The following is a 112,532-nucleotide window of genomic DNA, read 5'->3' as shown; positions in this document are numbered from 1 at the left end:
CCAGGCCCACCCCGCGGCCCTCGTCCTGGCCGGCGGCTGGCTCGCGGCCCGGCCCAAGGCCGCCGTCGCCGATCTGGCGAAGCGGCTGCTCGACCTGCCCGACGACGGGCCCGCGTTCGCCCGCGTCTTCCGGCACACCTACGCCACTCTCGCCGGGCCGCCCGCCCGGATGCTGCGGCTCCTCTCCCTGGCCCCGGCCGGATACGTCGACCCGCACACCGCCTCCGCGCTGGCCGGCTGCTCGGTCGCCACGGCCGAGGACACCCTGGACGACTTCGCCGCCCTCGGCCTCGTACGGCCCGTGGAGTCACCCCTTCCGCAGTACGAGGTGCCGGGCTGCCTGGTGCCGCTGCTGCGGCGGCTGACCGAGACCCAGGACCGCCCCGCCGAGCTCCAGCTGGCCCGCGCCCGGATGCTGGAGCGGACCGTGCGGCTGCTCCAGTCCTGCCGGGCGGTGACCGAGACCGACAGCTCCGCCGCCCAGAAGCTGCTCGCCGGGCTGCCGGGCGCCCTGCGCTTCCCCGACCCGGCGGCCGCCGCCGAGTGGCTGCGGATCCGGCAGCCCGCCCTGCTGGCCGCCGCCCGCCTCGCGGTGGCCGACGGGGAGCTCGACACCCTCGCGCGTCGCCTGATGGCGGCCCTGACCCGGGCCCTCGTCGCCCACCGCGGCCAGCAGGCCGCCGCCCCCGAGCTGTACTCCATCCATCAGCTCGTCCTCGGCGTGGCCGAGCGGCGCAGGCTCCCGCGCGAGCGGGCCGCCGCGCTGCTCAACCTCGCGGATCTCGACGCGCGGACCGGCCGTACGCGGGACGCGCTCGCGCGCTACCGGGCGGCGCTCGACGCGGGCCGGGAGGCCGACGACCCGTACGCCACCGGACGCGCGATGGAATCCGTTGGCGGCGCGCACCACGAGCTGGGGGACTGGTCACGGGCCTCCGACTGGTACGGCAGGGCGCTCGCCCACCGCCTCTCCCGCGGCGAGCGCGCCGACGCGGCCCGGCTCTACGGCCGGATCGCCACCGTGCACACCTACGCGGGCCGCTACGGCGAGGCGCTGCGCAACTGGAGCTCGGCCGTCACCGGGTACCGCAAGAACGGCGACGTGGCCGCACACGCGCGGGCGCTGAGCGAGATGGCGCGCGTGCAGGAGTACGCGGGGCGGCCCGAGGAGTCGCTGCGCACCTGCCAGGAGGCGGTCGAGCTGGCCCGGCACGCCGAGGACGTACGGCTGCAGGCCGCGCTCCAGCTCCGCCTCGCGGACACCCTGGAACGGCTCGGCGACCCCACGGCCGCCCGGCTGCACAGGAATGCGGCCGATCGCATGCTCGGAACGGGCCCGCCGGAGACCGCCGGGCTTGAAACGAACGGTGGAGCAGGGTCTTCCGCCTACGAAATCCGCAGCACATCCTCAGAAGATTGAAGTATTGAAAGGCTAGACAGCGAGAAATCCTTCATTAGACTGGCTCCGCCGCGTACATCCGTGGCGTCTCCCGTTGCGCCCATCGGTGCACCGGTCTGTAGTGCATTGCCCGAGATATCCCCTGAGCCAAGGACCGTGATCGACGATGAAGGTCGGCATCCCCCGCGAGGTCAAGAACAACGAGTTCCGGGTGGCCATCACCCCGGCCGGTGTGCACGAGCTGGTGCGCCACGGCCACCAGGTCGTCATCGAGCGGAACGCCGGCGTCGGTTCCTCGATCACGGACGCCGAGTACGTCTCGGCCGGTGCGAAGATCCTGGACACCGCCGATGAGGTCTGGGCCACCGCCGACCTGCTCCTGAAGGTCAAGGAGCCCGTCGCGGAGGAGTACCACCGCCTCCGCAAGGACCAGACCCTCTTCACCTACCTGCACCTGGCCGCGTCCAAGGAGTGCACGGACGCGCTCCTGGAGTCGGGCACGACCGCCATCGCGTACGAGACCGTCGAGACCGCGGGCCGCGCGCTCCCGCTGCTCGCCCCGATGTCCGAGGTCGCGGGCCGCCTCGCCCCGCAGGTCGGCGCCTACCACCTGATGGCCGCCAACGGCGGCCGCGGCGTCCTGCCGGGCGGTGTCCCCGGCGTGGCCGCGGGCAAGGCCGTCGTCATCGGCGGCGGCGTCTCCGGCTGGAACGCCGCGCAGATCGCCATCGGCATGGGCTTCCACGTGACCCTGCTCGACAAGGACATCAACAAGCTCAAGGAAGCCGACAAGATCTTCGGCACGAAGATCCAGACCGTCGTCTCCAACGCCTTCGAGCTGGAGAAGGCCTGCCTGGAGGCCGACCTCGTCATCGGCGCCGTCCTCATCCCGGGCGCCAAGGCCCCGAAGCTCGTCACCAACGAGCTCGTCTCGCGCATGAAGCCCGGAAGTGTCCTTGTCGACATCGCGATCGACCAGGGCGGCTGCTTCGAGGACTCGCACGCCACCACGCACGCCGAGCCGACCTTCCCGGTCCACGGCTCGGTCTTCTACTGCGTCGCCAACATGCCGGGCGCGGTGCCCAACACCTCCACCTACGCGCTGACCAACGCGACGATGCCCTACATCGTCGAGCTGGCGAACCGCGGCTGGGCCGAGGCCCTGCGCCGCGACCCGGCGCTCGCCCTGGGTCTCAACACCCATGACGGCAAGGTCGTTTACCGGGAGGTCGCGGAGTCCCACGGCCTTGAGCACGTCGAGCTGGAGACGCTCCTCGGCTGACCCCGTGACCGACTCCGGTCGGTCACCGACGCTTTCGTCAACGAGAGTCGTCAATCTCACGCCCGCGGCCGGACCTTGAGAGGGGTCCGGCCGTATGCGTATCAGTGTGGACACGCTCAACTCGCCTTGAACGTAACCCTTTAACCGTTTCGCCCACCCCGGAAACGTGCCACTGGCAAGCCGCACGCCCTTGACATCGCTGTGTCCCTTTGCCGACACATCGGGCCCGGTCCGGCGGATTGTGTTGCTGTGGACCGGTGACACGCCATAGAGTCGCCAACCGTCGGCATGGTGCCACGCTGACCTATCGAGAAGTTCCCTGGTCACCAAGGAGGTAAGACGACTTGTGAATGAGTCGACATTTGCTCCCGGGGGTGGTCAACCAGGAACGTCTGAGCGAGGCCAAGGGCCCGTGGGACTCGAGGCTGTCGGCTCCGTCGCTGTCCGAACCTTCGAAGCCCGGCAGAGCCCCCAGCCGACACAGCCAGCACCCCAGAGCATGGATGGCCATCACGTGAACGCCATGGCCGGCGACCGGAGTGGCGATAAGACCCACACCCACCTCGCCGACTACGAGGAACTGCCCAAGGGGCACTTCTACGACCCCGACGCCGAGTACGAGCCCGATCCGGAGTACGCGGCCACGCTCGCGCCCGACGCGGCCCGTCAGCGCCGCGAGCGCGTCGGCCCCACGGGGCGCACGCTGCCGTACTTCCCGATCCCCGGCCCGCTGACCGACCACGGGCCCGCCAAGATCATCGCGATGTGCAACCAGAAGGGCGGCGTCGGCAAGACGACGTCGACCATCAACCTGGGTGCCGCCCTCGCGGAGTACGGACGCCGTGTCCTGCTCGTCGACTTCGACCCCCAGGGCGCCCTCTCGGTCGGCCTCGGCGTGAACCCGATGGAGCTGGACCTCACGGTCTACAACCTCCTCATGGAGCGCGGCATGTCCGCGGACGAGGTGCTCCTGAAGACCGCGGTCCCCAACATGGACCTGCTGCCGAGCAACATCGACCTGTCGGCCGCCGAGGTGCAGCTCGTGAGCGAGGTCGCGCGCGAGTCCACCCTCCAGCGGGCGCTCAAGCCGCTGATGCAGGACTACGACTACATCGTCATCGACTGCCAGCCCTCGCTCGGCCTGCTCACGGTCAACGCCCTGACGGCCGCGCACAAGGTGATAGTCCCGCTCGAGTGCGAGTTCTTCGCGCTGCGCGGTGTGGCCCTCCTGACGGAGACCATCGAGAAGGTCCAGGAGCGGCTCAACCCCGAGCTGGAGCTCGACGGCATCCTCGCGACGATGTACGACTCCCGCACGGTGCACAGCCGTGAGGTGCTCGCGCGCGTCGTCGAGGCCTTCGACGACCACGTCTACCACACGGTCATCGGGCGCACGGTCCGCTTCCCCGAGACCACGGTCGCCGGTGAACCGATCACGACGTACGCCTCCAACTCGGTCGGCGCGGCCGCCTATCGTCAGCTCGCCAGGGAGGTGCTCGCCCGGTGTCACGCCGAGTGAGTCTGCCGGGGGCCGACGAACTGTTCCGCACGACCGGGGGCATGGCCCTCCAGTCGTCGTCGCCGCGGCGTCCGGCCAACGGTGACGCCAGGGTGCCCGCTCCGGCGGGCGAGAGCGACGAGACCGCGGCGGCCGGCGAGGCCGCGCAGGGCGACGGCGGTGAGCCCGCGGAGCACGCGGCCACCGACGCCGAGTCGGGCGCGGAGTCGCGCAGCCGGGCGGCGTCCGGCGAGACGGACAAGGGCGCCGGGCGCCGGTCCGAGGCCGGTCAGGCGCAGGACGGCACGGCCCCTCAGGGCGGCAAGAACGGCTCCTCCACCGCCCAGGCGCGGCGGCGGGCCCGGGCGGCCAACCGGCGGCCCAGCGGACGTGAGCGGCACGACGAGAAGATCACCGTGTACGTCTCCGCCGAGGAGCTGATGGACCTCGAACACGCGCGTCTCGTGCTCCGCGGTGAGCACGGGCTCGCGGTCGACCGCGGCCGGATCGTGCGGGAGGCCGTCGCGGTCGTCCTCGCGGATCTGGAGTCGCGGGGGGACGCGAGCATCCTCGTACGACGGTTGCGCGGGCGGTAGGAGTAGCGTTTCTGGCCTCATGGCCCTGAACAGTGAATCCGCGCCGCCCGCTCGCCGCCGCGCCCTGGGGCGCGGGCCCGGGACGGCTCCCGCTCCCGCGGAGGCTTCGGAGCCGCAGCCGGCGCCGCAGCCGGAGGCCGTGGCGGTCCCGCGGGCCGCACCGGCCCCCGCCGAGTCCGGCGAACCCGGTGACGGGCGGTTCACGGTCCGGCTCGCGAACTTCGAGGGCCCCTTCGACCTGCTGCTCCAGTTGATCGCCAAGCACAAGATGGACGTCACCGAGGTCGCGCTCTCCAAGGTGACCGACGAGTTCATGGCGCACATCCGGGCGATGGGGCCCGACTGGGACCTGGACCAGACGACCGAGTTCCTCGTCGTCGCCGCCACGCTGCTCGACCTCAAGGCCGCCCGTCTCCTTCCCGCCGCCGAGGTCGAGGACGAAGCCGACCTGGCGCTGCTCGAAGCGCGGGACCTGCTGTTCGCGCGGCTGCTCCAGTACCGCGCGTACAAGCACGTCGCGGACATCTTCAGCGGACGGCTCGACGACGAGGCGCGGCGCTACCCGCGCACGGTCGGCCTTGAGCCGCACCACGCCGAGCTGCTGCCCGAGGTCGTCATCAGCATCGGCGCCGAGGGGTTCGCCGAACTGGCCGTGAAGGCCATGCAGCCGCGCGCGAAGCCGCAGGTGTACGTCGACCACATCCATGCCCCGCTGGTGTCCGTGCGCGAGCAGGCCGGGCTTGTCGTCGCCCTGCTGCGCGAGCGGGGGGAGGCGAGCTTCCGGGAGCTCGTCTCGGACGCGGGGGACACGCTGACCGTCGTGGCCCGGTTCCTGGCCCTCCTGGAGCTGTACCGCGAGAAGGCCGTCGCCCTGGACCAGGAGGACCCCCTGGGCGAGCTGATGGTGCGGTGGACCGGCCCGGACGGCGCCGGTGAGCCGACCGTGACCGACGAGTTCGACCGGGCCCCCGAGCCGATGGAGGAGAAGGCGTGAGCGAGCACCCCGCGGGGACGGCCACCGTCGCCGCCCTTGAGCTGCGGCCCGCCCTGGAGGCGGTCCTGATGGTCGTCGACGAGCCGGCCACCGAGGAGCACCTCGCGAAGATCCTCCAGCGGCCCCGGCGCGCGGTCGCCGACGCGCTGCGCGAGCTGGCCGACGAGTACACCGTGCAGCAGCGCGGCTTCGAGCTGCGGCTCGTGGCGGGCGGCTGGCGGTTCTACACCCGTCCCGAGTACGCCGCCGCCGTGGAGGGCTTCGTGCTCGACGGGCAGCAGGCGCGGCTCACCCAGGCGGCCCTGGAGACCCTCGCCGTCGTCGCGTACCGCCAGCCGGTGAGCCGTTCGCGGGTTTCCGGAGTGCGCGGGGTGAACTGTGACGGCGTGATGCGCACCCTCCTCCAGCGGGGTCTGGTGGAGGAGGCGGGCGCGGAACCCGAAACAGGTGCGATCCTGTACAGGACGACGAACTACTTCCTGGAGCGGATGGGCCTGCGTGGCCTTGACGAGCTGCCGGAGCTCGCGCCCTTCCTCCCCGAGGCGGACGCGATCGAGGCCGAGACCCAGGAAGGCGTTCCGTCGTTCGACCCGGACGCACCCGATGCGCCGGGTTACGAGGACGCAGCCGACTAAACGGAACTTTTGATGCGAAGCAGCAGCGGCAGGAACAGCAGCGGAAACAACGGCGGGAGCCGTGGTGGCAACAGCGGCGGCCGCGGCAGCAGCGGTGGCCGCGGCAATTACCGGGGTGCCGGTAGTGGCCGCGACGACAAGCGCGACGACAGGCGTGATGACAGGCGCGACGACAAGCGCGACGACAAGCCGAGCAGGCCCAGCAAGCCGCGCCCCGAGGAGCGCCGCTACGACGTGGGCGCCGGCGCCACCCGGACCGGCCCGAAGTCCGGGCGCGGCGCCTCCGCGCGCGGCGGTGCCAAGGGCGGCCCCAAGCAGGGACAGCAGCGCGGCGGCCGGTCGGCCCCCGCACGCTCCCGTGAGTACGAGACCCGTGCCGAGGAGCGCAACCGCGACCGGTACGCGGACAAGCCGAAGGTGAGCACGCCCAAGACCTTCCCCGGCGCCGAGCAGGAGGGCGAGCGTCTCCAGAAGATCCTCGCCCGCGCGGGCTACGGCTCGCGCCGTGCCTGCGAGGAGCTGGTCGACCAGGCCCGTGTCGAGGTCAACGGCGAGATCGTCCTGGAGCAGGGGCTGCGGGTCGACACCGAGAAGGACGAGATCAAGGTGGACGGCCTCACGGTCGCCACGCAGTCGTACCAGTTCTTCTCGCTGAACAAGCCCGCCGGTGTCGTCTCCACCATGGAGGACACCGAGCACCGCCAGTGCCTGGGCGACTACGTGACCAACCGCGAGACGCGGCTCTTCCACGTGGGGCGGCTCGACACCGAGACCGAGGGCGTCATCCTGCTCACCAACCACGGTGAGCTGGCCCACCGCCTGACCCACCCGAAGTACGGCGTGAAGAAGGTCTACCTCGCGCACATCGTGGGTCCGATCCCGCGTGACCTGGGCAAGCAGCTCAAGGACGGCATCCAGCTGGAGGACGGCTACGCCCGCGCGGACCACTTCCGTGTCGTGGAGCAGACCGGCAAGAACTACCTCGTCGAGGTCACCCTGCACGAGGGCCGCAAGCACATCGTGCGCCGCATGCTGGCCGAGGCGGGCTTCCCCGTCGACAAGCTGGTGCGGGTGGCGTTCGGGCCGATCACCCTGGGCGACCAGAAGTCCGGCTGGCTGCGGCGGCTCTCCAACACGGAGGTCGGGATGCTGATGAAGGAAGTCGACCTGTAGGCGACCCGCGAGCGGACCTGGAGATCTTTCCGGTCCGCGGGGCTTGTGGCTGCCCGCCCACCCTCTTTATAGTCGTAACGACTTTTAAGGGGGTGGGCGGGCATGTCTGTGTCCGAGATGTCCGATACCTACGACAAATACGCCTTCGAGCCGTTCGCCGTCACCGTGGACCTCGCGGTGTTCACCATCCGCGACGGCGCACTGCACGTGCTGCTCGTGGAGCGCGGCCAGGAGCCGTACGCGGGCCGCTGGGCGCTGCCCGGCGGCTTCCTGCTGCCGGACGAGTCCGCGGAGAGCGCCGCGCAGCGTGAGCTCGCCGAGGAGACGGGGCTCGCGGACGTCAGCGGCCTCCACCTGGAGCAGGTGCGCACCTACAGCGAGCCGGACCGCGATCCGCGCATGCGGGTCGTCTCCGTCGCGTTCGCGGCGCTCGTGCCCGACCTGCCGGAGGCGCGCGCCGGCGGCGACGCGGCCGGCGCGGCCTGGCTGCCGTACGAACCGGCGGCCCACCGGCCGCTCGCCTTCGACCACGACCGGATACTCGGCGACGCCTACGACCGGATCCGCGCCAAGCTGGAGTACACCGGGCTCGCCACCGCCTTCTGCCCGCCCGAGTTCACGCTCGGCGAGCTGCGCCAGGTCTACGAGGCCGTGTGGGGCGCGGAACTCGACCCCGCCAACTTCCGGCGCAAGGTCGTCGGTACCGCCGGGCTCGTCGAGGCGGTCCCGGGCGCGGCCCGCCTCACCGGCGGCCGGGGCAAGCCCGCGGCCCTCTTCCGCGCGGGCACGGCCACCACCCTGCACCCGCCCCTGCTCCGCCCCGCCGCGGAAGGACACACCTCGTGAAGCGCCCGGCCACCGGCTCCCTCATGGGACTCGCCCTCGGGGACGCGCTCGGCTTCCCGACCGAGTTCAACGACGTGCCGTCGATCCTCGCGAAGTCCGGACCGTGGCGGGAGATGCGGCTGCCGCGGCCGGCGATCGTGACGGACGACACCCAGATGACACTTGCCCTTGCCAGGGCGGTGCGGGCCACCGGTGTGCGGGAGCCGGACCCCGAGCGGTTCGCGCTGCTCACGCGCCGTGAGTTCGTCGCGTGGAACGTCTCGCCCGACAACAACCGCGCCCCCGGCACCACCTGTGTCCAGGGCTGCGAGCTCCTCGCCGACGAGCGGCGGGAGTGGCGGAGCGCCGGCAGCCCGCACTCCAAGGGCTGCGGCGCCAACATGCGGGTCGCGCCCATCGGCTTCGTCCCCGGACTGAGCGACGAGGAGCGCGCCGGCGCCGCCCAGCTCCAGTCCGCGCTCACCCACGCCCATCCGACCGCGCTCGCCGCGTCCGACCTCACCGCGCACGCCGTACGCCTGCTCGCCGAGGGCGCCGAACCGACGGGCCTGGTCGGGCTGCTCCGCTCCTACGCGTACGACAACCGGGAGACGTACCACGAGCGGTGGCTCGGCGAGCTGTGGACCCGCGGCGAGGCGCCGACGCCCCGGGCGTTCATCGCCCGCGGCTGGGACGAGTGCCTGGCGGCCCTCGAACGCCTGGAGGCCGCGCTCAGGCACGCCAACCCGGAGACCGATCCCTGCCTGGCCACGGGCGAGGGCTGGATCGCCGAGGAAGCGCTCGCCACCGGCCTGCTGTGCTTCCTCCAGTTCGTGGACGAACCGGTCACCGCTCTGCGCCGCGCGGCCTGCACCTCGGGCGACTCCGACTCCATCGCCTGCCTCGCGGGCGCCTTCGCGGGCGCCCACCTCGGCGCGGACGCGTGGCCCGCCGAGTGGACGGAGCGAATCGAGTACCGGGACGAGCTCCTCGCCCTCGGGGCCCTCTGGGACGCGTGAGCCACGGCTCGCGGGAGTCCAGGCGGTCCCGCGCGGCGTGTCTCGGCAGGCGGGCGCCGGGCCCCGGCGCGCGCGGCGCTGACTACCCTTGACGGGACATGCAGTGCGCGGGCGATACGAGGAGCGGTGACGTGGCGGTACGAGCGGTCCGGGGCGCCGTCCAGCTGGACGAGGACGAGGCCGGACACATGGGCGAGCAGGTCGGCGCGCTGCTCACCGCCGTCCTGGAGCGCAACGGGCTGACCGGGGAGGACCTGATCAGCATCTGGTTCACCGCCACCCCCGACCTGCACAGCGACTTCCCCGCCGCCGCGGCCCGCGCCCTCGGCATCGTCGACGTACCGCTGATCTGCGCGCAGGAGATCCGGATCGAGGGCGCCATGCCCCGCGTCGTCAGGCTCCTCGCCCACATAGAGACCGACCGCCCCCGCTCCGAGATCGCGCACGTCTACCTCGGCGCCGCGGCCGCACTCCGCAAGGACATCGCCCAGTGAGAACCGCCCTCGTCATCGGCACCGGCCTGATCGGCACCTCCGCCGCCCTGGCCCTCGCCTCCCGTGGCGTCACCGTCCACCTCGTCGACCACGACCCGGCCCAGGCCCGCACCGCCGCCGCGCTCGGCGCCGGCACCGACGAGCCCCCCGAGGGCCCCGTCGACCTCTGCGTCGTCGCCGTGCCGCCCGCGCACGTCGCCGCCACCCTGGCCGACGTCATGCGGCGCGGCGCCGCACGCGCCTACCTCGACGTGGCCAGCGTCAAGGGCGGGCCGCGCCGCGAGCTCGAAGCGCTCGGCCTCGACCTCACCGCGTACATCGGCTCGCACCCCATGTCCGGGCGCGAGCGCAGCGGCCCGCTGGCCGCCACCGCCGACCTCTTCGAGGGGCGGCCGTGGGTGCTCACCCCGACCCGCGACACCGAGACCGAGGTGCTCAACCTCGCCCTGGAGCTCATCGCGCTCTGCCGTGCCGTCCCCGTCGTCATGGACGCCGACGCCCACGACCGGGCGGTCGCCCTCGTCTCGCACATGCCGCACCTGGTCTCCAGCATGGTCGCCGCCCGCCTGGAGAACGCCGACGAGACGGCCGTACGCCTCTGCGGCCAGGGCATCCGCGACGTCACCCGCATCGCCGCGTCCGACCCCCGGATGTGGATCGACATCCTCTCCGCCAACCCCGGACCCGTCGCCGACCTCCTCGCCGACGTCGCCGCCGACCTGGGCGAGACCGTCACGGCCCTGCGCGCCCTCCAGTCCGCCGACGAGACGGAGCGGACCGAGGGCGCGACCGGCGTCGAGACCATGCTCCGGCGCGGCAACGCGGGCCGGACCCGGGTCCCCGGCAAGCACGGCTCGGCGCCCGCCGCGTACGAGATCGTCGCGGTGCTGATCAACGACCAGCCCGGCCAGCTCGCCCGGATCTTCGCCGACGCGGACCGGGCGGGGGTCAACATCGAGGACGTACGCATCGAGCACGCCACCGGTCAGCAGGCGGGCCTCGTGCAGCTCATGGTCGAGCCGAAGGCCGCGCCCGTGCTCAGCGCGTCGCTGCGCGAGCGCGGCTGGTCGATCCGGCAGTAGGCGCGATCAGGCGCCATCGGGCGCCGCTGGGCGGCCGTGGGCGGCGGGCGGAAGGGGCTGTCGGGGCAGGGCGCGCGAGCCAGTAACCTTGTGCGGGGCGTGCCCACGCCCCGCCACCCCGCCCCGAGTACTGCGAAAGGTGTCCGCAGCCCCGTGGAAACCGCAGAAAACGCCGCCCCGGCAGCCGTGATCGTCGCCATCGACGGCCCCTCCGGCACGGGCAAGTCGAGCACCTCCAAGGCCGTCGCCGCCCAGCTCGGGCTCAGCTACCTGGACACCGGCGCCCAGTACCGGGCGATCACCTGGTGGATGGTGCACAACGGCATCGACCTCACCGACCCCGGCGCCATCGCCGACGCCGCGGGCAAGCCCGGGATCGTCTCCGGCACCGACCCGATGGCCCCGACCATCACGGTCGACGGCACGGACGTCTCGGGCCCCATCCGCACCAGCGAGGTCACCTCCAAGGTCAGCGCGGTCAGCGCCGTCCCCGAGGTCCGCACCCGCATCACCGAGCTCCAGCGCTGGATCGCGGAGTCGGCCGAGAAGGGCATCGTCGTCGAGGGCCGTGACATCGGCACCACCGTGCTGCCCGACGCCGACCTGAAGATCTTCCTCACCGCCTCGCCCGAGGCGCGCGCCGCCCGCCGCTCCGGCGAGCTCAAGGGCGTCGACGTCAAGGCGACCCAGGAAGCCCTGATCAAGCGGGACGCGGCCGACTCCAGCCGCAAGACGTCCCCGCTGGCCAAGGCCGACGACGCGGTCGAGGTCGACACCACCGAGCTCACGCTCCAGCAGGTCATAGAGTGCGTGGTCACCCTCGTCGAGGAGAAGCGGGCCGAGAAGTGAGCGAGGCTCCCGCCGGACGCGGCGCCTCCGAGCGGGGAGCCGAGGTCGGCCGCCGGATCGGCGTCGGCCTCATGTACGGCCTGTTCAGACCGCGGGTGCTCGGCTCCTGGCGGGTGCCGGCGAACGGGCCCGTGATCCTGGCCGTGAACCACGCGCACAACGTCGACGGCCCGATGGTCATGGGCGTCGCGCCCCGGCCCGCGCACTTCCTGATCAAGAAGGAAGCGTTCATCGGGCCGCTCGGCACGTTCCTGGACGCCATCGGCCAGGTGAAGGTGGACCGCTCGGGCGCCGACCGCACGGCCATCACCAGGGCCCTCGGCGTCCTGGGGCAGGGCGGCGTCCTCGGCATCTTCCCCGAGGGCACCCGGGGTGACGGCGACTTCGCCTCGCTGCGCGCCGGGCTCGCGTACTTCGCGGTGCGCTCCGGGGCCCCGATCGTTCCGGTCGCGGTCCTGGGAAGCACCGAGCGGAACGGACGGCTGATAAAGCAGCTTCCCCCGCTGCGCAGCCGGGTCGACGTCGTGTTCGGAGACCCCTTCGACGCGGGCGACGGCAGCGGACGGCGTACGCGCAAGGCGCTCGACGAGGCGACCGTGCGCATCCAGGAGCGGCTCTCCCGCCACCTGGAAAACGCCAGGCGCCTGACCGGGCGCTGAGCGAGACTTATCAAGTAGTGCGCTGAACCGAAACGCGGACCCGCGCACCGATCACCACGATGAACGACGAGGTACGGACTTCATGAGCGACCAGATCCAGCCCGAGGGCGACGGCTTCGCCGAGCACGACCACGGGGCGCTCGGCGACACCGAGTACGCGCAGTTCATGGAGCTCGCCGCCGAGGAGGGCTTCGACGTCGAGGACGTCGAGGGCGCCATCGAGGAGGCGGGCCACGGCCCGCTGCCCGTGCTCGCCGTCATCGGCCGCCCCAATGTCGGCAAGTCGACCCTGGTGAACCGCATCATCGGCCGCCGCGAGGCCGTCGTGGAGGACCGCCCCGGCGTGACCCGCGACCGCGTCACGTACGAGGCCGAGTGGTCGGGCCGCCGCTTCAAGCTCGTCGACACCGGCGGCTGGGAGCAGGACGTGCTCGGCATCGACGCGTCCGTCGCCGCCCAGGCGGAGTACGCGATCGAGGCCGCCGACGCCGTGCTCTTCGTCGTCGACGCCACGGTCGGCGCCACCGACACCGACGAGGCGGTCGTCCGCCTCCTGCGCAAGGCGGGCAAGCCCGTCGTCCTCTGCGCCAACAAGGTCGACGGCCAGTCCGGCGAGGCCGACGCCACCGCCCTGTGGTCCCTCGGCCTCGGCGAGCCGCACCCCATCTCCGCGCTGCACGGCCGCGGCACCGGCGACATGCTGGACGCCGTCCTGGAGGCGCTGCCCGAGGCGCCCGAGCAGACCTTCGGCACGGCCATCGGCGGCCCCCGCCGCATCGCGCTCATCGGCCGTCCGAATGTCGGCAAGTCCTCGCTGCTCAACAAGGTGGCGAACGAGGACCGCGTGGTCGTCAACGAAATGGCAGGCACCACGCGTGACCCGGTCGACGAGCTCATCGAGCTGGGCGGCGTCATCTGGAAGTTCGTCGACACGGCGGGCATCCGCAAGCGCGTCCACCTCCAGCAGGGCGCCGACTACTACGCCTCGCTGCGCACCGCCGCGGCCGTCGAGAAGGCGGAGGTCGCGGTGATCCTCATCGACGCCTCCGAGTCCATCTCCGTGCAGGACCAGCGCATCGTGACGATGGCCGTCGAGGCGGGCCGCGCGATCGTGGTGGCGTACAACAAGTGGGACACCCTCGACGAGGAGCGCCGCTACTACCTGGAGCGGGAGATCGAGACCGAGCTCGCCCAGGTCGCCTGGGCGCCCCGCGTCAACGTCTCCGCGACCACCGGCCGGCACATGGAGAAGCTCGTCCCCGCGATCGAGACGGCCCTCGCGGGCTGGGAGACGCGTGTGCCGACCGGACGGCTGAACGCCTTCCTCGGCGAGATCGTCGCCTCCCACCCGCACCCGGTCCGCGGCGGCAAGCAGCCGCGCATCCTCTTCGGCACGCAGGCGGGCACGAAGCCGCCGCGCTTCGTCCTCTTCGCGTCGGGCTTCATCGAGGCGGGCTACCGCCGCTTCCTGGAGCGCCGCCTGCGCGAGGAGTTCGGCTTCGAGGGCACGCCGATCCACGTCTCGGTCCGGGTGCGCGAGAAGCGCGGCCGCAAGAAGTAGTACGTACGTGAGATGCCCGGCCCCGGTTCTGAGGGGCCGGGCATCTCGCGTACTCAGCTCAGCTCAGCGCTCGCGGCGCGGGGCCGCGGGCAGGGCCGCGGGGATCGGGTGGAGGCCCGTCGCGTAGTGGTCCTGCCGGCCGTAGCGGCCCAGGTGGAACTGGCCGAAGGCGTACGGGCGCGCGTCGTGCCGTCCGTCGCGCTGTCCGCCGTACGGCCCGGTGCCGAACGCGGTGAAGCCCATATCCTCCTCGCCGGTCCGGTCGCCCGGGAGGGCGCGGAAGGCTCTGCGGTACTCCGAGTACAGCGTGTCGTAGATCGGTGTGGCCGAGCGCTCGCCCATCGTGTCCGGCGCGGTGCGCATGGACGGGATCGGGGTCTGGTACGCCGGGCGGTAGCGGGAGGGGTCGTATGTGTGCACGTCTGTGCCAACGAAACCGCCGCCCGACGGATGCGGGGGTCCGGGCGTGACCCCCGCGGCCATTCGGGTGATCAGGTCCCGGCCAGCGGCATGGACCCGGCGGCGAGCAGCCCGCGGGCGGCCGCCTCGTCCAGGGCGTCCCGCAGCAGGTCCTCGCGCGGCTGGCGGCCGATGGAGCCCGCGGGAGCGGCGTAGAGCAGCACGGTCTGGGTCTTGTTGACCGCGGCCCGCCAGTCCTCGGTGACCTGGAGCGGCTGGTGGGCCTGCCACCAGGCGACGGGCGCGCTGCCGTGGGGGCCGGGCTGGAAGACGGCGTGGAGCTGTCCCATGCCGAGCAGGACGGACCAGCCGTGCAGGACGGGCGGCACGGTGTGGAGGGAGGTCACCGGCATGAAGCCCTGCTCGATCAGGAGCGGCAGGAAGTCGTCGCCGCCGCCGGGCGCCGCGCCGGGGCGGGCGATCGGCCCGGTGGGCTCGACGACGAGCGCGGGCCGCAGTTCGCCCTCGATCAGGACCAGGCCGCTGGTCACGCCGAGCACGGCCTGGCGCGGCGCGCTCTGGCTCGGCGCGTCCTGACCGGGCGCGGTCTGGCTCGGCACGGCCCGGGCGGCCTCCGCGCCGCCTTCGCGGGTGATCGAACGCACGGCGCCCTGGAGCTGCTCCTCGGTGACCGTCACGATCTGGGAGGGGAGGCAGGAGGCGTGCGCGAAGGCGAGGACGGCGGTCTCCTCGCCGACGAACAGGACCGTGCTGGTCCGTTCCTGGCCGGAGTCGCCCGGGGTGCGGCACGAGGTGCAGTCGTAACTGCCCGGCGTGTTCTCTCCGGTGAGCAGCCGGTCGGCTTCTTCGTCGCCGATCTCGGCGCGAACGTCGTCGCTGACGTCGAGCATGCGCGGCACGGGTGACTCCTCGGGATTGTCACGTGGGGTGATTGGTGCGGGTGTGATGAGCCGGACGGCGCCCGGCTCATAGGAAGACAACGGCGGATCAGTGGCGCAAGTCACGCAACACAGCGAACGGAATCGAACCGTCCGCAGCGCAGGGTGAGATGCGTGGCGGAATGCATCACTCCGCGCCAGCAGGCGTACGCCGTAAGGGAGTTGAGGAGGTGAGGTGAGTCACAGATCAATGGATCAACGGGCGTATAAATCCCGATATCGGGCAATGAAGTGGGTGGCCTGAACTCGCCGCTACCTTGAGTAACGCTCAACTGGCCTGTGCGGACGGGGAACCGGTTGCTGCCGGGCCGAGCGGGCTCCTAGATTCCACCGCCGTGTGCAGCGAGCACCGCTCGGGTACGTCCGCCGATCACCCCGCTCGACGGGGGGCGGACCGCCCGGGTACGACGAGAGGGATCTTCATGTCCGCAACGCCCAGGCGCATACGCAGAACGGCAGTGATCGGAGGGGCCGCACTCATCGCCCCGCTGGGACTGCTCGCCGCGACCGGTCAGGCCGACGCGGCGGACGGCGGGGTGTGGGATCGCATCGCACGGTGCGAGAGCGGCGGCAACTGGCAGATCAACACGGGCAACGGCTACTACGGAGGGCTCCAGTTCTCCGCGGGGACGTGGCGCGCGTACGGCGGAGGGGCTTACGCGGCCACCGCCGACAAGGCGTCGAAGGCACAGCAGATCGCTGTCGCCGCCAAGGTCCAGCGGGCCCAGGGGTGGGGCGCGTGGCCCACCTGCGCCGCCCGCGCGGGTGCGTACGGCCGGGCGCCGTCCGCCGCGGCGCCCGTACCGAAGGCCGCGAAACCGGCGCCGAAGTCGCTCAAGGCGCCCGGGGCGGCCGCCGAGCCGCGCTCCGGCCACGCCGACCGGGGGGCCTCGCGCGCCGCCGGCAACCACACCGTCCGGAGCGGTGACACCCTCAGCGCCGTCGCGGCCCGGCACGGGACCACCTGGCAGCGCGTGTACGCCGTCAACCGTGCCGTCATCGGCGGGAACCCGGACGTCATCGTGCCGGGGCAGCGGCTCAGGGTCTGAGCCGTCGTTCGGGGTCCGGGCCGCCTTTCGGGATCCGGGCCGCCGTTCGGGTGGGCTTGCGGTCCGGGCGGCGCGGGGCGCCGGAGCAGTGGCGTTCATATGCATAACGTGACCCGATGCATCCGACGCAGCTGACGCATCCGACGCATCCGACGCCCATCAGTCGTCCGCACCGGCGTATTCGGCCTCTGGCCGTGGCCGCGGGCGCGGTTCTGGCCGTGGCGGCACTGCCACCCACCGTCGCGTCCGCGGCTCCGCCGACACGGCCCACCGCGTACGAGAACGCCTCCTGCTCCGCCGACAAGGGGGCCTGGAACTGCCTGGCCCAGTGCGAGAGCAACGGCCGGTGGAACGCGAACACGGGCAACGGCTACTACGGCGGACTCCAGTTCTGGCAGCCCACCTGGGAGGCGTACGGCGGCCTGAAGTACGCGCCGCGCGCCGACCTCGCCACCAGGCAGGAGCAGATCCAGGTCGCCGAGAAGATCCGGCTCAGCCAGGGCTGGAAGGCGTGGCCCTCCTGCTCCCAGAAGGTGGGGGTCGAGCGGTTGGCCAGGACCGGGCAGCCGGAGCGGACCAGCCGCGGGAAACGGCGCACGTACGTCGTCGAGCGCGGGGACAGTCTCAGCGCCATCGCCCACCGGTACGGGGTCGAAGGGGGCTGGAAGGCTCTCTACGCGGCCAACCGGTCGGCGGTCGGGAGCCGGCCCGGAATGCTGTCCATCGGCACGAAGCTCGTCATCCCGAAGGGCGGGGCGTAGGCGGCTTCGTCGGCGTCGCCGAGGCCGTCGAGGTCGGCGAGGTCCGCCGGGCGGCGTCCAGTTCCGCAGCCTCCCCGCTGAACACGACCGCGCCCCGGCGCAGTTCGTACACCACTACCGCCGCCCGCCCCGCGCTCTCGCGCAGGGCGGGCGGCAGACGCTGTTCGGCCACGATCACGCAGGCGGGCAGGGCGGCGAGCAGGGCGTAGGTGCGGGCAGCGACGGGTGGGGACATCCCCTGGGCCGGCTCGTCGATCAGGACCACGGGGGTGGTCCCGGGGCCAGGACCGGCCTCGGGCCGGGGCGTGAGCAGGGCGCGGGTCAGGGCCAGCATGCGCTGTTCGCCGCCGGAAAGGGTGCCTGCGGGGCGGGGGAGCAGGGGGCGCAGCTCGGGGTAGGCGTCCAGGGCGCGGGCCAGGTCCGCTCCGGTGCCCGACAGCTCCAGGTTCTCCGCGACGGTGAGCGTCGGGAACACCGCGCGGCGGTCCGGTACGAAGGTCAGCGCTCGGGCCGCGCGTTCGTGGGGCGGCCGGCGCGTGATGTCCTCGCCGTCCCGGAGCACCGCGCCGGCGGTGAGGGGAAGCGTGCCGGCCAGGGCGCGCAGGGCCGTGGTGCGACCGGAGCCGTTGGCGCCGAGCAGGACGGTCACGGTGTCCGCAGGGGCGGCCAGGGTGACTCCGTGCAGGGCCTCCAGGGGGCCGTAGCGCACGCGGGCGCCGCGCAGCTCCATGCCTCTCATCGCGGTCCCCGCCTTCCGGTCATCGCGGTTCGTCGTCCGGCGTGTCCAGCACGTGGTGGGCGGGGCCCGAAGCCACGATGCGGCCCGCTCTCATCACGTGCACCGTGTCGGCCAGGTCCGCCACCCAGGCGAGGTCGTGCTCCACGATCAGCAGGGCCATCCCGTCGGCCGCGAGGGTGCGCAGGAGGACGGCGAGGGCGGCCACTTCCGCCGTGTCCAGGCCCGCCGCCGGTTCGTCGAGGAGCAGCGTGCGGGGGGTGCTCGCCAGGGCTCTGGCCAGTTCGGTGCGGCGCAGGGTGCCGGTGGGGAGGTCCGCCGCGAGGCTCGCGCGGTGGGGGGCCAGGTTCAGCAGGCGCAGCGCCCGGTCCGTGGTGCCGCGGGTGCTTCGGGGGGACTGGTCCGCGGCCACCTGGATGTTCTCCGCGATCGTCAGGGAGGCGAAGAGCGCCGGCTGCTGGAACGTGCGGGCCACGCCCGCGCGGGTCCTGGCATGGGCCGGGAGCCCGGTGATGTCCCTGCCGTCCAGGGTGATCCGGCCCTCGTCGGGGCGGAGGGTGCCGGCCAGGCAGTGGAAGAGGGTGCTCTTGCCCGCGCCGTTCTCACCCGTCACCGCGGTGATCCGGCCCGGGAGGACCGTGAGCGACACGTCGTCCAGGGCCGTGTAGCCGTCGTAGGTGAGCGTGATGTGGTGGGCCGTCAGGGGGGCCGCGGTCGCTCCGGCCCGCTCGCCCCGGCGGCCCCGTCCAGTGCGTTCGCCTTGCACGACGTCCGTCGTGTCCTGGGCAGGGGGGCTTTCGGTCCGCCGCAGGGCCGCTCGTGCCGCCTCGCCTCTGGGCGTCAGGCGCGGGCGGCTGTCGGGGCGGACGTGGTGGGCGGCCTTGCGCAGTGCCTCGTAGGGGCCGCCGGGGAAGCGGCCGATCAGCACGGCCAGGACGCCGATCACCGCGGCGGCCATGCCGCCCCTGGTGCCCGCGTCCAGGCCCACCAGGAGGGCCGCCGCGGCCAGGGCCCCGAGGAGGCTGTCCGAGCCGAGGACCACCACCGCCGCGAACCAGAGCAGGCCCCGTACGGGGTCGAACGCCCCGGGGTCGAAGGCCTGCTGCCCCATGGCGAGCATGCCGCCGCCCAGTGCCGCAAGCGCCGCCCCGGTGACGAACGCCGTCAGTTTGAGGGTGGGCACGGCCGCGCCCGCCGCCGCAGCGCCCGCCTCGTGGTCCCGCAGTGCCGCCAGCGCGCGGCCGGTCCTGCCCCGGCGCAGGGCGGTGACCAGGAGCACGGCTCCCGCGAGGATGGCCAGTTCCAGCGCGTAGTACGCCCGGTCGCCCAGGAAGCCCGCCGGGCGGTCCAGGGTCAGGCCCGCGGTCGCGTACGGCTGGGCGAAGACGAAGCGGCTGACGCCCACGCCGAAGGCGAAGGTCGCAAGCGCAAGCGCCAGGCCGTGGCGGCTGATCGCCGGTCTGCCCGTGAGGAGGCCGAGGGGAGCGACCAGGAGGACCGCCACCGCCAGGGCCGGCAGGTGCGGGAGCTCAGGGAGCCCCGGGAAACGGCCGGCGGCGAGCAGGGCCGTGAACAGCGCGCCCAGACCCGCGTACGCCGCCTGGCCCAGGGAGATCTGGCCGCCTCTGCCCGTGACGACCACCAGGGAGAGGAGGATCACCGCCAGTGCCGGGACCTGGACCGCCGTGGTGAGGTCCTGGCCCGCGAAGCCCAGGGGGATCAGGAAGAGGAGCGTCGCCACCGTCCAGGCGCCCGGCGGCGCCGGAACGCGGGCCGACGCCGTGCGGGGCAGCGCGTCCTTCGAGCCGATGCCCGGGAGGATCAGGGCCGCTGCCAGGAGCGCGATCACGAAGAGGTTCGCCCCCGCCGTCTGGACGAGCTGTTCCTGCGGGCCCGAGGGGTGCAGGCGGGTCAGTTGGCTCTGGGCCACCCCCAGGGCGAGGGCCACCGCCACCGCTGTGGGCAGGCTGCGCATGCCGGCGGCCACGGCCACCGCCATCACCTCCATCACAAGCAGCGGCATGCCGTACGGGTCCAGCCGCACGTACGGGGCCAGGAGTACGCCGGTCAGGCCTGCCGTGAAGGAGCCGAAGGCCCAGCCCACCGCTGCCACCCGGCGGGCGTCGATGCCGAGGAGCACGGCCAGGCCCCGGTCGTCGACCACGGCTCTCAGCTCGCCGCCGAAGCGGGTCCAGCGGGTCACCGCCCCGACGGCCGCGGCCAGCGCCACCGCCGCGCCCAGCGGGACCCAGGGGTCCGCGGAGAGCAGGGTGGGGGCGTCGTCGCGGGCGCCCGGCCCCCAGAGGAGGGCCGCGCCGCCGACGAGGAGCACGAAGACGCCGATCGAGGCCACCAGGGTCTGCGCCGGGTCGCTGCCCAGGACGGCCAGGGGGCGGAAGACCGCGCGGTCGAGGAGCAGCCCGATGCCGGGGGCCACGAGCAGCAGGGTGACGGCGGCCGCCGGTGCGAGCGGCCAGTGCCATTCGGCCGTCAACTGGCGCAGGACGTAGGCGCAGACCATGGCGGTCGCGCCGTGCGCGAAGTTCAGGACGCCGGTCGCGCGGTAGGTGACGATCAGACCGATGCCGGTGAGGGCCGCGGCGCCGCCGACCGAGAGCCCGGCCAGCGTGAGGTCGTAGCTCAGGGACGCCACCGGGTCAGCTCGCCGGGCCGGGGGCGGCCGGCTCGCCCGTCAGCCGTGGCGGCTCGCATATCGGGCACGGGGCGAGGCCGCCCTGGGCCAGGAGCGTGGCGTCCGCGGGGACCGCCTCCGGTTTGGCCGCCACCAGGGGGCAGTCGGCCCGGTGGCGGAGCGTGCCGCCGGGGACCGTCAGGAGGTCGTCGCTCGTGGCCATGGGCGGGCCCGCGGCCGGGGGCTTCGGGGGTTGTGCCGCCACCAGGAGGCCGTACAGCTCCTCCACGCGCGACGCCGCCAGTGCGCTTCTGCCGTGGGTGTACAGCACGGCCCCCGCGATGATCAGGGCCGCGCCGGGCACCGTGCACGAGGCGAGATAGGGGAGCTGCCGCTCGGCGAAGCGTTCGCCGGAGACGCCGTACCAGCCCAGGACGCACAGCACCGCGCCCGCGGCGAGGGCCGCGTAGGCCGCCCACAGGGCCGGGTCCCCGGGGCGCGGCGCGGCGCCCCTCCGCGATGGCCGAGCTGTCCGCGCCGCGCGCATCTGAGCCCCCCGGGGAACGCCTGGTCGAATCACGTCAGCAACGCCGGTCCCGTCGGCGCTCTGTCCATGTCAGCCGATGGCTTGCACTATGCCCTCTACAAGCTGACGCTGAAAGCTCCGGACCGTCACGGCCCGGACCGACACCCGGTGGTGAGCCAGATGGTTCTCGGGAGCAGCCGCACAAGGCGGGGAACGCACTTACGGCGGGGGCGGGGGCGGGGCGTGGTGCTCGCGGCGGCCGCCCTGCTGCTGGTCGTGCCGGCCGCCGCGGCCTGCGGTGACGACAGCGGTGGCGGCGACGGCGACCCGCCGCCCGAGCCGTCCGTGGAGAAGCCGGCCGAGCCGACGAAGGACGGTGCCGCCGCGCCCGACGACCCGGCGGCCGCGAAGAGCGAGGTCACCAAGGCGTGGGAGAAGTTCTTCGACCCCGAGGTCTCGATCGAGGAGAAGGAAGCCGTGCTGGAGGACGGGGCCAGGATGCGGGCCGTCCTGGAGAGCTTCGGCGGGGACGAGCGCGGGCAGCAGGTCGCGGCCGAGGTCGGCAAGGTCGAGTTCACCTCGGCGGAAGAGGCCGACGTGACGTACGCGCTGACGCTGAAGGGCGCCACCGCGCTGCCCGACGCCTCGGGGACGGCCGTGAACCAGGACGACACCTGGAAGGTGTCCGTCAAGACCCTCTGCGCCCTGGTGAAGCTGAGCGGGAATGCGTCGCCCGGGCCGGGCTGTTGAGGCGTTGCTCGCCGTCGCGCTGCTCACGTCGGCAGGCGTGGCGTGCGGCAGCAGGCTGCCGGAGAGCGACTTCGAGCGGCGCGGCACCGCGTCCGCGCCCCCGGGCGGCGAGCCGCTGCGGGTGGGCGTCATCGCCAGCGCGACCAGCCCGGTCGGCGGCGCCGCGTTCACCGGGCCGCGCGACGGGGCCAAGGCCTACTTCGCGCGGCTGAACGCGCGCGGCGGCATCGACGGGCGCAAGGTCGAGGTGCGGACCTGCGACGACGGCGGCAGCGGCGTCGGCAACAGCGACTGTGTGCGGGAGCTCGTCGAGGAGCGCGAGGTCGTCGCGCTCGTCGCCACGGCTTCCCTCGACTACGCGGGCGCCTCCCGTGTCTCCCGGGCGGGGGTGCCCGACATCGGGGGACAGCCGATCGGGGCCGCGTACGACACGTACCCCCATCTGTACGGGATCTACGGCAGCCTCGCCCCGCGGAACGGCGAGCCGGGCTGGGGCGGCAAGCTGTACGGCGGCACCGAGGTCTACCGCTACTTCAAGCGGGAGCAGGGGGCGCGGACCGCCGCCGTCGTCTCGTACAACCAGGCCGCGTCCGCCGCGTACGCCCGTCTCGTCACCCGGGGCCTGAAGGCGGAGGGCTACAAGGTCGTCACCGAACAGCTCGACTTCGCCCTGCCCAACTTCCGCGCGGCCGCCGCCGACCTGAAGGAGCAGGGCGCGGACCTGGTCTTCGACGCGATGGACACGCACGGCAACGCCAAGCTCTGCGAGGCGATGGACGAGGCGGGTGTGGAGGTGACCGCCAAGGTCACCAACGTGCAGAACTGGACGTCGGCCGTCGCCGACGACTACAAGGACGCGCCCCGCTGCCGCAACGCCCTGTGGGCCACCGGGGCGAGCAGGAACTACGAGGACACCGGGCACCCCGCCGTACGGGATTTCCGCGCCGCCATGAAGGGCCGGGAACTCTCGCAGTGGCAGCTGGAGGGGTGGGCCGCCGCCATGTGGTTCACGGACGCCGCGCGCGCGTGCGCACGAGCGCACAGCGGCGACGTCACGCGCGCGTGCGTGGACGGGTTCATGAACCGGAATCAGCCGTATTCCGCCCGTGGGCTGCTTTTGCCGGTCACCTTCGAACACCGCGACGAACCGCCCGCGCACCGCAGGACGTGTGTGTCGGTGGCCCGTTGGCGGGACGGCGAGGGCTGGGCGACACAGGGCGGCGACATGACCGACAACTGCTTCGAGGTGCCGCAGCTCTCCTACCAGCCTTGATGGACCGCACCGCGAATAAGTTCCACCTTCCGGCTATCGATCACATATCTGTTCTAAAACAGGATGGTATTGGCACCCAACCTTTGGCCAGGAATCCCCGTCTAACCCTGCGGTAGGCGGACGAGGGGGACTGTCCGCATGGAAACGCGGGATACGGGGACGCATGCACATCTCTTTCCTGATTCACAACGCGTACGGGATCGGGGGGACGATCCGGACGACGTACAACCTGGCCAACACGCTGGCCCAGCAGCACGACGTCGAAGTCGTCTCCGTCTTCCGGCACCGCGACGAGCCGGTGTTCGCGCCTGACCAGCGCGTCCGCCTGAGCCACCTCGTGGATCTGCGCAAGGGCACCCGGGGCTACGAGGGCGACGCCCCCGAACACCTGCGGCCCGCGCGCACCTTCCCCGACGCCGAGGGCCGCTACGACCAGTACAGCGCCCTCACCGACCGGCGCATCGCGGACCACCTGGCACGCCTGGACGCGGACGTCGTCGTCGGCACCCGCCCCGGCCTCAACGTGCACATCGCGCGCCAGACCGGGCGCGGACCCCTGCGCGTCGGCCAGGAGCACCTCACGCTCGACAGCCACTCCAAGGAGCTCCGCCGCCAGCTCCGGAGCGTCTACCCCCGCCTCGACGTCCTGACCACGACGACCGAGGCCGACGCCCGCGCCTACACCCGCAAGATGCGGCTGCCCGGCGTGCACGTCCAGGCGGTGCCCAACTCCGTGCCCGCGCCCGGCATCGAGCCCGCCGACGGCTCCCACAAGTGGGTCGTCGCGGCCGGGCGGCTCGCCCCGGTCAAGCGGTACGACCTGCTGATCAGGGCCTTCGACAAGGTGCGGCGCGAGCGCCCCGACTGGCGGCTGCGGATCTACGGCGGCGGCAAGCAGAAGGAGAAGCTGCGCGCGTTGATAGAGGAACTCGGCCTCTACAACCACGTCTTCCTCATGGGCCCCGCCCACCCCATCGAGCCGGAGTGGGCCAAGGGCTCCATAGCCGCCGTCACCTCCAGCCTGGAGTCCTTCGGCATGACGATCGTCGAGGCGATGCGCTGCGGCCTCCCCGTGGTCGCCACCGACTGCCCGCACGGCCCCGGCGAGATCATCGACAACGGTGTCGACGGGCGGCTCGTCGAGGTCGGCAACCCCGATGCCATCGCGGGCGGGCTCCTCGAACTGATCAACGACGACTCGCTCCGGCACCGCATGGCGGGCGCCGCGCTCCAGGACTCCGAGCGCTTCGACCCCGCCCGCATCGCCGAGCGCTACGACGTGATGTTCTCCGGGATGCTCACCCGCGGGAACTCGCTGGGGGGCCGGTTGCGCGGCTCCGTCCACCGCACCCGCGGCGCGCTGCTCGGAGGCGCCTACGCGGTGCGGGACCTCGGCCGCGTCCAGACGAAGGGATCCACCGCATGACGGCCTCGGCCACCTCGAAGGCGGCGTACACAGAGGACGAGCAAGCCACCGACGCGCCGCGCGCCGACTGCGTCGCCGACTCCGCCGGGGGTCTCACCTTCGACGTGACGGAACCGGGCGAGTACGAGCCGGACGACGTGGCCTACCTGCTGCTGCGCCTGCGCGACTCCGACGAGGAGATCCGCCTGCCGCTCACCCCGGCCGCCGACGGGCGGCTGCGGGCCGCGCTGCCCAGCAGCGTCGAGCTCGCCGAGGGCCGCTGGAACGCGTACGTCCAGGTGGCGGGCGGTGCCTCGCGCCGGCTCATGCCGGGCGTCAACGACCTGCGCTCGCTGGTCGACCGGGCACCGAGCGGCAGCCGCGGCTATGTCGCGGTGCGCATCCCGTACGCCACCAAGCAGGGCAACCTCTCCGTGCGCAGCTGGCTGCGGGCGCCGCACGCCGAGGCCGGGGAGCTCGACCTGACGGAAGCCGGCATGACCGTGCGCGGCCGTGTCTACGGGGTCCCGCTCGCCGCCGACGCCTGCGTCGAGGCCGTCCGGCGGGCCGAGCCGGAACTCGTCCGCCGGGCCGACGTCACGGCCGAGGGGCCGGAGTTCAGCTTCGCGCTGCCGCACGGCGAGTTCGCCGAGAGCGGCGCGGGCCCCTGGGACCTGTGGCTGCGCCCGGCCGGGGCGAACGGGCCGCGGGTGCGCCTCGCCCGGCTCCTCGACGACGTCGCGGACAAGAAGGCGATCTTCACGTATCCGGTGCTGCGCCGCGAGACCGCGCACGGCACGCTGGAGGCGGGCCCGTACTACACCAACGACAACGACCTGGCCGTGCGCGTACGCGAGGCGGCGGCCACGGAGGGCACCGAAGACTGACACAGGCTCTGAACGACGCGGACCGTGGCTGTCCTCGATCCGGGGCACAATCACGTCCATGTTGGAGACATCGGCACGGCTGCTCCGCCTGCTCTCCCTGTTGCAGGCCCACCGCGACTGGTCCGGCGCGGACCTCGCCGACCGGCTCGGCGTGACCGCGCGGACCATCCGCCGCGACGTGGACCGGCTGCGCGAGCTCGGCTACCCCGTCAACGCCAGCCCCGGCACCGGCGGCGGCTACCAGCTCGGCGCCGGTGCCGAGCTGCCGCCGCTGCTCCTCGACGACGACGAGGCGGTCGCGGTCGCCGTCGGCCTGCGCACCGCCGCCGGGCAGGGCATCGAGGGCATCGGCGAGACCTCGGTGCGCGCGCTCGGCAAGCTGGAACAGGTCCTGCCGAGCAGGCTGCGCCACCGGGTGGGCGCGCTGAACGCCTTCACCGTGCCGATGCTGCGCACCCCGCGGCCGGAGGGCGTCGACCCCGCCGTACTCACCGAACTCGCGGGCGTCTGCCGCGACGCGGAACGGCTCCGCTTCGAGTACCGGGACCACTCGGGAAGCGCCACGCGCAGGACCGTCGAGCCGCACCGCCTGGTCTGCACCGAGCGCCGCTGGTACCTCGTGGCCTGGGACCTGGACCGCGAGGACTGGCGGACCTTCCGCGTGGACCGCGTCGAGCCCCGGCCGCCGCACGGCCCCCGCTTCACGCCGCGCCCCGCGCCCTCCGAGGACCTGGCCGCGTACGTCGCCGAGGGCGTCTCCACGGGCGCGTACGCCGAGCGGGCCGTGGTCCGCCTCCTCGTGCCGCTCGCGGAGGCGGAGCAGCGGCTCACCCCGTCCGACGGCGTCATCGAGGCCGAGACGGACCACAGTTGCCTGCTGCGCACGGGCGCTCCGAGCCTGGACGTGATGGTCTTCCACGTCCTGTTCATGGGCATCGAGTTCCAGGTGGTGGAGCCCGTCGAGCTGATCGAGCGGATCAGGACGGCTCGGGACCACCTGAGCCGGGCCCTGGACCGGGGTGTCGCGTCTGCGGGTCCTCCGACACCCGGCCGGGCTCGTGCCTCGTGAACGACGCGTACTCCGGGTGGTGCAGGTCGAACGCCGGGGACTCGGAGCGGACGCGGGGCAGCGTGACGAAGTTGTGCCGCGGCGGCGGGCAGGACGTGGCCCACTCCAGGGAGCGGCCGAAGCCCCAGGGGTCGTCGACCTCGACCTTCTTGCCGTACTTCGCGGTCTTCCAGACGTTGTAGAGGAACGGCAGCGTCGACATGCCGAGCAGGAACGCCCCGATGGTCGAGACCGTGTTGAGGACGGTGAAGCCGTCCGCGGCCAGGTAGTCGGCGTACCGGCGCGGCATGCCCTCGGCGCCCAGCCAGTGCTGGACCAGGAACGTCGTGTGGAAGCCGACGAACAGCGTCCAGAACTGGATCTTGCCGAGCCGCTCGTCGAGCATCTTGCCCGTCAGCTTCGGCCACCAGAAGAAGAAGCCGCCGAAGGTCGCGAAGACGACGGTGCCGAAGACGACGTAGTGGAAGTGGGCGACGACGAAGTACGTGTCGGTGACGTGGAAGTCCAGCGGCGGCGAGGCCAGGATGACGCCGGTCAGACCGCCGAACAGGAAGCTCACCAGGAAGCCGACCGCCCACAGCATGGGCGTCTCGAAGGACAGGGAGCCCCTGAGCATCGTGCCCGTCCAGTTGAAGAACTTCACGCCCGTCGGGACCGCGATGAGGAACGACATGAACGAGAAGAAGGGCAGCAGCACCGCGCCCGTGGCGAACATGTGGTGCGCCCACACCACCACGGACAGGCCGGTGATGGCCATCGTCGCGCCGACCAGCGGCAGATAGCCGAAGATCGGCTTCCGGCTGAAGACCGGGATGATCTCGGTGATGATGCCGAAGAACGGCAGGGCGATGATGTAGACCTCGGGATGCCCGAAGAACCAGAAGAGGTGCTGCCACAGCAGCGCGCCCCCGTTCTCCGAGGCGAAGACGAGCGAGTGGAAGCGCCGGTCCGCCTCCAGGACGAGCAGCGCGGCGGCGAGCACGGGGAACGCGATCAGCACCAGGATCGACGTGAAGAGGACGTTCCAGGTGAAGACCGGCATCCGGAACATCGTCATGCCGGGGGCGCGCATCCCGATGATGGTCGTCAGGAAGTTCACCGCGCCGAGGATCGTGCCGAAGCCGGAGAGCGCGAGCCCCATGATCCACAGGTCGGCGCCCACGCCGGGGGACCGCTCCAGGCTGTTGAGCGGGGCGTACGCGAACCAGCCGAAGGCGGCGGGGCCGCCGGGCACGAGCAGCGAGCCGAGGACCATCAGGCCGCCGAAGAGGAAGAGCCAGTACGAGAGCATGTTCAGCCGCGGGAAGGCGACGTCGGGGGCGCCGATCTGGAGCGGCATGATCTCGTTGGCGAAGCCCGCGAACGTCGGCGTCGCGAAGAGCAGCAGCATGATCGTGCCGTGCAGGGTGAAGGCCTGGTTGAACTCCTCGTTCGTCATGAGCTGGAGGCCCGGCCTGGCCAGCTCGGCCCGCATCATCAGCGCCATCAGCCCGGCGGCCAGGAAGAAGACGAACGACGTGATCAGGTAGAGGTGACCGATCTTCTTGTGGTCGGTGGTGGTCAGCCAGTCCACGACCAGCCGGCCGGGCCGCACCTGCCGCACCGGCGGTTCGTCCGCCCGCACCGTCTCGGTCCTCATCGCTTGCCCCTTCGCCATCGCGTCCTGGGCCTGCCCGAAGCTCACGCCATGATGCTCGCGCGGGGCCCGACTCCGACAGGGGGCGTACGAGCCGCTTCCGGACGGCCGGGGCCAGGGGGCATCCCTGCCGGAATGGCCAATTCCTCCACGCCCCTCCATGTCCCTCCACCATGCGTCCACGGGCCGGGACGAGGAATTGCGGAGGGAGCGCGAAGTGCGCGAACCGCTATTCCGGGCGCCGCATTTCGACGCTATCCGAACCGCCTTCGCGCAGGGGTGAGCGCACCGCCGAATTACGCCGTGACAAGCGTGGAACCGCCCATACGTGTGACGGAGTTCGACTGAAACGCACGTCGTGATCCTGTGACAGAAGCGTGACCAGAGAGGTATACGTGACGCTTGGTGCATGGCCCCCGGTCCTTCCCCGACGCCGCCGGGGCGCCTAACGTGGCGGCCATGGCACCTATTCCGACCCCGCCCGCAGAGCCCCAGGACAGCCCCGACCGTTACGTCGGCCTCGCGTCGCAGGACGCCGAGCGGCAGGCCCGCGCGTCCGGCTGGTCCACGGTCAGGTCGCTGCCCCCGGGGTCGATCATCACCATGGAGTACCTCGCGGGGCGGCTCAACTTCGAGGTCGAGGAAGGCGTCGTCACGCGCTCCTGGAAGGGCTAGCCCCCTCAAGGCCCGCCCCATGACGAAGGCCCCGGTTCCTCGACGGAACCGGGGCCTTCGTGGTGCGGGGGATGGGCTGTGCGTACCGGCCCCCGCCGGTCTGCGGGTCAGCCGCCTGCCATCGGGCGGGCCGACGCGGTGCCGCGCGGAACGCGGTCGGGGTGCGCCGGTCTGCGGCTGCCTGCGGGGGTGACCGGGGTGCGCTCGGAGCGGGCGGTGTGCGGGCCCGGCGCGAGGTAGGCGGGGGATCTGGCGGTGGCGCGGGCGGCGCCGACCGGCTCGCGGGCGGGCGCCTCGTCGCCCGCGGAGGGGCGCTGCTGCACGATCGCAGGGACGCCCGCCGGGGCGGGCACGGGCTCGGGAGCCTGCGCCGTGCTCGTGCGGCGGCCGCGCCAGGCCTCGCGGACGCGGAAGATGACGGCCTCGACGCGAGTGATCAGCGGCTCGACCCAGGGCAGCGCGAGCAGGATGAGCAGGCCCGCGGCCCAGCCGAGGAAGACGTCGCTCAGCCAGTGCGTACCGAGGTAGACGGTGGTGAGACCGACGCTCAGGGAGACCACGGCGGAGAGGGCCGACAGATAGCGCCGGGTGCGGGGGGTGGAGGCCATGTAGGCCAGGATTCCCCAGGTCACGACGGCGTTGGCGGTATGGCCCGAAGGGAATATATCGCCGTCCTGCCACATCTCGTTCGAGCCGATCACGGTGGCGTAGTGCGGGCCGAGGCGGCCCATGCCGATCTTGGCGGCGCCGACGGTGACGTTGAGCAGGAGCAGGGCGGCGCCGAACATGAGCAGCGGGCGCAGCGTGTGCTGCCGCCAGGAGCGCCAGCCGAGCCAGGCCGCGACCATGACGGCGGTCGGGCCGCGCTGGCCGAGGACGACCCAGTAGTCGAGGAAGGCGTGGATCTCCGGCCACTGCTGGTAGGGCCGGAAGAACATGACCTGCCAGTCGAACCGCACCAGCCACGAGGTGGCGAGCACGGCGACGACGATGGCCAGGTAGAAGGCCAGGGTCGAGGCGAAGAGCACGACCCTGTGCCGGCTCATCCTCGGTACATCGAGGTGGGCCGGTCGTTCCGGCTCACGGTCAAGACGGGCGAAGACCCGGTCAAGACGGGTGAGGTTTCGTTCGGTACGCACACAATCGACGTTACAGCGAGTGAGTCTGGCACTAGGCCGAACCAGTGGCTTTGTGATGACGATGTGATGTGGGATTGCTCTCAGGCCAGGGCCTATTCCCTGGGATTCCTTATTCAGTCGTCGCGCCCACACTCAATTCGTTGATCATTTCCGGTGCGGTTTTAATCCGTCTTATGAATTTCGTTCACCGGGGGCTGGTGTGGAATTTCCCTTACGGCCGCCGGCGGCCGCCCGAAACGATCATGACCTGATCACGGCGGGCCCGAGCCGTGCAGCCAGAACGCCCCGTAGAGAGCGCTCGCCACCGCCACGCCCCCGAGGATCAGCGCCGACCGTGACGCACGCAGCCGGGCCAGCGCCACGGCGAGCGGCAGCAGCAGCGGGAAGGCGGGGAGGAGCAGCCGCGGCTTCGAGCCGAAGTAGCCGGCCGCGCACAGGGCCAGCACGACGACGATGCCGGTGTAGAGGAGCAGCGGCAGCGGCTGCCGCTGCCGGACGCCGGTCACGTACAGCCAGATCACCAGGGCGACGCCCACGATCAGGCCGACGCCCGCGAGCGCTCCGGGGACGGAGGTGAACTTCTCCCCGACGAAGCGCGCGAAGGCGTAGCCGAAGTCGAAGCCGTTGCCCCAGCCCGCCTGGACGTCGAGGTAACCGAGCAGCCCGTCGCCGGTGCGGTGGCCGACCCACAGCACATAGCCCGCCGCCCCGAGCGGCGCGAGGACCACGCCGAGCAGCATGCGGGGCCCGGCCCGCCGCTCCCGGTACACCTGGACGGCCGCGGTCACCCAGATCGCGGCGACCACCGCCGCGCCCACCGGACGGGTCAGCCCCGCGAGGGAGGCGAACACACCCGCCCACACCCAGCGCCCCCTGAGCAGCGCGTACAGCGACCAGGCGGCCAGCGCGGTGAACAGGGACTCGCTGTACGCCATCGACTGCACGATGCCGACCGGCAGCACCGCCCACAGCACGGCGGCGCAGATCCCGGCCCGCCGCCCGTACACGTGATCGGCGACCGCGAAGATCCCCGCGGCGGCGAAGAGCGAGGCGAGCCAGCTCACCACGAGCCCGGCATCGGCATGACTGAGCGGGCTCACCGCCGCGACGAGCCGCTCCAGCCAGGGCAGGAGCGGGAAGAACGCCAGGTTGGAGTGGACGCTGCCGTCCGGGAGCCGCACCTCCCAGCCGTAGCCGAACTCGGCCACCCGGGTGTACCAGAGCGAGTCCCAGCGGGCGGTGAGCAGCGTGTGCGGGCTCTTCCCGGCCGCCGCGCCCCAGACCGCGAGCACCGCGAGGCCGAGCGCGCGTACCCCCGCGTACGCGAGCAGTGCGGGCGCGGCCCGGCGCAGGGCGTGGCCCGCCGGAGACGGCGAGGGGCGTTGATCAAGATCGGTCACGGGCTCGATTATCGGCCGTCGCGGGCGCCGGGCACCGTCGGGGCCGCGGCCGGAAGGTGGACGCGTGGCACACGCCACACGGCATCCGCACAACCATGAGAGGTCCGCCACGTACCCCGGAAACGGACTCGCGTACTCTGGCGGCTCACTCGCCTCTGTCCGCGCCGCCGTCCGTACCGCCGGAGCGGGGATTCCACGTCCCGCAGGCCGCCGGCGCGAGGGAACACTGGGAGGTACGCGCATGTCCGGGACGACCACGGCCGCAGCACCGCAGGGCCGTCGGGGATCCGGGGTCCGTGCCGGGGCCAACCGCTGGGTCGTGCTCGTCGTCCTCTGCGTCAGCCTGCTGCTCGTCGCCGTCGACGCCACCGTGCTGCACGTCGCCGTGCCCGCGGTCTCCGAGGACCTGCGGCCCGGCGCGATGGAGCTGCTCTGGATCGTCGACATCTACCCGCTGGTCTGCGCCTCGCTCCTCATCCTCTTCGGCACGCTCGGCGACCGCGTCGGCCGCAGACGCGTGCTCCTGCTCGGCTACGCGCTCTTCGGCGTCGCCTCGGCCGTCGCGGCCCTCGCGGACAACGCGCAGGTCCTGATCGCGGCCCGCGCCCTGCTCGGCGTCGGCGGCGCGATGATCATGCCCGCGACGCTGTCGATCCTGCGCCAGGTCTTCCCCGACCGGCGCGAGCGCGCCGTCGCCATCGGCATCTGGAGCGCGGTGGCCGCGGTGGGCGCGGCCGTCGGACCGCTGCTCGGCGGGTTCCTCCTGGAGCACTTCTGGTGGGGCTCGGTCTTCCTCATCAACATTCCGCTGATGCTGGTCAGCCTGCCCGTGGGCCGCTGGCTCCTGCCCGAGTCGACCGGGAAGGGCAACGGCCCGTGGGACGTGACCGGCGCGCTGATGGCCGCCGGCGGACTCTTCGGCGTCGTACTCGGTGTGAAGCGCCTCGGCGGCGGTGAGTCGCCGCTCGGCATGACGACCCTGGCCGCGCTGGCCGCGGGCGTCGCCCTTCTCGTCGGCTTCGTGCGCAGGCAGCGACGGCGCGCGCATCCGCTCGTCGATCTGTCGATGTTCGCGCGGCCCGCGTTCAGCACCTCGGTCGGCTGCATCGTGCTCGCCATGCTCGCCCTGGTCGGCCTGGAGCTGATCGCCGCGCAGTACCTCCAGCTCGTCCTCGGCCTCTCCCCGCTGGAGACCGGCCTGCGGCTGCTGCCCCTCACCCTGGCCGCGATGGCCGCGGGCCTCGCGGGCTCGAAGCTGCTGCACCGCTTCGGGCCGCGCACCATGGTCTGCTCCGGCTTCTGCCTCACCGCGCTCGCCGTCCTCGTGCTCACCGGCATGGGCGGCACCGCCAACGACGTGCTGCTGCTCACCGGCTTCGTGCTGCTCGGCCTCGGCCTGGAGACCACGCTCTTCGGCGCGTACGAGTCGATGCTGAGCGAGGCACCGCCGTCCCAGGCGGGCGGGGCCGCGGCGATCGGCGAGACCTCCTACCAGCTCGGCGCGGGCATCGGCATCGCCCTGCTCGGCAGCGTCATGAACGCGGCGTACGCGCCCGGGCTCTCCTCGGTACGGGGTGTCCCCGCGGCGGACAGCGCCGCCGCCGGGAACTCGCTCGGCGAGGCCTACGAGGTCGCCGCGCGCCTCGGCGGGGTGCGGGGCGACGCCCTGCGCAGCGCCGCGCGCGAGGCCTTCGTGCACGGGCTGCACGTCACGCTGCTGGTCAGCGCGGGCCTGCTGCTGCTCGGCGCGCTCGCGGCGTTGCGCTTGCCGCGCGGCATGGACTGTTCGGCCGCGGCCTCTCCCGAGCCGGGGGTGCCGGCGCCGCGGAAACCCTCCCGGGTCGGGGCCGACTCCTCCGTGCGGTGAATCCTGTGGCGGCCTTCGGCCCTGGACGTGCGGGACACTGCGTCGTAACGTCAGCGCGAGCCATATAACTACCACTGCTAGTTTTGTGCCGCCGGAGGCCCGCATGTCCGAGAGCGCCCGCACCCCTCTGCCGCCCTTCGACCCCGCCGACCCGCTCGGCCTCGACGATTCGCTCGCCCCGGAGGACCTCGCGATCCGCGACACCGTCCGCTCCTGGGCGGCCGACCGGGTCCTGCCGCACATCGCCGACTGGTACGAGAAGGGCGAGCTGCCCGGCATCCACGAGCTGGCCCGCGAGCTCGGCTCCCTCGGCGCGCTCGGCATGTCACTGGAGGGCTACGGCTGCGCGGGCGCGAGCTCCGTCCAGTACGGGCTCGCCTGCCTGGAGCTGGAGGCGGCCGACTCCAGCATCCGCTCCCTCGTCTCCGTGCAGGGCTCCCTCGCGATGTACGCCATCCACCGCTTCGGCTCCGAGGAGCAGAAGCGGCGGTGGCTGCCGGGGATGGCCGCGGGCGAGATCATCGGCTGCTTCGGCCTGACCGAGCCCGACCACGGCTCCGACCCGGCGTCCATGCGCACGCACGCGAAGAAGGACGGCACCGACTGGGTGCTCAGCGGGCGGAAGATGTGGATCACGAACGGGTCGGTGGCCGGCGTCGCCGTCGTGTGGGCGCAGACCGACGACGGGATCAGGGGATTCGTCGTGCCGGCCGACAGCCCCGGCTTCTCGGCGCCGGAGATCAAGCACAAGTGGTCGCTGCGCGCCAGCGTCACCAGTGAGCTGGTGATGGACGAGGTGCGGCTGCCCGCCGACGCGGTCCTGCCCGAGGTCGTCGGCCTGAAGGGCCCGCTGAGCTGTCTCTCCCACGCGCGCTACGGCATCGTCTGGGGAGCGATGGGCGCGGCACGCTCGTCCTTCGAGGCGGCCGTGGAGTACGCGAAGACCCGCGAGCAGTTCGGCCGGCCGATCGGTGGCTTCCAGCTCACCCAGGCCAAGCTCGCCGACATGGCGGTCGAGCTGCACAAGGGCATCCTGCTCGCGCACCACCTCGGGCGGCGCCTCGACGCGGGCAGGCTCCGTCCCGAGCAGATCAGCTTCGGCAAGCTCAACAACGTACGAGAGGCGATCGACATCTGCCGGACGTCCAGGACGATCCTGGGCGCCAACGGGATCTCCCTGGAGTACCCCGTCATGCGGCACGCGACGAACCTCGAATCGGTGCTCACCTATGAGGGCACCGTCGAGATGCATCAACTCGTTCTGGGCAAGGCGCTCACCGGTCTTGACGCCTTCCGGTGAGCCGGACAGGTCCGGTGAGCGGCCTTGCCCACTAGCTCTGGTTGAAGAATCCGTCCGAGGGGCGACTCGACGCCTCGCCGTTGACGATGTGCGTGTCGGCGGGGGTCAGCAGGAAGACCCGCGTCGCCACGCGCTCGATCGAACCGCGCAGGCCGTAGGTGAGACCGGCCGCGAAATCGACCACGCGCTTGGCGTCGGTGGGGTCCATGGACGTGAGGTTCATGATGACCGGGACGCCGTCCCGGAACATCTCACCGATGCCGCGGGCGTCCCGGAAGCTGTTCGGGGTCACCGTCCCGATGCGGCGCTCCTGCTCCTGGGCCTTCTCGTCCGCCACCCGCACGCGCGGGTCGGTCACCCAGGCCTCCGGCTGGTCGGGCCCCTCGGCCCGGTCGTCTTCGTAGCCGTCGTCGTAGTAACGCTCGTCGTTGTTGTCGTCGACGAGGCCCAGCCAGGCACTCGCCTTGCGCACCGATCCCATGGACGCCTCCTCTCGCAGCGGTTTCCCTGCTTTCCGCGTTCCTATCGTCGTCCATGATGCGGATGCTGCGCCAAGTGGATAGTCGCCGCGCGGGGTTTTCGTGACGGTACTGGTGCAGAGTCAACACACCGACGCACGTGGTACTTAAGGGTCCCGCCGCGTACGGCTGCTGACAGAGAGTGAAATATGATTTCTCCCGGCGTACGGGTGACGGCGAGTGCGTCCGGGTGAACGCCTTCCTCGTTACGATGCCCCGAGATCGCCGGATCATCAGCTCGGGCCACTCGGGGGAGTCGTTTTGTTCGGAATAGTCAGGCCCTGCACCCACCGTCTCGGTGACGGACTCAAGGCGCAGTGGATGGCCCATCTGTGCGGCCTCTGCCTCGCGCTCCGCGGTGACCACGGGCAGTTCGCCCGGGTCGTCACGAACTACGACGGTCTGATCATCTCGGTCCTGACGGAGGCTCAGGCCGAGCGCGGGGACGGCGGGCGGCGCACCGCGGGGCCCTGTCCGCTGCGCGGGATGCGGACGGCGTCCGTGGCGCGGGGCGAGGGCGCGCGCCTGGCCGCCGCCGTCTCGCTGGTGCTCGCCTCGGCGAAGGTCCGCGACCACGTCATCGACGGGGACGGGCTCCTCGCCCGCCGACCGGTGGCGGTCGCCGCCCGGCGCGTGGCCAGGAGCTGGGACAAGGCGGGCGCGCGGACCGGCGCCGACGTGGGGTTCGACACGGCGGTCCTGCTCGACGCCGTCGAACGGCAGGCCGGGATCGAGGCCTTGGCGGGCCCCGGCACCTCGCTCCTCGCGGTGACCGAGCCGACCGAGACGGCCACCGCGGCGGCCTTCGCGCACACCGCCCTGCTCGCCGGGCGGCCCGGCAACGTGGAGCCGCTCGCCGAGGCGGGGCGGCTCTTCGGCCGCCTGGCGCATCTGCTCGACGCCGTGGAGGACAGGGAGGCGGACGCCGCGTCGGGTGGGTGGAACCCGCTCGCCGCGACCGGCACGTCCCTCGCGGAGGCACGGCGCCTCGCCGACGACGCGCTGCACGGCATCCGCCTCGCGCTGCGCGACGCGGAATTCACCGACGGCAAGCTGGTGCACGTCCTCCTCGCGCACGAGCTGCGCCGCTCGGTCGACCGCGCCTTCGGCACCGAGGCCTGCGGCCACACGCACCAGATGACGGCAGATCAGCAGGGCTCCTTCGGGCCGCCGCAGCAGGGCGGTCCCTACGGGCCGCCGGCCGGGGGCCCGTACGGCCGGCAGAATCCGTACGGGGGCGGCAACGGCAACCCGTACGGGGGCGGGAACCCGTACGGCGGCGACATGCCCGGCGGCCCGGGTGGTCCTGGCGGCTTCGGCGGTCCCGGTGGCCCCGGCGGTCCCGGTGGCTTCGGTGGTGGCGGGCACGGCTTCGAACCGCAGCCGCCCAAGCCGGGCAAACGGGGCTTCTGGGCGGGGTGCGCCGTGGCCATCGGCCTCTGCTGCACCTGCAAGATGTGCTGCGCCGACGAGTACGAGGGCCCGTGGTCCCGCAAGAAGCGCGAAGGCTGCTGCAACAACTGCGACTGCTGTGAGTGCTGCGGCTGCTGCGACTGCGGCCTGTAGCGCGCACCCGGCGTTCTGGCACCGCACGCCCCGCGGGGGCGCTCGCGCTGCATCCGGATGGTTCAATTCTGGACAGTCCTGGGGTGTGCGGCGAGGCCCCCGGCGGGGCGCCGTCACGTGCGCCGCCCGGCGGGACGCGCAAGCCCCCTGACGACGTCAGCCCCTTCCCGCGGTCCGGTAGGCCCTGGTCACAGTGGCCGCGGCGGGCGGCGGAACCCGTACCCGCCTCGGCCGAAAGGCGCCCTTGTGCGGCCGGACACCACCCCCCAATACTCCCGAGCAGCGCTTGCCGGGAGCACGGCGTACGCGGAACCGAGCCCGCTCTTCGGCTGCGCCTCACGGGTCCCCAACCCACACGGACCCACTGACTTCCCTCGGGAGGAACAAACGTGAGGATCAAGCGCACCACCTCCGGCATAGCGAGACACACCCGTCTGCTCGCCGTGGCCACCGGAATCGTCGCCGCGGGAGCACTCGCCGTACCCGCGGCCAGCGCGCACGACGGCACGACCACCTTCAGCGCCTCACAGCTGGAGCAGGCGAGCGACGCCGTTCTCGACGCCGATGTCGCGGGCACCTCCTGGGGTGTGGACCCGAGGACGAAGCAGGTCGTCGTCACCGCCGACAGCACCGTCTCCAAGGCCGAGATCGCCGAACTGAAGGCCGCCGCGGGGTCCAACGCGGACGCCCTGAAGATCGAGCGCACCCCGGGCAAGTTCCAGAAGTACATCTCGGGTGGCGACGCCATCTATTCGAGCACCGGGCGCTGCTCGCTCGGGTTCAACGTGCGCAACGGCAGCACCTACTACTTCCTGACCGCCGGGCACTGCACCGACGGCGCGAGCACGTGGTGGTCCAACTCGGCGAGGACCACCGTGCTCGGCACGACGTCCGGGTCCAGCTTCCCGACGAACGACTACGGCATCGTCAGGTACACCAACAGCTCGGTGACCAAGTCCGGCACGGTGGGCAGCCAGGACATCACAAGCGCCGCCGACGCCACGGTCGGGCAGAACGTCACCCGCCGCGGGTCCACCACCGGCACGCACACCGGCCGGGTCACCGCGCTCAACCAGACCGTCAACTACGGCGGCGGCGACGTCGTCTACGGCATGATCAAGACCACGGTCTGCGCCGAGCCGGGCGACAGCGGCGGCCCGCTGTACGCGGGTTCGACGGCGCTGGGTCTGACCTCCGGCGGCAGCGGCAACTGCTCCTCCGGCGGCACGACCTTCTTCCAGCCGGTCACCGAGGCACTGCGCGCGTACAACGTCAGCGTCTACTGACCGGGCGGGGCCCCCAAGGGCCGCGCACCGCAGGTGAGACCGCAGCCAGCAGCAGGATGAGCCCCCGCCCGGTGTTCCGGGCGGGGGCTCGCTCTCTCCCGCGCCGCACTCCCGCTGCGGCTGTTGGGCTGTTCTGCCGCAGCCGCCGGATTCCGGAACGGGAAGTGCGGAAGCCGGAGAGCCGGGCGCTCCGGAGGGGCGAGAACCGGACAGGACTAGTCCTCACAGGCTGATGACCCCTCTCCACCACGCGGTATGCGCCGAGACGGCCCACGTGGTGGGACCCGGATCACTCAGGGGCGCGGGGGCGCACAGCGGTTGCGGCGTGCGCGTCCTGAAGTAGACCTTGTGTGCGACCGGAAAGCGTCGGGATAGTGGGCGTGGCCAAGTTGGCATGGACGCGGCTCTTTCAGCGTGGCGGTTCCATGCCCGCGTATGCCCTGCGATCCGTCAGGCCCCCACGCCCGACGGGTCGTTCCCCCCACAGGAGGTCGTGAGTTTTGAAGCACCGACGCATACCCAAGCGGCGTGTAGCCGTGGCAGGCGCGGGCATCGCCGCGCTGGTCGCCGCGGGAGTCACCTTCCAGACCGCGAACGCGAGCGAGAACGCGGCGGACCCCACCCCGGACGTCCTCTCGGTCGCCAAGGCCGGAAAGCTGGCCTCGGCCCTCACCAAGGACCTCGGCGCGGACGCCGCGGGCACGTACTACGACGCCAAGGCGAAGGCCCTGGTCGTGAACGTGCTGGACGAGCAGGCGGCCGACGCCGTCGAGTCGGCGGGCGGCAAGGCGAGAATCGTCCAGAACTCCCTGGCCGAGCTGAAGAGCGCCCGTGCGACGCTCGACGAGAAGGCGGCCGTCCCCGGCACCTCATGGGTGATGGACCCGGCGACCAACAAGGTGGTCGTCACGGCGGACCGCACGGTCAAGGGCGCCGAGCTCGACAAGGTCGGCGCGATCGTGAAGGAGCTCGGCGGCAAGGCCGAACTGAAGCACAGCAAGGGCGAGTACAAGGCCTTCATCGCCGGCGGCGACGCGATCTGGGGGGGCGGCTCGCGCTGCTCGCTCGGCTTCAACGTCGTCAAGGGCGGCGAGCCGTACTTCCTGACGGCCGGTCACTGCGGCAACGCGGTGAAGAGCTGGTCCGACTCGCAGGGCGGCCAGGAGATCGGCGCCACCCAGGAGTCGAGCTTCCCGGGCAACGACTACGCGATCGTGAAGTACACGGCCGACGTCCCGCACCCCAGCGAGGTGAACCTCTACGACGGCGGCACCCAGGCGATCAGCAAGGCCGGGGATGCCACGGTCGGGCAGACGGTGACGCGCAGCGGCAGCACCACCCAGGTCCACGACGGTGAGGTCACCGCGCTGGACGCCACGGTGAACTACCAGGAGGGTCAGGTCGACGGCCTGATCCAGACCACGGTCTGCGCCGAGCCCGGTGACAGCGGCGGCGCGCTCTTCGCCGGTGACACCGCGCTGGGCCTCACCTCCGGCGGCAGCGGAGACTGCGGCAGCGGCGGCGAGACGTTCTTCCAGCCGGTGCCGGAGGCGCTGAGCGCCTACGGGGCGGAGATCGGCTGACCTCGCGGAAAGCGAAAGCAGGGCGCCCCGCCCCCGGTCTGACCGGGGGCGGGGCTCTTTCGTGCGCGCTGTCCGGGCAGGGCGCTACGCGAGGCTCTTGCCGTAGTTCGTGCCGCTGAGGTCGACCGAGCCGGACCGAGGTCTGCGGCGGGCGGACAGGGCGAGGGTCACGACGGTGCCCACGAGTGCCCAGCCGGCGAGCACGAGCAGGGGCCAGGTGATCGCGTTGCCCTCGAAGTACGCGATGGAGCGGGCGGTCCAGGTGCCCGCGCCCGGCTGTAGCCAGGGCCCGATCGCCTTCCAGAAGGGCGGCAGCATCGGCAGCGGGAAGGCGCCGCCGGCGCTCGGGTTGCCCCCGATGACGACGAGCAGGACGGCCAGGCCGATGCCCACGATGCCGGTGAGCGCCTGGAGGGCGAGCGTGATCGCGCCCACCCCGAAGATCACCAGGGCGCCGAGGCCCCACAGCCCCATGACGCTGCCGGGCAGGGCGCCGAGGATGGGCCCGATGATGACCGCGCCGCCGAGGCCGCCGACGATCGAGTAGAGCGCCATGGTGCCGAGCCTGAGCACCGCGCGCGGCAGGTTGGAGGCCCGGGAGCCCGCGCTGATCGCCAGGATCGACGCGCACAGATAGCCGCCGACGCACCAGCCGACGACCAGGTAGAAGGACGAGAGCCCGTTGAAGTCCTGGTCCGATGCCGGGGCCACGTCGACGGTCTTCACCGTGCGCTCCTGTGCCGCGTCGGCCTCGGTGGTGATCGTGGTCAGGGTCCTGGAGAGGGCGGTGCCCGCGCCGGAGGCGACCAGGAGGGTGTCGGTGGTGCCGCGCGGGTCGACGACCAGGGCGCCGTCGAGCTCACGGCTCATGATCTTGTGCCGGGCCGCCGCCTCGTCCTTGACCGTGCGCGGGTCGAGCGGCTTCCCGGGCAGCTTCCGCAGCCGGTCGGCCGTCTGCTCGGCCGCCTTCCCCGGGGCGACCACCCCGAAGGCCACGTCCTTGGGTCTCGGGTCGTGCAGCGCTCCCACGTAGGAGGCGATGAACAGGAGCTGTAGGGCGAGTACGCCGATGACGAGCAGGGCTGCTCGGGGGGTGACGGCGCTCTTGAACTCATCGGCGAACCTCATGCCTCAACGCTCCGGGGTGCCGGTCGTTTCCGCAGGTGGGCTGGGCCGAACGGACGATACGGGGAGCGCTGAGAGGGGGCCCGGGGACGCGTGTCGTACATGCGTTCGAAACTTGGTCTATGGTGGAGGCGGGGGATACGGAAACGGTTCGGTTCAGGGTTACAGGAGGTGCGTGTGCCCGGTTTCACGCATCTGCACACCGTCTCCGGGTTCTCCCCGCGGTACGGCGCCTCGCACCCGGAGCGGCTCGCCGAGCGCGCTGCCGAGCGGGGCATGGACGCCCTCGCGCTCACCGACAGGGACAGCGTCGCGGGCGCCGTCCGGTTCGCCAAGGCCTGCGCGAAGGCAGGCATCCGGCCGCTGTTCGGGGCCGAACTCGCGGTGGGCGCTCCCGCGCCCGCCAGGGGCGAGCGGCGGCGGGCCCCCGTGCGCGGAGGTGCCTTCATCGATGAGTCGACCCCGCGTGTGACCTTCCTCGCCCGCGACGGCGCCACCGGCTGGGCCGCGCTCTGCCGCCTGATCACCGAGGCGCACCGCGCCCCCGACGGGCAGCCCGTCCTGCCGTGGGACGAGAACCACGGCGAGGGCCTGACCGTGCTGCTCGGCCCCGCCTCCGACGTGGGGCGCGCGCTCGCCGCGGGCCGCCCCGACCGGGCCGCCCGGCTCCTGGCACCCTGGCGCGAGCGGTACGGCGACGCGCTGCGCCTGGAGTCCGTCTGGCACGGCCGCGAGGGCACGGGCCCGGGATCGCTCCGCCTCGCCGCGCGCACCGTCGGCTTCGCCGCCGAGCAGGGGGTGCGGCCCGTCCTGAGCAACGCCGTGCGCTATGCCGACCCCGGGCAGGGCCCCGTCGCCGACGTCCTCGACGCCGCCCGCCGCCTCGTCCCCGTCGACCCGACCAAGGAGCTCGACGGCGGGGAGCGGTGGCTGAAGGACGCCGACTCCATGCTGGGCGTCGCCGAGCGGGTCGTCGAGGCCGCGGGGTTCCGCCGCGACACCGCCCACCGCCTGCTCGAACAGACCCGGGCGACCGCCGCCGAGTGCGTGGTCGACCCCGAGGACGACATCGGCATCGGCTCCGTGTACTTCCCCGAGCCGCACCTGGTCGGCGCAGGACGCCGCACCGCGCAGCGCGTCCTCGCCTCGCGGGCCGCGGCGGGCATGGTGCTGCGCGGCTACGCCTCCCGGCGCGACTACTGGGAGCGGATGCACCAGGAGCTGGACATCATCGCCCACCACGGCTTCGCCTCCTACTTCCTCACCGTGGCCCAGGTGGTCGACGACGTACGCGGTCTGGGCATCCGGGTCGCGGCGCGCGGCTCCGGCGCCGGGTCCCTCGTCAACCACCTCATCGGCATCGCGCACGCCGACCCCGTCGAGCACGGGCTGCTCATGGAGCGGTTCCTTTCCACGCGGCGGCCGGTCCTGCCGGACATCGACATCGACGTCGAGTCGGCCCGCCGCATCGAGGTCTACCGCGCGATCATCGACCGCTTCGGCACCGAGCGGGTCGCGACGGTCGCCATGCCCGAGACCTACCGGGTGCGGCACGCCGTACGCGACGTGGGCGCCGCCCTGTCCATGGACCCGGCCGACATCGACCGGATCGCCAAGGCCTTCCCGCACATCCGCGCGCGCGATGCCCGCACCGCGATGGCCGAACTGCCCGAACTGCGGGAACTCGCCGCGGAGCTGGGCGGCAACGAGCGCTTCTGGGACCTCGTCGAGGCCCTGGACGGGCTGCCGCGCGGCGTCGCCATGCACCCGTGCGGCGTGCTGCTCTCCGACGCCTCGCTGCTCACGCGCACGCCCACCGTGCCCACCAGCGGCGAGGGCCTGCCCATGTCGCAGTTCGACAAGGACGACGTCGAGGACCTCGGCCTGCTCAAGCTGGACGTGCTCGGCGTGCGGATGCAGTCGGCGATGGCGCACGCGGTGGCGGAGGTCGAGCGCGCCACGGGCGACTCCGTGGACCTCGACGATCCGCGCCAGGTACCGCCGGACGACCCGGCGACGTACCGGCTCATCCAGTCCACCGAGACGCTCGGCTGCTTCCAGATCGAGTCGCCGGGCCAGCGTGACCTGGTCGGACGCCTCCAGCCCTCGACCTTCCACGACCTCGTGGTGGACATCTCCCTGTTCCGTCCGGGACCGGTCGCGGCCGACATGGTGCGGCCCTTCATCGAGGCCAGGCACGGCCGTTCGCCCGCCCGCTACCCGCACCCGGACCTGATGGGTCCGCTGGAGGAGACGTGCGGCGTCGTCGTCTTCCACGAGCAGATCATCCAGATCGTGGACATCATGACCGGCTGCGGACGCGGCGAGGCCGACCGGGTGCGGCGCGGCCTCTCCGATCCGGAGTCGCAGGGGCGGATCAGGCTCTGGTACGCGCAGCACGCGGCGGCCAAGGGATACGACGCCGGGACGATCGAGCGCACCTGGGGGATCATCGAGGCCTTCGGCTCCTACGGCTTCTGCAAGGCGCACGCGGTGGCCTTCGCCGTGCCGACCTACCAGTCGGCGTGGCTGAAGGCCCACCACCCGGCCGCCTTCTACGCCGGGCTGCTCACGCACGACCCCGGGATGTACCCGAAGCGGCTGCTGCTCGCCGACGCGCGGCGGCGTGGGGTGCCGATCCTGCCGCTGGACGTGAACCGGTCGGCGGTCGCCCACCGTATCGAACTGGTGTCCGAGCCTCGGCGGGCGTGGGGGCTCCGGCTCGCCCTCTCCGACGTGCACGGCATCAGCGAGGCCGAGGCCGAGCGGATCGCGGAGGGGCAGCCGTACGCCTCGCTCGTCGACTTCTGGGAGCGGGCGAGGCCCTCCAAACCGGTCGCCCAGCGGCTCGCCCAGGTCGGCGCGCTCGACGCGTTCGGCGCCAACCGGCGTGACCTGCAACTGCACCTGACGGAGCTGCGGCGCGGCACCCGGGGGACCGCCGGGGGACAGCTCCCGCTGGCCGGCGGGCGCGGCACGGCGTCGGCGGGGCTGCCCGACCTCGACGACGCGGAGCGGCTCAGCGCCGAACTCGGCGTCCTCGGCATGGACTCCTCGCGCCACCTCATGAGCGACCACGGCGACTTCCTCGCGGAGCTCGGCGTGCTCAGCGCCCGGCGCCTGCGCGAGGTCGAGGACGGGACGACCATCCTGGTCGCGGGCGCGAAGGCCGCCACGCAGACGCCGCCGCTCCGCTCCGGCAAGCGGGTCATCTTCACGACCCTGGACGACGGCACGGGCCTGGTCGACCTGGCCTTCTTCGAGGACGCGCACGAGCGGTGCGCGCACACCGTCTTCCACTCCTGGCTGCTGCTCATCCGCGGCGTGGTGCAGCGCCGCGGCCCGCGCAGCTTCAGTGTGGTGGGCGCGGCGGCGTGGAACCTGGCGGAGCTGGTGGAGCTGCGGAAGGAGGGCGGCCTGGAGGCGGTGGCGCGGCGGCTGGCGGAGCCCGAGCCCGGGCGTGAGCCGGAACCGGCCCCTGATCCGGGCGCCGGGCCGGGAACCGAACCGGGCGCCGAGCCGGGAGCCGGTCCGGGCTCCGCCCCGGCGCCCACCTCGCGGCGCATCCGGATGCCCACGGGGTTCCAGCTGAACCCCTGGGCGGACCTCCGCCCGCCGGGCGAGGGCCCCGCGGGCGTCAGCAGGAAGTTGTGGCACCAGAGTCCGGGGAGCGCGGGATGAGCGGGACGAGCCGCGGGCAGGCCGCGAGCCGCGGGCAGGCCGAGCGGAGCGGGCGGCACGCCGAGGGCGGCACCCTTTACGTGCGGTTCCTCCTGACGCCCATGTACGAGGCCGCGCTGCCCCAGCTGATGGGCCTGCTCGGCGAATTCACCCCGCAGGTGGAGGCGCTGCCGCCCGACGCCGCGCTCCTGGACCTGCGCGGCGCCCGGCGGTACTTCGGGCGGAGCGCCGTCGACCTCGCCGCGCTGATCCGCGTACGCGCACTCGCGCTGTACGGGGTGGAGTGCGCGATCGGCGCCGGGCCAGGGCCCATGCTGGCCCGGATGGCCGCGCACGGCGCCGCCCCCGGCGTGACCCGGGCGGTGCCCGAGGGCCCCGACGGCGTACGGGAGTTCCTCGCCGACCGGCCCGTCGTCGAGCTGCCCGGCATCGGCCGCGCCACCGCCCGCGCCCTCTGCGAGTACGGCCTCGACTCCCTCGGGAAGGTCGGCGCCGCGCCCCTGTCCACCCTGCAACGGCTCGTCGGCGCCCGCGCGGGCCGTGAGCTGCGCGAGAAGGCGCTGGGCATCGACCGCGGCAAGGTCGTGCCGAACTCCGCCGCGCGCTCGCTCGCCGTCGAACGGCCCTTCCCCCGCGACGAGCTCGACCCCTTCCGGCACCGCCGCGCCCTGCTCTCCGGGGCCGAGGAACTGGGCGCGAGGATGCGCGGCGAGGACCAGGTGTGCCGCACGCTGACCCTCACCGTGCGGTACGCGGACCGCTCCACGACCACCCGGACCAGGACCCTGCCGGAGCCGACCGCCCACTCCACGGCGCTGACCGTGACCGCGTACCGCATGTACGAGGCGCTCGGCCTCCAGCGGGCCAGGGTGCGCGCCCTCTCCCTGCGCGCCGAGGGCCTCGCGCCCGCCGAACACGCCAGCCACCAGCTGACGTTCGACCCGGCGGACGAGAAGGCCCGCCGGATCGAGGAGGTGGCCGACCGGGCACGGGCGAAGTTCGGCCCCGGCGCGATCGTGCCGGGAACACTGGCGGCGTAGCCCGCCCCGGGGCCATCGCCACCCGGCCCGCCGAGGCCCGCAACGCCCTCGCCACCAGCGCCCCGAGGGCGGCTTCCGCGTCTCGGCCCGGCTGATCAGCGGCCGTGGCGTCCGGCGGCGCGGCGGCGGGCCGTGGTGAACATCACCGCGGCGCCGACGGCCAGCGCGGCGGCCCCGCCGATCGCGATGTACGAGGTGGTGCCGTCACCGCCGGTCTCGGCGAGGCTGTCGTCCGCGGCGGTGACGGGCTTCCCGGCGCCGCCCTTCGCCACGGGCTCGTTGCCGGACGCCTGCGGGGCACCGCCCTCGGCGGCCGGGGCGGGCGCGGTGGCCCCGGCGCCCGTCTTGGCGTCGTCGTCACCGTGGCCGTGGTGCTCGACCGTCGACTTGCCGGCACCGGCGGCGATGTCCGCCTCGGAGGGCGCGGAGGCGACGGGGGCCGGGGCGGAGCCGGCCGAGCCGCCGCTGTCCTGTCCGCCGAAGACGACGTCGGAGCAGGTGTAGAAGGCCTCGGGGGAGTCCGAGCGCTGCCAGATCGAGTAGACGAGGTGACGGCCCGACTTCGCCGGGACCTTCCCCTCGAAGACGTAGTCGCCGTTGACCAGCTTCGGGTCGGTGACCTCGGCGAAGGGCTCGTCCTCCAGGTCCGACCACTTCAGGGGCTTCGACGGGTCGTACGAGTCCTTCGTGACGTACAGCTCGAAGGAGCCCCTGTGCGGGGCGGTGGCCTTGTAGCGGAAGGTGTGGTCGCCCGCGGAGAGCTTGCTGGAGGGCCAGTCGGCGCGCGGCAGGTCAAGACCCCGGTACTTGTCGTTGCCCGCGCTGCACAGCTCGCCGTCGGGGATGATCTCCTTCGACTTGCCCGCGGCGTTGGCGATGTTCACCCCGTTCCAGTCGTAGAGGGCCTGGGTGCCACTGGCGGCGACGGCGGCCTTGCAGGCGGCCGAGTCCGGGGACTCGGGGCCCTCCTGGAAGCAGGCCGAGACCCGGCTGACCGGGTCCGTCATCGAGCCGTGCGCGGCGGCGGGCGTGACCGAGAGGGCGGTCAGGGCCAACGGGGCGACACCGGCGGCGGCGATCACGGTGACCTTGCGACGAGCGGACATGCGGGTTCTCCTCGGGCGGTGGTTCAGGGGGTTGAAAACTAGCCCCTGAAATCCACGGAATCCCCTGCTGGGAGCGGGTGACGGCGATCCTTATGGCCGCGTTAAGGGAGGGCTAACCGGGGGCTGAGGCAGGCCGCCTATAAGCCCCGGCTTGACCAGTACGTGACGTATGGCCCGCTCCGGATCAATCCGTGGAGGTCCGTCGCGGACCGGGCAGCAGCCAGTGAGAGAGGAAGCCAGTTCCGCATCAGGCAAGGTTCGCCCTGTCGACGAGGGCTGAGCCGTCAATGCAGACTGCACCGCATGGAGTTGATCGCGCAGGGCCGGGATGCTGATGTGTATGCATTGGACGAGTCCAGGGTGCTGCGGCGATACCGGCACGGGGGACCCACCGGTCTGGAGTCGCGCTTGATGACACACCTTGCGGCATGCGGGTATCCGGTGCCACGGGTGTACGAGATCACCGACACCGACATGGTTCTTGAGCGGCTGGCCGGGCCGACGATGCTGGAGGTGCCGGCCCGGCGCCCATGGCGGGTGGGCTCGCTCGGCCGGGAGCTGGGCCGCCTGCATGACCGGCTGCATGCGTTGCCGGCACCAAAGTGGCTGCCCAAGCGGTTCAGCACGGCAGATGGTGACCGGGTGCTGCATTTGGACCTGCACCCAGGCAACGTCATTCTGACCCCGCGGGGCCCGGTAGTGATCGACTGGTGCAATGCGGGCGCTGGTGATCCGGCTGCCGATGTGGCGATGACCATGGTGACCGTGGGCAGTGCGGACGTGCCGGGGCTCGCCGCCCGCCTCGGGCGGGGGCTGTTGCTGGGCGGTATGCGCAGCGGCTGCCGGACCGACCCGGCGGGACGGGTGCAGGAGGTGGTCCGGGCGAAGCTGAATGACCCGAATCTGACGCCCATGGAGGTGGCGTGGTTGCGGCGGCATGCCGGCGACGGCACAAGGCCTGCATGAACGAGTTCGGCCCGCTCAACCTGATACCCCACCCCGGCCGGCCGGACGACGTCTTCACGCTTCTCCCCCCATCTGCATCTCGCCCCAGACCTGTTTGCCCCACGGATACAGCTCGGTGCCCCACCGCTCGGTAAGGGCGTCGACGAGTAGCAGGCCCCGGCCACGGATCTGATCACCGTTCGCGTCCGTCCGCATCATCGGCAAAGCCTTGGAGCGGTCGACGACCGCGAGGCGCACCCGGTCCTCGGCCGGGCGGGAGACGATGACGCGAATGTGGGGGAGCCGGCCGTGGTCTGCCGCGTTCGAGACCAGCTCGGTGATGACCACGGTGGCGTCATCGGTCAGCGTTTCCAGGCCCCACGCGGACAGTGCGGTACGGACGAGCCTGCGGGCGACGGCGGCGCTCTCGGGTTCCCTGGGGAGGATCTCGGAGTACCGGGGATGTCCAGTGGGGCTTGGCGTAGCGGTCACAGTCATCAGGACCTCGATGGGGTGGGGTGTGTGAACCGCCTGTGGTGTCCCCAGGCAGCGTCGGCCTTGATTCAGTCAACGACGCCCCGTTCGACAGCGGAAGGAAGAACCAGCTCGCCGTGTCTCCGGTCCGACCGGAAATTTCGACAGGAACACCACTTGCTGACGAGGTCCCGTTCACTACCGTGGGTACGTGAAGGGGAACGAAAGCCTCAGCAGCGCGATGCGGGAATGGGGCCTGACGCAGGTCGGCTTGGCCGACGCGGTGAATGCCCTGCTGATCCGTGCGGGCCACGAAGGCACGGTCGGTGACCGGACGGTGCGCAACTGGGTGACCGGGAAGACGACATGGCCCCACCTCCGGCAGCGCGAGGCGTTAGAGGCGGTGTTCGGCTGTAAGGCCGGAAGTCTGGGCTTCAGTCCACCGGCCCGACAGAGTCGTCCCGCCAGCGAACCGGAGCCACCCGTGGACCGCAGGAATTTCCTCACCGCCACCACTGGCGCGACAGCCGCCGTGGTTGTTCCTCTCGTCGGCGCCCCGCCCCGCGTCGGCTCCTCCGACGTCAGCCGGCTCCGCATGGGGCTGGATGCCCTGACGGAAGTCGACCAGAGCATGGGCGGCCACGAAGCCCTGGAGCGTGCCGCGTTGGCCGGAGCCGCCGATGCCCTGGACAAGCAGAAGCTCGGGGCCACCCAGCGCATCCGTCAAAAGCTCTTCTCCGTTGCCGCCGGGTACACCTCGGCGGCAGCCTGGAGCGCGATCGACGCTCGGCGGATGGGCCGAGCCTCCGAGCTCCTCGGCCGCGCCCTGTACCTGGCCGGGCTGGCCAAAGATCCCGGCGCGGAGATGCGGGTCTGGAACTCGTACGCGATGCTCGCCCACCATCGGGACGAGTACGCCGAAGCTGTGGATGCCGCGTACGCGGCCCAGGGGACATCCATCGCCCGGCGTCAGCCGTTCTTCGGCTCGCTGGCCCACGCCCGTACGGCCGTCGGCCACTCGAACCTCGGCGACCGCCAAGCCGCCCTGCGCTCTCTCGGATATGCCCAAGAGAGTTTGGACAAAGTGACAACGGTTGCCCCCCTGCCGTCATGGATCTCCTTCTACGGGCAGGCTGAGCTGATGGCCATGACCGCCATCGTGAGGGATCGGATCGGGGATGCCGCCGGTTCCGAGGCTGCGTCCTACCAGGCCCTAGGGGCGATTCCGAAGCAGTTCCGCAGGAACCGGGCCCTGGTCACCACTCGGCTCGCTCTGGCTCAGCTGCATCAGTGCGACGTCGACCAGGCGTGTACCACGGCTTCCACGGTCTTCACGCAGATGTCCGGTCACTCGATCCCCGGGCGTATGCGTTCTCTCCTCGGTGACTTCTACCGGGATCTGATCATGGTTGCGCCCGACGCCTCGATCGCACGAGAGTGGGGCGACCGATACCGAGCCGAATGGAGTCGACTTTGAGCGCCGTCGGCCTGGACATCCGCTACTTCGGACACGACGATCTGGCGACCATTCGCCAGACAGTCATCGAGCTGCATGCCGCAGCGGCGGGCCCTGACCGCGACGACTTCAAGAAGAGGTTTCCGTGGTTCGTGGACCACTGGGGCGGTAATCCCGACTTCGCCTGTGTGATCGCTTACGAGGACGACGAGGCTGTGGGATTCGCCTACGGAGCGCCTGCGGTGGAGGGCCGCGAGTGGTGGCGCGAGGCTCTCGACGTGGTCCCGGAGAAGTCCCGGACCTTCTCCTACTCGGAGCTGGCCGTTCACCCGAAGATGCGAAAGCGGGGTGTGGCGGACGCCCTGTCCCGCGCTCTCCTGGATGACCGGGACGAGGACCTCGTAGTCCTCCTCGTCGACATCGAGCACCCGCGAGTACAAGCGCTGTACGAGAATTGGGGCTTCCGCAAGGTCGGGGAGCGGCAGCCCTTCCCGGATTCCCCGCGCTACGCCGTCATGCTCGCCGACCTGCCGCTGAGGTAGGCCAGGCGGCCCGGCCGCTCGGAGCGAGCCCGGCTCACCCCACCCACCGGTACCGCCGCTCCGGCCGCCCCGTCCCCCCGTACCGCAGCGTCACGTCCGCGCGCCCCGTGTCCACGAAGAACTCCAGGTAGCGGCGGGCGCTGACCCGGGAGAGGGCGCCGGCCGCCGCGCACTCCGAGGCCGAGAGGCCGCCGGGGTGGTCGCGCAGCGTCTGCTCGACCAGCTCCGCGGTGTGCGCCGCGAGGCCCTTGGGGAGCCCGCGGGAGCCCGGCGGCCGAGTGCCGAAGATGCGGTCGACGTCCTCCTGGCGGGCCTCCGCGAGGCCGTCGAGCCGCGCCCGCACCGCCGCCACGTGCCGCAGCTGCTCCTGGAGCGCCGCCCGGTTGAACGGCTTGATCAGATAGTGCAGGGCGCCCGCCCGCAGCGCGGCCCGTACGATCTCCGCGTCCCGCGCGGCCGTGATGAACAGCGCGTCCACCGGCTGCCGCCCCGGGTCGCGCTCCTCCGCGGCCCGCAGCTCCCGCAGCACCGCGATGCCGTCCATGTCGGGCAGGTAGACGTCGAGGAGCACGAGGTCGGGGCGGAGCCGCTCCGCCGCGCCGACCGCCTCCGCCCCGTTGTGGGCGACGCCGACCACCGTGAAGCCGTCCACCGTGGCGACGTACCTGCTGTGCAGCTTGGCGACCATGAAGTCGTCGTCCACGACCAGGACCCTTGTCATCGCCGCAGGCTATGGGCGCGACCACAAGGACCACAACGTCCGTTGGTTCCGGAAGAGAGACAGGTTGTTAACGCCCGGGCAACATGTGGGCCACCTCACATCCCCGTATCCCTGTATCCCCGTATCCCCGCATCCCCGTCCCCCTGGGCGTCTTTCCCCCGGCGCCCCCCTCTACGTACCGACAGGTGGTGGCACACGTGCGGCTGCGCACACCCCTCGCCCTGCTCGGGGCCGCCCTCCTCGTGCTCGTGGCGCCGCCACTGCTCACCGCGGGCAGCGGCTCCGACACCGGCACACAGATCCCCGGCCTGCGATTCATGGTCCCCAACACGCCCGGCGGCGGCTACGACATCACCGCCCGCACCGCGGCGAAGAACGCCGAGGACGCCGGACTCACCCACAACATCGAGGTGTACAACCTGCCCGGCGCGGGCGGCACCGTCGGCCTGGCCCGCCTCGTCGGCGAGCACGGCAACGGCAAGCTCGCCATGTCCATGGGCCTCGGTGTCGTCGGCGCAGCCCGCTCCAACCACTCCCCGAAGAGCCTCGGCGACACCACGCCGATCGCCCGGCTCACCGAGGAGCAGGACGTCGTGGTGGTCGCCAAGAACTCCCCGTACAAGACCATCGACCAGCTCATCGAGGCGTGGAAGAAGAACCCCGGCAAGCTGCCCGTGGGCGGCGGCTCCTCGCCCGGCGGGCCCGACCACCTCGCCCCGATGCTGATGGCGCGCGCCGCCGGGATCGCCCCGAAGCAGGTCAACTACGTGCCCTTCGACGGCGGCGGCGAACTCCTCGCCTCCATCCTCGGCAGCAAGGTCGCCTTCGGCGTCTCCGGGGTCGGCGAGTACCTGGACCAGATCAAGTCGGGGGAGCTCAGGCTCCTCGCCGTCACCGGACCGAAGCGGGTCAAGGGCCTGGACGGGCCCACCCTCAAGGAGTCCGGCTACGACGTGGACTTCACCAACTGGCGCGGCATCGTCGCCCCGCCCGGACTCAGTGACGCCGAGCGCGAGAAGCTCACCACCCTCGTCAGAAAGCTGCACGCCTCGCCCGAGTGGAAGAAGTCCCTCAAGACCAACGGCTGGGACGACGCCTTCCTGGCCGGCGACGAGTTCGGCGACTTCCTCGACGCCCAGGACAAGCGTGTGGTGTCCGTGCTGAAGGAGCTGGGACTGTGACCACGCCCGACGCCACCTCCAGTGGCTCCCCGGACACCACCTCCGCAGGCGGCGACGTGCGCTCCCGCCGCTCCTGGCTGCGCGAGCACTCCGAACTCGGCGTGAGCGTCCTGCTGCTCGCCCTCGGCGCGATCGTCCTCATCGACGCGCTCACCATGGACGTGGAGATCACCCAGCGCGGCCCCATCGGTCCCAGGACCGTGCCGATCGCCGTCGGCATCGGGCTGCTCGTCGTCGCCGTCCTGCTCGCCGTCGACGTGCTGCGCGGCGGCCGCGGCGAGGCCGAGGGCGGCGAGGACATCGACCTGTCCGAACCGGCCGACTGGCGGACCGTCCTGCTCCTGGCGGGCGTCTTCCTCGCCACCGCCGTCCTCATCGAACCGCTCGGCTTCCCCATCGCCGGCGCCCTGCTCTTCTGGGGCTCCGCCTACGCCCTCGGCAGCCGCCACCTCGGCCGCGACCCGCTGATCGCCGCCGGGCTCTCCGTGGTCACGTACGAGATCTTCAACAACCTGCTCGGCGTTCCGCTGCCCGGCGGTCCCCTGATGGGAGTTCTGTGACATGAACGCCTTCAACTCCCTGATGGACGGCTTCGGTACCGCCCTCACCCCGATCAACCTCCTCTGGGCCGCCGTCGGCGTGCTCCTGGGCACCGCGATCGGCGTACTGCCCGGCATCGGGCCCGCGATGGCCGTCGCCCTGCTGCTCCCCGTGACGTACGGCCTCGAACCGACCGGCGCCTTCATCATGTTCGCCGGCATCTACTACGGAGCGATGTTCGGCGGCTCGACGACCTCGATCCTGCTCAACACCCCCGGTGAGAGCGCCGCCGTCGTCGCGGCCATGGAAGGCCATCCGATGGCCAGGGCGGGGCGGGGCGCGCAGGCCCTCGCGGCCGCCGCCATCGGGCACTTCGCGGGCGGCATGATCGGCACACTCCTTCTCGTCGCCCTCGCGCCGACCGTGGCCGACCTCGCCGTGGACATCGGCGCGCCCGACTACTTCGCGATCATGGTCCTCGCGTTCATCGCCGTGACCTCGGTCCTCGGCTCCTCCCGCATCCGGGGCCTCGCCTCGCTGCTCATCGGCCTCACCATCGGCCTGGTGGGCCTGGACCAGATGACAGGGCAGCAGCGGCTCACCTTCGGCTCGCTCCAGCTCGCCGACGGCATCGACGTGGTGATCGTCGCGGTCGGCCTCTTCGCCATCGGCGAGGCCCTCTGGGTCGCCGCGCACCTGCGCCGCACCGGCGGCGAGGCGATCCCCGTGGGCCGCCCCTGGCTGGGCAAGGCGGATGTGCGGCGCACCTGGAAGTCCTGGCTGCGCGGCCCCTTCATCGGCTTCCCCTTCGGGGCGATCCCGGCGGGCGGCGCGGAGATCCCGACGTTCCTCTCCTACGTCACCGAGAAGCGCCTGTCCAAGCACAAGGACGAGTGGGGCAAGGGCGCCATCGAAGGCGTCGCAGGCCCCGAGTCGGCCGCCTCCGCCTCGGCCGCGGGCACCCTCGTCTCCATGCTGACGCTCGGCCTGCCCACGACCGCCGTCGCCGCCGTGATGCTCGCCGCCTTCCAGCAGTACGGCATCCAGCCGGGCCCGCTGCTCTTCGAACGCGAACCCGACCTCGTCTGGGGCCTCATCGCCTCGCTCTTCGTCGGCATGGTGCTGCTGCTCGCCCTCAACCTGCCGCTGGCCCCCCTCTGGGCGAAGCTGCTGCGCATCCCGCGGCCCTACCTCTACGCGGGCATCCTGTTCTTCGCGGCGGTCGGCGCCTACGCGGTCGGCGGCGAACCCATCGACGTCGTCATCCTGCTCGTCATCGGCCTGATCGGCTTCGGCATGCGGCGCTACGGGCTGCCCATCCTGCCCGCGGTCATCGGCGTCATCCTCGGCCCCAACGCCGAGCAGCAGCTGCGCCGCGCCCTCCAGATCAGCGACGGCAGCGTCGGCGGCCTCGTCGACACACCGTTCTCCCTCACCGTCTATGGCCTCATCGTCCTGATCGTGGCCTGGCCGTTGTTGAAGAAGGCGCTGGTGCGGGCCCGCCGCCGTGACGTAGACGTGGAGGCATGACCGAGACGACACAACAGTTCACGGACATCCGCCCCGCCACCGCCGCCGACATCCCCGCCGTACGAGCGGTGACGGACGCGGCGTACCACCCCTACATCGAGCGCATCGGGCGCCGCCCCGCCCCGATGGAGGCCGACCACGCGGCCGATGTGGCGGCGGGGCGGGTGTACGTGACCGGGGACCCGGTCGTCGCGCTGCTCGTCCTCGTCCCGGTCACCGCACCGGGCGAGGACGCCCATCTCTTCCTGGAGTCGATCGCGGTCCACCCCGACGCCGCGGGCCGGGGGGTGGGCCGCCGGCTGCTCGCCTTCGTGGACGCCCACGCACGGTCACTGGGGCTCGGCGAGATCCGGCTCTACACCAACGCGTTGATGTGGGAGAACCAGAAGATCTACCCCCGCTACGGTTACGACCTCGTGGAGCGGCGCCTCGACGGCCCCTACGACCGCGTGCACTACCGCAAGCGGCTCCACGGCGGCTGAGGGCGTCTCAGAGCCTGTGTCATAACCCCGGCCGGGCGCGCGACGCCTGGCACGCACTCCCCCACGCCTGAACGGCGCGGGGGGACCCCCATGCGGCGTTGCCGAAACGTCCTAGTAGCTCCTCCCCCAGGCCTGAAGGGCCTGGGGGGACCCCCATCGAGGACGCTCCGGCGCCTTGCGATCGCACGCACCAGACGCCGCACGCTGATCCGACCGGGGTTATGACACAGGCTCTCACCCGTCCGGCCACCAGGTCCGCTGGACGTCCTTGCGGACCTCGGGCCTTTCGCGCGGGGTGGCCTCATTCTCCTGGCGTTCCCGCACTCGACGGCTGACGGCTTTGCTCACGGGCTTGTGCATGGTCACTCGGCGCATGGCTGCCTCCCTGCCTTACCGATGTCCACGTAAGCCGGTCCGTAGACCTAAGTGGACGCGCTTTCTGATCCAGACCCCGAATGCGCCGCCTGTTCGAGAGCGCGGCGAAGGCCCGCGCCACGGGCCAGCGCCTCCAGTTCATCCAGGGCGCGCAGCGCCGCGCCGGCCGCCCCGGGGTCCGCCGCGCGCAGGCCGCTCTCCTCGAATTCGTCCTCGTCGAGGCGGAGTACGGCGGTCCCGTCCGCGGAGCACCACAGGTCGAGGTCCAGGTCCTCCACCGTGAGGACGGCCCCCTCGCGGACGGCGGGCCGGGTCACGTCGCAGTACCAGCCCTTCAGGGTGCCGTCGGCCGCGTACACCTCTTTGACCGCGTACCAGCGGTCGCGCCAGTAGTGCTCGGTGAAGACGTCGCCCGGCTCGAAGCGCACGAAGCCGAAGTCGCGGACGCCGGGGGCCGCCCAGGGGGCGCGGACCGTGATGTGCCTCCCGTCGTCGTGGAGCAGCCGCGCCGGGTAGCGGATCTTCGTGGTGCCCGCCTTGACCAGGGCGACCTCGACCATCGTGGCCCTGTCGTCAGCCGAAGTCGCGGACATGGCGTACCTCCGTCGCGCAGATCTCGTAACCGAACCACTTGTTGATCGCCAGCATCGGGCCGTTGTCCGCGTCGTTGCCGGTGAACGCCTCGGCGCAGCCGGCCGCGCGGGCGCGGTGCAGGGAGTCGTTCTTGGCGAGCTTGGCGAGGCCGCGGCCGCGGAAGGCGCGCGCGGTGCCCGTCATGCCGGACGCGTAGCGGCCCGCGCCGTCCGTGCGGGCCAGGCTGAACGCGGCGGGGCGGCCGTCCACCAGGGCCACCGTGGTGAGCTCCTGGCTGACCAGCGGGTGCTGCCAGGTCTCGGCGAGCCAGTGCCCGTAGTCCGTGAACTCCGCGGCCACGTCACCGGGTTCGTCCGCCACGGTCTCCGCGTCGAGGGCGAACAGGGGCCGCGCGTCGTCCGCGTACACCGATCCGCTGACCAGATCCACCCCGGCGGGCGGCTCACGGCGCGGCGGCAGCGAACCGTGGGCCAGATCGAGGCGGAGGAAGTGCGCGCGGCGGCTCGCGCGGTAGCCGTGCCGGGCGGCGAAGGCGAGGTTCGCGGGCTCGTCGAGCACCCAGGAGTAGACCGCCCGCGCCCCCGCGTGCGCCAGGTGCTCCTCGGCCGTGCGCAGCAGGAGCGTCCCGGCGCCGGCGCCCAGCCGCTCCGGGTGGACGTAGACGTTGGCGAAGCCCTGGCCGGGCTCCGGGCTGTCGTGGGCGATGCCCACCTGGGCCGTGCCGATCACCTCGCCGTCGCACTCGGCGATCAACTGCCGGTAGTGCGCGTCCGGATGGGAGCGCGCCCGGTCGAACGCGATCGACTCGGGGGTCGCGAGCATGGCGGGCACACAGGCCCGGCGTACGGCGGCGAAGCCCGCGGCGTCCGCGGCGGCGGAGGCGCTGCTGGGGTCCAGGGCACGGACGATCACAGTCATGGAGCCGCACGGTACGCGCGCGCCGCGCCCGGGGCCTCCCATTTTCCGCCCGGGGGCGGGAGGGGCCGCGCCGTGCGGGACAATCGCTTCCGTGACTTTGCAGATCGACATCGACGGGGGCGCGAGCGCAGCGCCGTACGAGCAGGTGCGGGCCCAGATCGCCGGGCAGGCACGGTCGGGGGCGCTGCCGGTCGGCTACAAGCTGCCCACGGTGCGGGGCCTCGCCCAGGAGCTGGGGCTCGCGGCCAACACCGTCGCCAAGGCCTACCGGAGCCTGGAGGCCGACGGGGTCGTCGAGACCCGGGGGCGCAACGGCACGTTCGTCGCCGCCGCGGGGGACGCCGCCGCCCGAGAGGCGTCCACCGCGGCCCAGGCGTTCGCCGAGCGGTCCCGGCGGCTCGGCCTCGGCGAGGAGGACGCGCTCGCCGCCGTACGGGAGGCCCTGCGGGCGGCGTACGGAACCCCGCGGTAGCCCGCGGCTACAGGTAGAGACCCGAGTCCGCGTCCTCCCGCTGCTCCGGCACCGAGGTCGGTGCCGTGCCGCGCCGCAGCGCGTACAGCTCCGCGAGGGTGGCCCCCTCGCGGCCCACGCCCTCGTCCGTGCCGAGCCACTCCACCGCCTCGGGGCGGGTCAGCGCGCCGACCTCGATGCGGGCCAGACAGCGGCCGGGGCGGACCACGGCGGGGTGCAGCCGCTCCAGGTCCTCGTTGGTCGTGACTCCGACCAGGACGTTGCGGCCCTGACCGAGGAGACCGTCGGTGAGGTTGAGCAGCCGGGAGAGCGCCTGGCCCGCCGTGTGCTTCGCCTCGCCCCTGATCAGCTCGTCGCAGTCCTCCAGGAGCAGCAGCCGCCAGCGGCCCTTCGCCGTGCCGTCGTCCTCGCCGATCGCGATGTCCATCAGATAGCCGACGTCGCTGAAGAGCCGCTCCGGGTCGAGGACGCAGTCCACCTGGCACCAGTCGCGCCAGGAGCGGGCGAGCGTCCGCAGCGCCGACGTCTTGCCCGTGCCCGGCGGGCCGTGCAGGAGCAGCAGGCGGCCCGATATGTCCTCGGGGTCCGTCTTCATCAGCTTGTCCATGGCATCGGCGACCGGTGCCGTGTAGTTGGGCCGCACCTCCTCCCACGTACCGGCCGAGATCTGCCGGGACGTGCGGTACGGGCCGCGCCGCGGCGAGACGTACCAGAACCCCATGCTCACGTCCTCCGGCTGCGGCTCCGGCTCGTCCTGCGCGCCGTCCGTCGCCTGCTTCAGGACCTTCTCCGCGAGCTCCTGGCTGGTCGCCGTCACCGTGACGTCGGCGCCGCGGTTCCAGCGGGAGACCAGCAGGGTCCAGCCACTGCCCTCGGCGAGCGTCGCGCTGCGGTCGTCGTCGCGGGCGGCCCGCAGGATCTCCGCCCCCGGGGGCAGCAGCGTCGAACCCGACTTGACGCGGTCGATGGTGACGCTGTGCGAGAAGGGCTGCTCGCCCGTCGTGAAGCGGCCGAGGAACAGCGCGTCCACGACATCCGAGGGGGAGTCGCTGTCATCGACGTTCAGCCTGATGGGCAGGGCGTCGTGGAGGTTGGCCATGCCGACATGATCCGGCACGGACGCCTCACCGTGCACCCGGTTTCCGCCGCGTGTTCCCCCGCCCCCGAAGGGCAGACCGGCGCCGCGCCCGTTACCGAGCTGTGTCCGGAACCTGTCCCGCCATCCGGGTACGCCGATACGCTCGTCGCTGATGGGACGTCATGGGTGGGTTTCTACAGCACTGCGGTGGAGGCTCACCGCACTGCTCGGTATTGGTGCGGCCGCTCTGGCCCTGGTCATCACTCTGGTCAACACGCTGCCCGGCGACGGCAGCACCGCGGGCACCACGCCCGACGGCGACAAGGTGCACGGCACGCCCGCCGTCCCTCCCGACAGCACGGAATCGGCCGTGGGCTGGGGCTTCACCCACACCCAGTACAGCGCCGACCAGGGCGAGGACGAGGCGGTCGACCGCGTCCGCTCCGGGCTCGCGGACCAGCGGCGGCCCGTCCCGCAGATCCAGCACATCATGGGCTGGGGCGCGGGCAACCCGGAACCGGTCGAGGGGCGCTACGACTTCTCCGAGATGGACCGCCGCATCGACTTCGTCCGGGAGAGCGAGGGCGTCCCCGTCGTCACGCTGTGCTGCGCCCCGGACTGGATGAAGGGCGGCAAGCCGGGCGTCGACAGCACCGACTGGAGCCGGCAGGCCCTGGAGACCGCGCCGGACCGCGAGCACTACGACGACTTCGCGAAGCTCGCCGCGACCGTCGCCAAGCGCTACCCGGACGTACGTCACTTCATCGTCTGGAACGAGTTCAAGGGCTTCTGGAACGACGCGGAGGGCCGCTGGGACCACGAGGGGTACACCGAGCTGTACAACCGCGTCCACCAGGAGCTCAAGAAGGTCGACAAGGACATCATGGTGGGCGGCCCCTACCTCGTGATGGACAGCGTCGACCCGCGCCAGACCACCGACGCCTCGCAGGTGAAAGGGCCGTGGGGCCGCATGGACCAGCGCGTCCTCGACGCCTTTGAGTACTGGAACGAGCACAAGAAGGGCGCGGACTTCGTCGTCGTCGACGGCTCCAGCTACACCGCGGACGACGAGATGCTGCCCGACGAGTTCAAGGCCACCGAGAAGTTCACGGCCGTGGGCAAGTGGATCCGTGAGCGCACCGGAAACCTGCCCCTGTGGTGGGCCGAGTACTACGTGGAGCCCGGCGACAGCAAGGACGAACGCGACGACTGGTCCGAGGAGCACCGCGTCGCCGTCCATGCGTCCGGCCTGATGAGCATGGCCAAGGGCGGCGCCACCAGCGGCTTCTACTGGAACCCGCAGAAGAGGGGCGCCAGGTGCGCGGGCTGTCTGTGGACGCCCACCCAGCGCGCGGACGGCGGCACCGGACTGCCCATGCTGAAGCTCATCGAGCGGTTCGGCGCGGAGTTCGGGCCGGGCACCAGGTTCCGGAAGGTGGTGGTCGCCGCCGACGACCGGCCCAACGTCCGCGTCCTCGCCGACGACAAGGCCGTCCTCGTGGTCAACACCCTGGACCGCGCCATCAGCGCGAAGGTCGACGGCGAGCGGTTCGACATGGCCGGGTACGAGGTGAAGTGGCTCGAACGCTGAGCCGCTCCCCTCACGCCATCGTGACGAACCGCTGGATCAGCGAGGCGAGCAGCACCGCGAGGAGCGGCAGCGAGAACCAGAAGCTGCCCTGAAGCCACCGCTGCTGCCGCACGCTCGGCGCCGCCGCGACCCGCACCACCTCGCGCGCCGAGAGCAGCAGGGCGAGCGCCACGAAGGCGAGCGCCCCCACGACCGACCACGGCGTCCACGTCACCTTCGGCCCGACAGGACCCGGGTCGGCCTCCGCGGCCTTGCCGTCCGGCTGCCCGCGCATGCTGTAGAGGGTCGCGTCGTCGTTGGTGAAAACCTTCTTCAGCTCCTTGCGCTCGTCCAGGTGCTGGATGAGCCGCGGCTGCCACGACGCGGAGTAGCCCGCGTCCAGCTCCAGGTAGGTGCTCTGGCCGCGGTTGATCATCAGGTAGGAGCGGGGGCCCGCGTCCCTGAGCGCCTTCACCAGGCCGGAGACCAGGACCGGGTCGGCGGGCGCGAGCGTGGGAAGGTACTCCACCTTCTCCATGTCACGGGCGCCCCACGGCATGGCGGGAGTGACGTTGTTGACCGTGTCGTTGCTCATCCACAGCAGCCGCACCGTCGGGTCGTCGTGCGCGTACACGTACTCCATGGCCGCGACCTCGCCGGGGCGTATCCGCTCGAAGGGCTCGTTGCCCCAGCGTGCCACCAGGAAGCCGCCCATCAGGACGAGCCCGGCCATCAGCGCGGCGAGCGGCGCGAGGCTCACCCGGTCGCGGTCCCGCTCCTCCGCCGTGAGGCCGGCCCTGGGGAAGAGCGCGAGCCCGGCGAGCAGGGCCGCGCCCGGCAGCGCGAACATGAAGACGCGCAGCGCCATCTCGCCGCCGTAGGACTGCATGCCGAAGCCGAGGAACGGCACGAAGGTGAGGACGACGAGCGAGCGCTCGCTGTACTTGTAGAAGCGCCGCCGCCACCAGCCCCAGCAGGCGAACGCCACCACGCCGCCGGCCATCGCCACGCGCGCGTACAGCACGAGCTGGTGCGTGGAACTGCCGCCCTCGATGCGCCCGGAGACCGACGAGGACACATTGCCGCCGACGCCCCCGACTCCGCCGAACAGCTCGTCGAAGTGCCCCGACCAGTACGGCTCGGCGAGGAAGCCGAGCCATACGACGACGATCACACCGAAGAGCACCGGCAGGCCGCGCAGCTCCGAGCGGCCGACGAGGACGAGCACGGTGAGGACACCGAGCATCACGAACGGCGTGAGCTGGTGCGCGGCGACCGACGCGACGAAGAGGCCGACGAGGATCAGGAGCAGTACGGCGCGCTCGGAGCGGCCCGTCGGCTCGACCTCCAGCTCGCCCGGGCGCCGCTTGGTCCACAGCACGCGCGGGGCGCGGAACCAGACCATGAGTACGGCGATGAAGGCGAGGTAGAGCAGGTACGTGAAGCCCTGCGGGGAGAAGTAGTCCTGGCCGACCCAGCCGCTCAGGACGAAGATCCACAGCCCCGCCCACTTGGCGCGCCAGGCCGCCCGCATCGAGCGCACGAGCAGGAACAGCGGGGCCAGGTACAGCAGTTGGATGGCCGTCGGCCACCAGCGGATGACCTCGGTCATGTCCGAGACGCCGCACGCCTTCGCGACGAACGTGGCCGCGGCGAAGAAGCCCGGCCAGCTCCAGCGCGCGTCGAGGTCGGGCACGGCCGAGCCGGTCCTGTCGATGTACTCCATGAAACCCAGGTGCTGCCAGGCCGTGGCGAACCGCGGTTCGGTCTCGATGACCGCGGGCAGCGCGTGCAGCGACACCACGGTGGCGAGCAGCGTCAGCAGGAGCAGGCTTCTGATCGGCCGGTCCATCCAGAGCAGCACGGCGAAGACGACGATCAGCAGGGCGGCGCCGAGCAGCGTCGCCTTCGGCAGCACGGAGATCAGGCCGAGCCCGCCCATGTCCTCCAGGTCCGCGTCGCCCATGCCGAGCACGGGCACCCAGTACAGGGCGAGCGCGAGGGCCAGGAGCAGCGCCATGACCAGGACGTGACGGCGGCGCGCACGAGGGGGAGCGCCGTCCTCGGCGGGCGCCTCTTCGGCGGGAGTCCCGTCGGGGAGCGGTTCCTCCGGAGCCGCCGGCTCTTCGAGGAGGGGCTCCTCCACTGGCGGCTCCCCGGAGGCCGGGGTTCTCAGCGCCCACGTGGGCCGGTGGTCCATGTCGTCCCCCTCGCTCTCCGCGGGCGTTCCTGGCGGGACCGCCGTCCCGGCGGCGGGTGTGCCCGGGCCCGGCCGCACGTCGGGCCTGCGCTCCGGGTGGTCGAAGTCCAGTTGTACGGCGAGATGCAGGGTGTCCGAGTCCAGCGACTCCCGCAGCGCCCACGCGGGCCCGTGGCGCTCCTTGCCGTCGGCGGGGGCGGCGGCGCGGCGCATCTGCACCGTCGGCGCGTCGCGGGTGCCGAGGTCGGCGAGATCCCCGTCGGGGGCCGCGCCCGCGGCGGGCCGGTCCGCGGGTGCGGCGCGCGTCACGCGGTACAGCTTGGGCGCGGCGATCGCCACGATCACCGCGAGGCTGGAGATCTCCGCGATGCCCGCCCCCGTCAGGCCCATCCGCGGCAGCAGGAGCAGCGTGAGGCCGAGGACCAGGACGCAGAGCAGGCCTTGCAGCCAGGCGATCCCGGAGGTCTTGCTCTGCGCGCGCTGCACCGCGAAGTACGTCTCCATGACGACCCGCAGGAGCGCCCCCACGGCGAACCAGCGCAGCAGCGGAGTGGCGGCGTCCGCGTACGCCTGGCCGAACATGCTCAGGACGAACGGCGCCGCCACGAAGAGGATGCCGCACACCGGCAGCATGATCATCGCCATCCGGCGCAGCGCGGCGCGGGTGTTGGCGGCGAGCAGCGCCGGGTCGTGCGCGCCCTCGACGGTCAGCGAGGCGCCCATGTTGATGGCGAGGAGGTTGACGGTGCCGCCGATGGTGGTGGTGATGTAGAAGTACGCGTTGTCGACCGAGCTGACCTGCGAGGCGACGAGGACGGGGACGAGATAGACGACGGCGAGGGAGAAGAGCGAGCCGGTGTAGTCGCCGGCCAGGAAACGGCCGATCTCGCGCAGGGTGGGCGGCTTCGCCTTGCCGTCGGTGGCCTTCACGTGGCGTGGCACGAGGCGCCGGAAGACCAGCCAGCCCAGCGGGATCACCGACACCGCGATCGAGGCGACCCAGGAGACGAAGACGCCCGCGGTGGGGATGGCCGCGGCCATGGCGATGAGCAGTCCCAGCTTGGCGACCGAGAAGACGGTGTTGCCGACCGGGACCCACAGCGCGTTGCGCAGCCCGGTGAGCACGCCGTCCTGGAGGGTGAGCACCGACCAGGCGACGACGGCGAGCACGAACCCGATGCCGTGCACCGGGCCGTGCAGGAAGCGGTACGAGGGGCCCCACAGGTCCAGCGTGAGCAGGAAGACGATCGCGGCGAGCGCCACGGCCACCGAACTGCCCGCGTACGTACGGAAGATCAGTCTGCCCGTGGCGCGGCCCGCGATGGGGATGAACCGCGCGAGGGCACCGGTCAGCGTCACGGCGGTGAGGCCCGCGAGGAGCTTCATCGCCGCGATCGCGGCCGAGCCCTGGCCGACCGCCGACTCCGAGTAGTAGCGGGCGGCGGCCAGCCAGAAGCCGACGCCGAGCACGCCCGAGATGCCCGTGTTGAGCATCAGGGCGTAGGCGTTGCGGAACAGCGGACTGCCGCCGTCCGTGCCCGGCAGGCGCATTCTGCGCGGCCTGCCGGACTTGCCGGACGGCGGCTGCTCGCCGCCGCTCGCGGAGCCGGCGACGCCGGCCTGGGCGGTGGTCGTGTCAGACACGGGTACGGATTGCCTTCCGGCGGACCTGTCGGGCTCTGCGGATCATGGCGTACCCCTTGGTGAGGGTGCGGTCCCTGGCGAACGTGCGGACCATCGCGCGGCCTTCCACGAGCCGCTCGAACTCCTCGGTCCCGGTGGAGCGTCGCACGGTGACCCGCCGCAGCGCGTACGGGCCCTGGGCGCGGCGGGCCAGGGAGTTGCCGACGGCGAGCGACTGGGCGAAGCCCGCCTCACGCACGCGGGCGCGCACCCGGCGGCTCGAATAGCCGTAAGGGTAGGCGAACGAGGCGGGCCGGGTGCCCAGCTCGTCGGCGACGATGTCCCGGCAGCGCCGGAGCTCCGCGCGCAGCTCGGCGTCGGGGAGCTGGTCGAGCTCGGGGTGGGTGTGGCTGTGGCCGCCGATCTCGGTGCCCGCTGCGGCCAGTTCGCGCACCTGGTCCCAGTCGAGCATGAGGTCGAGGCCACCGCCGGTGTCGTGGGCGCCGCGCAGCCAGCCGGTGGTGACGAAGAGGGTGGAGGCGAAGCCGTGCTTGGCGAGCGCGGGCAGCGCGTACCGGTGCACGCCCTCGTAGCCGTCGTCGAAGGTGATCAGGACGGGGCGCTCGGGCAAGGGCCGTCCCCGGCGCCAGGCCGCCGCGAGCCGGGCGGTCGTGAGCGGTGTGAAGCCCCGCTCACCGAGCACCTCCATCTGGTGGGCGAACGCGTCGGGCGACACCGAGAGATCGTGCGTCGCCTCGTTCGGCGCCCGCGCCACCGAGTGGTACATAAGGATCGGCACGGGCTCCGGCTCCGGACTCATGCCGCGGCCCCCTCACCGGCCGCGCCTTCCCCGCCCCTGTTCTCCGGCTCCGGCCTCCCCGCGGCGCCGACGGCGCCCTCGGGGATCTCCACCACGGAGAACGTGGTGCCTCCGCGGCGGGCGCGGAGGCTGCCGAGGGCGTAGCCCCCGGCGGCGGTGACGACGCCGGCCACGATGGCGCCCGCCCGGCCCGCGCCGCCCGGCCGCCCGAGCACGGCGTCCCGCAGGCCGCGGGCTACCCCGGCCGGCAGGACGCGCGTGGTGTAGCGCCGCTCGGACTCCAGGCCCTTGGCGGCGCCGACGCTCCGCGCGACCAGGGCCTTGGAGAGGCCTTCGGCGTAGGTGCGGGTGCGGAAGTAGCGGAACCGTTCCCGCGCGGCGGGCACCCGGTGGTGGATCACCGAGCGGTCGTCGATGAGCAGGACCGCGTCGGGTTCGGCCCGGGTGAGGCGGATGCAGAACTCCGTCTCCTCGCAGCCGAGCGGCCGTTTGTCGCCGTCACGTCCGATGCCGGTCGCGAAGCCGCCCGCGACGTCGAAGGCGGAGCGCCGGAAGGCGGCGTTCCCCCCGAGGACGTTGCGCACGCGGACCCGCCCCGGGGCGAGTCCCTTGTACGTACAGCCGACGACCCAGTCGAACTCCTCGGGGAACCAGGCGGGCCGCCGCCTCGACTCCCACAGCGGCATGGTGCGCCCGCCGACGGCGAGCACCCGCGGGTCCTCGAACCCCTCGGCGAAGTGGCGCAGCCAGTCCCGCTCGGCGACGGCGTCGTCGTCGAGGAAGGCGATGAAGGAGCCGCGCGAGGCCGCGATGCCGGTGTTGCGTCCCGCCGAGAGGCCGCGCGGACCCGCGTTGGCGAGCACCCGCACTCCCTCGGTCTCCTTGTACTCCCCGGCCAGCCGGTCCAGGAGTGCGGCGTTGTGATCGACCACGAGAAGGGTTTCCAGGGCAGGCAGTGACTGCGCGCCCACCGAGGAGACCGCCGCGAGGATGTCCTCCCAGCGGTCCTCGGTGTACACGCAGATCACCACGGAGATCTCCGTGCTCAAGACACCTCTCCCCGGCCGGTGCGGAAGGGGAGGCCACGGGCGGCCTTGGACCGCGGACCGCGCCTGGCGCGGTTCGAGCGCTCGTTCAGTATCACCTTCAGTACGCGGATTCCGTCGCGGACGGCACGGAGGTTGCTGGCGCCGTGGATCCGGAGGTACTCGTGGCTGGGGATCTCCTGGACCTTGAGGCCGGCCTTCACGACCCTGATGTTCATCAGGGTCTCCACCTCGAAGCCGGTGCAGTCGATCTCGATCTTGTCCAGGCAGTGCCGCCAGAACGCGTTGTACCCGTAGCACAAGTCGGTGTAGCGAGCCCCGAACTTGGCGTTGACGACGGAGCACAGCACATGGTTGCCGAGCTTGCGTATGGGCGTCATGTCGTCCGTGCCGCCGCCGTTGGCGAACCGGGAGCCCTTGGCGAAGTCCGCGCCCGAGACGAGGGCGGAGACGTACGAGACGATCTCCTGGCCGTCGGCCGAGCCGTCGGCGTCGACCATCACGATGATGTCGCCCGTGCACGCGGCGAAGCCGGTGATCAGGGCGTCGCCCTTGCCCTTGCCGACCTGGCGGACCACCTTCACGTCCGGCCACAGCTCACGGGCGACGGCCACGGTGTCATCGGTGGAGTTTCCGTCCACGAGAACGACCTCGTGGATCCAGTCGGGCAGCGTCTTGAATACGTAGGGCAGATTCTCCGCTTCGTTCATGGCGGGAATCACCACGCTCACCGGCGGAGTGATCGCCAAGTGAGTGGAGATCGGCCGGTAGTCGCGCGAGATCTCGTCTAACGGGTCTTGCCCGGCATCTGCCGGGCGCACAAAAGAAGTCATGAGTCCGGTGGTCCCTCTCGTCCGGTGGACGGCCCGCCCCCGGGCAGTCCGGTAATTGATCCGGTTCGAAAGGGGGGTTCTCATTCGAGCATGACGAAATGGATCTCCGTGCATGCCGAGTGAGCTGGCATAGCGCGGGACGTGACCCGGGCATGGAGCGATCGCCGGGCACGGCACCCCCCTACCGCGCCCCGCACCGGAACCATCGCGATCTCGAGCCCTCCCCTAGATCGCATTGCGTGATGGACCGTTGCGGGTGAATGTACGACGGTATTGACGATTGAGACTGTATGGCAAGACCTGGAACGTGGCCTCACGTTTTTCATGATTTGAGCGATCTATGCGATCACATTCGGACTGCTCTATTCCTTGCCGCGCGATCGGATTTTACCCATCCGCTTGAGCAGCCTGTCGGCCGGAACAAACAATTCTGGCTTGGATAGGACGGTATTGCGCAGTGCCCTGACAGGTGCCCGTCGCACCGTGTGTCCGAATGCCACCGGGTGACGCAGCGCCACCCTCCCCTCGAAGACGTCGAGTTCGCGTGTCTTGAGGGAGTCCTTGTACTCCTTCTGGCCCCGGCCGAGATCGAGGTACGCGATGCCGTCGTCGGCGGCCGCCTCCGCCATGCGCAGATGCAGCACCAGGCCGGGCGAGTACTTCGAGAACGCCGGGTCGTACGCCGGGAACCAGCACGCGAGTACGCGCTCGCTGCGCAGCCCGAAGTGCGCCGCGACCGGGACGTCCGCCGCGTAGAGCACCGACAGGATCCCGGCGAAGGAGTCGCTCCGGGAGTGGAAGAGGCGGTGCACGAGCTGGGTGATCCACGGGTTCGCGAAGCGGTCGCTGCGGCCCGTCCTGCGGTACTGGGCCGACTTCCACCCCATCAGGGCGGCCAGGGCCCGCGGATCGCGCTCGTCGTGCACGTAGCGCACGGGGCCGTGGTCGCGGCCGAGCTTGCGCTCCTTGGCCAGCGTGGTCCGCGTGAACTTCGGGGAACGCTCCCGCAGTTGGCCGAGATAGACGTCGTACCCGTGGTCGACGTCCATGACGGGGGACGGGAAGGTGCCGCGCGCGCTCGCCTCGAACGGCCGCTGGCCGCTCACCAGGTGATCGAACTCCCAGACCGCGAGTCCGCAGGCCCGCAGCAGCTCCCTGGCGTCCCAGTCGAAGCCCGGCCGGTGCACGACGCCCTGGCAGTCCGAGACGCCCAGGCCGACGGCGCGGCCGACGCCCGTGACGGTCCGCTGGAAGGGGAAGAACGCGGCGGGTCCGCCGGCGTCACGCGCGACCGCGATCCGCACCCCGCGCCGCTCGTGCCCCATGGACAGGGCGAACTCGGGGGACAGGAAGGGGTTGGCCAGCTCCGGCGAGCCGTTGAGGTGTGCCTTGGACTGTAGGGCGGTCCACGCCGCGCGGTCGGCTGCGGTCAGCTCACCGGGACGGTGCACGGTTATGTCCACGTCAGGAAGTCCGCCTTCTCGCCACGCGGCCACGCAGCCGCCTCGCCTCGGGGAGCACCAGGGCGAGGGCGCTCAGGACGGTCACGGCGACGACACCGCCGCGCACCGACCAGATGTGCAGCGCCAGCATGGTCTGCGCCACGAGCATGTTGACGGCGACGGACCCGGCCACGGCGGCCACGACCCTGCCCCACGGTTCGAGCGCCCGCAGCGCGGTGGCGATCGCCGCGCCCGGCGCGGCGATCAGGAAGAACAGGGTGAAGGGGCCGCGCAGCGGTGAGTCGAGGTCGACGAGCGCGAGCATCGCGCCGACACCGCCCACCGCGACGGCCGCTCCCGCGAGCAGCGGCAGCAGGTCCCGTGCCCGGTCCTCCGCGGACGGCCGCGGCGCGCCGGTTGCCGGCGCCTTGCTCCTGATGGTCTGCATTGGCGACTTTGCCCCCCGACGCGCCGGATGCCGGGCTTCAATGTGGCGCAGCGTCAGGTGAACCGTCAAGACGCCGAGGGGAGGTGCGGATGTTCCTCGCCACGCCACTGTGACGGGAGGTGAACTACGCGCGTGCGCAGGGCGATTGCCGGTGAAATTATTGACATGCACACTATCGGCAAGTGGAACCGCGTGCTACCACAGGGGAGCGGAAATCCTGCTAAGGGAGGTTCCATGAGATTGTCCCGAATCACGGCATACGTGTCCTCGCTCCTCCTCGCGATCGCCCTCACCCTCACCGGGGCCGCGGCGGCTCACGCGGCTCCGTCCGCCGACAACCAGGCGGCCACCGGCTATGTGGCGCTCGGCGACTCGTACTCGTCCGGCGTCGGCGCCGGCAGCTACGACAGCGCAAGCGGCGCCTGCAAGCGCAGCACCAAGGCCTATCCCGCCCTCTGGGCAGCCGCGCATTCACCCTCCAGCTTCCATTTCACGGCGTGCTCAGGCGCTCGTACGGGTGATGTTCTGTCCGATCAGCTCGGCCCGCTCGGCTCCGGCACCGGCCTCGTCTCCCTCTCCGTCGGCGGCAATGACGCGGGCTTCGCCGACGTCATGACGACCTGTGTCCTCCAGTCCGAGAGCAACTGCCTGGCGCGCATCGCCCAGGCCCGCTCGTACGTCGACTCCACACTCCCCGGCAACCTCGACAAGGTGTACTCGGCGATCAGCGCCAAGGCTCCCGCCGCCCATGTGGTGGTCCTCGGCTACCCCCGCTTCTACAAGCTCAGCGGAAGCTGCGCGACCGGCCTCTCCGAGCGTGAGCGCGCCGCCATCAACGGCGCCGCGGACCACCTCAACACCGCCACCGCCAAGCGCGCCGCCGACCACGGCTTCACCTTCGGCGACGTCACGGGCACCTTCAGCGGGCACGAGATCTGCTCCAGCAGCCCCTGGCTGCACAGCCTGAACCTCCTCAACATCGGTGAGTCCTACCACCCCAAGGCCGCCGGACAGTCCGGTGGTTACCTCCCCGTCTTCACCTCGGCCGCCTGACCTCGTCGGGCCGCGCGTACGCGTTCGGCGTGTAGGAGGCCCCGTCCGTCGGGGTCTCCTCCCCGTCCTCGCACGTCACCGAGTACTCCACGGAGTTCGAGGTCGCGGCGGCCGGGCCGCGCACCTGCACGTGGACCGAGTTCGTCCAGGTGTCCGACCCGGTTCCGTACCCCGTCTCCGTGTGGTCGACCTGCCGCGTCTTGGCGCCGCCCGAGGAGAACGGCAGCGTCTTCCACCCCGGGTCGCTCGACTGCCCGGACCTGGTGACCCAGCGGTACTGCACATCGGCGGGAACACGCCCCACCGTGAAGGTGGCCGTGAACGACGGTGCCTGGCCCGCCGCCGGGGGACAGGAACCCTCGTACTGGGTACGGGCGCCGTCGACCCGCACCTTCACGCTCTGCGCCGGCGTGGTGGTGGTGCCGCCGTCGCCGCCGTTCCCCCCACTGCCGCCGTTCGTCGTGCCGCCGTCCTGGCCGCCGTTGACACCGCCGCCGTCCGATGAGCCGTTGCCGTCGGACGAGCCGCCGCCGGACGAGCCGTTCGACCCCTCCGACGAGCCGCCGCCGGACCCGCCGCCCTCGGTGCTGCCGGACGAGCTGCCTCCGCTGTTGTCACCGCCGTCGTCGTCCCGGCCGAGCAGGGCGTACGCGATCCCGCCGACCGTCAGGGCGAGCACCACGAGCCCCGCGACGAGCAGGACGAGCGCGCGGCGCCCGCGGTCCGCCTCGGCCGTGCCCGACTCCCGGGTGACGGGCTGCGATGCGGTGCCGGGCAGCGGGGCGGGCGGAGGCGGCGGCCCGAAGCGCTGCCCGCTCGTGACGGTCGGCTGATGGGTGAGGGCGGTGTCGGGGAACGGCCTGCCGCCCGCGGCGACGAGCCGCAGGTCGCGCTCGGCGTCGGCGGCGGACATCCGCTCGGCCGGGTCCTTGCGCAGCAGCCCCTCGATGACCGAGGTGAGCGGTCCCGCGTTGCGCGCGGGCGGCAACTGCTCGTCCACCACCGCCCGCAGCGTGCTCAGCGGGGTGTCCTGGCGGAAGGGCGTGCTGCCCTCCACGGCCGCGTAGAGCAGCACGCCGAGCGACCACAGGTCGGACGCGGGTCCTGGACGCTGCCCCAGCGCGCGCTCGGGGGCGAGGAACTCGGGGGAGCCGACGACCTCTCCCGTCATCGTCAGCGCCGAGCTGCCCTCGACCATGGCGATGCCGAAGTCGGTCAGGACGACGCGGCCGTCGTTGGCGATCAGGACGTTGCCGGGTTTGACGTCACGGTGCAGGACCCCGGCGTCGTGGGCGGCGCGCAGGGCCGCGAGCACCTCGGCACCGACGCGGGCGGCGCGCGGCGGCGGCAGGGCGCCCTCCGCGTCGAGCACGTCGGACAGCGAGAGGCCCCGCACGATCTCCATGACGATCCAGGGGCGCCCCTCCTCCATCGCCACGTCGTAGACGGTCACGACGTTGCGGTGCGGGATACGGGCGGCGGCCCAGGCCTCCCGTTCGAGGCGGGCGTAGAGCCGGTCGACCTCGCTCGCCGGGAGCCCGGCGGGCGCGCGCACCTCCTTGACGGCGACCTCACGGCCGAGCACTTCGTCACGGGCCTGCCACACGGTGCCCATGCCTCCCTCGCCCAGCGGCGACAGGAGGCGGTACCGCCCTGCGATCACGCGCTCTGGCTGGCTCACGGGGCGCCCCCATCCGCAACGGTGCGTTTCTCCACAAAAGTAGCGACGTGAGATAGCCCACGTCGACCCGCACGCTACGTCATATGTCCAACTCGCCCTGGAATCAGTCAGATTCGGAGGCTAATTGTCAACCTCCTTACGGGGAAGGTGAATCCTGCCACCGGGATACACGGGTGTCGCGATGGGGCGATAGGGTTAACTTGCCCTGGGCCGGGTGCCCTCGTACGGGTGGGGAGTGACATGGAACAGATAACGGTGCGCAGCAGGGCGCGTGTCCCTGCGATCACGTGTGGGAGCAGCGCGACCAGCTCGCGCCTCGACCGCCATCTCTCGGTGCTGGGCGGCCCTGCCGTCCCGCAGCGCGAGTCGCACGAGGCGACGCTGCTGATGCGTGAGCTGACGTCACGTGACGCCGCGCACGCCCGTAGCAGCAGGGGTGTTCGAGTGAGGCATGTCTCGCTCTTCGCGCCACTGCGCAGGCTGCGGCGCTCGCTTTTCGGCGGACGCTGAGCACGGGTGGTCCCCGGGACTGAGCCGCCGCTTTGCGGCGGATCTTTCCCACCCACCCGCTCCTCCTCGCCCCCTGTCCACGTCCTCACCCACGCCACACCCGTGTCTCCCGCCATACCCCGTACTCTCCGAACACCCCGCCGCCCGCCGTCGGCTGACGTCTCGTCACGTCCCGGCTCTCACCCGCGCGCGTACCGGCGCACGGCCATCGGCACGCACAGCGTCAGCAGAAGCAGGCACCACGCGATCGAGCCCGCCACGGGGTGAGCGACCGGCCAGGCCGCATCCGTCGGAACGGAAGCGTTGCCGAAGAGGTCGCGGATCGCCGTCGCCACCGCGCTGATCGGATTCCATTCGGCGGGCGTCCTCAGCCAGCCGGGCATGCCGTCCGTCGGGATGTACGCGTTCGACAGCAGCGGCAGGATGAACGTCGCGCCGCCCAACTGCCCCGCGGCCTCCTCGCTCCGCGACACGAGGCCGAGCAGGATGCCGATCCACGTCGCCGTGAACCGGAAGAGCAGCAGCAGGCCGAACGCGCCCGCCGCGGCGAGCACGCCGCCCTCGATCCGCCACCCCATCGCCAGGCCGACGAGCATCAGCGGCACAAGACCCACCGCCGTGGTGACCAGATCGGCCGCGGCCTGCCCGAGCGGCACCGCGGCACGGCTCACCGGCAGCGTCCGCAGCCGGTCCATCACTCCGCGGTGGGAATCCTGGGCGGCGGTGAACATCCCGGTCATGATGCCGTTGGCGGCGGTCGCGACGAGCATGCCGGGCACCAGGTAGGCGCGGTAGTCGGAGCCGGGCATCGCGAGCGCGCTGCCGAAGACGTAGCCGAAGAAGAGCAGGAAGACGATGGGCATCGTCTGGGTCATGACCAGGATGGCGGGAGCGTGCCGGACGCGCCGCAGATGCCGGCCGAGCATGGCGGTGCCGTCGTAGAGGATGGCGCTCATGGGGGGACCTCCGGAGCTGGGGGAAGAGGGGCGGGCGGGCGCGCGGTTCACGGGACCAGGCGCAGGAAGACGTCGTCGAGCGTCGGGGCCCGCAGGCTCACGTCCAGGAGCGGGACCCCCGCCGCGTCCAGCTCCCGGACCAGGCGGGGCAGGGTGAGGGCCGGGTCCAGGGAGAGCGCGCCCACCGTCCGCCGCTCCGCGTCCAGGACCGGCTCGGCGCCGGTCAGCTGGTCGAGCACCAGCGCCGCGGCGGGCACGGCCGCGGCCTCCGTGACGACGACCTCCGCGTAACTCCCCATCCGCGCCTTCAGCTCCGCGGGCGTGCCGCGGTGGGCCGCGCGCCCGCCGTCGATCAGCACCACCTCGTCGGCGAGCTGATCCGCCTCCTCCAGGTACTGCGTGGTCAGGAGCACCGTCGTGCCCTCGCCCGCCAGCTTGCGCACGGCGTCCCAGATGCCGTTCCTGCTGTGCGGGTCGAGGCCCGTGGTCGGCTCGTCGAGGAAGAGCACGGCCGGCGGCACGATCAGGCTCGCCGCGAGATCGAGGCGGCGCCGCATGCCGCCGGAGTACGTGCGCGCGGGCCGCTCCGCCGCGTCGGCGAGCCCGAACCGCTCCAGGAGTTCGTCGGCCCGTGCGCGGGGCGCCCTCAGCAGCCGGGCGAAGAGCCGCAGGTTCTCGCGCCCGGTCAGATCGCCGTCGACCGAGGCGTACTGCCCGGTGACCCCGATGCGGCGGCGCACGGCGGCCGGGTCGCGCACCACGTCGTGGCCCGCGACCCGCACCGTCCCCGCGTCCGGCGCGAGGAGTGTGGTCAGCACCCGGACCGCGGTCGTCTTGCCCGCGCCGTTGGGGCCGAGGAGTCCGCACACGCTCCCCTCGGCGACGGCGAGGTCAAGGCCGCGCAGCGCGTGGACGGCCGAGCCGCCGGAGCCGAAGCGCTTCTCCAGACCTTCACTAAGTACGGCGTACGTAGAAGTCATGGCGTCACCGTACCCCACTACGTACGCTGTACGTAACTACTATGGGAGCGAGGTGATGATCAATGGCGGGCCGAGCGGCCGAACCGGAAGTGATCTGGGCGCGCCCCGAGCGTGCGGGCCGCGGCCCGAGGCCCGCGTACAGCAGGGCGGACATCGCGGCGGCGGCGGTCCGCATCGCCGACGCGGACGGCATCGACGCGGTGTCCATGCGGCGCGTGGCGGGCGAGCTGGGCTGCGGCACGATGTCGCTGTACAACTACGTGCCGCGCAAGGAAGACCTGTACGAACTGATGGTCGACGCGGTCGGCGGTGAGTACGAGCTGTCCGAGACAGCCGTCGGCGGCGACTGGTACGCGGAGATGCTCGGCCTCGGCCGCCAGACCCGGGACCTCATGCGCCGCCACCCCTGGATGACGCGGGTGATGTCGACGGTCCACGGTTCGAGCCCCAACGCCCTGCGCTACCTGGAGCACTGCCTCGGCGTCCTGGACGGCCTCGACGCGCCCCAGGGCACGAAGATGGAGCTCATCGCGATGGTCAACGGCACGGCGATGACCGCGGTGGCCAACGAGATCGCCATGGCCGAACGCGCCAGGGGCCTGCCGTGGTCCGAGGAGCAGGAGCAGCGGGTCCGCTCGGCCTACCTGCTCGGGCAGCTGGCGGACGGCGCGTATCCGCGGCTCGCGAGGATGGCGGCGGAGGGGCCGGCGCCCGGCGACCCGGACGAGAGCTACGAGCGTGCGCTGCGCCGGCTCCTCGACTCGTTCCGCTGAGGCGCGGCCCGCTGAGGCGCGGCCCCTGAGGCTCAGAGCAGGGCGAACTGTCCTTCGGGGCCCTCTTCGCGGTGGTCGAGTACGGAGGCGGGGCGGCGTGCGGCGTCCGGGACGGGCAGGACGCCCGCCCGGCGCAGGTCCTCCACGGTGACGGGGGAGCCGTCGGTGGCGGCCGCCAGTTCGGCCTGTCGCGGCGCCAGTTCCGCCAGCAGGGCCAGGACCGTGATGAGTTCGAGCAGCTCCGACGTCCAGGCCTGCGGCCATGTCCGGGGGCGGATCGCCGCCAGTGACCCCGGCTCCGCCTCCGCCTCGGCCGTGCGCGCGGTGAACCAGCGCTCGATCACCCGCACACCGCTCACCTCGGACTCCCACGCCTCCTTCGGCACCGGCGAGACGACACCCTCGTCGCCGACCCGCAGGACCTGCTCATCGGCGTCGTACGACAGTGAGCCGGGGTTCGCGGGCAGGGGTGCGCGGACATAGGGCCTGCGCCCGCCGGGCAGCTTCGGGCGCTCACCGTCGCCGCGCAGATGCAGCCGCAGCAGCCGCTCGCCCAGGTCGGTGCCGAGCGCCCAGACGCCGGGGTCGCGGGTGAGCGGCACCCGGCAGCCGGCCGCCGAGCCCGTCCCCGTGGCGAGGACGTAGGAGAGCAGCGACCGCGCGGTGACCTCGTGGCCGAGGAGCTTCGACAGGTGCTCGGCGAGGCCCGGCGTCAGGTTGGGCTCGACGGCTCCGGGGCGGCGGTAGAGCGGCCGGATGCGCCCGGGCCGCCCGGCGGGGGAGCGCCCGTCCGGCAGCACGGCCGAGGCGAGGACCGCGGGTCCGGCCGCGCCGGGTACGTAACCCTGTTCGACGGTGAAGAGCTGGCCCTCGCCCGCGACCCGCCACAGTTCGGGGCGGGCCACGTCCAGGAGGCGGTGGTCGGGGATCAGCCACTGCTCGTCGAAGGGGCCGTGCAGGACGCGCACCGGTTCGGGGCAGGGGCCCGACTCCCTGGCCAGGCGGCCGGTTCCGCCCCCGTGGCCGGGGAGCTGGGCGACCGTGGTGTGCAGGGTGCGGGAGCGCGTGGGACGGAACAGGGCCTCGCGGTCCTCGCCCGCCGCACGGACGAACGTGTCCCAACGGGCCCTCAGGGATGCGGCGTCGGGTCCCATCGGCCACCCGCGGCCCGGCCGGAGCGGTGCGACGGACCACGGCATGAGGTCCGCGAGCAGCGGCGCTTCGTCATGCGTCACGCCCGGCATCGTAACCCCCGGCGCCTACGTGGCCTCCAGGGTGACCGAGAAGGAGAAGCGGTCGCCGCGGTAGTGGATGCGGGCCACGTCGAGGGCCCGTCCCTCCTCGTCGTAGGTGACGCCGGTGTAGTGCAGGATCGGGCTGAGCAGCGGGACTTGCAGCAGGCGGGCGGTCTCCGGGTCGGCGAGGGTGGCCTCGACGGTGTCGGTGATCCGGCTGATCTTCACGCCCACCACATCGCGCAGCACCTTCGTCATCGGCCAGCGCGCCAGATCGTCGAGGTCGATGCGGGCGGCGAGTTCGGGGCGCACGAAGTTGCGGGCGTGGTTGGTCGGCTCGCCCGTCTTCTCGTCGCTGCGCAGCCGGTGGTACGTGGCCACCTCGCCGGAGTCGGGGAAGTACGCGGCGAGTTCGGCGGTCGGCGGTGCCGAGCCGTGGTCGAGCAGCTCGGTGGTCATGCCCGACTGCTGGGCCACGATGGCGTCGACCGAGCCGAGCAGGCGGACGGGGGTGCCGCGCCGGGCGCTGGGTTCGATGAAGGTGCCGCGCCGCCGGTGGCGGGTGATGAGCCCCTCGTCCTCCAGCTCCTTGAGCGCCTGCCGCATGGTCAGCACGCTCACCCCGTAATGCCCCGCCAACTGCTCCTCCGTGGGCAGCCGGAGCGGGGCATCAGGGGTGCGGCCGAGTATCGAGGCGCGCAGGGACTGCGACACCTGGTACCAGAGCGGCAGCTTTCGATTCAGGACGATCGAGTCCGGGGCGAAAGCGGTCACGGTCTCTCCGAATCGGTGGTGAATCAGTTACGGAAGTGGCGTTCCAGACCCTGCCACACGTCGTCGTACCCGCGCTGTAGGTGGGGCGCCCGGGCTGCCTGCTCCGTCGCCGTCACCGGCCACCGCGTCTCGAACATGAAGGCGAGGCCGTCGTCGATCTTCTGCGGCCTCAGCTCCGCCGCCGACGCCCTCTCGAACGTCTCGCGGTCCGGGCCGTGCGCCGACATCATGTTGTGCAGCGAGCCGCCGCCCGGGACGAAGCCCTCGGCCTTCGCGTCGTACGCGCCCTCGATCAGGCCCATGTACTCGCTCATCACGTTCCGGTGGAAGTACGGGGGCCGGAAGGTGTCCTCGCCCACCAGCCAGCGCGGCGCGAAGACGACGAAGTCGACGCCCGCGAGGCCCGGGGTGTCGGACGGCGAGGTGAGCACGGTGAAGATCGACGGGTCCGGGTGGTCGTAGCTGATCGAGCCGATGACATTGAAGCGGCGCAGGTCATAGACGTACGGGACGTGGTTGCCGTGCCAGGCCACGACGTCGAGCGGGGAGTGGTCGTACGTCGCGCGCCAGAGGTTGCCGCAGAACTTGTTCACCACCTCCACCGGGCCCTCGGCGTCCTCGTACGCCGCGACGGGCGCCCGGAAGTCGCGCGCGTTCGCCAGGCCGTTGGCGCCGATCGGGCCGAGGTCGGGGAGCTGGAAGGGCGCGCCGTAGTTCTCGCAGACGTACCCGCGGGCGCTCGCGTCGAGGAGCTCCACGCGGAAGCGGACGCCGCGCGGGATCAGCGCGACCTCGCCCGGCTCGGCGCGCAGCGGCCCGAACTCGGTGCGCAGGAGCAGGCCGCCCCGCTCGGGCACGATGAGCAGCTCGCCGTCGGCGTCGCTGAACACCCGGTCGGTCATCGAGGCGTTCGCGCCGTACAGGTGGATGCCCATGCCGGTGCGCTGGGTCGCGTCGCCGTTGCCGCCCAGCGTCCAGAGGCCCGCGAGGAAGTCCGTGCCGGGAGCGGGCTCCGGGAGCGGGTTCCAGCGCAGCCGGTTCGGGTCCGGCACCGACTCGGTGAAGGGGGCCGTGCGGATCGCTCCGTTGTCCATGCGCGTGAACCGCGGGTGCGCGGCCGAGGGGCGGATGCGATACAGCCACGAGCGGCGGTTGTGGGCGCGGGGCTCGGTGAAGGCCGAGCCGCTGAGCTGCTCCGCGTAGAGCCCGAGGGGGACGCGCTGGGGTGAGTTGCGGCCGTGCGGCAGGGCGCCGGGCACCGCCTCGGAGCTGTGTTCGTTGCCGAAGCCGGAGAGGTGGCTCAACCCCTCGGCGGCCTTGCGCGCCGCGCCTTCGTCGGCCCGGCCGGTGGTGCTCGTGCGGTCCCCGCTCATCATGGCTCCCTCTGCGATGATTCCTATGGGACACCGTAGGATTGGAATTTGCCTTCCGCAAGGGGAAGCCAGGAACGTGAGCGGTGCTCTACCCTCCCGGGATGCACCAGCCGAACCCGCCCAGGGAACCGAGGCCCCCGGCCTCCCTGCGCCGCGTGCCCGTGCAGGAGCGCAGCGCCGAGCGGCTGACCCGAATCCTCGACGCCTGCGCGGAGGTCCTCGACGAGGCCGGTTACGAGAACCTCACCACCCGCGCCGTCGCGCTCCGCGCCGGTGTCCCGATCGGCTCGGTCTACCGGTTCTTCGGCAACAAGCGGGCCCTGGCCGACGCCCTCGCCCACCGCAACCTCGACCGCTACGCCGAGCGTGTCGCGGCCCGCATGGCCGACGTCGGCCGGGGCGACTGGCGCGGCGCGGTCGACGCCGCCTTCGACGAGTACCTCGCGATGATGCGCACCGTCCCCGGCTTCGGCCTCGTGGACTTCGGCATCCCCTCGGCCCCGGACGCCATGCCGGACGCCAACCACCAGGTCGCCGAGCGGGTGGCGGCGCTGCTCGCGGACCACCTGGACCGGGCGCTGGACGGGCGGCTCCGCAGGACCGTGGCGGTCGGCGTCGAGGCGGTCGACGCCGTGCTCCAGCTCGCCTTCCGCGGCAGGTCCGGCGGCGACCCCCACCTCGTGGCGGAGGCGCGGACCTTGCTGCACGCGTACTTCGCGCGGTCGCTGGACTGACCGGATGTGTCGACACACGGCCGTGACCTGGAGTTTTGCGCTTATTGCTCGCACGTCAACATCTTGTTAACGCTCAATGGCGAGTCCTAACGTCATCCGCACCGCCAGACCTGGTGGGAGTTCGATGGTGAACGTTAGGTAGCCCCCATGCTGACAATCCTCGGATTCGTCATGATCGCCACCTTCCTGGTGCTGATCATGATGAAGAAGATGTCGCCGATCGCGGCACTGGTGCTGATCCCCGCGCTCTTCTGCGTGTTCGTAGGAAAGGGAGCCCATCTCGGGGACTACGTCCTCGACGGCGTCGGCAATCTGGCGCCCACGGCGGCCATGCTCATGTTCGCCATCGTGTACTTCGGCGTCATGATCGACGTCGGCCTCTTCGACCCGATCGTCCGGGGCATCCTGCGCTTCTGCAAGGCGGACCCGGTGCGGATCGTGGTCGGCACCGCCGTGCTCGCCGCGATCGTCTCCCTCGACGGCGACGGCTCGACCACCTTCATGATCACGGTCTCGGCGATGTATCCGCTCTACAAGCGCCTCAAGATGAGCCTCGTCGTCATGACGGGTGTCGCGGCCACCGCCAACGGCGTCATGAACACCCTGCCCTGGGGCGGCCCCACGGCCCGCGCCGCGACGGCCCTCAAGGTCGACGCCGCCGACATCTTCGTGCCCATGATCCCGGCGCTCGCCATGGGGCTCGTCGCCGTCTTCCTGCTCTCCTACGCGCTCGGCCTGCGGGAGCGCAAGCGGCTCGGCACGCTCTCGCTGGACGACGTCCTGCGGAAGGAGACCGTCACGGCCGACGAGACGGTCCTGGTGGGTGCCGGTGGCGAGGGGCGCATGTCCCTCACCAAGCGGACCGCCGGAGGCGGGGGCGGCGGTGCCGGGGGAGCGGGCGCCGGCCTCGCGGACGGCACCGGCCGGGATTCCGCGGCCAAGGCCAAGGCCAAGGCCAAGGGCGAGGACGAGGCCACGGACGAGGACGAGGACGACGGTTTCCAGGGGCTCGACCCGAACCGCGCGACCCTGCGCCCCAAGCTGTACTGGTTCAACGCGGGCCTCACCGTCCTGCTGCTCACCGCCATGATCATGGAGTGGCTGCCGATCCCGGTCCTCTTCCTGCTCGGCGCGGCCCTCGCCCTCACGGTGAACTTCCCGCACATGCCCGACCAGAAGGCCCGTATCGCCGCCCACGCGGAGAACGTCCTCAACGTCACCGGCATGGTCTTCGCCGCCGCCGTCTTCACCGGCGTCCTCACCGGCACCGGCATGGTCGACAGCATGGCCACGTGGCTCGTCGACGCCATCCCGGAGGGCATGGGCTCACAGATGGGCCTGGTCACCGGCCTCCTGTCCCTGCCGCTGACCTACTTCATGTCGAACGACGGCTTCTACTTCGGGGTCCTGCCGGTCCTCGCAGAGGCGGGCCAGGCACACGGCGTCAGCACCCTGGAGATCGCCCGGGCCTCCATCGCCGGGCAGGCGCTGCACATGTCGAGCCCGCTGGTGCCCGCCGTGTACGTCCTGGTCGGCATGGCCAAGGTCGAGTTCGGCGACCACACCAAGTTCACCGTCAAGTGGGCCGTGCTCACCTCGCTGGTGGTGCTCGGCTCCGGCATCCTCTTCGGCATCATCTGATGCCACACGCGGCCACCGGGCCCGGTGGCAGGGGCTGGCTGCTCCGCCTCGTCATCGCCTTCAGCTTCGCGCAGGGGGCGGTGTCGATGGCGCGGCCCGCCGTCTCCTACCGGGCCCTGTCACTGGGCGCCGACGAACGCGCCATCGGCGTCATCGCGGGCGTCTACGCGCTGCTCCCGCTCTTCGCCGCCGTCCCCCTCGGCCGCAGGACCGACCACGGGCGGTGCGCGCCCCTGCTGCCCGTCGGCGTCGTCCTGATCGCCGGCGGCTGCGCCCTCAGCGGTACGGCGGGCTCGCTCGCCGCGATCGCCGCCTGGAGCGGCGTGATGGGGCTCGGCCACCTCTGCTTCGTGATCGGCGCGCAGTCGCTCGTCGCCCGGCAGTCCGCGCCCGACGAGCAGGACCGCAACTTCGGGCACTTCACCATCGGCGCCTCGCTCGGCCAGTTGGCGGGACCGCTCGCCGCGGGTGCCCTGATCGGCGCCGACATGGGCCGCACCAGCGCCTTCGCGCTGCTCGTCTCGGCGGGGGTCGCCGCGGTCGCCCTCGGCTCGCTGTGGCGCATCGAGCACGTCCGCGCCGCCGGGGGCCCCGCCGAGCGGGCGGCGAAGGTGCCGGTCCTCGGCATCCTGCGGGCCCGTGGCGTGCCCGCGGGCATCTTCATCAGCATGGCCGTGCTCTCCGCGACGGACATCCTCACGGCCTATCTGCCCGTGGTCGGCGAACACCGGGGCATCGCGCCCGCCACGGTGGGGCTGCTGCTCTCGCTGCGGGCCGCCGCGACCATCGCCTGCCGCCTGGTGATGACCCCGCTGATCGGGCTGCTTGGCCGCACCGCGCTGATCGTGGTCACGTGCGGGCTCGCCGCGCTGCTCTGCGCCGGGGTCGCGCTGCCCGTGCCCGTGTGGGCGCTCGGCGTCATGCTCGTACTGCTCGGCTTCTGCCTGGGCGTGGGCCAGCCCCTGTCGATGACGACGGTCGTCCAGGCGGCTCCGGACGCCGCCCGCTCCACCGCCCTCGCCCTCCGGCTGACCGGCAACCGGCTCGGCCAGGTCGCCGCGCCCGCCTCCGCGGGGCTGATCGCCGGGGTGGCGGGCGTGGCGGCGCCGTTCGTGATGCTGGGCGGCCTGCTGCTCATCGCGGCGGGCCTCGGCACACGCGGACGCGGACGCCCCGGGGGCGCGAAGAACCCTCGGGACACCGCGGAGCCGGGCGAACAGGAGGGACCAGGCCCGGCCACCGGTGCGGGCTCTGCCGGTCCGGACCCTGCCTGTCCGGACTCTGCCGGTCCGGGCCTTGCTGGTGCGGGCTCTGCTGGTGCGGGTTCTGCCGGTCCGGACCCTGCCAGTCCGGGCCTTGCCGGTGCGGACCCTGCCAGTCCGGACCCTGCCGCCCCGTGCCCTACCAGCCCGTGCCCTGGCGAGCCTTGCCCTGCTGGTCCGTGCCCTGCTGGCCCCTGCCCGCCGGGGTCTCGCCCGCCTGCGCCTCGCCCGCCGGAGCCTCGTCCGTGAAGTTCCATACCGCTCGGGCGCCGGGACCGACCGTGAGGGTGGAGTTGCCGATCGGCTCCACGTGCCGGTGCTTGACGGCCTTGTTGAGCGCGAACGTGTACTGCTTCAGGCCGATCTGATCGCGCGGCACGGCGTCGAGACGGATCGTGGTGCCGCCGCCGTCCGCGATGACGCCGCCCGCCACGTCCCGCACCCGGAAGCCGCCCGCCCGCAGCAGCGGCACGGAGTTGTCCAGGTCGCGCGCGGTGACCGCGAGGCGGACGGAGGTCACGTCACGCATCAGCCGCTCGCGGTAGGTGTCGGGCAGATAGCGCTCGCGCCCCACGTCGCCCGGGTGGCCGGCCGGCTCGGTCTTGCCGCGCGGGTCGGCGAAGTACTCGGGCCGGTACTCCATGGCCCATGTCCCGAACGCGTCGTACTGATCGGTGGTGAAGACGGCGTCGAACCACGGCACCGGGACGCCGTCGCCGAAGTCGCGGGTCTGCCGGAACTCGACCGGCTTCTCGATCCCCGCGTCCCGCAGTCTCTTGAGCACGGTCGCGAAGTCACCGGCACGCTCCGTGGAGACCGCCAGACCCGCGGCGCCGAACTCCGTGTCGGGCAGGTCGCCTACCCCGAAGAGTTCGAGGTAGGTCTCGCGGCCCTTGAGGTAGCGGCCGGTCCAGGAGCCCTGGGAGCCGGTCGTGGTGCGTACCTCGAAGTCCGCGAACCGGGGCAGGTAGTCGGAGTGTTCGATGGCGTCGGCCGTCTCGCGGTCGAGCACTCCGTAGGAGTGGTTGTAGAACAGGAGTTGTCGGTCGTGGGGCGGCTTCTCCTCGGCCGGGGCCGTCGCCAGGGCCGGCCTCGCGCCGCCCTCGGTGGCCCCGAACAGGGTGGCCGAGAGGGTCAGGGCCAGGACCGCGGTCATCCGTAGCTTGCGTCGCAGCAGCAGCATGCGGCTGAGCCTATGAGGCGGAGAAGCCCGGACGCCGCTGTTCCGTGAACCACACGCGGGGAACGCCCCTGGTGCGCCCCTGGTGTCGCAAAACTATCAGCGCTAGTTTGTATGCGGACGTCAACCTGGAGGAGTGCGATGAAGGCCCACGACGGGATGTACATCGACGGCGCATGGCGCCCGGCTGCGGGCACCGGCACCATCACGGTCGTGAACCCGGCCGACGAGCAGCCCATCGGCCGGGTCCCCGCGGGATCGGCACAGGACGTCGACACCGCGGTCCGTGCCGCCCGCGCCGCCCTGCCCGGCTGGGCCGCCACGCCGCCCGCCGGGCGCGCGGCCCTGATCGGGGCGCTCCGCGACCGGCTCGCCGCCCGCAAGGACGAGATCGCCGAGACCGTCACCGCCGAACTGGGCGCCCCGCTGCCGTTCTCGCTGGCCGTGCACGCGGGGGTGCCGGTCCTGGTCGCCGGTTCGTACGCGGAGCTGGCCGCGACGTACCCCTTCGAGGAGAAGGTGGGCAACTCCACCGTCTACCTGGAGCCGGTCGGCGTGGTCGGCGCGATCACCCCCTGGAACTACCCCCTGCACCAGATCGTCAACAAGGTCGCCCCCGCGCTCGCGGCGGGCTGCACGGTGGTGCTCAAGCCCGCCGAGGACACCCCCCTCACCGCCCAGCTCTTCGCCGAGGCGGTGCACGAGGCCGGGCTGCCCGCGGGCGTCTTCAACCTGGTCACCGGGCTCGGCCCGGTCGCGGGGCAGGCGCTCGCCGAGCACGAGGGCGTCGACCTCGTCTCGTTCACCGGCTCCACGGCCGTCGGCAGGCGGATCGGCGCCACGGCCGGCGCGGCGGTCAAGCGCGTCGCCCTGGAGCTCGGCGGCAAGTCGGCCAACGTCATCCTGCCGGGCGCCGACCTCGCCAAGGCGGTCAACGTCGGCGTCGCCAACGTCATGTCCAACTCCGGCCAGACGTGCAGCGCCTGGACCCGCATGCTGGTCCACACCGGCCAGTACGACGAGGCGGTGGAACTCGCGAAGGCCGCCGCGGCCAAGTACGGGCCCCGCATCGGCCCGCTCGTCAACGCCACCCAGCAGGCCCGCGTGCGCGGCTACATCGAGAAGGGCGTCGAGGAGGGCGCCCGGATCGTGGCGGGCGGCCCCGAAGCACCCCGGGAGCAGGGCTACTACGTACAGCCCACCGTCTTCGCCGACGTCACCCCCGGGATGACCATCGCCCAGGAGGAGATCTTCGGCCCGGTGCTCTCCCTCATCCGCTACGAGGACGAGGACGACGCCCTGCGCATCGCCAACGGCACCGTGTACGGCCTGGCGGGCGCGGTGTGGGCCGCGGACGACACCGCGGCGGTCGCCTTCGCCCGCCGCATGGACACCGGCCAGGTCGACATCAACGGCGGCGGCTTCAACCCGCTCGCGCCCTTCGGCGGCTACAAGCAGTCCGGTGTCGGCCGCGAGCTGGGCGCGCACGGCCTGGCGGAGTACCTCCAGACGAAGTCCCTCCAGTTCTGAGACCCCCGCAGCCCGGGCCCCCCGATTCCCGCCGCCCCGAGCCCGCCAACCGCCCCAAGGAGTACGTGAACGTGGTCCGCGCCGCCATCCTTCCCGCCGTCGGCTCCCCGCTGGAGATCGCCGCCATCGAGCTGCCCGAGCCGGGGCCGGGGCAGGTCCGGGTGCGGCTCGCCGCCGCCGGGGTCTGCCACTCCGACCTGTCCCTGACCAACGGCACGATGCGCCTCCCGGTGCCCGCCGTCCTCGGCCACGAGGGCGCGGGCACGGTGGTCTCCGTGGGCGAGGACGTCACCGGGTACGCGCCCGGCGACGCCGTCGTCCTGAACTGGGCGCCCTCCTGCGGCACGTGCCACGCCTGTTCGCTCGGCGAAGTGTGGCTCTGCGCCGACGCCCTCGCGGGCGCCGCCCGCGTCCACGCGCGGCGGCCGGACGGCACGGAGCTCCACCCGGGCCTCAACGTCGCCGCGTTCGCCGAGGAGACGGTGGTCCCCGCCCGCTGCCTCCTGCCGGCGCCGGACGGTGTCCCGCTCACGGACGCCGCCCTGCTCGGCTGCGCCGTCCTGACCGGGTACGGGGCCGTGCACCACGCGGCGAAGGTGCGCGAGGGCGAGACGGTCGCGGTCTTCGGCGTGGGCGGGGTCGGCCTCGCCACGCTCCAGGCGGCCAGGATCGCCGGGGCCGCGCAGATCATCGCGGTGGACGTCTCCCCGGAGAAGGAGGAGCTGGCGCGCGCCGCCGGGGCCACGGACTACGTGCTCGCCTCGGACACCACGGCCCGCGCCATCCGCAAGCTGACCGGCGGCCAGGGCGTCGACGTGGCCGTGGAGTGCGTGGGCCGCGCGGTGACGATCCGCACGGCCTGGGAGTCCACGCGGCGCGGCGGCCGGACCACGGTGGTCGGCATCGGCGGCAAGGACCAGCAGGTCACGTTCAACGCCCTGGAGATCTTCCACTGGGGCAGGACCCTCTCCGGGTGCGTCTACGGCAACTCCGACCCCGCGGTGGACCTGCCGGTCCTGGCGGGGCACATCCGGGCGGGGCGCCTCGACCTGAGCGTCCTGGTGACCGACCGCATCGGGCTCGACGGCATTCCGGCTGCCTTCGACAACATGATCGCGGGCAAGGGCGGCCGGGCGCTGGTCGTCTTCTGAACCGAGGGGCGGCCGGGAACCGCCGAGGCGCCCGTCCTACCGCCGCGCCTCGAACCAGGTCATCGACACGTCGTTGGGGAACGTCTCGCGTGCGCTCACCCGGAACCGCGTGGGGCGGAACTCGCCGCCGAACAGCGGGACTCCGGCCCCGGCGACCACCGGGTAGCTCTTCACGATCACCTCGTCGAGCTCGGGAAGCAGCGCCGCCGCGAGGCCTCCGCCGCCGCACAGCCAGATGTCCCGCCCCTCCTCCTCCTTGAGCGCGCGTACGCGGGCGAGCACGTCCCCGCCGATCACGGTCACCGCCGGGTCGGGGGCGGAGCCGAGCGTGCTGGAGACCACGTACTGGCGCAGATGCGCGTACGGGCTCGCGGTGCCGTGGTCGAGGGCCTGGCGGTAGGTGCCGCGCCCCATCAGGACCGTGTCGAAGCGGCGGCTGGGGGCGTCCGCGAGGCCGGCGTGCGGACGCAGCGCGGTGGGGACGGTCTCGGGGTAGCGGGCGTTGACCCACGCGGCGTAGGCGGCGGCCTGCTCCTCGTCGCCGACGGGGTAGAAGTCGAACTCGCCGCCGGGGCCCGCGATGTACCCGTCGATGGAGGCGCCGACGTAGTACACGAGCTTGCGCGTCCTGTTGTCCCGCACTCTTACTCCCCCTGTAGTACTCTCGATGTAGTGGTCGGAACGTAGTACTACGTATGGAGTGGTGTCAATGGTGCGCAGGAACGACGGCCGGCGGGCGGCCCTGGTCGACGCCGCCATCGAGGTGCTGGCCAGGGAGGGTGCCCGCGGGCTCACCTTCCGCGCGGTGGACACCGAGGCGGGCGTGCCCACGGGCACCGCGTCCAACTACTTCACCAGCCGCGACGACCTGCTGACCCAGGCGGGCGCCCGCGTCTACGAACGCCTCACGCCCGGCGAGGGGGAGGTCGAGCGCCAGCGCACCGCCAAGCCCGACAAGGAGACCTACGCGCGACTCATGCGCGAGGTCGTCGGCCGGGTCAGCGGCTTCCGCACCGGCTATCTCGCCCTGCTCGAACTGCGTCTTGAGGCGACCAGGCGCCCGGAGCTGCGCGCCGTCCTCACCGAGCGCGTACGGGACGACCTCGCCGCCAACGTCTCGTACCACGAGTCCTCGGGCCTGCCCGGCGACGCGACGGCCGTCAAGCTCCTCTACCTGGCCTTCAACTGGCTCATCGTCGAACAGCTCACCCTGCCCGACGTGCTCTCGGAGGCCGAGCGGGAACAGCTCGTCACGGCGGCGGTGGAGCGCATCGTCAACGAGGGCTGAGCGCGCGGCGTCCTCAGGCCCCGCCGGCCGCGTTCGCCATCTGTGCGTACTGCGTGGCCAGGCCTTCGAGCAGGGCGTGCAGGCCCGTCTCGAAGGCGCGGGCGTCGATGAGCTCCTGGCGCTCGGCGAGGAGATGGGCCTGGCCGAGGTGCGGGTAGTCGGCCGGGTCGTACGCGGCCTCGTCGTCCACGAAGCCGCCGGCGAAGGAGCCGAGCGCGGAGCCCATGATGAAGTACCGCATCAGGGCGCCGATCGACGTGGCCTGCGCGGGCGGCCACCCCGCGTCCACCATCGCGCCGAACACCGCGTCGGCGAGCCGCAGCCCGGCGGGCCTGCGCCCGGGGCCCTGGGCGAGCACGGGAACGATGTTCGGGTGCAGCGTGAGCGCGGCCCGGTAGGAGACCGCCCAGTCGTGCAGCGCGGTGCGCCAGTCCCGCCCGTCGGCGGCGTCGAACATCGAGAGGTCGACCTGCGCGCTCACCGAGTCCGCGACCGCCTCCAGGATCTGGTCCTTGGTGCGGAAGTGGTTGTAGAGGGACGGACCACTGACCCCCAGTTCGGCGGCCAGGCGGCGCGTGGAGACGGCGGCGAGCCCCTCGGCGTCCACGAGGGCGCGCGCCGCGTCGACGATGCGTTCTCGGCTGAGCAGGGGCTTGCGCGGTCGGGCCATGCGGCACATAGTAGGGCTGCCGCAGTAAACTAGCAGTGCTAATTTAAAGGTCGACGCGAAGAGGTGCGCACGATGAACCTGGAGCTCAGCGAGGAGCAGGCCGCCGTCAAGCGACTGGCCGAGGAGTTCGTCGCGCGTGAGATCACCCCGAACGTCGTCGAGTGGGACCGTGCCGAGAGCGTCGACCGGGCCATCGTCAAGAAGCTCGGCGAGGTCGGTTTCCTGGGGCTCACCATCGACGAGGAGTACGGCGGCTCGGGCGGCGACCACCTCGCGTACTGCCTGGTGACCGAGGAGCTGGGGCGCGGTGACTCCTCCGTGCGCGGCATCGTCTCCGTCTCGCTCGGGCTCGTCGCCAAGACCGTCGCCTCCTGGGGCACCGAGGAGCAGAAGCGGCGGTGGCTGCCGGGGCTGGCCTCGGGTGAGTACGTCGGGTGCTTCGGGCTCACCGAGCCGGGCACCGGCTCCGACGCGGGCAACCTCTCCGCCCGGGCCGTGCGGGACGGCGACGACTACGTGGTCAACGGCACCAAGATGTTCATCACCAACGGCACGTGGGCCGACGTCGTCCTGCTCTTCGCGCGCACCAACGACGCCCCGGGGCACAAGGGCGTCTCCGCCTTCCTGGTGCCCACCGACACGCCCGGTCTGAGCCGCCGCACCATCCACGGCAAGCTCGGCCTGCGCGGCCAGGCCACCGCCGAGCTGGTCCTCCAGGACGTCCGCGTCCCGGCCTCGGCGATGCTCGCGCCCGAGGGCAAGGGGTTCTCCGTCGCGATGTCGGCCCTGGCCAAGGGGCGGATGTCGGTGGCCGCGGGGTGTGTCGGCATCGCGCAGGCGGCGCTCGACGCCGCGGTGCGGTACGCCGGTGAGCGCGAGCAGTTCGGCAAGCCCATCGCCCGCCACCAGCTCGTCCAGGAGCTGATCAGCGACATCGCGGTGGACGTGGACGCCGCGCGCCTGCTGACCTGGCGGGTCGCCGACCTGATCGACCGGGGGCAGCCGTTCGCCACCGAGTCCTCCAAGGCCAAGCTGTTCGCCTCGGAGGCCGCCGTGCGCGCCGCCAACAACGCCCTCCAGGTCTTCGGCGGCTACGGCTACATAGACGAGTACCCGGTGGGCAAGCTGCTGCGGGACGCCCGCGTCATGACCCTGTACGAAGGCACCAGCCAGATCCAGAAGCTGGTCATCGGGCGGGCGCTGACGGGGGTCTCGGCGTTCTGACCGCCGACCGCCCCTGTGCCGACCGCCCCGTGGCCACGCTGAGTACGTAACTGAGTACGTGAGCGGATACGGCACCGGCCGCCTCCCGCGAAGCTGTGGCCATGAATGATCCGTCCATCAAGCAGCAGACCACCAACGCCTTCTACGGCCAGGCCGTGGCCTCGTTCGCCGTGTCCATCGGCGCCGTCGCCATCGGCATCGGCTACCTGGACGCCTCGGCCTGGGTGCGGGGCTTCCTCGCCATCGCCGTGCTCTACCTGACGACCTCCGCGTTCACCCTCGCCAAGGTGATCAGGGACCGGCAGGACGTCGGGCAGATCGTCAGCAGGGTCGACCAGGCCCGCGTCGAGAAGCTGCTCGTCGAACACGACCCGTTCGCCAAGCCCTGACACGGCCGCCCCTAAGCGCTTGCTCACTGTCGGGGGTATGGTGTCCCTCCCGATGAGTGACGCGGGCGGAACGGGAGTGGGAGTGGGCATGAGTGCGGCGGAGGAGACGGGCGGCGGCGAGGAGCAGCCGTGGGGCGAGGTCGCCCCCGACGCGGCCAGGCGGCTGCTGATCGCCGCCGTGGAGGCCTTCGCCGAACGCGGCTACCACGCGACGACGACCCGTGACATCGCGGGCCGCGCGGGGATGAGCCCGGCGGCGCTCTACATCCACTACAAGACCAAGGAAGAGCTGCTCCACCGCATCAGCAGGATCGGCCACGACAAGGCCCTGGCCATCCTGCGCACCGCGGCGGACGGCGGGGGCACGGCGGCCGAGCGCCTGGAGGCGGCCGTGCGGTCCTTCGTCGGCTGGCACGCCGCCCACCACACCACCGCGCGGGTCGTGCAGTACGAGCTCGACGCGCTCGGCGAAGAGCACCGCACGGAGATCATCGCGCTGCGCCGCAGGACGGACGCGGCGGTGCGGGACATCATCGAGGACGGTGTGCGGGCCGGGGAGTTCGACGTCCCCGACGTGCCGGGCACGACCTTGGCCGTGCTCTCGCTCTGCATCGACGTGGCCCGCTGGTTCAACGTGGCGGGGCACCGCACGCCCGACGAGGTCGGCGCGCTCTACGCCGACCTCGTGCTGCGCATGGTGGGCGCGCGCAAGTAGCGCGCCCGCGCGCCCCTCAGAAGTAGTAGCGCGAGACCGACTCCGCCACGCACGCCGGCTTGTCGGAGCCCTCGCGCTCCACGGTGACCTGGGCCGTCACTTGCAGGCCCCCGTCCTTCGTGGGCGTCACGTCGGTGAGCACGGCGGTCGCGCGCAGGCGCGAGCCCACCGGCACGGGGGAGGGGAAGCGGACCTTGTTGGTGCCGTAGTTGATGCCCATCGTCGTGTTCTCGACGCGCAGCACCTGCGGCACCAGGCTCGGCAGCAGGGACAGCGTCAGATAGCCGTGCGCGATGGTCGTCCCGAAGGGGCCCTGGGCCGCCTTCTCGGCGTCCACGTGGATCCACTGGTGGTCGCCCGTGGCGTCGGCGAAGAGGTCGATCCGCTTCTGGTCGATCTCCAGCCAGTCGCTGTGCCCCAGTTGTCCGCCGACCCCGGCCCGCAGTTCCTCGGCCGACGTGAAGATCCTCGGCTCCGCCATGTCCCTGGTCCTCCCAGACTAAGTCTTCCGCGACGTGCGCCTTCGCCGGCAGCGACTAAGCGCTTGCTCAGCATGCTGGGTGTGCCGACCCGTGTCAACGGACCAGCCATTAGGGTTCGACAGGTGCCCCAGATTCCGGAGAAGGTCCACGAACTCACCGTCGGCCAGCTGTCGGCCCGCAGCGGCGTGGCCGTCTCGGCCCTGCACTTCTACGAGTCCAAGGGCCTCATCACCAGCCGCCGCACCTCGGGCAACCAGCGCCGCTACCACCGGGACACGCTGCGCCGCGTCGCCTTCGTCCGCGCCTCCCAGCGCGTCGGCATCCCGCTCGCCACGATCCGCGAGGCCCTCGACTCGCTGCCCGAGGAGCGCACCCCCACCCGTGAGGACTGGGCGCGCCTCTCGGGGACCTGGCGCTCGGAACTGGACGAGCGCATCAAGCAGCTGAGCCGGCTGCGCGACCACCTCACGGACTGCATCGGCTGCGGCTGCCTGTCCCTGGAGACCTGCGTCCTCTCCAACCCCGACGACGTCTTCGGCGAGCGCCTCACCGGCTCCCGCCTGCTTGCGGAGCGCCGCTCCCCGTCGTGAGACCGCCCGCCGGGCGGCCTGACGACGGGCAGCGGGTTCACTCGTACTCCGTGCCCCCCTTGCGCGTCAGGTAGGCGCCGCTGACCGCCTTGGCGATGGCCCGGCCGCCGGTCACCGGGCTGTACCGCTCCACGGCCGGGCGGATCACCACGCCCTCGCGCAGGTGCAGCTCCCGCCCCGACACGGTCTCGCGGCCCGAGGCGAGCTCCAGGACGCGGTCCGCGTCGTAGGGCCCCTCGTACAGCCGCGGCACGAGCGGCAGTTCGCCGCCGAGCAGGGCCGCCGCGTCCAGCCAGCGCACCCGCCCGTCGATCTCCGCGCTGACGTCGAAGACGGCGTACCCCAGGGTGTCGCGCCGCGCGTCCGCGCCGTACGACAGGTCCTGCACCCCGTCGCCGTACACCTCGCCGAAGACGCCGACCCTGCTCGCGCCCAGCCGCTCGGCGAGCCGCGCCGCGGCGCCCGCCACCCCGTGGCCGTGGACCGCCCGCCAGTAGAGGTTGCGCGGGTCCTCGCGCAGGGCCAGGGACTTGGCGCCGAAGCCCTTCGACGAGACGTGGACGTGACCGCCCGCGGCGACGTACGTCAGCAGGCACGCCGAGCCGTGCAGCTTCTCGGTCACGACCACCGGCTCCCCGGGGGCGAAGACGTCCGGGTGGCGCTGGATGTTCTCGATGTCGACCCAGGGCAGCAGGTCGGCCGCCGGCTGTGCGTCGCCGCTCATGGTGGGCGGGATCGGCGGCACCCACTTGGTGACGCCGAGACGCTCCGCGAAGTCCGTGCCCTCGGCCGCCGCGCGCGCCAGATCGACGCCGGCGAGCGCGGCCGGGCGGCACACGATGCCCTGCGACAGCTCGCCGCGCAGCCGCACCGCCTTGACCCGGTCGCTCTTGCCGCCCGCGAGACGCCCCGTCAGACCCAGCTCCTCGATGAGGGCGGCGGGCAGGACCGACTGCTCGGGGATGTACACCGCGAAGTCGCCGGTGCGGTAGACGCCCTTGGCGACGACCGCGCGGTACAGGCCCACCTGGGCGAGTTCGAGGGCGTCGGCGCCCGGGTGCTCGTGGACGGTCAGTGCTTCGGCGGTGACGCGCAGCGTCGACATGGGGCCCGTTCTCCTCGGTGGCCGGCGGATGTCCTTCGTGCCGATCACTCTCGCCCGTCACAAAACGACGTGACCACCGTAATTTCCCCGTGCTACGGAACCGGCGCCCGAGGACGCAAGGTGGATGCAGTACACGCAGTACACGCGAGTCCGAGGAAGCCAGCACCACATCACTCAGGGGAGGGCCGATGCCGGTCGCCATCTGCTCGTTGAAGTGGGACGCCGCGCAGGACGGACGCCAGTCCGTCACGTACGACAGCGACGGCTACCATCTCGTGCGCTTTCCGTACGGCGTGGGGGAGGAGTCGTACGACCCCTGGCGCATGCACGACCCGGCGAAGGGCGGCAGCTCGCCCGGGACGTTCCCGCAGCCCCGCTCGGGGCTGATATGGCCCAGCCACGACGGCTGGGGCGTGCTCTCCGCGCTGGTCTTCTGGGAGCCGGACAGCGGCCCCACCGAGTACCGCACGCGGTTCGTCCGTGACCCGCTCGGGATCTCGACCGGGTACGACTCGACCGCGACGACCGACTCCGCGGCCACCAGAGGCAGCCAGTTCCGGTCCTACGTCTGGCAGATGTTCGTGCACCCGAACACGCCCGTGGGGCTGAAGATCACGGCGCGCGGCGTGGGCGACGTGCGCAGGAAGACGCCGATCACGCACGCCCAGTTCAAGCTCGCCATACACACGGACGTGCTCAGGCCCTGAGGGGCGTGCTCCTCACGCCGACACCAGTGGCCGCAGCCGCCGGGCCCGCATCCGGGCCCGGTCCACGGCCTCCGGGGTGAGGACGGGAGCGGGCACGACGATGCCGCAGCCCGTGCAGACCGCGCCCGAGGACGGCTCGTGCGCCAGGCCGCGCTTCCAGACGAGGGTGGTGTCCCCGCAGACGGGGCACGCCGCGCCCGGCTCCCTCTCCAGCGCCGCTATCAGCCGGCACAGGACTTCGGCGAGCGGCGCGTCGGGGTGGACGTCGGGGTCGTCGCACCAGGCGACCCCGAACCCGCCCCAGGTGCGGCGGTGCCAGTCGTCGTCGCTCCCGGGGCGCCGGAGCCCGTCGTGCTTCTCCTTGCGGCGGCGCTCCGCGAAGCCCGCCTCGTAGGCGAGCCAGACCGCCCGTGCCGCCTCCAGCTCCGTCAGCGCCGCCACGAGCCGAGCCGGGTCGGGAGACCTGTCCTCGGGCCCGAAGCCCGCCCGGGCGCACAGATGGTCCCAGGTCGCCCGGTGGCCGTAGGGGGCGAATCTCTCCAGGCACTTGCGCAGTGAGTACCGCCGCAGTGCCAGGTCGCTCTTCGGGTCACGTACCTGTCTCGCGAGACTCCGGAATCCGGCCATCGCCCTGCACCTCCGTCACACGTACTTCGTTCTCGTGCCCTGTCGTTCCTTCTCTCCCCGGCGCCGCTGCCGAGCGGAGACCGAAGCGGCGTTTGCCGAGTAGACGTATCGACACGCGATTCGGCTCCCTATTCGGGCGACCGTTTTTCGCCTGCCCGTCGGAGCAGCGCTGATGCACGCACGCGGGGGGCGCGTTGTGGTGATTCGGAAAAGGCGACGGTTGTTCATCTTTCGGGTTCATCGACCCGCCAGTAACCTCCGCCGCATCGGCCTTCCGCAGACCACCGGAGGAGCACCCATGGGACCACGCAACGTCAGGCTCAGAACCTTCACCGCGGGGGCGGCGCTCGCGCTGGGCGCCGCGCTCCTGGTGCCCCTGCCGGGCGCGGCGGCGGCGCCGGGGGACCCGGGTGCGCGGGAACGGTCCGCCGATGCGACGGACTACTGCGGGAGCCAGTGCGCGGACATCCTGCCGCCCGGCGCCAACGGCAACGCGACGCTCGCCGAGATCCTCGCCCACCGGGTCCTCGGCACCCAGCCGGCCCACGCCGACGACCAGTTGGGCCCCTACGACGCGCTGTCCTCGGGCTACACCTCGCTCACCGACGACAAGCTGACGGAGTTCTTCGCCGACGCGTCCTTCGGGGTCCGCGACGGCCAGGTCGCCTCGGTCACCAGACCGCGCGACGACGTGACGATCACCCGGGACAAGAAGTACGGCGTGCCGCACATCAAGGGCACCACGCGCTACGGCACCGAGTTCGGCGCGGGCTTCGCCGCGGGCCAGGACCGGCTCTGGCTCATCGACCTCTTCCGGCACATCGGCCGCGGGCAGCTCACCTCCTTCGCGGGCGGCGCGCCCGCCAACCAGGGCCTGGAGCAGCAGTTCTGGCCGCAGGCCCCGTACGCCGAGGCGGACCTGGAGAAGCAGGTCGAGTACATCCGGTCGACGGGAGGCGAGCGCGGCAAGCAGGCCATGGAGGACGCGCAGGCCTACATCGACGGGCTCAACGCCTACCGCGTGAAGTCCAAGAACGGCCGCTACTTCCCCGGCGAGTACGTCCTGACCGGCAAGATCGACGCGATCACCAACAAGGGCGAGATCGAGCCGTTCAAGATCACCGACATGATCGCGCTGGCCTCCGTGGTCGGCGGCCTCTTCGGCAACGGCGGCGGCGGCGAGGTCGAGTCCGCCCTCTCCCTGCTCAAGTCCCAGGAGAAGTACGGCGTCCAGAAGGGCACCGAGGTCTGGGAGTCCTTCCGCGCCCGCAACGACCCCGAGGCCGTGCGGACCATCCACGACGGCACGAGCTTCCCCTACGCCAACAAACCGGACAAGGCGCGCGGCACCGCGCTGCCCGACCCCGGCTCCGTCGAGCGCGAACAGCTCGTGTACGACCGCGAGGGCGGCGCCAGGACCGGCGCCAAGGACCCGGTGAAGGCCCCCGCGAAGCTCAGGCCCGCGCAGGGCATGTACGACAAGGGCGTCCTGCCCGAGGACCTCTTCCGCCAGGACGGCCCCAAGAAGGGCATGTCGAACGCCCTGCTCGTCTCCGGCAAGCACACCGCGAGCAAGAACCCCGTCGCCGTCTTCGGCCCCCAGACCGGCTACTTCGCCCCCCAGCTCCTCATGCAGCAGGAGCTCCAGGGCCCCGGCATCAGCGCCCGCGGCGTCTCCTTCGCGGGCGTCGGCATGTACGTCCAGCTCGGCCGCGGCCAGGACTACGCCTGGTCGGCGACCTCCGCCGGGCAGGACATCACCGACACGTACGCCGTGGAGCTCTGTGAGCCCGGCGGCGGGACGCCCACCAAGCAGTCGACCGGCTACCTGTACCGCGGCACCTGCACGCCCATGGAGAAGATGGAGCGCAAGAACGCCTGGAAGCCGACCGTCGCCGACTCCACGGCCGCCGGCTCCTACCGCATGCAGGTCTTCCGCACCCGGTACGGCGTCGTGACCCACCGCGCGAGCGTCGAGGGCAAGCCCGTCGCCTACGTCTCGCTGCGCTCCACCTACCGCCACGAGGCCGACTCGATCATCGGCTTCCAGATGCTCAACGACCCCTCGTACGTCAAGGACGCCGAGACGTTCCAGAAGGCGGCACAGCACATCAGCTACGCCTTCAACTGGTTCTACGCCGACTCGCGCGACATCGCGTACTACAACAGCGGCGCCAACCCCGTCCGTGCGAAGGACGTCGACCCCGCCCTGCCGGTCAAGGGGGACCAGGCCTACGAATGGCGTGACTTCGACCCCGCGGACAACACCTCGGCGCGGACCCCGCCCGCCGAGCACCCGCACTCCGTCAACCAGGACTACTACATCTCCTGGAACAACAAACAGGCCGACGACTTCAGCACCGCGGGCTTCGGCATGAGCGCCGTGCACCGCGGGGACCTCCTCGACGGGCGGGTCAAGAAGCTCACCGAGGCGGGCGGCGTCACCCGCGCCTCACTGACCCGGGCCATGTCCGAGGCGGCCGTCACCGACCTGCGCGGCGAGCAGGTGCTGCCCGAGCTGCTCAAGGTGCTCCGCAGCGAGCCGGTCACCGACCCGCAGGCGGCCAAGGCCGTCCAGCAGCTCGACGCCTGGCAGAAGGCGGGCGCCCAGCGCAACCAGACGGCGGCGGGTTCGAAGACCTACGCCCACCCCGACGCCGTACGGATCATGGACGCCTGGTGGCCGAAGCTCATCGAGGCGCAGTTCGAGCCCGGTCTCGGCAAGGACCTCTACGCCGCCCTGACCGCGCAGCTCGCCACCGACGAGGCGCCGTCCGCGGGCCACGGACCCACCGGCGCGCACGCCGGCTCCGCCTTCCAGTACGGCTGGTGGGGCTACGCCGACAAGGACCTGCGTGCGGTGCTCGGGGAGCCGGTGAAGGGCGCGCTCGGCGACAGCTACTGCGGCGGCGGCAAGCTCGACGCCTGCCGCGACGCCCTGCTGACCACGCTCACCCGGGCCGCCGCCGAGCCCGCCACCGAGGTCTACCCCGGCGACGGCGCCTGCAAGGCGGGCGACCAGTGGTGCGCGGACTCCGTCATCCACCGGGCGCTCGGCGGCATCACGCACAAGCCGGTCCAGTGGCAGAACCGCCCGACGTACCAGCAGGTCGTCGAGTTCCCCCGCCACCGGTAGGAGACCGTCACGCGAGAGCGATCCGTCCGGCGGCGAACACGACGCGTGCCAGTTCCTCGTGGCAGATGTCGCTGTGCGCGCCGGCGGGCGGGCCGCCCCGTCGCACCACCGCGGCGGCGTCCAGGCTCACGCACCCCTTGGCCGGCACCTTCTGGCCCAGCTTGATGCGCTTGGTGCCGCCCACCGACCGGATGCCGTTGTAGCCGATGGCGCCCCACCGCTCCCAGAGGTTCAGGAACGTCGTGGAGTCACCCGCCAGCTTCGACGCCAGCGGGTAGAGCCGCCCGAGGGCATCGTCGTGGCGCGAGTAGCAGGAGATCAGCGGCCCGTCGATGCGGCGCTGCATGCCGTGGAGGGCGCCCCTGCGCGAGGCGTCGTGCGGCACCCGGCCCGCGAACGCGTAGTGGCTGAACGCCCCTTGGAGCAGCGTCACCGACTTCACCGCCCGCACGTCCGCGGGCATGCCGCGCAGCGCGTACGAGACGAGGCGGGCGCCGAAGCTGTGCCCGATGAGGTGGATCCTGATCCCGGACACGTCGGCGGCCAGCAGGCCGATCGCCGGGCCGAGACCGAGCTGGCCCACCGCGCCAGCCCGCCGCTTCATCGCGTAGTAGGAGCCCTGCCGCAGCAGTTCGTGGGCGCCGTCCCACACCCGGTCGCGCAGATTGCCGAGGAGTTCGGGCCGCCCGGTGTCGGCGCGGGCCGCGGCAAGCAGCTCGCAGACCTGCACCGCGTCGTCGGTGAGCATGGCGGGCTCGCCCGGTCCTGTGTCCTCGCCCAGGTGCCGGGCCGGGCTCGTCTCCCGCAGGGAGACCAGCTCACGGACCTGCCGCCCGAACTCGTACACGCGCGAGGGGACCTCGGAGCGCTCCGCGAGCAGCTCCGCGATCCGGTCCAGCGTCTCGCCGTGGTCGGGGAAGGCGCGGTCGAGCGCCTGCCGGGTCGCCGGGTCGAGGCCGGGCCCGCCGTCCGCCGCGGCGGTGGCGGACGCCGACGGATCGAAGTCGGGGACGGGTTCGTCGGGGAAGCGGATGGCGGGCCACAGCACCCCGACGTAGCCGAGGCGTACGCCCGCCGCCGCCATGCGCGAGCAGGGCGCGAAGAACCGCCGGTACAGCTTCCTCGCGTCGTCCTTGTCGTTGTTCCAGCCGTGCGCGAAGACCAGCAGATCCGTGACGTGTTCGCGTTCCACGCCGGACAGCAGTTCCTCGCGCCGCACGGTGTCGACGTCGCCGTCGGCGTCGAAGGTCAGTTCCCAGTAGGGCTCCACGCCGTCATGGTCCCGCCGCCCGCGCCGACTGGCCAGACGCCGTGCAGCATCCGCCCCGGCGAACAGAGGGCCGATTCAGGCCAGTTCGCGTTCCCGCGTCTCCGGCAGCGCCAGGACGCAGAGCAGCGACACGACCGCCATCGCGCTCACGTACCAGCCCACCGACGAGGAGCCGAACGCCGACTGGAGCCGGGTCGCCACCAGCGGCGAGACCGCGCCGCCGAGGACGCCGCCGAGGTTGTACGCGAGCGAGGCGCCCGAGTACCGCACGCTCGTGCCGAACAGCTCGGGGAGGTAGGCGCCCATCGGGCCGTAGACCACGCCCATGCAGAACAGGGCGCCGCCCAGCGCCAGCGCGATGAGCACCGGCTGCTCCGTGTCCAGGAGCGGGAAGAGCACCAGGCCCCACACCACGGCGAGCCCCGCGCCCACGAGGACCAGCTTGCGCCGCCCGGCCCCGTCGGAGCGCGTGGCGGCGAGCCAGGTCCCCGCCGCGAGGAAGAGGCAGGCCACCAGGGAGAGGCCGAGCATGGTGTTGCGGGAGACGTGCAGGGTGCCGGTGGCGTAGGAGAGGCAGTACGTCGTGGCCGTGTAGAAGAGGCCGTAGGCGACGACCATGCCGCCCGCGCCGAGCAGGAGTTCGCGCGGGTGGCGGCGGAGCACGTCGAGCGTGGGGGCCTTGCTGGCCTCCTGCGCCTCCATGACCTTGGCGAAGACCGGCGTCTCGCTGATCCGCAGCCGTACGAACAGGCCGACGCCCACCAGCAGGAAGGACAGCAGGAACGGCACGCGCCAGCCCCAGGAGCGGAACGCCTCGTCGGACAGCGCGGACGAGAGCAGCCAGAAGATCCCCGTCGCCGCGAAGAACCCGACGGACGGGCCGAGCTGCGGGAACGCCGCGTACAGCCCGCGCTTCTTCTTCGGCGCGTGCTCCACCGCGAGCAGCGCGGCCCCGCCCCACTCCCCGCCGAGCCCGATGCCCTGGAGGAAGCGGAGCAGGATGAGCAGCAGCGGCGCCCAGATGCCCAGCGTGCCGTAGCCGGGCAGCAGCCCGACGAGCGCGGTCGAGAGCCCCATCAGGAGCAGCGAGGCCACGAGCACGGACTTGCGGCCCACCCGGTCGCCGAAGTGCCCGAAGATCACCGAGCCGATGGGCCGCGCCGCGAACGCCACCGCGTACGTCGAGAACGACGCCAGCGTGGCGTTGACCGGGTCCAGGGTCGGGAAGAACGCCTGGTTCAGGACGAGCGCGGCGGCCGTGCCGTAGATGTAGAAGTCGTAGAACTCGATGGCGGTGCCGATGAACGAGGCCACGGCCACGCGCCGCATGCTCTCCGAGCTGCCGCCCTCGTCCTTCGCACCCCGGACCTGCTGTTTCTCTGCTGCTTCAGCGTCGCTCTGCACGAGCGGCACTCTCACGTTCGGTGTAGGGGACAGTCAATACCCAAGACGGACTGTCTCGATTTGTGAGACCCCGCGCCGGGCGGGGGCTGCCCGCCGCGCGCACGGCGTGTACGTTCGGCGCCATGGCGGAATTCATACTGGTGCCGGGTGCCTGGCTCGGCGCGTGGGCGTGGGACGACGTGGCGGACGAACTGCGGGCGGCCGGACACGGCGTCCACCCGCTGACCCTCTCGGGGCTCGCGGACAAGCAGGGGGTGCCCGCGGGTCAGCGGACCCACGTGCGCGACATCGTCGACGAGGCCGAGCGCCTGGACCTCCGTGACGTCGTCCTCGTCGGGCACAGCTACTCCGGCATCCCGGTCGGCCAGGCCGCCGGGCTGCTCGGCGACCGGCTCGCCCACGTGGTGTTCGTCGACGCCAACGTCCCCGTCGACGGCGAGTCGTTCGCCTCCTGCTGGTGGCAGGGGCAGGAGGTCTTCGAGGCCACGCTGGCCGAGAACGACGGCGTCTGGCCGCCGCTCGGCGCGGCCGACTGCGACGGGCAGGGCCTCAGCGGCGAACAGGCCGCACGCCTCATGAACGGCGCGACGCCGCACCCCGGCGCCACCCTGACCGAACCGGCCGAACTCACGCGTCCGCTCGGCGACCTGCCCGCCACGTACGTCAAGTGCCTGCTGGACGGCGAGGACCCGATGGACGACGTGGCCGAGGCCCTCAAGAGCGACCGCTGGCGCCTGGTGGAGATGGACACGGGCCACTGGCCGATGTTCTCCCGGCCGCGCGAGCTGGCGCGGGTCCTGCACGCGAGCGTACGGAACTGACTCTCCCCGCGTAGGGGCAGCGGCGCGGGCCGGTCCACGGCCCGCGCCTCCGCATGCCCTGCACCCCTTCCCCCGCTACATACCGACTGGTTAGTCTGCCGTGACGGACCAGCCGCGCGAGCCCTGGTCGAGCCCGAGGTCGAAGGAGACCGCACGTGGAGACCCTGAAGGACAAGGGAGTCGTCGTCACCGGTGCCGGGGGCGGGATCGGAGCGGCGCTGGCCCGCCGCTTCGCCGCCGAGGGGGCCCGCGTCGTCGTCAACGACCTGGACGGGGCCAAGGCCGAGGCCGTGGCCGGGGAGGTGGGCGGCATCGCCGTGCCGGGCGACGCCTCCGCGATCGTGGAGCGGGCCACCGAGGCGCTCGGCGGCACGGTCGACGTCTACTGCGCCAACGCGGGCCTCGGCTCCGGCGGCACCGAGGCCGCGCCCGAGGAGGTCTGGGCCGCGGCCTGGGACGTCAACGTCATGGCGCACGTCCGCGCCGCCCACGCGCTGCTGCCCGGCTGGCTGGAGCGCGGCAGCGGCCGCTTCGTCTCCACGGTCTCCGCGGCCGGACTGCTCACCATGATCGGCGCCGCCCCCTACAGCGTCACCAAGCACGGCGCCTACGCCTTCGCCGAGTGGCTCTCGCTGACCTACCGCCACCGCGGCCTCAAGGTCCACGCGATCTGCCCGCAGGGCGTGCGCACCGACATGCTGGCCGCCACCGGCAGCGCGGGCGACCTCGTCCTCACCCCCACCGCCATCGAGCCGGAGGACGTCGCGACCGCGCTCTTCGCGGGCATGGTCGACGACCGCTTCCTGATCCTGCCGCACCCCGAGGTCGCCGCCTTCTACGAGGCCCGCGCCGCCACCCCGGACAAGTGGCTCTCCGGCATGAACCACATCCAGCGGAAGTGGGAGGCGGCCGACAAGTGACCACCTACCCGGCCGGTTCGACCTACGCCGCCAAGCCCTGGCTCGCCCGCCTCAACGACGCCCAGCGCGCCCCCGTCACCCCCGCGGCCTCCGTGGTGCACGCCTTCCGCGCGGCCGTCGCCAGGGCCCCCGAGCACACCGCCCTCGCCTACTTCGACGGCCGCCTGAGCTACCGCGAGACGGACGCCCTCACCGACTCCGTCGCCGGGCACCTGGCCGCCCGCGGCGTGGCCCGCGGCGACCGCGTCGCGATCCTCCTCCAGAACACCCCGCACTTCGTGATCGCGCTCATCGGCGCCTGGAAGGCGGGCGCGACGGTCGTGCCCGTCAACCCCATGTACAAGTCCGCGGAGGTCGCCCACGTCCTGGCCGACGCCGACGTGACCGCGCTGATCTGCGCGGACCGCGCCTGGGACACGTACCTGCGCGAGACGGCGGCGGGGTCGCCCGTGCGGATCGTGCTCACCGCCTGTCAGCTCGACCTCCAGACCAGGAACGACCCCCGGGTCCTCGACTTCGAGCGGCTGCCGCCCGCGGCCGACGCCGACGACCTCCTGGCCATCGCCCGCGAAGGCCTCGCGGCCCCCGCCGACCGCGTCCTCGGCCCGTCCGACGTGGCCCTGATCAGCTACACCTCGGGCACCAGCGGCACCCCCAAGGGCGCCATGAACACCCACGGCAACATCACCTACAACGCCGAGCGCCAGCGCACGGGATCCGGGATACCGGAAGGCGCCTGCTACTTCGCGTTGGCGCCGCTCTTCCACATCACCGGCATGGTCGCCCAGGTCGCGGCGTGCGTCGCCAACGCGGGCACCCTCGCGCTCGCCTACCGCTTCGAGGCCGGCGTGGTCCTCGACGCCTTCGCCGAGCACCGCCCCGCCTACACGGTCGGCCCCTCCACGGCCTTCATGGCGCTGGCCGCCCACCCCGCCGTGACCCGCGGCCACTTCGACTCCTTCGCGATGATCTCCTCGGGCGGCGCGCCGCTGCCCCCGGCCCTGGTGGAGAAGTTCCGCGCCGCCTTCGGCCCCTACCTCCACAACGGCTACGGCCTCACCGAGTGCACCGCCCCCTGCGCCTCGGTGCCGCCGGGCCAGGAGGCGCCGGTCGACCCGGTCTCCGGCACGCTCGCCGTGGGCGTCCCGGGACCCGAGACGGTCGTACGCGTCCTGGACGACGCCGGGCAGGAGGTCCCCTTCGGGGAGCACGGCGAGATCACCGTGGCCGGACCCCAGGTGGTGCCCGGCTACTGGAAGCGGCCCGACGCCACCGACGAGGCCTTCCCCGACGGCGAACTGCGCACCGGCGACATCGGCTTCATGGACCCGGAGGGCTGGCTCTACGTCGTCGACCGCAAGAAGGACATGATCAACGCGTCCGGCTTCAAGGTCTGGCCGCGCGAGGTCGAGGACGTCCTGTACTCCCACCCCGCCGTCCGTGAGGCGGCCGTCGTCGGCGTCCCCGACAGCTACCGCGGGGAGAGCGTCAAGGCGTACGTCAGCCTGCGTCCCGGCAGCGACACCGGCGCGAAGGAGCTGACGGCGTACTGCGAGGAGCGGCTCGCCGCGTACAAGTATCCGCGCGACGTGGAGATCCTGGCGGAGCTGCCCAAGACGACAAGTGGGAAGATCCTCCGGCGGGAACTCCGTTCCCGTTCACAGAACAGTCGGTGACATTCGAAAGGCAGGTGGCGGCAGTGGCCAGGACGACGGACGGTGACGGCACGCCCGTCCCGCGGCGGCTGCTCGCCGCCGCCACCCGGCTCTTCGCCGACCGCGGGTACGACCGTACGTCCGTGCAGGAGATCGTGGAGGCGGCGGGCGTGACCAAGGGCGCCCTCTACCACTACTTCGGCTCCAAGGACGATCTCCTGCACGAGGTCTACGCCCGTATGCTCCGCGTCCAGCAGGAGCGGCTCGACGCCATCGCGGACGGCGACGCGCCCGTCGAGCAGCGGGTCCGCGAGGCCGCGGCGGACGTCGTGGTCACCACGATCGACAACCTCGACGACGCCTCGATCTTCTTCCGCTCGATGCACCACCTCAGCCCCGAGAAGAACAAGCAGGTGCGGGCCGAGCGGCGCCGCTACCACGAGCGCTTCCGGGCCCTGATCGAGGAGGGCCAGCGGTCCGGCGTCTTCGCCACCGCGACCCCGGCGGACCTGGTGGTGGACTACCACTTCGGCTCCGTCCACCACCTGTCCACGTGGTACCGCCCGCAGGGCCCGCTCACTCCGCGGCAGGTGGCGGACCACCTGGCGGATCTGCTGCTGCGGGCGCTACGGCCGTAGCCCGCCGCGCAGCGTGGTGAGGCCGTGCTCGATGAACACGGGCACCAGCTCGCCGATCCGGTCGAAGCCGGCGCCGACCGTCTGGCCGAGCGTGTAGCGGTAGTGGATGCCCTCCAGGATCACGGCGAGCTTGAACCACGCGAAGGCCGTGTACCAGGAGACGGCGGAGACGTCGCGCCCCGAGCGCGCGGCGTACCGTTCGATCAGCTCGGCGGGGTCCGGGTGGCCCGGCGCGCCCGCGGTCGTGCTGACGGGGGAGTCGGGCACTTCGAGCCTGGCGCTGTACATCACGAGCAGCCCGAGGTCGGTGAGCGGATCGCCGAGCGTGGACATCTCCCAGTCGAGGATGGCCCTGATCCGGTCGTCGTCGCCGATCAGGACGTTGTCCAGGCGGTAGTCGCCGTGGACGACGGCCGGGGCGGGCGAGGCGGGCAGCGAGCGCCCGAGGGCGGCGTGCAGCTCGTCGACACCGGCCAGTTCGCGGTTGCGCGAGGCGTCGAGCTGCTTGCCCCAGCGGCGGAGCTGCCGGTCCAGGAAGCCCTCGGGGCGGCCGAAGTCGCCGAGGCCGACCGCCGCGGGGTCCACCGCGTGCAGGTCGACGAGCGTGTCGACGAGGCCGAGCACCGCGTCACGGGTGCGCTCGGGGCCGAGCGGTGCGAGCTCCTCCGCGGTGCGGTACGGGATGCCGTCCACGTACTCCATCACGTAGAAGGGCGCCCCGATGACGGCGTCGTCCTCGCAGAGCAGGACGGGCGCGGGCACCGGCACGTCCGTGGGGTGCAGGGCGGCTATCACCCGGTGCTCGCGCTTCATGTCGTGCGCGGTGGCGAGGACGTGGCCCAGCGGCGGCCGCCGCACGACCCAGCGCGTCGATCCGTCGGTCACCGCGTACGTGAGGTTGGACCGGCCGCCCTCGATGAGCCGTGCGGTGAGCGGTCCGCCTGCCAGGCCGGGACGCTCGCGGTCGAGGTGGCCGCGCAACTGGTCGAGGTCGAGGCCCGGCGGGTGGTCTGCGCTCATGGTCGCTCCTGATCGGCGTGGTGGTCACGTGCCACCCCATGATGCCGACCAGTCGGTATGCCGTCCAGGGGCTGCCGAGCACTCAGTGATCGTCCCAGTGGCCGTCGTGCGCCGCGTGCCGGTGGCCGTCGTGCAGGTAGTCCACGTGGTCGCCGTGGGTCACGGCGTCGTGGCCGCAGCCGTCGCCGTGCCGGTGGTCATGGCCCTGGTGGGCCACGTGGGCGGTGGGCTCGCACTCGTCGTAGTGATCGGAGTGCAGCCGGTGCATGTGGCCGTCGTGCGCGTAGTCGACGTGGTCGCCGTGCGGCACCTCGGCGTGGCCGCAGGCCGGTCCGTGGACGTGGTCGTGCACCGGGTGTTCGTGGTGGAGCGTGGTCATGTCGGGCACCTTCCTGTGACGCGTGGGGTGGGTGACCCTCTCAGGCTAGCCCGAGACGCCCGATAAATTCCGTTATGGAAGCCTTGTGAAAGTTTGCGCGATCCCCGACCGACGAAAGCGGCCCCCATGAAGGCGATCAGCTACCGAAACTACGGCGGACCCGAGGTCCTGGAGTACGGCGAGGTGCGCGACCCCAAGGTCGGGCCCGACTCCGTCCTGGTGAAGGTGCGGGCCGCCGCGGTCAACCCCGTCGACTGGAAGTGCCGCGACGGCCACCTCGACGCGCTTCTGGAACCGGTCTTTCCCGTGATCCCCGGCTGGGACGTCGCGGGAGTGGTGGTGCAGCCGGGCGCCGCCGTCCCGGAGTTCGCCGTCGGCGACGAGGTCATCGGCTACGTGCGCGAGGACTTCCTCTCCCGCGGCACCTTCGCCGAGTACGTCGCGGCCCCCGTGCGCACCCTCGCCCGCAAGCCCCGCAACCTCTCCTTCGAGGAGGCCGCGGGGCTGCCGCTCGCCGGGCTCACCGCCTACCAGGTGATCACCCAGGCCCTGGTGGTGAAGGAGGGCGACGTGGTCCTCGTGCACGCGGCGGCCGGCGGCGTCGGCTCCCTCGCGGTGCAGATCGCCCGGCACCTGGGGGCCCGCGTCATCGGCACCGCAGGCGAGCACAACCACGACTACCTGCGCGGAATCGGCGCGGAGCCCGTCACCTACGGGGACGGCCTCGTCGACCGGGTGCGCGGGCTCGCCCCCCAGGGCGTCGACGCGGCCTTCGACACCGTCGGCGGCGACACGCTCAGGGCCTCCGCCGAACTGCTGGGGCCGGAGGGGCGGCTCGCCTCCATCACCGACAACGAAGTGGTGGGGCTCGGCGGCCAGTACTGTTTCGTGCGCCCCGACGCCGCCGATCTCCAGCGGCTGAGCGAGCTGGCGGAGGAGGGCGTGGTGACCGTGCACGTCGACGAGACGTTCCCGCTGGAGCGCGCCGCCGACGCGCACCGCCGCAGCGCCGAGGGCCGCACCCGGGGCAAGGTCGTCGTCACGGTGGAGTGGGCGGACTGACCGGCCCCACGGGGGCTCCGTCAGACCACCATCGCCGCCGCGCACAGGGCGAGGGCGAGGGTGCACAGGGCCGCCGTGCACGCGTCCCTGGCCGTGAGCCGCCGGGGCCTGGCCGCGGTCAGGGCGACCATCCTGTGGTGCGCGACCGTGAGGAAGCCGAGCCAGAGCAGCAGACAGAGGGCGCAGGCGAGTATGCCGGTCGTGCTCGGGCCCCGGTTCAGCACCGCGCGGGCGGCGAGGACCGCCGCGACGGTGCATGAGAGCGTCGTGCGCCGCCACGCGAGCCTCGTGCGCTCCGGCTGGAGACCGGGGTCCCTGGCGGGCCCGGTGGCCGTCATCCCTCCCACCCGAAGAGCACGACCACCACCATGGCGAGCGCGACCACCGCCACCGCCAGGCTCAGCAGCGTCGGGAAGCGGCTGACGGGCAGGTCATCGCCGCGCCGCATGGCCCGCTCGCAGCGCACCCAGTGGTTGACGGCGCGCAGTGAGCTCAGCACGCCCGCCGCGAGCAGGGCGAGGGCGAGGCCGATCCGCCAGCCCCAGCGCAGGTCCGGCAGGAACTGGTCCACCGCGAAGCCGCCGCCGATCAGCGCCAGGGCGGTGCGCAGCCAGGCCAGGAAGGTGCGTTCGTTGGCGAGCGAGAAGCGGTAGTCGGGGGTGTCGCCCTCCTCGCGAATGCGCTCGGGTGCGAACCACAGCCTCAGACTCCGTACGAAATTGCTCACCGGCGCACCATAAGCCGTGCCCTCGTGCCCCCCGGCAGGCCCCTCACCAGGCGGCGAGCCCTCACCCTGCGCGGTGGGCGAGCAGCCGGCGGTAGGCGGCGAGCCCGTCCGGCACCCACTCCCACTCGCCGAGCCGCCGCGCCAGCTCCTCCTCGGGGAGGAAGGCGTGCCAGGCGACCTCCTCGGCCTGCGGGTCCACGGGCAGGTCGCAGCGGACCTCGTGGACGGAGGACCACCAGCTATGGCCCGCGCCGTCCTCGTAGAGGAACGTGAACAGCGGTGTGGGGCGCGGCAGCCCCTCCACGCCCAGCTCCTCCTGCGCCTCGCGCAGCGCCGCGTCGGCGTAGGACTCGCCCGCCCCGACCACGCCGCCGACGAACATGTCGTACAGCGAGGGGAAGACCAGCTTCTGCGGGGTGCGGCGGTGCACGAAGACGCGGCCCTCGGAGTCCTTTGCCAGGATGAACACGCAGCGGTGGCGCAGGCCGCGCGCGTACACCTCGCCGCGCGGGGCCTCGCCGATGACCTGGTCGTTCTCGTCGACGACGGACAGGATCTCCTCGCGGGGGTCGGCCGGACCCGTGGTGGCATCAGTCATACCGTCCATCCAACCCCACGCGGCTCAGAGCCTGTGCTCTCACTGGCCCATGACGTACCTGACGGTGGGGCCCGCGGTCCAGCCGCCGTCGACGGCCAGCTCCGCGCCCGTCACGTAGGAGGCGGCGTCCGAGAGCAGGAAGACCATGGCGCCCGCGATCTCGTGCGGCTCGCCGACCCGGCCCATCGGCGTGTTCGGGTACTTGCCCTCGCCCTGTTCGATGCCGACCTGGGCGGTCATCGGGGTGTACGTCATGCCGGGGTGGACGGAGTTGACGCGGATGCGGGCCGTGCCGAGCTCCACCGCGCCGATCTTGGTGAGGCCGCGCACGCCCCACTTGGATGCGCCGTACCCGGCGGTGAGCGCGAGGCCCATGAGCCCGGCCGCGGAGGAGATGTTGACGATCGAGCCGCCGCCCGCCTCCTTCATCGCGGGGATCACGGTCTTCATGCCGATGAAGGAGCCGGTGAGGTTGATGTCGAGGACCTTGCGGAAGTGCTCGACGGACTCCGACTCCAGGAACTGTCCGGTGGATATCCCGGCGTTGTTCACCAGGCCGTGGATCGCGCCGAACTCGGCGACGGCGAGGTCCGCCACGCGCCGCCAGTCCTCCTCGGACGTGACGTCGTGGTGCGCGAAGCGGGCGCGCGCGCCGAGCGCCTCGGCGGTCGCCAGGCCCTCCTCGTCCAGGACGTCGGTGAGGACGACGTTCGCCCCGGCGGCGACCGCCTGGCGGGCGGCCTCGGCGCCCAGGCCGCGGGCGGCGCCGGTGATGACGATGGTCCTGCCGGTGAGGTCGTACGTGGTCATGCGTCTTCTCCAGGGGTGGGTGGCGCGGCCCGCAGCAGGGCCGTCGTGGTCGTGACGAGGTCCGAGAGGAAGACGTCCTCGCCGGTCAGGGGCGTGGTGCCGGCCAGGTACTGCCGGGCCCGGTCGCTCATCGCGGCGCCGATCAGGGTGAGCGCGAGGTCGAGCCGCTCCAGGCGCACCGGCTCCGGCAGCCCGGGGGCGAGGCGGTCCTCGACGCGCCCGATGAGCGTCCAGTAGACGGTGCCGTCGAGGGTGGGGTGCGGGGTCCTGGTGCGGACGCCGCTCTCGTGGCTGAGCTGGGCGGAGATGCGCAGACAGCGCAGGCCGCGTTCGGTGCGCAGCTCGGTGGCCTCGGCGTTCACCAGTGCGGTGAGCAGCCCCCGCAGGCCGTCCCCGGCGTGCTCCAGCTCGGCGGTGAGCACCTGCTCCGTGCGGCTCTGGCGGGCCGCCATCACGGCGTCGAGGAGGCCGCCGCGCGAGCCGAAGTGGTACTGGACCGCCGAGGGGTTGCTCTGCCCGGCGAGCTTGACGATGTCCCTGAGCTGGGCCCCGTCCACCCCTTGCGCGGCGAAGACCTCCTCCGCCGCACGGATGAGCTTCTCCCGGGTCTCGGGTCCTGACGTCCTTGCCATGGGGCCACTGTAATGCTGGCCATTATTAAAAAGCGAACAGGGCCGGGCGGGGCGGGGGCGGCGGGGCGTCGCCGCGCGGGAGGTCCGGTTGCCCGCCCGCGGAGCCGCGCGGCATCGCCGGGTGCATCCCGAGCAGCACCACGCCCGCCACGATCGCCGCGAGCCCCGCCGCCTCCCACGCGAGGGCGCCCGAGTCCGTCCGGAGCCGGTCGCCGAGGAAGCCGACGCCGCACGCGATCCCGGCCAGCGGCTGCGCGGCCGTCAGCGCGGGCAGCGACATCCGCAGCGGAGCCGTCTCGAAGGCGCTCTGCACCAGGACGAGCGCCGTGACGCCGAGCACGAGCACCGCGTACGGCTGCCAACCGGTCAGCACCTCGGGCACCCCGCCCGCGGCGAACCGGTCGCCGGTCACCCGCGTCAGCGCGTCCTGCACGCCGTAGAGCAGCCCGGCGGCCAGCGCGAGCAGCACCGGGCCCGCGCCGAGCCGGGACCTCTTCGCGCACGCCGTCAGGATCAGTGCTCCGCCCACCATCAGGCCGACGATCAGCCAGTGCCGCAGCGGACTGGTCTCCGCGACGCCCCCGCGCGGCTCACCCGCCACGATGAACGCGGTCACCCCGCCCGCGAGCAGCACGAGCCCCGCCCAGCCCTGGCGGCCGAGCGGCTGCCCGGTCTGGTACCGGGAGAGGGCGAGGGCGAAGAGGAGCTGGGTGGCCAGCAGCGGCTCGACGAAGGAGATCTCCCCGCGGCCGAGCGCGAGCGCCCCGAGCACCATCCCGCAGACCATCAGGCCGATCCCGGCCAGCCAGCGCGGCACCTTCACCAGGTCGAGGAGGAGCCGGAACGAGAGGAAGTCGCTCAGCGGTGCCGTCCGCGCCACGTTCTGCTGGAGCACGAAGCCGAGGCCGAGGCAGCAGGCCGCTCCGATGGCGAGGGCGAGAACCAGGACCGACACGTCACACACCTCGGGCTCGGGATCGCGACCGTACTCGGGCACCCGGAGAGCGGCGGAGGGGGTGTCCGCGCGCGAGCCGGGGCACGAAATGGGGACTTGGCCGACGATAGCCGCCCATCGTCCCCGCCGCGCACCGGAACCCGACGCGTTCGACCCGTCTGCCGGTTGACGTGCGGCATGCCGCTGTCGAGGATCTGACCCATCAGTAACCTCGCGGGACCCTGTCTAGGAGGACGACCCCCATGGCGTACGACGCAGACGTGATCGTGATCGGGGCGGGTCTCGCCGGGCTCGCGGCGACCGCGGAGCTGGTGGACGCGGGCCGCCGGGTCATCCTCGTGGACCAGGAACCCGAACAGTCCCTGGGCGGCCAGGCGCACTGGTCCTTCGGCGGCCTCTTCTTCGTCGACTCGCCCGAACAGCGACGTCTGCGGATCAAGGACTCCCACGCGCTCGCGATGCAGGACTGGATGGGCACGGCCGCGTTCGACCGTCCGGAGGACCACTGGCCCCGCAAGTGGGCCGAGGCGTACGTCGACTTCGCGGCCGGTGAGAAGCGGTCGTGGCTGCACGGCCAGGGCGTACGGTTCTTCCCGGTCGTCGGCTGGGCCGAGCGTGGCGGCTACGACGCGCAGGGCCACGGCAACTCCGTGCCGCGCTTCCACATCACCTGGGGGACCGGTCCTGGCCTGCTCGCGCCGTTCGTGCGGCGGGTGCGCGCCGGGGTCGCGCGCGGCCTGGTCCAGCTCCGGTTCCGGCACCGCGTCACCGGGCTCTCGCGCAGCGCGGGCGCCCTCGACACCGTCACCGGCGAGGTGCTCGAAGCCTCCGACGTCGAGCGCGGCAAGGCCAGCAGCCGCGAGGTGACCGGCACCTTCGAGTTCCGCGCCCAGGCGGTGATCGTCACCTCCGGCGGCATCGGCGGCAACCACGACCTCGTACGCGCGAACTGGCCCGAGCGGCTCGGCACCCCTCCCGAGAAGATGATCTCCGGAGTCCCCGCGCACGTGGACGGCAAGATGCTCGGCATCGCCGAGGCGGCCGGGGCGCGCCTGATCAACCGCGACCGCATGTGGCACTACACCGAGGGCATCGAGAACTGGAACCCCATCTGGGACCGGCACGGCATCCGCATCCTGCCCGGCCCCTCGTCCCTCTGGCTCGACGCCCGCGGTGACCGGCTGCCCGTGCCGCTCTTCCCCGGCTTCGACACCCTCGGCACGCTCGAACACATCATGGGCACCGGCCACGACCACACCTGGTTCGTCCTCAACCAGCGCATCATCGGCAAGGAGTTCACCCTCAGCGGCTCCGAGCAGAACCCCGACCTGACCGGCAAGTCCGTGCGCGGCGTCATCGACCGCGCGCGGTCCGAGGTGCCGGGGCCCGTCAAGGCGTTCATGGACCACGGCGTCGACTTCGTGGTGGAGAAGGACCTCGGCGCCCTGGTGCGCGGCATGAACGCGCTCACCAAGGAGCCCCTCATCGACGAGGCCGCGCTGCGCCGCACCCTCGCCGCGCGCGACCGCGAGATCGCCAACCCCTTCACCAAGGACCTCCAGGTCACGGCCATCCGCGGGGCCCGCAAGTTCCTCGGCGACCGCCTCATCAGGGCCGCCGCGCCGCACCGCATCCTCGACCCCAAGGCGGGGCCGCTCATCGCCGTACGCCTCAACATCCTCACCCGCAAGACGCTCGGCGGCCTGGAGACCGACCTCTCCTCGCGCGTCCTGACCGACGGCGGCCGGCCGCTCGACGGGGTGTACGCGGCCGGGGAGGCCGCCGGGTTCGGCGGCGGGGGAGTGCACGGCTACCGCTCGCTGGAGGGCACCTTCCTCGGCGGCTGCCTCTTCTCGGGCCGCACGGCGGGCCGCGCCGCGGCCCGGCAGGTGGGGTGAGGGGGCCCCTTGCCGGACGGACGTACTCGCAGATGGCGGATGAAGTGCGCGCGTTTTGAAATGAGTTGGTGAAGAAAGCAAGGGTAGGCTGCCCTTGACGTGGAGGGGCGCCTACCGGTTTGCTGTGCGTGATCATCCGCTCGCGAACCGCGCCGGGGAGGAAGTCCCGCGGTGTCACCACCCCCACCCCCACTGGGCCGCTCCCGCAAGAAGACGGCCGCACAGGCCTTCGACGCCGCGCTCGACGACACCGAACTCGTGGCGGCGCGGTCTGCGTTGGTCCAGGGCCGCTGGGCCGAGGCCCGCGAGCTGCTCGCCGCCACCGGCGACGACTGGGACCGCAGGGGACACCGCTTCGACGTACTCGGCCAGGAACCCGCCACCGCCGCGTGGGCCCGCGACTGGCGGCTCGTCGAGCCCGAGAGCCACGACGCCGAGCTGCTGCTCGCCTTCGCCGCCGTGCACAAGGCGCTGCGGGGCAAGGCGCGTTCGGACAAGGTGCGCGCCCAGTGCCGCGAGGCGGCCACCCGCACCTCCGCGGACCCCACGCCGTGGCTCGCGCTGCTCCTGCTCGAACGCTCCCTGGGGCACGAGGAGGATGTCGTACGCCTCTTCGACGAGGTCAGGCACCGCCACCCCGAGCACCACCACGCCCACCACCTGATGATCGCCCGGCTCGCCGAGCGGCGCCCCGGAGCGGGCCAGGACCCGCTGCACGAGGTGTACGACTTCGCGTCCTGGGCCGCGGAACAGGCCGCGCCCGGCTCGCCGCTCGCGGTCCTGCCCGTGATCGCGCACACCGAGCGCTACCGGGTCCTCGCCGCGGCGGGCCTGGAGCCGGCCGACCCCGTGGCCTCCCGGCACTGGACCGGGCGCCGCGCCCGCGGTGTCATCAGGACCGCCTTCGACTGGTGGCTGGAGTGGGAGACGCCCGCACGGCCGTCCCACCCGCGCTGCCACGTCGACCTCAACTTCCTTGCCCACGCGAAATTCTGCGAGGGCAGGGCGGCCGAGGCCGCCGTGCTCTTCCACCGCATCGGACGGCACGCGACCCCGGCCCCCTGGTCCTATCCGGACCGGGATCCGCACGAAGCGTTCACGGCCGCGCGTGCCACAGCGCTCGGATCGGCCTGAACATCCGTACCCCCGACGTACCCCTGAAAGGACGACCGCGCCATGGCGACGGGCAGTTCGAGCACGAGCGGAACGAGATCACTCGGCGAGCCGAAGGACGGCGGGGGGATCAGTACGTACAAGGGTGAGGAACGCGCGCTGCGGGCCGGCCGGCTCGGCACGGCGGGCCTGCTGCTCTCCGTGCTCGCCGCGACCGGGCCCCTGATGGTCGTCGCGGGTGTCATGCCCACCACATACGGCGTGATGGGCGTGGTCGGACAGCCGCTCCTCTTCCTCATCCTCGGCGTCGTCCTCGCGCTCTTCAGCCTGGGATACGCCGAGATGAGCCGGCACGTGCACAACGCGGGCGCCTTCTACGCGTACATATCCCGCGGGCTCGGCGGAACCGCCGGGGCGGGCGCCTCGCTGGTCGCCCTCGTCTCCTACAGCGCCCTTCAGGCCGGCCTCTACGGACTGCTCGGCTTCGAGGTGTCCGGGCTCATCCAGACGTACTTCGACGCCGAGGTCGCCTGGTGGATCCCCGCGCTCCTCGTCGTGGCCCTCGTCGCCGTCCTGGCCTGGCTGAAGATCGACCTCAACGCGCGCGTGCTCGGCGTCCTGCTGATCGTCGAGGTGGTGCTCGTCGTCATCTTCGACATCGCGGCCATCGCCGACCCGGCCAAGGAGGGGCTGTCGCTGCACGCCTTCAACCCCGACACGCTCACGGGGGCGGGCGTCGCCACGTCGCTCTGCTTCTGCATCGCCGCCTTCACGGGCTTCGAGCAGGCTCCCGTGTACGCGGAGGAGACCAGCCGTCCGCAGGTCGTGGTGGCCCGCGTGATGTTCTTCGCCGTCGGGTTCGTCGCCGTCTTCTTCGCGATCAGCTCCTGGGCGCTGACCGTCGCCGCCGGACCGTCGGGGATCGTCCCGGCCGCGCGGGAGCAGAGCGCGGGGCTGCTCTTCGGACTCACCGAGTCGCGGCTCGGCGGCACCTTCACCGACGTCATGCACGTGCTGTTCGTGACGGGCATGTTCGCGGCGATCCTCAGCTTCCACAACGTGGTCGCGCGCTACGCCTTCGCGATGGGGCGCGAGGGGCTGCTGCCCGCCGCGTTCGGCCGCACCAACACCTCCACGGGC

At 72.3% G+C, this 112,532-nt stretch carries 106 protein-coding genes (2 of these 106 only partly in view); 61 read left to right on the top strand and 45 right to left on the bottom strand.

All coding sequences use genetic code 11. The features are described 5' to 3' along the window. The 14 genes from ACRAKF_RS09770 to der form a co-directional block, all read left to right on the top strand. On the top strand, nt 1–1,420 hold the 3' portion of the coding sequence (locus ACRAKF_RS09770; RefSeq protein ID WP_447036546.1) for a tetratricopeptide repeat protein. 674 nt of this gene lie to the left of the window's left edge; only the last 1,420 of its 2,094 coding nucleotides appear in the window; its start codon lies off the left edge, out of view; the stop codon is at nt 1,418–1,420. A gap of 145 nt (nt 1,421–1,565) precedes the next feature. Next, nucleotides 1,566–2,681 (top strand): alanine dehydrogenase, encoded by a 1,116-nt coding sequence (ald, locus tag ACRAKF_RS09765; RefSeq protein ID WP_447036545.1) that lies wholly within the window; start codon nt 1,566–1,568, stop codon nt 2,679–2,681. 346 nt (nt 2,682–3,027) lie between these two features. Beyond that, complete coding sequence (locus ACRAKF_RS09760) at nt 3,028–4,200, top strand: ParA family protein (protein WP_447036544.1); 1,173 nt, start codon at nt 3,028–3,030, stop codon at nt 4,198–4,200. Continuing rightward, complete coding sequence (locus ACRAKF_RS09755) at nt 4,185–4,775, top strand: hypothetical protein (RefSeq protein ID WP_447036543.1); 591 nt, start codon at nt 4,185–4,187, stop codon at nt 4,773–4,775. Before ACRAKF_RS09760 ends, ACRAKF_RS09755 begins: the two co-directional genes overlap by 16 nt. 19 nt (nt 4,776–4,794) lie before the next feature. Next, entirely contained in the window at nt 4,795–5,769 is a 975-nt protein-coding gene (locus ACRAKF_RS09750) for a segregation and condensation protein A (RefSeq protein ID WP_447036542.1), read from the top strand. Beyond that, entirely contained in the window at nt 5,766–6,404 is a 639-nt protein-coding gene (gene scpB, locus ACRAKF_RS09745; protein ID WP_447036541.1) for an SMC-Scp complex subunit ScpB, read from the top strand. Before ACRAKF_RS09750 ends, scpB begins: the two co-directional genes overlap by 4 nt. Before the next feature lie 12 nt (nt 6,405–6,416). Continuing rightward, nucleotides 6,417–7,577: a pseudouridine synthase gene (locus ACRAKF_RS09740; RefSeq protein WP_447036540.1), complete on the top strand. Its 1,161-nt coding sequence runs from the start codon at nt 6,417–6,419 to the stop codon at nt 7,575–7,577. Between the two features lie 102 nt (nt 7,578–7,679). Further along, nucleotides 7,680–8,423, top strand: coding sequence for an NUDIX hydrolase (locus ACRAKF_RS09735; protein WP_447036539.1), 744 nt, complete (start codon nt 7,680–7,682; stop codon nt 8,421–8,423). Nucleotides 8,424–8,446: 23 nt separating this feature from the next. Next, entirely contained in the window at nt 8,447–9,421 is a 975-nt protein-coding gene (locus tag ACRAKF_RS09730; protein WP_447041900.1) for an ADP-ribosylglycohydrolase family protein, read from the top strand. Between the two features lie 131 nt (nt 9,422–9,552). Then, nucleotides 9,553–9,915, top strand: coding sequence for a chorismate mutase (gene aroH, locus ACRAKF_RS09725; protein ID WP_447036538.1), 363 nt, complete (start codon nt 9,553–9,555; stop codon nt 9,913–9,915). Further along, complete coding sequence (locus ACRAKF_RS09720) at nt 9,912–10,997, top strand: prephenate dehydrogenase (RefSeq protein ID WP_447036537.1); 1,086 nt, start codon at nt 9,912–9,914, stop codon at nt 10,995–10,997. Before aroH ends, ACRAKF_RS09720 begins: the two co-directional genes overlap by 4 nt. 153 nt (nt 10,998–11,150) lie before the next feature. Continuing rightward, the gene (gene cmk / locus ACRAKF_RS09715; protein WP_447036536.1) at nt 11,151–11,846 is read left to right on the top strand and encodes a (d)CMP kinase; all 696 of its coding nucleotides are present in this window, start codon (nt 11,151–11,153) and stop codon (nt 11,844–11,846) included. After that, the gene (locus tag ACRAKF_RS09710; RefSeq protein ID WP_447036535.1) at nt 11,804–12,505 is read left to right on the top strand and encodes a lysophospholipid acyltransferase family protein; all 702 of its coding nucleotides are present in this window, start codon (nt 11,804–11,806) and stop codon (nt 12,503–12,505) included. Before cmk ends, ACRAKF_RS09710 begins: the two co-directional genes overlap by 43 nt. Before the next feature lie 82 nt (nt 12,506–12,587). Then, entirely contained in the window at nt 12,588–14,066 is a 1,479-nt protein-coding gene (gene der / locus ACRAKF_RS09705; RefSeq protein WP_447036534.1) for a ribosome biogenesis GTPase Der, read from the top strand. A 63-nt stretch (nt 14,067–14,129) separates the two neighbouring features. Here der and ACRAKF_RS09700 read toward each other — a convergent pair whose 3' ends face one another. Further along, a complete protein-coding gene (locus ACRAKF_RS09700) occupies nt 14,130–14,486 on the bottom strand; it encodes a hypothetical protein (protein ID WP_447036533.1) in 357 nt (118 codons plus the stop codon). Nucleotides 14,487–14,557: 71 nt separating this feature from the next. Next, entirely contained in the window at nt 14,558–15,385 is an 828-nt protein-coding gene (locus ACRAKF_RS09695) for a hypothetical protein (RefSeq protein ID WP_447036532.1), read from the bottom strand. Nucleotides 15,386–15,846: 461 nt separating this feature from the next. On the opposite strand from ACRAKF_RS09695, the gene ACRAKF_RS09690 reads away from it, so the two are divergent. Further along, the gene (locus ACRAKF_RS09690) at nt 15,847–16,473 is read left to right on the top strand and encodes a LysM peptidoglycan-binding domain-containing protein (protein ID WP_447036531.1); all 627 of its coding nucleotides are present in this window, start codon (nt 15,847–15,849) and stop codon (nt 16,471–16,473) included. 116 nt (nt 16,474–16,589) lie between these two features. Then, complete coding sequence (locus ACRAKF_RS09685; protein WP_447036530.1) at nt 16,590–17,234, top strand: LysM peptidoglycan-binding domain-containing protein; 645 nt, start codon at nt 16,590–16,592, stop codon at nt 17,232–17,234. Here ACRAKF_RS09685 and ACRAKF_RS09680 read toward each other — a convergent pair. Genes ACRAKF_RS09680 through ACRAKF_RS09670 form a run of 3 tightly spaced genes read right to left on the bottom strand, consistent with a single transcriptional unit; the run spans nt 17,212 to nt 21,149 of the window. Next, entirely contained in the window at nt 17,212–17,973 is a 762-nt protein-coding gene (locus ACRAKF_RS09680) for an ATP-binding cassette domain-containing protein (RefSeq protein ID WP_447036529.1), read from the bottom strand. The two genes, ACRAKF_RS09685 and ACRAKF_RS09680, sit on opposite strands and share 23 nt — an antisense overlap. Before the next feature lie 19 nt (nt 17,974–17,992). Next, on the bottom strand, nt 17,993–20,623 hold the full coding sequence (locus tag ACRAKF_RS09675) for an ABC transporter permease subunit (RefSeq protein ID WP_447036528.1): 2,631 nt from the start codon (nt 20,621–20,623) through the stop codon (nt 17,993–17,995). A gap of 4 nt (nt 20,624–20,627) precedes the next feature. Beyond that, on the bottom strand, nt 20,628–21,149 hold the full coding sequence (locus ACRAKF_RS09670; protein ID WP_447036527.1) for a hypothetical protein: 522 nt from the start codon (nt 21,147–21,149) through the stop codon (nt 20,628–20,630). Between the two features lie 159 nt (nt 21,150–21,308). On the opposite strand from ACRAKF_RS09670, the gene ACRAKF_RS09665 reads away from it, so the two are divergent. From ACRAKF_RS09665 to ACRAKF_RS09645, 5 genes are all read left to right on the top strand, one after another. Further along, complete coding sequence (locus ACRAKF_RS09665) at nt 21,309–21,878, top strand: hypothetical protein (protein WP_447036526.1); 570 nt, start codon at nt 21,309–21,311, stop codon at nt 21,876–21,878. Further along, entirely contained in the window at nt 21,853–23,151 is a 1,299-nt protein-coding gene (locus tag ACRAKF_RS09660; RefSeq protein WP_447036525.1) for an ABC transporter substrate-binding protein, read from the top strand. Before ACRAKF_RS09665 ends, ACRAKF_RS09660 begins: the two co-directional genes overlap by 26 nt. Nucleotides 23,152–23,314: 163 nt before the next feature. Next, the gene (locus ACRAKF_RS09655; RefSeq protein WP_447036524.1) at nt 23,315–24,577 is read left to right on the top strand and encodes a glycosyltransferase family 4 protein; all 1,263 of its coding nucleotides are present in this window, start codon (nt 23,315–23,317) and stop codon (nt 24,575–24,577) included. Then, nucleotides 24,574–25,443: a hypothetical protein gene (locus tag ACRAKF_RS09650; RefSeq protein ID WP_447036523.1), complete on the top strand. Its 870-nt coding sequence runs from the start codon at nt 24,574–24,576 to the stop codon at nt 25,441–25,443. Before ACRAKF_RS09655 ends, ACRAKF_RS09650 begins: the two co-directional genes overlap by 4 nt. A 58-nt stretch (nt 25,444–25,501) precedes the next feature. Next, complete coding sequence (locus ACRAKF_RS09645; RefSeq protein WP_447036522.1) at nt 25,502–26,512, top strand: helix-turn-helix transcriptional regulator; 1,011 nt, start codon at nt 25,502–25,504, stop codon at nt 26,510–26,512. Here the strand turns inward: ACRAKF_RS09645 and ctaD are convergent. Beyond that, a complete protein-coding gene (gene ctaD, locus ACRAKF_RS09640; protein WP_447036521.1) occupies nt 26,421–28,151 on the bottom strand; it encodes an aa3-type cytochrome oxidase subunit I in 1,731 nt (576 codons plus the stop codon). The genes ACRAKF_RS09645 and ctaD overlap by 92 nt on opposite strands. A 456-nt stretch (nt 28,152–28,607) precedes the next feature. On the opposite strand from ctaD, the gene ACRAKF_RS09635 reads away from it, so the two are divergent. Beyond that, nucleotides 28,608–28,823 carry an I78 family peptidase inhibitor gene (locus ACRAKF_RS09635; RefSeq protein WP_447036520.1) on the top strand — a complete coding sequence of 72 codons (216 nt, stop codon included), beginning with the start codon at nt 28,608–28,610 and terminating at the stop codon, nt 28,821–28,823. Between the two features lie 107 nt (nt 28,824–28,930). On the opposite strand, the gene ACRAKF_RS09630 is transcribed toward ACRAKF_RS09635, so the two are convergent. Then, on the bottom strand, nt 28,931–29,962 hold the full coding sequence (locus ACRAKF_RS09630) for a phosphatase PAP2 family protein (protein ID WP_447036519.1): 1,032 nt from the start codon (nt 29,960–29,962) through the stop codon (nt 28,931–28,933). A gap of 251 nt (nt 29,963–30,213) precedes the next feature. After that, a complete protein-coding gene (locus tag ACRAKF_RS09625; protein ID WP_447036518.1) occupies nt 30,214–31,362 on the bottom strand; it encodes a mannosyltransferase family protein in 1,149 nt (382 codons plus the stop codon). Nucleotides 31,363–31,603: 241 nt separating this feature from the next. Between ACRAKF_RS09625 and ACRAKF_RS09620 the strand changes: the two genes are divergently transcribed. Together ACRAKF_RS09620 and ACRAKF_RS09615 are read left to right on the top strand one after the other, a co-directional pair. Beyond that, nucleotides 31,604–33,229: an MFS transporter gene (locus ACRAKF_RS09620; protein ID WP_447036517.1), complete on the top strand. Its 1,626-nt coding sequence runs from the start codon at nt 31,604–31,606 to the stop codon at nt 33,227–33,229. Between the two features lie 103 nt (nt 33,230–33,332). Beyond that, nucleotides 33,333–34,529 carry an acyl-CoA dehydrogenase family protein gene (locus tag ACRAKF_RS09615; protein ID WP_447036516.1) on the top strand — a complete coding sequence of 399 codons (1,197 nt, stop codon included), beginning with the start codon at nt 33,333–33,335 and terminating at the stop codon, nt 34,527–34,529. Nucleotides 34,530–34,560: 31 nt separating this feature from the next. Here ACRAKF_RS09615 and ACRAKF_RS09610 read toward each other — a convergent pair whose 3' ends face one another. Next, nucleotides 34,561–35,010, bottom strand: a complete 450-nt coding sequence (locus ACRAKF_RS09610) for a cell division protein SepF (protein ID WP_447036515.1) — start codon at nt 35,008–35,010, stop codon at nt 34,561–34,563. Nucleotides 35,011–35,308: 298 nt separating this feature from the next. On the opposite strand from ACRAKF_RS09610, the gene ACRAKF_RS09605 reads away from it, so the two are divergent. The 3 genes from ACRAKF_RS09605 to ACRAKF_RS09595 all read left to right on the top strand — a co-directional run bounded on the left by ACRAKF_RS09605 (nt 35,309) and on the right by ACRAKF_RS09595 (nt 39,482). After that, nucleotides 35,309–36,613, top strand: coding sequence for a DUF5685 family protein (locus ACRAKF_RS09605; protein ID WP_447036514.1), 1,305 nt, complete (start codon nt 35,309–35,311; stop codon nt 36,611–36,613). A gap of 389 nt (nt 36,614–37,002) precedes the next feature. Beyond that, nucleotides 37,003–37,899 (top strand): S1 family peptidase, encoded by an 897-nt coding sequence (locus ACRAKF_RS09600; RefSeq protein WP_447036513.1) that lies wholly within the window; start codon nt 37,003–37,005, stop codon nt 37,897–37,899. A 500-nt stretch (nt 37,900–38,399) separates the two neighbouring features. After that, nucleotides 38,400–39,482: a S1 family peptidase gene (locus tag ACRAKF_RS09595; RefSeq protein ID WP_447036512.1), complete on the top strand. Its 1,083-nt coding sequence runs from the start codon at nt 38,400–38,402 to the stop codon at nt 39,480–39,482. A gap of 84 nt (nt 39,483–39,566) precedes the next feature. Here the strand turns inward: ACRAKF_RS09595 and ACRAKF_RS09590 are convergent, their stop codons facing one another. Then, entirely contained in the window at nt 39,567–40,610 is a 1,044-nt protein-coding gene (locus tag ACRAKF_RS09590; protein WP_447036511.1) for a DUF3533 domain-containing protein, read from the bottom strand. Nucleotides 40,611–40,784: 174 nt separating this feature from the next. On the opposite strand from ACRAKF_RS09590, the gene ACRAKF_RS09585 reads away from it, so the two are divergent. After that, nucleotides 40,785–44,288 carry a DNA polymerase III subunit alpha gene (locus tag ACRAKF_RS09585; protein ID WP_447036510.1) on the top strand — a complete coding sequence of 1,168 codons (3,504 nt, stop codon included), beginning with the start codon at nt 40,785–40,787 and terminating at the stop codon, nt 44,286–44,288. A 101-nt stretch (nt 44,289–44,389) separates the two neighbouring features. After that, complete coding sequence (locus tag ACRAKF_RS09580) at nt 44,390–45,328, top strand: DNA polymerase Y family protein (protein WP_447041898.1); 939 nt, start codon at nt 44,390–44,392, stop codon at nt 45,326–45,328. A 95-nt stretch (nt 45,329–45,423) separates the two neighbouring features. Here the strand turns inward: ACRAKF_RS09580 and ACRAKF_RS09575 are convergent, their stop codons facing one another. Then, complete coding sequence (locus ACRAKF_RS09575) at nt 45,424–46,434, bottom strand: lytic polysaccharide monooxygenase auxiliary activity family 9 protein (protein ID WP_447036509.1); 1,011 nt, start codon at nt 46,432–46,434, stop codon at nt 45,424–45,426. Between the two features lie 303 nt (nt 46,435–46,737). Here ACRAKF_RS09575 and ACRAKF_RS09570 point away from each other — a divergent pair, with 303 nt between their 5' ends. Then, nucleotides 46,738–47,400 carry a phosphotransferase gene (locus ACRAKF_RS09570; RefSeq protein WP_447036508.1) on the top strand — a complete coding sequence of 221 codons (663 nt, stop codon included), beginning with the start codon at nt 46,738–46,740 and terminating at the stop codon, nt 47,398–47,400. A 54-nt stretch (nt 47,401–47,454) separates the two neighbouring features. Here the strand turns inward: ACRAKF_RS09570 and ACRAKF_RS09565 are convergent, their stop codons facing one another. Further along, nucleotides 47,455–47,877, bottom strand: a complete 423-nt coding sequence (locus ACRAKF_RS09565) for an ATP-binding protein (protein WP_447036507.1) — start codon at nt 47,875–47,877, stop codon at nt 47,455–47,457. Between the two features lie 187 nt (nt 47,878–48,064). Here ACRAKF_RS09565 and ACRAKF_RS09560 point away from each other — a divergent pair, with 187 nt between their 5' ends. Both ACRAKF_RS09560 and ACRAKF_RS09555 read left to right on the top strand, forming a co-directional pair. After that, entirely contained in the window at nt 48,065–49,330 is a 1,266-nt protein-coding gene (locus ACRAKF_RS09560) for an XRE family transcriptional regulator (RefSeq protein WP_447036506.1), read from the top strand. Next, nucleotides 49,327–49,851 carry a GNAT family N-acetyltransferase gene (locus tag ACRAKF_RS09555; RefSeq protein ID WP_447036505.1) on the top strand — a complete coding sequence of 175 codons (525 nt, stop codon included), beginning with the start codon at nt 49,327–49,329 and terminating at the stop codon, nt 49,849–49,851. The genes ACRAKF_RS09560 and ACRAKF_RS09555 overlap by 4 nt, the downstream gene beginning before the upstream one ends. Nucleotides 49,852–49,885: 34 nt before the next feature. On the opposite strand, the gene ACRAKF_RS09550 is transcribed toward ACRAKF_RS09555, so the two are convergent. Next, nucleotides 49,886–50,572 carry a response regulator gene (locus ACRAKF_RS09550; protein WP_447036504.1) on the bottom strand — a complete coding sequence of 229 codons (687 nt, stop codon included), beginning with the start codon at nt 50,570–50,572 and terminating at the stop codon, nt 49,886–49,888. A 197-nt stretch (nt 50,573–50,769) separates the two neighbouring features. Here ACRAKF_RS09550 and ACRAKF_RS09545 point away from each other — a divergent pair, with 197 nt between their 5' ends. Genes ACRAKF_RS09545 through ACRAKF_RS09530 form a run of 4 tightly spaced genes read left to right on the top strand, consistent with a single transcriptional unit; the run spans nt 50,770 to nt 54,305 of the window. Further along, a complete protein-coding gene (locus ACRAKF_RS09545) occupies nt 50,770–51,753 on the top strand; it encodes a Bug family tripartite tricarboxylate transporter substrate binding protein (RefSeq protein WP_447041897.1) in 984 nt (327 codons plus the stop codon). A gap of 56 nt (nt 51,754–51,809) precedes the next feature. Further along, complete coding sequence (locus ACRAKF_RS09540; RefSeq protein ID WP_447041896.1) at nt 51,810–52,313, top strand: tripartite tricarboxylate transporter TctB family protein; 504 nt, start codon at nt 51,810–51,812, stop codon at nt 52,311–52,313. Between the two features lies 1 nt (nt 52,314). After that, nucleotides 52,315–53,823: a tripartite tricarboxylate transporter permease gene (locus ACRAKF_RS09535; protein ID WP_447036503.1), complete on the top strand. Its 1,509-nt coding sequence runs from the start codon at nt 52,315–52,317 to the stop codon at nt 53,821–53,823. After that, a complete protein-coding gene (locus tag ACRAKF_RS09530; RefSeq protein WP_447036502.1) occupies nt 53,820–54,305 on the top strand; it encodes a GNAT family N-acetyltransferase in 486 nt (161 codons plus the stop codon). The genes ACRAKF_RS09535 and ACRAKF_RS09530 overlap by 4 nt, the downstream gene beginning before the upstream one ends. A 234-nt stretch (nt 54,306–54,539) precedes the next feature. On the opposite strand, the gene ACRAKF_RS09525 is transcribed toward ACRAKF_RS09530, so the two are convergent. The 3 genes from ACRAKF_RS09525 to ACRAKF_RS09515 are packed head-to-tail and all read right to left on the bottom strand — an operon-like array spanning nt 54,540 to nt 56,192. Further along, nucleotides 54,540–54,680, bottom strand: coding sequence for a hypothetical protein (locus tag ACRAKF_RS09525; RefSeq protein WP_447036501.1), 141 nt, complete (start codon nt 54,678–54,680; stop codon nt 54,540–54,542). A 47-nt stretch (nt 54,681–54,727) separates the two neighbouring features. Further along, on the bottom strand, nt 54,728–55,273 hold the full coding sequence (locus ACRAKF_RS09520; protein ID WP_447036500.1) for a DUF402 domain-containing protein: 546 nt from the start codon (nt 55,271–55,273) through the stop codon (nt 54,728–54,730). Then, complete coding sequence (locus tag ACRAKF_RS09515; protein WP_447036499.1) at nt 55,254–56,192, bottom strand: N-acetyltransferase family protein; 939 nt, start codon at nt 56,190–56,192, stop codon at nt 55,254–55,256. The genes ACRAKF_RS09520 and ACRAKF_RS09515 overlap by 20 nt, the downstream gene beginning before the upstream one ends. A 91-nt stretch (nt 56,193–56,283) precedes the next feature. Between ACRAKF_RS09515 and ACRAKF_RS09510 the strand changes: the two genes are divergently transcribed. Next, nucleotides 56,284–56,664 (top strand): GntR family transcriptional regulator, encoded by a 381-nt coding sequence (locus tag ACRAKF_RS09510; RefSeq protein ID WP_447036498.1) that lies wholly within the window; start codon nt 56,284–56,286, stop codon nt 56,662–56,664. Between the two features lie 7 nt (nt 56,665–56,671). Here the strand turns inward: ACRAKF_RS09510 and ACRAKF_RS09505 are convergent, their stop codons facing one another. After that, entirely contained in the window at nt 56,672–57,763 is a 1,092-nt protein-coding gene (locus ACRAKF_RS09505; RefSeq protein ID WP_447036497.1) for a DUF5925 domain-containing protein, read from the bottom strand. A gap of 151 nt (nt 57,764–57,914) precedes the next feature. Between ACRAKF_RS09505 and ACRAKF_RS09500 the strand changes: the two genes are divergently transcribed. After that, complete coding sequence (locus tag ACRAKF_RS09500; RefSeq protein WP_447036496.1) at nt 57,915–59,333, top strand: GH39 family glycosyl hydrolase; 1,419 nt, start codon at nt 57,915–57,917, stop codon at nt 59,331–59,333. A gap of 10 nt (nt 59,334–59,343) precedes the next feature. Here the strand turns inward: ACRAKF_RS09500 and ACRAKF_RS09495 are convergent, their stop codons facing one another. The 6 genes from ACRAKF_RS09495 to ACRAKF_RS09470 form a co-directional block, all read right to left on the bottom strand. After that, nucleotides 59,344–63,156, bottom strand: coding sequence for a lipopolysaccharide biosynthesis protein (locus tag ACRAKF_RS09495; RefSeq protein ID WP_447036495.1), 3,813 nt, complete (start codon nt 63,154–63,156; stop codon nt 59,344–59,346). Continuing rightward, nucleotides 63,149–63,955, bottom strand: a complete 807-nt coding sequence (locus ACRAKF_RS09490; protein ID WP_447036494.1) for a polysaccharide deacetylase family protein — start codon at nt 63,953–63,955, stop codon at nt 63,149–63,151. Before ACRAKF_RS09490 ends, ACRAKF_RS09495 begins: the two co-directional genes overlap by 8 nt. After that, complete coding sequence (locus ACRAKF_RS09485; RefSeq protein ID WP_447036493.1) at nt 63,952–65,004, bottom strand: glycosyltransferase family 2 protein; 1,053 nt, start codon at nt 65,002–65,004, stop codon at nt 63,952–63,954. Before ACRAKF_RS09485 ends, ACRAKF_RS09490 begins: the two co-directional genes overlap by 4 nt. Beyond that, entirely contained in the window at nt 65,001–65,834 is an 834-nt protein-coding gene (locus tag ACRAKF_RS09480) for a glycosyltransferase family 2 protein (protein WP_447036492.1), read from the bottom strand. Before ACRAKF_RS09480 ends, ACRAKF_RS09485 begins: the two co-directional genes overlap by 4 nt. A gap of 362 nt (nt 65,835–66,196) precedes the next feature. Then, the gene (locus ACRAKF_RS09475; protein WP_447036491.1) at nt 66,197–67,297 is read right to left on the bottom strand and encodes a GNAT family N-acetyltransferase; all 1,101 of its coding nucleotides are present in this window, start codon (nt 67,295–67,297) and stop codon (nt 66,197–66,199) included. 1 nt (nt 67,298) lies between these two features. After that, nucleotides 67,299–67,724, bottom strand: coding sequence for a hypothetical protein (locus ACRAKF_RS09470; protein ID WP_447036490.1), 426 nt, complete (start codon nt 67,722–67,724; stop codon nt 67,299–67,301). 234 nt (nt 67,725–67,958) lie between these two features. Between ACRAKF_RS09470 and ACRAKF_RS09465 the strand changes: the two genes are divergently transcribed. Further along, entirely contained in the window at nt 67,959–68,777 is an 819-nt protein-coding gene (locus tag ACRAKF_RS09465; protein WP_447036489.1) for an SGNH/GDSL hydrolase family protein, read from the top strand. On the opposite strand, the gene ACRAKF_RS09460 is transcribed toward ACRAKF_RS09465, so the two are convergent. Then, nucleotides 68,761–70,392, bottom strand: a complete 1,632-nt coding sequence (locus tag ACRAKF_RS09460) for a serine/threonine-protein kinase (protein ID WP_447041894.1) — start codon at nt 70,390–70,392, stop codon at nt 68,761–68,763. The genes ACRAKF_RS09465 and ACRAKF_RS09460 overlap by 17 nt on opposite strands. A gap of 306 nt (nt 70,393–70,698) precedes the next feature. Between ACRAKF_RS09460 and ACRAKF_RS09455 the strand changes: the two genes are divergently transcribed. After that, the gene (locus ACRAKF_RS09455) at nt 70,699–70,968 is read left to right on the top strand and encodes a hypothetical protein (protein ID WP_447036488.1); all 270 of its coding nucleotides are present in this window, start codon (nt 70,699–70,701) and stop codon (nt 70,966–70,968) included. 179 nt (nt 70,969–71,147) lie between these two features. On the opposite strand, the gene ACRAKF_RS09450 is transcribed toward ACRAKF_RS09455, so the two are convergent. Both ACRAKF_RS09450 and ACRAKF_RS09445 read right to left on the bottom strand, forming a co-directional pair. Beyond that, nucleotides 71,148–71,924: an ABC transporter permease gene (locus tag ACRAKF_RS09450; protein ID WP_447036487.1), complete on the bottom strand. Its 777-nt coding sequence runs from the start codon at nt 71,922–71,924 to the stop codon at nt 71,148–71,150. Between the two features lie 47 nt (nt 71,925–71,971). Then, nucleotides 71,972–72,904, bottom strand: coding sequence for an ATP-binding cassette domain-containing protein (locus ACRAKF_RS09445; RefSeq protein ID WP_447036486.1), 933 nt, complete (start codon nt 72,902–72,904; stop codon nt 71,972–71,974). A 62-nt stretch (nt 72,905–72,966) separates the two neighbouring features. Between ACRAKF_RS09445 and ACRAKF_RS09440 the strand changes: the two genes are divergently transcribed. Continuing rightward, nucleotides 72,967–73,677, top strand: coding sequence for a TetR/AcrR family transcriptional regulator (locus ACRAKF_RS09440; RefSeq protein ID WP_447036485.1), 711 nt, complete (start codon nt 72,967–72,969; stop codon nt 73,675–73,677). Between the two features lie 32 nt (nt 73,678–73,709). On the opposite strand, the gene ACRAKF_RS09435 is transcribed toward ACRAKF_RS09440, so the two are convergent. From ACRAKF_RS09435 to hmgA, 3 genes are read right to left on the bottom strand one after another with little or no spacing between them, the layout of a single operon-like run. Next, nucleotides 73,710–74,921 carry a type ISP restriction/modification enzyme gene (locus ACRAKF_RS09435; RefSeq protein ID WP_447036484.1) on the bottom strand — a complete coding sequence of 404 codons (1,212 nt, stop codon included), beginning with the start codon at nt 74,919–74,921 and terminating at the stop codon, nt 73,710–73,712. A 15-nt stretch (nt 74,922–74,936) separates the two neighbouring features. After that, nucleotides 74,937–75,686 (bottom strand): GntR family transcriptional regulator, encoded by a 750-nt coding sequence (locus ACRAKF_RS09430; RefSeq protein WP_447036483.1) that lies wholly within the window; start codon nt 75,684–75,686, stop codon nt 74,937–74,939. Nucleotides 75,687–75,709: 23 nt separating this feature from the next. Next, the gene (gene hmgA, locus ACRAKF_RS09425; protein WP_447036482.1) at nt 75,710–77,059 is read right to left on the bottom strand and encodes a homogentisate 1,2-dioxygenase; all 1,350 of its coding nucleotides are present in this window, start codon (nt 77,057–77,059) and stop codon (nt 75,710–75,712) included. A 101-nt stretch (nt 77,060–77,160) separates the two neighbouring features. On the opposite strand from hmgA, the gene ACRAKF_RS09420 reads away from it, so the two are divergent. From ACRAKF_RS09420 to ACRAKF_RS09410, 3 genes are all read left to right on the top strand, one after another. Then, nucleotides 77,161–77,793 (top strand): TetR/AcrR family transcriptional regulator, encoded by a 633-nt coding sequence (locus ACRAKF_RS09420; RefSeq protein ID WP_447036481.1) that lies wholly within the window; start codon nt 77,161–77,163, stop codon nt 77,791–77,793. Nucleotides 77,794–77,940: 147 nt separating this feature from the next. Then, nucleotides 77,941–79,434, top strand: coding sequence for a CitMHS family transporter (locus tag ACRAKF_RS09415; RefSeq protein WP_447036480.1), 1,494 nt, complete (start codon nt 77,941–77,943; stop codon nt 79,432–79,434). Further along, nucleotides 79,434–80,945, top strand: coding sequence for an MFS transporter (locus tag ACRAKF_RS09410; RefSeq protein ID WP_447036479.1), 1,512 nt, complete (start codon nt 79,434–79,436; stop codon nt 80,943–80,945). Before ACRAKF_RS09415 ends, ACRAKF_RS09410 begins: the two co-directional genes overlap by 1 nt. Here ACRAKF_RS09410 and ACRAKF_RS09405 read toward each other — a convergent pair. Further along, a complete protein-coding gene (locus ACRAKF_RS09405; RefSeq protein WP_447041892.1) occupies nt 80,836–81,852 on the bottom strand; it encodes a DUF5829 family protein in 1,017 nt (338 codons plus the stop codon). The genes ACRAKF_RS09410 and ACRAKF_RS09405 overlap by 110 nt on opposite strands. A 165-nt stretch (nt 81,853–82,017) precedes the next feature. Here ACRAKF_RS09405 and ACRAKF_RS09400 point away from each other — a divergent pair, with 165 nt between their 5' ends. Then, complete coding sequence (locus tag ACRAKF_RS09400; RefSeq protein WP_447036478.1) at nt 82,018–83,406, top strand: aldehyde dehydrogenase family protein; 1,389 nt, start codon at nt 82,018–82,020, stop codon at nt 83,404–83,406. A 71-nt stretch (nt 83,407–83,477) separates the two neighbouring features. Beyond that, nucleotides 83,478–84,557, top strand: a complete 1,080-nt coding sequence (locus ACRAKF_RS09395; RefSeq protein ID WP_447041891.1) for a Zn-dependent alcohol dehydrogenase — start codon at nt 83,478–83,480, stop codon at nt 84,555–84,557. A 36-nt stretch (nt 84,558–84,593) separates the two neighbouring features. Here ACRAKF_RS09395 and ACRAKF_RS09390 read toward each other — a convergent pair whose 3' ends face one another. Further along, a complete protein-coding gene (locus tag ACRAKF_RS09390) occupies nt 84,594–85,199 on the bottom strand; it encodes a dihydrofolate reductase family protein (protein WP_447036477.1) in 606 nt (201 codons plus the stop codon). A 67-nt stretch (nt 85,200–85,266) separates the two neighbouring features. On the opposite strand from ACRAKF_RS09390, the gene ACRAKF_RS09385 reads away from it, so the two are divergent. Next, a complete protein-coding gene (locus tag ACRAKF_RS09385) occupies nt 85,267–85,845 on the top strand; it encodes a TetR/AcrR family transcriptional regulator (protein ID WP_447036476.1) in 579 nt (192 codons plus the stop codon). Between the two features lie 13 nt (nt 85,846–85,858). Here ACRAKF_RS09385 and ACRAKF_RS09380 read toward each other — a convergent pair whose 3' ends face one another. Next, nucleotides 85,859–86,515: a TetR/AcrR family transcriptional regulator gene (locus ACRAKF_RS09380; protein ID WP_447036475.1), complete on the bottom strand. Its 657-nt coding sequence runs from the start codon at nt 86,513–86,515 to the stop codon at nt 85,859–85,861. Nucleotides 86,516–86,587: 72 nt separating this feature from the next. Between ACRAKF_RS09380 and ACRAKF_RS09375 the strand changes: the two genes are divergently transcribed. From ACRAKF_RS09375 to ACRAKF_RS09365, 3 genes are all read left to right on the top strand, one after another. After that, nucleotides 86,588–87,739 (top strand): acyl-CoA dehydrogenase family protein, encoded by a 1,152-nt coding sequence (locus tag ACRAKF_RS09375; RefSeq protein WP_447036474.1) that lies wholly within the window; start codon nt 86,588–86,590, stop codon nt 87,737–87,739. 101 nt (nt 87,740–87,840) lie between these two features. Beyond that, on the top strand, nt 87,841–88,128 hold the full coding sequence (locus ACRAKF_RS09370) for a YiaA/YiaB family inner membrane protein (protein WP_447036473.1): 288 nt from the start codon (nt 87,841–87,843) through the stop codon (nt 88,126–88,128). Nucleotides 88,129–88,216: 88 nt separating this feature from the next. Next, nucleotides 88,217–88,843, top strand: coding sequence for a TetR/AcrR family transcriptional regulator (locus ACRAKF_RS09365; RefSeq protein WP_447036472.1), 627 nt, complete (start codon nt 88,217–88,219; stop codon nt 88,841–88,843). A 16-nt stretch (nt 88,844–88,859) separates the two neighbouring features. Here ACRAKF_RS09365 and ACRAKF_RS09360 read toward each other — a convergent pair whose 3' ends face one another. Next, a complete protein-coding gene (locus ACRAKF_RS09360) occupies nt 88,860–89,324 on the bottom strand; it encodes a MaoC family dehydratase (protein WP_447036471.1) in 465 nt (154 codons plus the stop codon). Between the two features lie 123 nt (nt 89,325–89,447). Here ACRAKF_RS09360 and soxR point away from each other — a divergent pair, with 123 nt between their 5' ends. Continuing rightward, a complete protein-coding gene (gene soxR / locus ACRAKF_RS09355; protein WP_447036470.1) occupies nt 89,448–89,915 on the top strand; it encodes a redox-sensitive transcriptional activator SoxR in 468 nt (155 codons plus the stop codon). A gap of 37 nt (nt 89,916–89,952) precedes the next feature. On the opposite strand, the gene ACRAKF_RS09350 is transcribed toward soxR, so the two are convergent. Continuing rightward, nucleotides 89,953–91,020 carry an RNA ligase (ATP) gene (locus ACRAKF_RS09350; RefSeq protein ID WP_447036469.1) on the bottom strand — a complete coding sequence of 356 codons (1,068 nt, stop codon included), beginning with the start codon at nt 91,018–91,020 and terminating at the stop codon, nt 89,953–89,955. Between the two features lie 188 nt (nt 91,021–91,208). Between ACRAKF_RS09350 and ACRAKF_RS09345 the strand changes: the two genes are divergently transcribed. Then, nucleotides 91,209–91,727, top strand: a complete 519-nt coding sequence (locus ACRAKF_RS09345; RefSeq protein ID WP_447036468.1) for a hypothetical protein — start codon at nt 91,209–91,211, stop codon at nt 91,725–91,727. Between the two features lie 12 nt (nt 91,728–91,739). Here the strand turns inward: ACRAKF_RS09345 and ACRAKF_RS09340 are convergent, their stop codons facing one another. After that, nucleotides 91,740–92,354 (bottom strand): hypothetical protein, encoded by a 615-nt coding sequence (locus tag ACRAKF_RS09340; RefSeq protein WP_447036467.1) that lies wholly within the window; start codon nt 92,352–92,354, stop codon nt 91,740–91,742. A gap of 298 nt (nt 92,355–92,652) precedes the next feature. On the opposite strand from ACRAKF_RS09340, the gene ACRAKF_RS09335 reads away from it, so the two are divergent. Then, nucleotides 92,653–95,490 carry a penicillin acylase family protein gene (locus ACRAKF_RS09335; protein WP_447036466.1) on the top strand — a complete coding sequence of 946 codons (2,838 nt, stop codon included), beginning with the start codon at nt 92,653–92,655 and terminating at the stop codon, nt 95,488–95,490. A gap of 7 nt (nt 95,491–95,497) precedes the next feature. Here the strand turns inward: ACRAKF_RS09335 and ACRAKF_RS09330 are convergent, their stop codons facing one another. Both ACRAKF_RS09330 and ACRAKF_RS09325 read right to left on the bottom strand, forming a co-directional pair. Further along, nucleotides 95,498–96,760, bottom strand: coding sequence for a serine-threonine protein kinase (locus tag ACRAKF_RS09330; RefSeq protein ID WP_447036465.1), 1,263 nt, complete (start codon nt 96,758–96,760; stop codon nt 95,498–95,500). Nucleotides 96,761–96,835: 75 nt separating this feature from the next. Beyond that, complete coding sequence (locus tag ACRAKF_RS09325) at nt 96,836–98,164, bottom strand: MFS transporter (protein WP_447036464.1); 1,329 nt, start codon at nt 98,162–98,164, stop codon at nt 96,836–96,838. A gap of 122 nt (nt 98,165–98,286) precedes the next feature. On the opposite strand from ACRAKF_RS09325, the gene ACRAKF_RS09320 reads away from it, so the two are divergent. The 4 genes from ACRAKF_RS09320 (at nt 98,287) to ACRAKF_RS09305 (ending at nt 102,198) form a co-directional block, all read left to right on the top strand. Then, a complete protein-coding gene (locus ACRAKF_RS09320) occupies nt 98,287–98,985 on the top strand; it encodes an alpha/beta fold hydrolase (protein WP_447036463.1) in 699 nt (232 codons plus the stop codon). Between the two features lie 164 nt (nt 98,986–99,149). Next, on the top strand, nt 99,150–99,905 hold the full coding sequence (locus tag ACRAKF_RS09315; protein ID WP_447041890.1) for an SDR family oxidoreductase: 756 nt from the start codon (nt 99,150–99,152) through the stop codon (nt 99,903–99,905). Then, entirely contained in the window at nt 99,902–101,581 is a 1,680-nt protein-coding gene (locus ACRAKF_RS09310; RefSeq protein ID WP_447036462.1) for a class I adenylate-forming enzyme family protein, read from the top strand. The genes ACRAKF_RS09315 and ACRAKF_RS09310 overlap by 4 nt, the downstream gene beginning before the upstream one ends. Nucleotides 101,582–101,604: 23 nt before the next feature. Further along, a complete protein-coding gene (locus ACRAKF_RS09305; RefSeq protein WP_447036461.1) occupies nt 101,605–102,198 on the top strand; it encodes a TetR/AcrR family transcriptional regulator in 594 nt (197 codons plus the stop codon). Here the strand turns inward: ACRAKF_RS09305 and ACRAKF_RS09300 are convergent. Further along, the gene (locus tag ACRAKF_RS09300) at nt 102,187–103,218 is read right to left on the bottom strand and encodes a phosphotransferase family protein (protein WP_447036460.1); all 1,032 of its coding nucleotides are present in this window, start codon (nt 103,216–103,218) and stop codon (nt 102,187–102,189) included. The two genes, ACRAKF_RS09305 and ACRAKF_RS09300, sit on opposite strands and share 12 nt — an antisense overlap. Before the next feature lie 82 nt (nt 103,219–103,300). After that, nucleotides 103,301–103,597 carry a hypothetical protein gene (locus ACRAKF_RS09295; protein ID WP_447036459.1) on the bottom strand — a complete coding sequence of 99 codons (297 nt, stop codon included), beginning with the start codon at nt 103,595–103,597 and terminating at the stop codon, nt 103,301–103,303. 126 nt (nt 103,598–103,723) lie between these two features. On the opposite strand from ACRAKF_RS09295, the gene ACRAKF_RS09290 reads away from it, so the two are divergent. Then, nucleotides 103,724–104,659, top strand: coding sequence for an NADP-dependent oxidoreductase (locus tag ACRAKF_RS09290; protein ID WP_447036458.1), 936 nt, complete (start codon nt 103,724–103,726; stop codon nt 104,657–104,659). Between the two features lie 20 nt (nt 104,660–104,679). Here ACRAKF_RS09290 and ACRAKF_RS09285 read toward each other — a convergent pair whose 3' ends face one another. The 6 genes from ACRAKF_RS09285 to ACRAKF_RS09260 all read right to left on the bottom strand — a co-directional run bounded on the left by ACRAKF_RS09285 (nt 104,680) and on the right by ACRAKF_RS09260 (nt 108,381). Beyond that, complete coding sequence (locus ACRAKF_RS09285) at nt 104,680–104,997, bottom strand: DUF202 domain-containing protein (RefSeq protein WP_447036457.1); 318 nt, start codon at nt 104,995–104,997, stop codon at nt 104,680–104,682. Continuing rightward, nucleotides 104,994–105,386 carry a YidH family protein gene (locus ACRAKF_RS09280; protein WP_447036456.1) on the bottom strand — a complete coding sequence of 131 codons (393 nt, stop codon included), beginning with the start codon at nt 105,384–105,386 and terminating at the stop codon, nt 104,994–104,996. The genes ACRAKF_RS09285 and ACRAKF_RS09280 overlap by 4 nt, the downstream gene beginning before the upstream one ends. A 61-nt stretch (nt 105,387–105,447) precedes the next feature. Continuing rightward, nucleotides 105,448–105,984 carry an NUDIX hydrolase gene (locus ACRAKF_RS09275; RefSeq protein WP_447036455.1) on the bottom strand — a complete coding sequence of 179 codons (537 nt, stop codon included), beginning with the start codon at nt 105,982–105,984 and terminating at the stop codon, nt 105,448–105,450. A 39-nt stretch (nt 105,985–106,023) separates the two neighbouring features. After that, a complete protein-coding gene (locus ACRAKF_RS09270) occupies nt 106,024–106,794 on the bottom strand; it encodes a glucose 1-dehydrogenase (RefSeq protein WP_447036454.1) in 771 nt (256 codons plus the stop codon). After that, nucleotides 106,791–107,426 (bottom strand): TetR family transcriptional regulator, encoded by a 636-nt coding sequence (locus ACRAKF_RS09265; protein ID WP_447036453.1) that lies wholly within the window; start codon nt 107,424–107,426, stop codon nt 106,791–106,793. Before ACRAKF_RS09265 ends, ACRAKF_RS09270 begins: the two co-directional genes overlap by 4 nt. A 25-nt stretch (nt 107,427–107,451) precedes the next feature. After that, nucleotides 107,452–108,381 (bottom strand): DMT family transporter, encoded by a 930-nt coding sequence (locus tag ACRAKF_RS09260; RefSeq protein ID WP_447036452.1) that lies wholly within the window; start codon nt 108,379–108,381, stop codon nt 107,452–107,454. 242 nt (nt 108,382–108,623) lie between these two features. Here ACRAKF_RS09260 and ACRAKF_RS09255 point away from each other — a divergent pair, with 242 nt between their 5' ends. The 3 genes from ACRAKF_RS09255 to ACRAKF_RS09245 all read left to right on the top strand — a co-directional run. Further along, entirely contained in the window at nt 108,624–110,279 is a 1,656-nt protein-coding gene (locus ACRAKF_RS09255) for an FAD-binding dehydrogenase (RefSeq protein ID WP_447036451.1), read from the top strand. A 171-nt stretch (nt 110,280–110,450) separates the two neighbouring features. Further along, on the top strand, nt 110,451–111,413 hold the full coding sequence (locus tag ACRAKF_RS09250) for a hypothetical protein (protein WP_447036450.1): 963 nt from the start codon (nt 110,451–110,453) through the stop codon (nt 111,411–111,413). A gap of 42 nt (nt 111,414–111,455) precedes the next feature. After that, nucleotides 111,456–112,532, top strand: partial view of an APC family permease gene (locus tag ACRAKF_RS09245; protein ID WP_447036449.1) — the 5' portion only. Its footprint extends 489 nt past the window's final position; 1,077 of the gene's 1,566 nt are visible here — the first part of the coding sequence; the start codon lies at nt 111,456–111,458; its stop codon lies beyond the right edge, outside the window.

Source organism: Streptomyces sp. DSM 118878 (genome assembly GCF_052936595.1).
This window is presented reverse-complemented; position numbering and strand designations above follow the sequence as displayed.

What these genes read in the sequence shown, in the direction of transcription:
- ACRAKF_RS09750 (WP_447036542.1), top strand. Translation starts at nt 4,795, where the DNA reads ATGGCCCTGAACAGTGAATCCGCGCCGCCCGCTCGCCGCCGCGCCCTG.
- ACRAKF_RS09670 (WP_447036527.1), bottom strand. Translation starts at nt 21,149, where the DNA reads ATGCGCGCGGCGCGGACAGCTCGGCCATCGCGGAGGGGCGCCGCGCCG.
- ACRAKF_RS09285 (WP_447036457.1), bottom strand. Translation starts at nt 104,997, where the DNA reads ATGACGGCCACCGGGCCCGCCAGGGACCCCGGTCTCCAGCCGGAGCGC.
- ACRAKF_RS09370 (WP_447036473.1), top strand. Translation starts at nt 87,841, where the DNA reads ATGAATGATCCGTCCATCAAGCAGCAGACCACCAACGCCTTCTACGGC.
- ACRAKF_RS09335 (WP_447036466.1), top strand. Translation starts at nt 92,653, where the DNA reads ATGGGACCACGCAACGTCAGGCTCAGAACCTTCACCGCGGGGGCGGCG.
- ACRAKF_RS09565 (WP_447036507.1), bottom strand. Translation starts at nt 47,877, where the DNA reads ATGACTGTGACCGCTACGCCAAGCCCCACTGGACATCCCCGGTACTCC.
- ACRAKF_RS09360 (WP_447036471.1), bottom strand. Translation starts at nt 89,324, where the DNA reads ATGGCGGAGCCGAGGATCTTCACGTCGGCCGAGGAACTGCGGGCCGGG.
- ACRAKF_RS09525 (WP_447036501.1), bottom strand. Translation starts at nt 54,680, where the DNA reads ATGCGCCGAGTGACCATGCACAAGCCCGTGAGCAAAGCCGTCAGCCGT.
- ACRAKF_RS09610 (WP_447036515.1), bottom strand. Translation starts at nt 35,010, where the DNA reads ATGGGATCGGTGCGCAAGGCGAGTGCCTGGCTGGGCCTCGTCGACGAC.
- ACRAKF_RS09440 (WP_447036485.1), top strand. Translation starts at nt 72,967, where the DNA reads ATGGCGGGCCGAGCGGCCGAACCGGAAGTGATCTGGGCGCGCCCCGAG.
- ald (WP_447036545.1), top strand. Translation starts at nt 1,566, where the DNA reads ATGAAGGTCGGCATCCCCCGCGAGGTCAAGAACAACGAGTTCCGGGTG.
- ACRAKF_RS09550 (WP_447036504.1), bottom strand. Translation starts at nt 50,572, where the DNA reads ATGACAAGGGTCCTGGTCGTGGACGACGACTTCATGGTCGCCAAGCTG.
- ACRAKF_RS09740 (WP_447036540.1), top strand. Translation starts at nt 6,417, where the DNA reads ATGCGAAGCAGCAGCGGCAGGAACAGCAGCGGAAACAACGGCGGGAGC.
- ACRAKF_RS09515 (WP_447036499.1), bottom strand. Translation starts at nt 56,192, where the DNA reads ATGACTGTGATCGTCCGTGCCCTGGACCCCAGCAGCGCCTCCGCCGCC.
- ACRAKF_RS09570 (WP_447036508.1), top strand. Translation starts at nt 46,738, where the DNA reads ATGGAGTTGATCGCGCAGGGCCGGGATGCTGATGTGTATGCATTGGAC.
- ACRAKF_RS09480 (WP_447036492.1), bottom strand. Translation starts at nt 65,834, where the DNA reads ATGACTTCTTTTGTGCGCCCGGCAGATGCCGGGCAAGACCCGTTAGAC.
- ACRAKF_RS09520 (WP_447036500.1), bottom strand. Translation starts at nt 55,273, where the DNA reads ATGTCCGCGACTTCGGCTGACGACAGGGCCACGATGGTCGAGGTCGCC.
- ACRAKF_RS09530 (WP_447036502.1), top strand. Translation starts at nt 53,820, where the DNA reads ATGACCGAGACGACACAACAGTTCACGGACATCCGCCCCGCCACCGCC.
- ACRAKF_RS09500 (WP_447036496.1), top strand. Translation starts at nt 57,915, where the DNA reads ATGGGACGTCATGGGTGGGTTTCTACAGCACTGCGGTGGAGGCTCACC.
- ACRAKF_RS09455 (WP_447036488.1), top strand. Translation starts at nt 70,699, where the DNA reads ATGGAACAGATAACGGTGCGCAGCAGGGCGCGTGTCCCTGCGATCACG.
- ACRAKF_RS09575 (WP_447036509.1), bottom strand. Translation starts at nt 46,434, where the DNA reads ATGTCCGCTCGTCGCAAGGTCACCGTGATCGCCGCCGCCGGTGTCGCC.
- hmgA (WP_447036482.1), bottom strand. Translation starts at nt 77,059, where the DNA reads ATGAGCGGGGACCGCACGAGCACCACCGGCCGGGCCGACGAAGGCGCG.
- ACRAKF_RS09410 (WP_447036479.1), top strand. Translation starts at nt 79,434, where the DNA reads ATGCCACACGCGGCCACCGGGCCCGGTGGCAGGGGCTGGCTGCTCCGC.
- ACRAKF_RS09685 (WP_447036530.1), top strand. Translation starts at nt 16,590, where the DNA reads ATGCATCCGACGCAGCTGACGCATCCGACGCATCCGACGCCCATCAGT.
- ACRAKF_RS09300 (WP_447036460.1), bottom strand. Translation starts at nt 103,218, where the DNA reads ATGAGCGCAGACCACCCGCCGGGCCTCGACCTCGACCAGTTGCGCGGC.
- ACRAKF_RS09460 (WP_447041894.1), bottom strand. Translation starts at nt 70,392, where the DNA reads ATGGGCACCGTGTGGCAGGCCCGTGACGAAGTGCTCGGCCGTGAGGTC.
- ACRAKF_RS09340 (WP_447036467.1), bottom strand. Translation starts at nt 92,354, where the DNA reads ATGGCCGGATTCCGGAGTCTCGCGAGACAGGTACGTGACCCGAAGAGC.
- ACRAKF_RS09535 (WP_447036503.1), top strand. Translation starts at nt 52,315, where the DNA reads ATGAACGCCTTCAACTCCCTGATGGACGGCTTCGGTACCGCCCTCACC.
- ACRAKF_RS09690 (WP_447036531.1), top strand. Translation starts at nt 15,847, where the DNA reads ATGTCCGCAACGCCCAGGCGCATACGCAGAACGGCAGTGATCGGAGGG.
- ACRAKF_RS09490 (WP_447036494.1), bottom strand. Translation starts at nt 63,955, where the DNA reads ATGAGTCCGGAGCCGGAGCCCGTGCCGATCCTTATGTACCACTCGGTG.
- ACRAKF_RS09445 (WP_447036486.1), bottom strand. Translation starts at nt 72,904, where the DNA reads ATGACTTCTACGTACGCCGTACTTAGTGAAGGTCTGGAGAAGCGCTTC.
- ACRAKF_RS09730 (WP_447041900.1), top strand. Translation starts at nt 8,447, where the DNA reads ATGGGACTCGCCCTCGGGGACGCGCTCGGCTTCCCGACCGAGTTCAAC.
- der (WP_447036534.1), top strand. Translation starts at nt 12,588, where the DNA reads ATGAGCGACCAGATCCAGCCCGAGGGCGACGGCTTCGCCGAGCACGAC.
- ctaD (WP_447036521.1), bottom strand. Translation starts at nt 28,151, where the DNA reads ATGAGGACCGAGACGGTGCGGGCGGACGAACCGCCGGTGCGGCAGGTG.
- ACRAKF_RS09405 (WP_447041892.1), bottom strand. Translation starts at nt 81,852, where the DNA reads ATGACCGCGGTCCTGGCCCTGACCCTCTCGGCCACCCTGTTCGGGGCC.
- ACRAKF_RS09450 (WP_447036487.1), bottom strand. Translation starts at nt 71,924, where the DNA reads ATGAGCGCCATCCTCTACGACGGCACCGCCATGCTCGGCCGGCATCTG.
- ACRAKF_RS09645 (WP_447036522.1), top strand. Translation starts at nt 25,502, where the DNA reads ATGTTGGAGACATCGGCACGGCTGCTCCGCCTGCTCTCCCTGTTGCAG.
- ACRAKF_RS09385 (WP_447036476.1), top strand. Translation starts at nt 85,267, where the DNA reads ATGGTGCGCAGGAACGACGGCCGGCGGGCGGCCCTGGTCGACGCCGCC.
- ACRAKF_RS09470 (WP_447036490.1), bottom strand. Translation starts at nt 67,724, where the DNA reads ATGCAGACCATCAGGAGCAAGGCGCCGGCAACCGGCGCGCCGCGGCCG.
- ACRAKF_RS09735 (WP_447036539.1), top strand. Translation starts at nt 7,680, where the DNA reads ATGTCTGTGTCCGAGATGTCCGATACCTACGACAAATACGCCTTCGAG.
- ACRAKF_RS09255 (WP_447036451.1), top strand. Translation starts at nt 108,624, where the DNA reads ATGGCGTACGACGCAGACGTGATCGTGATCGGGGCGGGTCTCGCCGGG.
- ACRAKF_RS09420 (WP_447036481.1), top strand. Translation starts at nt 77,161, where the DNA reads ATGCACCAGCCGAACCCGCCCAGGGAACCGAGGCCCCCGGCCTCCCTG.
- ACRAKF_RS09345 (WP_447036468.1), top strand. Translation starts at nt 91,209, where the DNA reads ATGCCGGTCGCCATCTGCTCGTTGAAGTGGGACGCCGCGCAGGACGGA.
- ACRAKF_RS09415 (WP_447036480.1), top strand. Translation starts at nt 77,941, where the DNA reads ATGCTGACAATCCTCGGATTCGTCATGATCGCCACCTTCCTGGTGCTG.
- ACRAKF_RS09665 (WP_447036526.1), top strand. Translation starts at nt 21,309, where the DNA reads ATGGTTCTCGGGAGCAGCCGCACAAGGCGGGGAACGCACTTACGGCGG.
- ACRAKF_RS09635 (WP_447036520.1), top strand. Translation starts at nt 28,608, where the DNA reads ATGGCACCTATTCCGACCCCGCCCGCAGAGCCCCAGGACAGCCCCGAC.
- ACRAKF_RS09320 (WP_447036463.1), top strand. Translation starts at nt 98,287, where the DNA reads ATGGCGGAATTCATACTGGTGCCGGGTGCCTGGCTCGGCGCGTGGGCG.
- ACRAKF_RS09620 (WP_447036517.1), top strand. Translation starts at nt 31,604, where the DNA reads ATGTCCGGGACGACCACGGCCGCAGCACCGCAGGGCCGTCGGGGATCC.
- ACRAKF_RS09270 (WP_447036454.1), bottom strand. Translation starts at nt 106,794, where the DNA reads ATGACCACGTACGACCTCACCGGCAGGACCATCGTCATCACCGGCGCC.
- ACRAKF_RS09590 (WP_447036511.1), bottom strand. Translation starts at nt 40,610, where the DNA reads ATGAGGTTCGCCGATGAGTTCAAGAGCGCCGTCACCCCCCGAGCAGCC.
- ACRAKF_RS09505 (WP_447036497.1), bottom strand. Translation starts at nt 57,763, where the DNA reads ATGGCCAACCTCCACGACGCCCTGCCCATCAGGCTGAACGTCGATGAC.
- ACRAKF_RS09290 (WP_447036458.1), top strand. Translation starts at nt 103,724, where the DNA reads ATGAAGGCGATCAGCTACCGAAACTACGGCGGACCCGAGGTCCTGGAG.
- ACRAKF_RS09380 (WP_447036475.1), bottom strand. Translation starts at nt 86,515, where the DNA reads ATGGCCCGACCGCGCAAGCCCCTGCTCAGCCGAGAACGCATCGTCGAC.
- ACRAKF_RS09265 (WP_447036453.1), bottom strand. Translation starts at nt 107,426, where the DNA reads ATGGCAAGGACGTCAGGACCCGAGACCCGGGAGAAGCTCATCCGTGCG.
- ACRAKF_RS09275 (WP_447036455.1), bottom strand. Translation starts at nt 105,984, where the DNA reads ATGACTGATGCCACCACGGGTCCGGCCGACCCCCGCGAGGAGATCCTG.
- ACRAKF_RS09655 (WP_447036524.1), top strand. Translation starts at nt 23,315, where the DNA reads ATGCACATCTCTTTCCTGATTCACAACGCGTACGGGATCGGGGGGACG.
- ACRAKF_RS09465 (WP_447036489.1), top strand. Translation starts at nt 67,959, where the DNA reads ATGAGATTGTCCCGAATCACGGCATACGTGTCCTCGCTCCTCCTCGCG.
- ACRAKF_RS09375 (WP_447036474.1), top strand. Translation starts at nt 86,588, where the DNA reads ATGAACCTGGAGCTCAGCGAGGAGCAGGCCGCCGTCAAGCGACTGGCC.
- ACRAKF_RS09650 (WP_447036523.1), top strand. Translation starts at nt 24,574, where the DNA reads ATGACGGCCTCGGCCACCTCGAAGGCGGCGTACACAGAGGACGAGCAA.
- ACRAKF_RS09400 (WP_447036478.1), top strand. Translation starts at nt 82,018, where the DNA reads ATGAAGGCCCACGACGGGATGTACATCGACGGCGCATGGCGCCCGGCT.
- ACRAKF_RS09365 (WP_447036472.1), top strand. Translation starts at nt 88,217, where the DNA reads ATGAGTGCGGCGGAGGAGACGGGCGGCGGCGAGGAGCAGCCGTGGGGC.
- ACRAKF_RS09350 (WP_447036469.1), bottom strand. Translation starts at nt 91,020, where the DNA reads ATGTCGACGCTGCGCGTCACCGCCGAAGCACTGACCGTCCACGAGCAC.
- ACRAKF_RS09435 (WP_447036484.1), bottom strand. Translation starts at nt 74,921, where the DNA reads ATGCCGGGCGTGACGCATGACGAAGCGCCGCTGCTCGCGGACCTCATG.
- ACRAKF_RS09615 (WP_447036516.1), top strand. Translation starts at nt 33,333, where the DNA reads ATGTCCGAGAGCGCCCGCACCCCTCTGCCGCCCTTCGACCCCGCCGAC.
- ACRAKF_RS09680 (WP_447036529.1), bottom strand. Translation starts at nt 17,973, where the DNA reads ATGAGAGGCATGGAGCTGCGCGGCGCCCGCGTGCGCTACGGCCCCCTG.
- ACRAKF_RS09580 (WP_447041898.1), top strand. Translation starts at nt 44,390, where the DNA reads ATGTACGAGGCCGCGCTGCCCCAGCTGATGGGCCTGCTCGGCGAATTC.
- ACRAKF_RS09295 (WP_447036459.1), bottom strand. Translation starts at nt 103,597, where the DNA reads ATGACCACGCTCCACCACGAACACCCGGTGCACGACCACGTCCACGGA.
- ACRAKF_RS09660 (WP_447036525.1), top strand. Translation starts at nt 21,853, where the DNA reads ATGCGTCGCCCGGGCCGGGCTGTTGAGGCGTTGCTCGCCGTCGCGCTG.